We start from the raw sequence: 114,598 nt of genomic DNA, 5'->3' as shown, positions 1-114,598 counted from the left end.
TGGTCTGCTCGACCGCGCTGATCACGCTCGCCCGCAAGATGCAGGAACGCTGGGGCATTCCCTTCTTCGAGGGCTCCTTCTACGGCGTCTCCGACACCTCCGACGCGCTGCGCAGCCTCGCCCGGCTCTTGGTGATGCGCGGCGCCGACCCGTCCCTGATCGAACGCACCGAGGCCCTGATCATGCAGGAGGAGGCGATCGTCTGGCAGCGGCTGGCGGCGTTCCGGCCGCGCCTCCAAGGCAAGCGCGTGCTGCTCAATACCGGCGGGGTGAAATCCTGGTCGGTGGTCGCCGCGCTGCAGGAGGTCGGGTTGGAGATCGTCGGCACCTCGACCAAGAAGTCGACGCCGGAGGACAAGGAGCGGATCAAACAGCTCCTGAAGGACGACAAGCACGCCTTCGACGCCATGGCGCCGCGCGATCTCTACGCGCTGCTCGCCGCCGGCAAGGCCGACATCATGCTGTCCGGCGGGCGTACCCAGTTCATCGCCCTGAAGGCGAAGATGCCCTGGCTCGACATCAACCAGGAGCGCCACCATCCCTATGCGGGCTATGACGGCATGGTCGAACTGGTGCGCCAGATCGACATCGCGCTCGCCAATCCGGTCTGGGAGACGGTGCGGGCACCGGCGCCCTGGGATGCCGGCGGCCTGCCTTCGGGCCTGGCGTCGGCCCCGGCCGAGGCCGGCGCGATCGCCCTGACCCGTCGCAAGTTCGCCGGCACCACCGCCGACGACATGGGCGAATGCTGAGGAGGCGCGTCATGGCATCGATCCTCCAACCTTCCAAGGCCGCGGCGGTCAACCCGCTGAAATCCTCGCAGCCGCTCGGCGCGGCCTTCGCCTATCTGGGCGTCGACGGCGCGGTGCCGCTGTTCCACGGCAGCCAGGGCTGCACCTCCTTCGCGCTGGTGCTGTTCGTCCGGCACTTCAAGGAGACCATCCCGCTGCAGACGACCGCGATGGACGAGATCGCCACCATCCTGGGCGGCGCCGACCATCTCGAAGAGGCGATCCTCAACCTGAAATCCCGCACCAAGCCCAAGCTGATCGGCGTCTGCACGACGGCGCTGGTCGAGACGCGCGGCGAGGATTTCGCCGGCGATCTCGCCGCCATCAAGGCGCGCCGGGCGACGGAGTTGGCCGGCACCGAGGTGGTGCTGGCGCAGACGCCGGATTTCGACGGCGCCATCGAGGAGGGCTGGGCCAAGGCGGTCACGGCGATGATCGAGGGCATCGCCGACCGCGCGCCCGGCCGCCGGCGCGAGCGCGACCGCGTCAACATCCTGCCCGGCTGGCACCTGACCGTCGCCGACATCGAGCATCTTCGCGCCATGGTCGAGGCCTTCGGGCTCGATCCGGTCATCCTGCCGGATGTCTCCGGGTCGCTCGACGGCACGGTGCCGGACCGCTGGATCCCGACCACCTATGGCGGCACGCCGATCGACGACATCCGGACCCTCGGCGACGCCCGCCACACCATCGCCATCGGCGAGCACATGCGCGCCCCGGCGGCGCGGCTCGCCGAATTGACCGGGGTCGACTATTCGCTGTTCCGCGACCTGACCGGCCTGAAGGCGGTCGACCGTTTCGTCATGCTGCTGTCGGAACTCTCAGGCCGACCGGTTCCGGCCGGCATCCGGCGCCGCCGCGCGCAGGCGCAGGATGCCCTGCTCGACGGGCATTTCCACTTCGGCGGCAAGCGCATCGCGATCGCCGCCGAGCCCGACCATCTCTACGCGCTGGCAACCTTCTTCACCGGCCTCGGCGCCGACATCCACGCCGCGGTGACCACGACCGGGCATTCGAAGATCCTGGAGCGCATCCCGTGCGACAGCGTCCAGGTCGGCGATCTCGGCGACCTGGAGCGCCTCGCCGAGGGGGCGGACCTGATCGTCACCCACAGCCATGGCCGCCAGGCCGCCGAGCGGCTCGGCCTGCCGCTGATGCGCGTCGGCTTCCCCGTCTTCGACCGGCTCGGCAGCCAGCACCTCCTGTCGGTCGGCTACCAGGGCCTGCGCGACCTGATCTTCCGCACGTCCAACATCTTCCAGGAGGCGCGGCGCGAGCCGGTGCCGGCCGATCTCGATCCCTTCCGCAACCGGGAGCATGACGACCATGACCGCCGTTCGACGCCTGCAACTCGTGAGCACTGACGAGGCGCCGGCTCCGCCGGAGCGCCCGACCGGGGCGGTGCGCGTGGCGATCGCGACCCGCGACATGAAGGGGCTCAACGCCCATTTCGGCTCGGCGCCGAAATTCGCCGTCTACGACGTGACCCGCGACGGCTGGAGCTTCGTCGAGGCGCTGGCCTTCGACGACAATTCCGACGAGTCCGGCGCCCACAAAAGCGAGGGCGAGGATCGCATCGCCCCCAAGGTCGACGCGCTCACCGGCTGCCATCTGCTGTTCTGCCTGGCGATCGGCGGCCCGTCCGCCGCCAAGGTCGTCTCCGCGCGCATCCATCCGATCAAGGTGCCGCAGGCCGCCTCGATCGAGGAGGTGCTGGAGAAGACCCGCACCATGCTGAACGGCGCCCCGCCGCCCTGGCTGCGCAAGGTGCTGGCCGAGGCCGGCCTCAACACGGCGAAGCCGAGCTTCGAAGACGACTGAGCCGGACGGCTCGCCCTCCACATCCGATCAGGAGACCCCGATGAGCACCGACCTTCTCGACAAGCCCGCCGGGCTCGCCTCGCCCTTCGTGCGCGCTCTGGTGCGCCTGATGCGTGCCGAGGACAGCTACGGCACCTGGGAGGGCCGCACCGATGCGGACCTTCTGACCGATTTCATCGTCACCAAGGAGCAGCGCCGCGAGATCCCGATCATCGGCGATCCCGATCCGGACGTGCTCTGGCGGCTGGAGAAATTCTACGCGGCGGTCGGCATCGACATCGAACGCGTCACCGGCCGCATCGCCTCGCCGATGATGAAGATGAGCCACGAGGGCTTCGGCCGCGTCCTGCTGACCTGCGGCCGGCTGGTCGTCCTGACGCGCACCCTGCGCGACGTGCACCGCTTCGGCTTCGAGACGATCGAGAAGCTCGGCGAGGCCGGCGACAAGCTGGTCGCCGACGCCGCCGGGTGGATCGAGACGCACCCCGACCTCGCCGACGCCTGAGGGGAGGGCGCACCCGAATGCGCGCCGGCCCCCGGGGAAGCCGCGGATCTGCCGGCGCAGTCCCGTCCCCCGGGGAAGTCGCAGACCCCCCGGGCGCATTCCCGGCCTCCGGTGAAGTCGCAGATCCCCCGGCGCATTCCCGGCCGGAGCGTTAGCGGAGAGCCGGGACCCACTCGCTCGCCAACCTGCCGCAAGCCTTTGCGCGGAATGCGGATTTTGACGCCGCCGTGAGGCGATTGGGCCCCGGATCGGCGGCCCTGGCGGGCCTTGTCCGGGGATGCGCCGGAAAATCTTGGGCCCCTTGGGATGCGTCGGGCTTCGGGAGACCGAAGGGATCCGCCGTGAGATCGTGGGGCTCCTCGGGATGCGCCGGGCTTCGGAGGACCGAGGGGATACGCCGGGAGATCGCGGGGCTCCTTGGGATGCGTCGGGCTTTGGGAGACTGAGGGGATACGTCGGAAAATCTTGGGCCCCTTGGGACGCGTCGGGCTTCGGGAGACCGAAGGGATACGCCGTGAGATCGTGGGGCTCCTCGGGATGCGTCGGGTTTCGGAAGGCCGAGGGGATGCGCCGGAAGATCGTGGGGCTCCTTGGGATGCGTCGGGTCTCGGGAGACCGAGGGGATACGCCGGAAGATCGGGAGACCGAGGAGATCCGCGGCTCCCGGGGAAGCCGCGGACCTGCCGACGCATCCGCGACCCCCGGGGAAGTCGCAGACCCCCCGGCGCATTCCCGGCCTCCGGTGAAGTCGCAGATCCCCCAACGCATTCCCGGCCGGAGCGTAAGCGGAGAGCCGGACCCACTCGCTCGCCAACCTGCCGCAAACCTTTGCGCGGAATGCGGATTTTGACGCCGCCGTGAGGCGATTGGGGCCCGGATCGGCGGCCCTGACGGGCCTTGTCCGGGGATGCGCCGGAAAATCTTGGGGCTCTTTTGGATGCGTAGGGCTTCGGGCGACCGGGGGATGCGCCGGAAGATCGTGGGGCTCCTTGGGATGCGTCGGCCTTCGGGAGATCGAGGGGAGACGCCGGAAGATCGCGGGGCTCATTGGGATGCGCCGGGAGATCAGGAGACCGAGGAGATCCGCTGAGGCTTCGCGAAACCCCGTGGGGTGCGCGGAGGCGAACGCGAGATAGGCCAGCCGATCGCCCGAACCGCAGCGGGCGAAGCCGGGGCCAATGTGGAAGTCATGACCCAGCCAATAGAGTCAAGGGAGCAGCCGATGTCCGATGTCGAAACGCTGAAGGCGGAGATCAAGAAACTCTCCGCCAAGGCCATCAATGCCAAGATGAACCTGCACGACCTGTCCGAGGAGCTTCCCGTCAACTGGACGTCGATCATGAGCGTCGCCCAGGCGGCCCACGACGCCTTTGCGGCGCTGGAGGCGGCGCGCGCCTCGCTCAAGGCCCGGGAGACCGCGTGATGGCCTACACGACCCGCGACGGCAGCGCCTGGATGCCCGAATACCTGACCCGGATCGACGCGGCGACCTGCATCGGCTGTGGCCGCTGCTACAAGGTCTGCTCGCGCGACGTGATGCATCTGCACGGCGTCGACGAGGCCGGGCAGGTGCTCGGCCGCGTCGAGGAGGGCGAGGACGAGGATTTCGACGGCGAGCTCAACCGCATGATCATGATCGTCGACCATGCCGGCGCCTGCATCGGTTGCGGCGCCTGCGCCCGCGTCTGTCCGAAGAATTGCCAGACCCACGTGCCGGCGGACCGGATCGCCGCCTGACGGCCCGGTCTGCCGAGCCCGCCCGGCGGCCTTTGACTGCGAAGCGGGAAGCGTCAAGCGGGCGGCCGCTGCGGCGCCGCCCGCCTCGCGTCGTTCGGTCAGGCGAACACCACCGTCTTGTGGCCGTTCAGCATGACGCGGCCCTCCACATGGCGCTTGACCGCACGGGCGAGCACCCGGCTCTCAATGTCGCGTCCGGTGGCGACGAAATCCTCCGCGCTCATCGCATGGGTGACCCGTTCGGTCTCCTGCTCGATGATCGGCCCTTCGTCGAGATCGGCCGTCACATAATGCGCCGTCGCACCGATCAGCTTCACGCCGCGCTCGAAGGCCTGGTGGTAGGGCTTGGCGCCCTTGAAGCTCGGCAGGAAGGAATGGTGGATGTTGATCACCTTGCCGAACAGCCGGCGGGACAGGGTGTCCGACAGCACCTGCATGTAGCGCGCGAGCACGACCAGATCGGCATCGGTCTCCTGGACGAGCTGCAGCAGCCGCTCCTCCTGTTCGGTCTTGTTGGCCTTGTCGACCTTCCAGCAATGGAACGGGATGCCTTCGAGCTCCGCCGTGCGGCGGCTGTCCTCGTGGTTCGAGACGATCGCGGCCACATCGGCATGCAGCCAGCCGACCCGGATCTGGTAGAGCAGATGCAGCATGGCGTGGTCGAATTTCGACACCATCACGATCAGCCGCGGCCGCCGCGCGCGATCCATGATCGACGCCTTGATCGAGAAGCGGTCGATCGCCGGCTTGAGGGCGCGCTCGAGCGAATCCTTGCTGGTCTCGCCGCGCGTGTCGAAGGCGATGCGCATGAAGAAGCGGTTCGACGGGCTGTCGAGGAACTGGCTCGATTCCACGATGTTGGCGCCGAGGCCGGCCAGTTCCGTGGTGACCGCAGCGACGATGCCGGGCCGGTCGTCGCAGGCAAGCGAAAGGACGAAAGCGGAGGACATGGGAGATCCTGGCAGGGCGTCGAGCCGACGGCTTCCGCCGCCATGACGGCGGGTCGCCGGGCGCTCGTCGCCGCGGTTGGTGTCGGGCCTGGTCGCGTCCCCCCGGGATCGTCTTCGGTCTTGGCCTGCCGGCCGCATCGGACCCGCGCGGCGGCAGCGATCCGCCGTGCGACCCCGATCCGCCGACACGCGGATTGCTTCTACAGCATCCGAACCCGGCCGCGATGCCACGGATGCGACATTCTCCCCAGGAATGCTGCATTGCAAAAAACGCAAGCCGGCCCAAGACCTTCGGGCCCATGGGGGCGATCGGGACGCATGGTTCCGGTTCGGCTCGTGAGGCCGAGCGGCAGCCGGCCGCGCGATGGGGCGCCGCCAGCCTGCGGCGCGACGCGGCCATGACCCTTCGGCCCCGACGCGGTCACGCCCCCGGGTGAATGTCTCGGGGCTCTTCGATGGCCAGGCGCGGCGGGCAGGGCGGAGGGGACCACAGGAGCGGGATCCTGGGCGCAAGGCCTCGCCCCTCGAGCGCGGGCGCCGGGACTTCGGTCCGTCTCGGACGTGATCCGACATGGCGGACGGACCCGACCCATGCGGGTGACGTCCCCGTTTGGTGGTGTCGTTGGACGGAGCGGTCACCCCGCGCAAGCCGGCCGTCGGCGGCCGAATACGATCCTTCGCGCATGGCTTGTGCGGGTCTCGCCGGCGGGCGAAATTGGTTTCGCTCGTTGGCCGCCAACCTCCGACCGACACCCGTCGAGTGACCGCATGACCGAGCCTTGGTACCAGCCACCACATCTGGCCGAGAATGCCGCGTCCGCTTCCGGCAACGCCGCTGCCTTCGCTCCGTCGGCCGACGATGTCTTTGCCCGCATCGCCGGCCGTTACGATTTCCTCTGCGACCTCTTCAGCCTGTTCGCCCACCGCGTCTGGAAGGCGCGCATGGCCCAGGTCATCGCGGAGGCGCCGGGCGCTGTGGTCCTGGATGTCGCCTCAGGCACCGGCGGCATTCCCTTCCGCGTCCTCGATCGCCTTGGCAAGCGTGCAGACGCGCCGCGCATCATCGCCACCGACATCTGTCCGCAGATGCTCGACCTCGCCCGGCGCAAGATCGGCGAGCGGCCGGGCGTGGATTTTGCGCTTGCCGATGCGCATAGCCTCGAAGCGTTCCCGACGGCGTCCGTCGATGTCTTCTCGATCTCGTTTGCCATGAAAATCTGCGACCGCCACCGCGTGCTGGACGAGGCGGCGCGCGTGCTGCGTCCCGGTGGGCTCTTTCTGTGCCTCGAGGCGGCGCGAATCCCGAACGAAGCCCTGCATTGGGCCTACCTGAAGTATGTCGATTGGTGCATGCCGATGATCGCGCGTTTGGCCACGGGCAACGATCCGGGCGCCTATCAGTACTTGACGCGCGGCATCCACGGCTTCCCGTCGCAGCACGAATTCGCGCGCGAAATCGGGGCGCGCGGCTTTCGCGATGTCGGCTACGAGAACATGACGGCGGGCATCGTCGCTCTCCACCGCGGCGTCAAAACGTGAACTGAAACCCGCCCGGACTCGGTGCCAGGCCAGCTGAACGCATTCCCAAACGGACTTTAAGACCCTATGGCGTAACCGCAGAGCACTCACGGCGGGCTGCAACTCTCCGCGCATCAATCCATTCCGCCAGATCCTGCAAATGGACACCCTTCTCCGAATTCTGGCTGGTCTCCATTCGTACGAGGGGTAAAACACTCTCGCCCGCTCCGACCTTGCGCAGGAACTTCTCGGGTGTGAGATGCGCGAGATAGTCACGGCAGGCGGTGTCCACTGGGAGACTGCCTGTCGTTTGTATTGCACCATCAGCAGGAACAGGGTGTTCATCTCGCTGCTCTCCGGAGCAGGTCGGTCCACGCGCCCGAAGGCGGTCGGGCCGACAAGGCCGATCAGCACCACACAGGCGGTCGCGCTGGCGCCAATCATCGTACCCGGCCGGAATCCTGGCTGATCGGTAAGGTCTTCGCGTTCGACGCCGCCAGGATGTGTTGAACGGTCTCGGCGCTCAATGCGACCAGCCTTGGCGCTTGATGGCAACTTGCGCCATATAGACGACGGTTCCTTCCTTTCGGTACCCGTCTGCGATCGTCCCGCTTACAGCAGGACCTCTCGAGTTGGGGGGGCGTGCAAAGTTGGCGATGAAGACAGACCGAAATGGCAATGAATGAGATCCAAATAGGCGAGCAGGCTTGAACGACCATCCGCAGAATTCCGCCATTCCGCCGGCCCTCCAAGCCGCCCGCTTCTCCGTCGCGCCCATGATGGATTGGACCGACCGCCATTGCCGGTTCTTCCATCGGCTGCTCTCTGCGCGGGCGTTGCTTTATACCGAGATGGTGACGACGGGAGCGGTCCTGCATGGGGATCGGGAGAAGCTCCTTGGCTTCTCGCCGGCGGAGCACCGGATCGCGCTGCAGTTGGGCGGATCCGATCCGCGCGATCTGGCGGCGGCGGCGCGGATCGGGGCGGACTGGGGCTATGACGAGATCAACCTGAATTGCGGCTGCCCGTCCGACCGGGTCCAGTCCGGGCGCTTCGGCGCCTGCCTGATGGCCGAACCGGCGCTGGTCGCCGAGGCGGTCGCGGCCATGAAGGCGGCGGTCGGCGTGCCGGTGACGGTGAAATGCCGGATCGGCATCGACCATCAGGACCCGGAGGCGGCGCTGCCGGGCTTCGTCGACGCGGTCGCCGCGGCAGGCGCCGACCTCGTCGTGGTGCATGCGCGCAAGGCCTGGCTCGACGGCTTGTCGCCGAAGGAGAACCGGACCGTGCCGCCGCTCGATTATCCGCTGGTCTTCCGGCTGAAGGCGGCGCGGCCGGCTCTGCCGATCGTGCTCAATGGCGGGCTCGCCGATCTCGACCAGGCCGAGGCCGCGCTCGCCCATGTCGACGGCGTCATGCTCGGCCGCGCCGCCTACGAGAACCCGCGGCTGCTCGCCGCCGTCGACCGGCGCCTGTTCGGCGCGGACGCTCCGGATGCCGATCCCTTCGTGGTCGCCGAGCGGATGGTGCCCTATGCGGAGAGCGTTGTGGCGCGCGGGTTCCGCCTGTCGAACGTCACCCGGCACATGCTCGGGCTCTTCAACGGCTGGCCGGGCGCGCGGGCCTGGCGCCGGCTGCTGACCGTGGAATCGGTCAAGCCGGGCGCCGATCCGCGCCTGATCCTGGACGCGCTGGCGCTGGTGCGCCGGCCCGAACTGGAGGTGGCGCCATCGGCCGGCGGCGATGCCGCGGTGGCGTCCGACGCGGCCGCTTAGGGCGTCGTCCGATCGGCAAGGACCGGAGGGCGCGCTCGAAGGTTCGGTTGCGCCGGCCGTCTCAGATGCGGACCGGTCGGTCTGGTCGGACCTGGCGCCCGGTCGATCGAGCGGGAGGGATGGGGCGGCCGCGGGGCTACCGGCGCAAGGTCAGCCGGTCGCCCTCGATCGTGAAGGAGGCCATCCGCGACAGGAAGCTGTTGCCGAGCAGGCTCGTCTCCAACTGGCCCGGCCGCGCCACCAGCGCCGAGACGCGGCTTTCGACGATCTCGCCGATCTCGATGCGGTCGAGCACCACCGGGGCGGCCTGGGTGGTGCCGTTGGCGGTCGAGACGCGGATGTCGTAGCGCAGGCGCGCCATGTCGAGCCCGATCTCGCGCGCGTCGCGGTCGGTCAGCACGACCGAACTCGCGCCGGTATCGACCACCAGCCGGATGGTGCGGCCGTTCACGGTCGCCTTGACGCGGAAATGCCCGTCGTTCGACTTGGCGACCATCACCGCGCCGGGACCGGCATTGACGGCGGTTCCGGGCGAGAGGCCGGCCACGGCGCGCTCGGCGAAGGCCTTCAGATCCTCCTTGTAGCCATAGCCGGCGACCAGGGCGAACAGGACCGCGAGCCAGATGGCCGCGCTCTGCAGCATGGCGCCGAAGCGGCCGCGGAAGCCGCGCAGCATGGTCGCGCCGGCAAAGGTCGCCACGGTTCCGATCAGGACGATGCGCGAGAAGTCGCCCGACGGCAGGCCGAACACCTCGCCGCGGTCGTGGTTGACGATCAGCAGCCCGACGGCGACGAAAATCACCAGCAGGACCATTCCGTACCGCATCCCTCGCCACTCCGCTCGCACGCCTCAGGGTGCCGTGCCGCCGTCGCGCCGGACCGACCGGCGCGCGGGAAGCGTCGCCATGATCGCCGCTCGCTCGGCGTTCGTGAAGAGGCCCCAGCCGGCAATCTCGGCGAGCGTCCGCTCGCAGCCCAGGCAGACGTCCCCGCCGGGTTCGATCCGGCAGACCTTGACGCAGGGAGAGAGGATGGCGGCGGACTGCGGCATGGTCGAGGCAGGCTCCCGGGATGACGGAACGGCACGATCGCAGCGGTCCCGGCCGGCATGATAGCCGGCGGCGCCGTCATCTCGAAATCGGCGCCCACCGATCAAGCGCCTCGAGGCGTCGACCGCACGCGAAGCGCCTTCGGGGCTCCGTTTCCCGAGACAATCGCCAGTCACCAGGATGGCGTCTCCAATCAAGCCACGAACTGCGCCCCTTGAGTGGAACCGCTTGCCTGATAATGGGGAATCGCGATCGAATTTATTCGACCGAGGGAATCAGTCATTAATGCACCGTTCAGGCACGATCGGAGAAGAAGCATAGGCCGAGAATACGGCATGATGACGGAGTTGTTACGTTCTCGGACGGCAACAGCTCATCGGTTCGTTCAAGTCACAGCGTGCATGGGTTGGATCGCCAGATTCACAGTTCAATCAGCCGGCGGGGGATCGGGCTTGGTCAAAAGCGAATGGAAGAAGCGGTTGGTGTTGGCGATCCGGCAGGAGGTCGCACGGGGGCGGACTTTGAAGGAAATTTCCCAGACCGCAGGGTTGGGTCCCAATTTCGTCCAACAATTGATCAATTCCGACAAGGTTCCCAGCGTCGATGCCCTGATTGCACTGTGTGGAAGCCTTAAAATCACGGCCGCCGGGCTGTTCCCCGAGGCGCCGGAGCCGCAGGCGACGGAGATCATGGACTTGGCTTCGAAGCTGAGGCCGGAGGACTTTCGGGTGGTTCTGGAGCTTGCGCGCTATCTCGCTTCAAGAAATTCATAGCCAGTTCTTTGATGATGGCACGCTCCTGGGTCGACAGTTTTTTCAAGACGTTCAGTAATTCTGACATTTGCTCATCATTGTCGACGCGGTCGCCTGCCACCCTGATCTCCAGCATATTTCCATTTTCGGCACGAAGATCCCGGCTTTTTTAGGGGATTTTCTTGTCGATTTAAAGTTTATCTTGGTCCCGAAAATTTATTGTATTGCACCGCGCATCCTGTCAACAAAAAATGTCGATCTTATGGAATTCATATAAATCGATTAGGCTCATGATTAGTATATATAGGCTTATCCTATCGCGAATATATTCATATTCACGAAATAGAAACCGTTCTATGGCGATGACCTATTGAATGCGAGCATCGATCTGCCGTGAGGCGTAGCATTTCGCCTTTGGTGAACGCTTTAGAGTTTCATTATGCTGTGGTACACGATATAGCGTTTGTATCTGGTTGTAAATCACGTGAGCTCAAGCCATGCCCGGCAAATGCTTGTATATGCATGTTGGAATGCCAAAATCAGGTTCGACATCGATCCAAACATCCCTGTTTCAGAACCCAGATGTATGCCAGGCGGCCGATGTCTTCTATCCAAGATTGAATTGGAATCACTCGAAACCAATTCTCTCGATGTTCGGTGACGATACCAAAACGTTTATAACTGCATACGGAAATCGCTATCACTATCCGATATCTGCAAGCGACCTCGAGTCCATCCGCAGTCGTTTTCTGAAGGAGATTACGGACTCCGATTGCAGCACCCATGTGATCTCGGGGGAATCGCTGCAGCGTATGACGCCGGAGCGGTGTCGCGCGCTGCGGGAGATGCTGGCGCCCCTGTACGACCGTATCCGGATCCTCGCCTATGTCCGTCATCCGTTCGGATGGGCGAGCAGTCGGGCGCAATTCAGCCTGAAGCGATATGCCAGACCGATCGCCAGCATGTTCGATCCGGAGATGCTGCGCTCGATGGAATCCCCTGCGATTCCCAAGTACAGCCGCTTGGAAACCTTCATCAACGAGTTCGGCGCCGATAATGTCGATATCCGGATCTTCGACCGGCAGCATTTCGTCGGCGGCGATCTCCTTCAGGATTTCGGCACCGCGATCGGGAAGCCTGACCTGGGCCGCGGGCTTTGCGGGGCATGGACCAACGTTGCCTATTCGTCAGAAGCCGTCGCGATCCTCGATCGTTACGTGTCGCGCACGCCGCGACTGATCATGGGGCGTTTCGCAAACATCCGGACGTCGCTCGAAGACCTGCCGGGCTCCAAATACTCCCTGCCTCGCCGCGATCTGGCGAAAATCTGGACCCACTCTCAGCCGCAGGTCGAATGGCTGCACCGGGCCATCGGGCGCGAGTGTTTTCATGAGGTCTATCCCGCGGAAGCCGATCGCGGGGCGGTCTGGTCCGACGAGACCGTCGACCATCTCGAACGCCGGCTCGGCATCCGCTGGAAGAATGTGTGCGACCGCAACGGGACCGTCGGCCCCCGGGGTCTCGATCTGCTGTGTGACGGGTTCGAACGACTGGCGCCCGATGCCCGGCAAAAGAGCCTGCTGAATCGCGCCGGTTCGGTCGGCCTGATCGGCGCCCTGCGCTATATGCGGTCCGCCGGCTACCGTCTGGTGCGCTGACCCGTCCCCTCCGGGTGGGGGCAGGCGTCGATCGGCCGACCGGACCTGTCCGAGGCTGGCCGGGTCGCGGGCGGCCACGCTGCCGGAACGGTCACGCCGCCAGGGCGATCACGCTGCCGGGCCGTCACGCCGTCAGGGCAGCCAGGAAGGCGATCTCGGCGACCTGCTGGGCGCCACCGATGACGTCGCCGGTCTGGCCGCCGATCTGGCGGCGGCTGAGGAGGCCGAGGAGGCCGACGGCGAGCGCGGCCAGGACGATGCCGGCGAGCGGGGCGAAGGCCGGGCCGTGCAGCGCGGCGAGCGGCCCGGCGAGGACGATGCCGAGCCCGACGGCGATGGCGGCCGTCTTCCGGGGGATCATGCCGGCAGCATGGGAGGCGCCGGTCGCGCGGGCCGGCGGCAGGAAGGCCATCAGGGTGATGGCGAATGCGCGCGACAGGGCGGCGGCGGCGAGCAGGGTCAGCGCCGCGCCCGGCGCGCCGCGCGCCGCGAGCAGGCCGGCCAGCAGCGCGGCCCGGATCAGGAGCGCCAGCATCAGTGCCGCCGCCCCATAGGCGCCGATCCGGCTGTCCTTCATGATCTCCAGCTTGCGGTCGCGGCTCGCCCCGCCGCCGAAACCGTCGGCCAGATCGGCGAGCCCGTCCTCGTGCAGCGCGCCGGTCGTGGCGAGCCCGACGGCCAGCGCGAGGCCGGCCACGGCCAGGGGCGGCAGGCCGGTCGCGCCGAGAAGACCGAGCACCAGCGCCGCCGGCAATCCGACGACCAGGCCGGCCAGCGGCAGCAGGCGCACGGCGCGTGCGAAATCGGGCAGGGCGGCGGGATCGTCGAGCGCCGACAGCGGGGGCACGGGGATGCGCGAGAAGAAACGGATCATGCCGGCGAGGTCGGCGAGGGCGCGCGCGACCGGACGGCCGGCCGCGCCGTCCCGGTGCGGGGCGGGCGGTCGGGGCCCGATCGGGCCGGTTTGCTGAGCCGCCATTCCTGCCCTCCGGCTTGCTCTCCCGGTCCCGGACCGATAGACCGCACCCCGATCCCTTCGACCGAGAGCACGAGTCCATGGCCGATACCGCGCTTCCCTTCGACGACTTCCGCGATCTCGTCAATCTCGTGCCCGGCCCGGACGAAGCCGCCGTCGCCGCGGTTCGGGCGCGCGACCGGGATCTGACCAAGCCGGCGGGCGCCCTCGGCCGGATGGAAGCGATCGTCGAATGGCTTGCCGCCTGGCAGGGCAAGGCCCCGCCGGCCGTCGACCGGCCGCTGGTCGCCGTCTTCGCCGCCAACCATGGTGTCACCGCACAGGGCGTCTCGGCCTTTCCGGCTTCGGTGACCCGCGCCATGGTGGAGAACTTCGCCGCCGGCGGCGCCGCGATCAACCAGATCTGCGCGGCTTCCGATATCGGCCTGAAGGTGTTCGAGCTGGCGCTCGATCACCCGACGCCCGACATCAGCCTGGAGGACGCCTTCGACGAAGCCGGCTGCGCGGCCACCATGGCCTTCGGCATGGAGGCGCTGGCCGGCCAGCCCGACTTGCTTTGTCTCGGCGAAATGGGCATCGGCAACACGACGGTGGCCGCCGCCCTGTTCCTCGCCCTGTTCGGCGGCGAGGCGGCCGACTGGGTCGGCCCCGGCACCGGCGTCGGCGGCGCGGCGCTCGCCAACAAGGTGGCGGTGGTCGAGCGTGCGGTGGCCCGCCTCGACGGGCGTCTGTCCGACCCGCTGGAAATCCTGCGCCGCCTCGGCGGCCGCGAGATCGCCGCCATGGCCGGGGCGATCCTGGCGGCCCGGCACCAGAAGGTGCCGGTGGTGGTCGACGGCTTCGTGACCACGGCGGCGGCCGCGGTGCTCTGGGCCGCCAATCCGGCCGCACTCGACCATTGCCTGTTCGCGCATGTCTCCGCCGAGCCGGCCCATGCCCGCGCGCTCGCCGCCATGGGCAAGGTGCCGCTGCTCGATCTCGGCATGCGTCTCGGCGAGGGCACCGGCGCGGCGCTGGCCGCCGGTCTCGTGCGCATCGCGGCCAAGACCCATGCCGGCATGGCGACCTTCACGCAGGCCGGCGTGGCCGGCAAGCTGGACTGACGACGACGCTCAAGGCCGACGGCCCCTTCGGGGCGGACGGCCGGCGGCGGCAAGGCGAGCCGGCCGGACGCGCCCGACCGGTCAGCGCCGCGCCGACTGGCGGCGGAGCATGTCGAGCGTGGAGCCGTTGGCAACCGGCGTGCCCATGCCGGCGGCGCGCTTCGGGCGGTCGCGCACGGCCGGCATGATTTCCATGACGCGGGAATTCGGCACCGTGAAGGTCACCTCGGTGCCTTCGCGCAGCTTCGATTTGATGTCGAAGGTTCCGCCATGCATCATGACCAGGGCCTGCACGATGTTGAGGCCGAGGCCGGTACCCTGTTCGGCCGACTTGATCGCGATCGAGCCCTGCCCGAAGGCCGACAGCACGACCGGCAACTCGTTCTCCGGGATGCCGGGGCCGGTATCCTTGATCGAGACATACTGTCCGCCGCCGGCGGTCCAGCCAACCCTGACGGCGATCTCGCCGTTGGTCGGGGTGAATTTGACCGCGTTGGACAGCAAGTTGAGGATGATCTGGCGCAGCGCCCGTTCGTCGGCCCAGACCTTGGGCAGCTTGTCCTCGTATTCCTCGATGATGGTCAGGCCCTTGTTGCGCGCCCGAAGATTCATCATGTGGACGCAGTCCTCGACCACGTAGGGCAGCGTGACGGCTTCTTCGTTTAGCGTGTAGCGGCCCGCCTCGATCCGGCTGATGTCCAGGATCTCGTTGATCAGGTTGAGCAGATGCCGGCCGGAATCGTGGATGTCGGTGATGTAGCCCTTGTAGGTCTGGTTCTCGAGGGGGCCGAGCAGCTCCTGCTGGATCACCTCCGAGAAGCCTAGGATGGCATTGAGCGGCGTGCGCAGTTCGTGGCTCATCGTGGCCAGGAACCGGCTCTTGGCGAGGTTCGCCTCCTCGGCCTTGCGGCGCGACTCGTCGGAGATCGCCTTGGCCTGCTCCAGTTCGGCGATGAGCGAATCCTTCTCCGCCCGCGCCTCGATCTCGGCCAGCGCGGCACGGTGGAAGCGGAACCCGAGACTGGCGAAGAAGACCTCGCAGGCCAGCGTCATGCCGGCCAGCACGGCCAGATAGGAGATCGCCTGCGGGCCGGAGTTGAACGCCCGGTAGGCGAAGATGGCGGCCGTGATCGTCGTGACCGGGATGGTCGCCGCCAGGATCGAGGCCGGCAGATGCGAGGCCAGCGTCGAGGAGATCGCGACCACGATCAGCATGGTCGAGAACTGGAACACGTCGGTCGCCGCGGTCGCCTGCGACGGCAGCACGAACAGCAGCGCCCAGGCGAAGGACATCACGCCGTCGAGGATGAAGAAGCGGCGTTTCCAGCCGGCGATGAAGATCGAGCGGCTCTCGATGGCCAGAAGCCGCCGGCAGAAGACGATCGACGTGAAATGCACCGCAAGCGCGATCGCCACCCAGCAGGCGAGCAGCATCCGGTCCGTCCAGAGCAGGCCGGCCGAGGCGGCCAGTCCGATCAGGAGCGGCGGCGCATAGGCGGTCGAAAGCCGCGCCCGGGCGTGATCGAGCAGGAGTTCGTTGTCGAAGGCCGGCTTCAGCCCGCGCGCCGCGCTGAGCTGGTCGCGCAGATCGCGGACGGTGCGCGAAACCTGCCGCCGCCGTTCCGCACGACGGGCGTTCTGGGTCGTCTTGTCGGCATTCGGCAGCGCCACGCCGTCGCTCATTCGGTATTGGTTCCCGCGTCCCCTTCGGCTTTCGGACTGTGATTCAGAATGTTTAAGATCGGCCTCAGGGAAAAGGTTAACGATCCCTCCGTCCGGACCCTCCCGGGCCTGGCGGTGCCGGCCGCGACCGGCCATCTGACGTTGAGGGCATGCCGGCGTCGGTGGGCGACCGTCCGGTCTTTCCGACGGGCCGCCGATCCGCCGGGTGCGAAGCCGCGGGACGGCGCGGGCGGCCAGGGCGAGACCTTGCCCCGGCTTGGCGTGAACGCGCCGCGTCGATCCGACTGAGACGACCCGGCTCCCGGAGACCGACCCTTATCCATGTCCGCGACCTCTCCCGATCCGATTGCCGAACTCGATCTGGCCATCCGGACCTGTCGCATCTGTCGCGATGCGCCGACCGGAAGCCCCCTGCCGCACGAACCCCGGCCGGTCGCCCATCTGTCGGCGACGGCGCGGATTCTCGTTGCCGGCCAGGCGCCGGGCACGAAAGTGCATGCGTCCGGCTTGCCTTTCGATGACGCCTCCGGCGACCGGCTCAGGGACTGGATGGGGATCGGCCGCGATCTCTTCTACGACACGCGCCGGATCGCCTTCCTGCCGATGGGATTCTGCTTCCCCGGCCAGGATGCCGCCGGGGGCGATCTGCCGCCGCGCCGCGAATGCGCGCGGGCCTGGCGCGCCCGCGCCATGGCCGCCATGCCGGCGGTCGAACTCGTGCTGGCGGTCGGCCAATATGCGCAGGTCTGGCATCTCGGCGGGCTGAAGCCTGTCGGCATGACCGAAACGGTGGCGCGCTGGCGGGAGATCATGGCCGGCACCGCCGGGCCGCGCATCCTGCCGCTGCCGCATCCGTCCTGGCGCAACACCGGCTGGCTGAAACGGAATCCCTGGTTCGGCACCGAATTGCTGCCGGTGCTGCGTGCCGAGATCGCGCGCCTGACCGCTTCGATAGAATGAAATTCCAACGATCGGGACATCGATCGCAACGCGAGCAATCCTTGGGTCTGCTTTCATTGAAATGGGGAATGTGGTACTCATCGCATGCGCGCATCAGGGGGTTCGCATGATTGATCGCATCGACCGCAAGATTCTCCAGATCCTGCAGGAGGACTGCACGGTCCCGGTCGCCGAGATCGGACGTCGGGTCGGTCTTTCGACGACGCCCTGCTGGCGGCGCATCCAGAAGCTCGAGGAGGACGGCGTGGTGCAGCGGCGCGTCGCCGTGCTCGACCCGCGCCAGGTCAACGCCAAGGTGACGGCCTTCGTGGCGATCACGACCAACCAGCATTCCGAGGATTGGCTGAAGCGCTTTGCCGACATCGTCAGCCAGATGCCGGAGGTGGTCGAGTTCTACCGCATGGCCGGGCAGGTGGACTATCTCCTGCGCGTGGTCGTCCCCGACATCGAGGCCTATGACGTCTTCTACAAGAAGCTGATCGCCCGCATCGAGATCGCGGATGTGTCGACCACGTTCGCCATGGAGCAGATCAAATATACGACGGCACTGCCGCTCCAGTTCGTGGCGACCGAGAAGGTCGTGGCCGAGAAGGCCTGAGCCCGATTGCTGGTTGAAAACCGGTTGCCGGTTAGACACCGGTTGCCGGTCGAGCACCGGTTGCCGGTCGAGCACCGATTGCCGGTCGAACAACCGGTCGTCTGCCGATCGCCTGGTCGTCCCGGACGCGTCAGGCGCTCAGCACTTCGATGTCCGGATCCGGCGGCGCGGAGCGGTCCGGATCGTTCGTCCGGTATCCGGCGCTGGCGGCGAGCAGTTCCAGGAAGTCGCGCGCCGGCATCGGCCTCGCGAACAGGTAGCCCTGGCCGAGATCGACGCCGAGTTCGAGCATGCGGTCGCGCTCTTCGACCCGTTCGATCCCTTCGGCGACGATCGGCAGCCCCAGTTCCCGACCCAGCGTGACGGTCGTGCGCATCAGGGCGCGCGTGCGGCGATTCTGTTCGCCGTCCTGGCCGATCGAGCGGGTGAAGGAGCGGTCGACCTTGATCATGCTGACGGGGAAGCGGTCGACATAGTTGAGCGACGAATAGCCGGTTCCGAAATCGTCCAGGGCGAAGCGGATGCCGAGGCGGGAGATCTCGGACAGGATCTCGTTGACCTCGTCGGCATCTTCCAACAGCGCCGTCTCCATGATCTCCAGTACGAGGTTCGAAGGGCCGGGCAGGCCGGTTTCGAGCAGTTCGGAGAGCAGGTTCGGCAGGTCGCGGTTGACCTGTCCGCCCGACAGGTTGACGGAGACGAAGAAGTCTGGATTGCGCGCCGCGGCCACCAGGGCCGGAATGATCCGAGCGGCCTCGCGGAGGACCAGCCGGCCGAGTTCCTCGATCAGCCCGGTTTCCTCGGCCACCGGGATGAACTCGGCCGGCATGACCAGTCCCCGGGTCGGATGGTGCAGCCTGAGCAGCGCCTCGCCGCCGACCATCCGGCCGGTCGCCAGGCGCACGATCGGCTGGATGGTCAATTCGAACCAGCCCTTGGCGAGGCCGGAGCGGACGTCCTGTTCCTGGGTCTGTCGCACCAGCAGGGCCTCGGCCAGCCGGCGTTCGAAGCGCTCGACCCGGTTGCGCCCGGTTTCCTTGGCACGATAGAGGGCGAGGTCGGCGGCGAGCAGCAGGTCCTGGCCGCTCAGTCCGTCGGCCGGGAAGCAGGCGACACCGATGCTGGCGGAGGATTCGATCACCGCCGGCCCGACATCGGTCGGCTTGCGCAACTGCTCCAGCAGGCGCCGGGCGAAGGTGACGCCCTCCGGACCGTCGAGGCCGGGGATGAACATGGCGAATTCGTCGCCGCCGAGCCGCCCGGCCATCGCGCCGCCGAGACCGGCTTCGGCAAGCCGGCGGGCGAAGGCGATCAGCAACTGGTCGCCGGCCGCGTGCCCATAGGCGTCGTTGACGCGCTTGAAGCGGTCGAGATCCATGACCAGCGCGACGCCGCGGCCATTCTGCCGGCAGAGCCGCGTCACCTCCGCCTCCAGCCCTTCGACGAAGCCGCGCCGGTTGGTGAGGCCCGTCACGGGATCGGTCAGCGCGAGGCGGACCATCTCGCGTTCGACCGACTTGGTGCGCGAGACGTCGGACATCACCGAGAGACTGATCGGGAACTTGCCGCCGAGGCGGAGATCGGCCGTTTCGGCCAGCACGACATCGAGCGTCGAGCCGTCATATTTGACGAGCCGCAGCGGCGTTTCGGGCGTGACCCCGCGCGCCAGGAACTGCGGCAGGGTTTCGTTCATGTAGACCGCGGCGCTGTCCGGCGTGAGGAAGGTCGCGAGCTTCCGGCCGATCACGTCCTGGCGCTTGTAGCCGGTCGCGACCAGCCAATGGTCGGAGACATGCAGCAGCGTGCCTTCGCGGTCGACGGAATGCAGCATGGCCGGCGTGCGGTTGTACAGCCGCTCGAGACGCTCGTTGAACTGCCGCCGCCGCCGCTCGCCCTCGTCGAGGCGCGCCTGCATCTCGTTGAAGGTTTCGACCAGTTCGCCGAGTTCGTCGTTGGAGTCCCAGTCGACCCGCTGGCGCAACGTGTCCGCCTGGCTCGACCGGATGGCGGCGGTGACCCGGGACAGGGGCTCGGCGATCAGCCGGCGATTGATCGTCAGCATCAGGAAGATCAGCGCCAGGCTGGACAGCGACGTGTGCAGCATCGCGTGGGCGACGCTCTGCAGCAGCCGCTGCGACAGCGTGACATTCGAATAGCCGACCTCGAGGACGCCGACGCGGGTCGACCGGTTGCCGTCGGTATAGTGGATCGGGGTCGACAGGCGGCTCATGTCCGGTCCCGCCTGGCCGGATTCGATGATCGAACGGCCGGTCTCGTCGAGGACCCGGACGATGATGACCTCGTTGTTGCCGAACATGCCCTCGACGATCAGGCGCGCCTGATCGTAGCGATAGTGCCAGAGCGTATCCGACAGGGCCGACGCGAAGCCGCGGATACTCGCCCAATGCTTCTGGTGCACCTCCTGCTTGACCATGTCGTAGGCCGCATAGCCGAAGATGATGCTGATCAGCAGATTGAGCACCACGATCGTCGGAACGACCGTCAAGAGAAACTTGGTCCGATAGGACCGGAAGGCGGGTCTGCCCGGTTCCGGCGCCTTCGTCGGTCGCGGCGGCGCGACCCCGACGCGCATCGCGGCCCGTCCAAATCGACTGGGATTCCGGTTGGGCAAGGCCTGGTCGGTCATCGTGCGGCCGGTCCGCTCGGGCGACGGTGGCCGGTATTCGGACGGCGGCCGGATATCCAAGGCGCCAGGGACGGCGTCGGCGCCCTTTCGGACGCACCGATGCAGGCCGGCGCGGGCGGCATGATGCCGTCCCGGCCGACAAGTATAAGGACGCGACAATGACGCACTTGAGACATGGCCAACCCCTGATGCCGCCGATCCTGGCGGTCAACTCTAAAGAAAACGGCAAGAGAAACGGCGGGGTGCCGTTATGGTTACCGGTTGGCGTGCCGGCTGCCGGGCGCGTGGCGCGACCCGGCGGATGCACGCAATAATCCCCAGGATTGGGCCGGCCCCCGTTGCGTAAAGCTCGGAAACAGTGTGAACTTTGAATATGCAGGCACCGGCGCCCCGCGTGGCGGCTCGGCGTGCTTGCGGAGCGGGTAAACCAACGAAGAGGAAGTCGTCATGCGTTTCGTCATCGGATTGGCCGCGGCGGCGGTTGCCCTTGCCACGGCCGCCATGCCCGTTGCCGCCAAGGAATGGAAGACCATCCGGATCGGTACCGAGGGCGCCTATCCGCCCTTCAACTTCCAGGATTCCAACAAGGAACTGCAGGGCTTCGACATCGACATCGCCAAGGCCCTCTGCGACAAGATGAAGGCGAAGTGCGAGTTCATGGCCCAGGACTGGGACGGTATCATCCCGGCGCTGAAGGCCAAGAAATACGACGCCATCGTCGCCTCGATGTCGATCACCGAGGAACGCAAGAAGCAGGTCGACTTCACGGACAAGTATTACCAGACCCCGGCGCGTTTCGCGACCAAGAAGGTCGGCGGCTTTACGGCGGTGACCCCCGAAGCCCTCAAGGGCAAGACCGTCGGCGCGCAGTCTTCGACGATCCATGCGAACTATCTCGAAGATCTGTACAAGTCCAAGGGCGTCACCGTGAAACTCTACGGCACCCAGGACGAAGCCAATGCCGACCTCGCGGCCGGCCGGCTCGACGGCGTTCTGGCGGATTCGGTCGTTCTCTACGAATGGCTGGAGAAGGGCGACGCGGGCAAGTGCTGCCAGTTCGTCGGTCCGGACATCAAGGACGTGAAGTATTTCGGCGAGGGCGCCGGCATTGCCGTGCGCAAGGAGGACAAGGACCTCAAGCAGCAGTTCAACAAGGCGCTGGCCGAGATCATCAAGGACGGTACCTACGAGAAGCTCAACAAGAAGTATTTCCCCTTCTCGATCTATTGATCGGACCCGAGGCCCCGCCGGCCGATGTCCGGCGGGGTTGGTGATCCGTCCCGCCGCATCGGCGCGGCCCCTCTCCGGATGATCCGGGGACGCGGGCTGCTTCGGTCCCGTCGGCTTGCCGGCCGGAGCGCGCGTCTCAAGCGCGGCCCGACCGGCCATGCTGCCGACCCAACCGCTTCCCCGTCGGACAGGCTGTTTTGGACCGGATCGAATCCCTTATCCAACTGCTGGCCTGGGGGCCGAACGGCTGGGGCGACGAGATCGCCGCCGGCACCGCCATCACGGTCGCGCTCGGGATCGCCACGCTGCCGTTCGGGCTGCTGCTCGGCTTCCTGATCGCCCTGGCGAAGCATTCCGGAGGCCGGACCGCCCGGATGTTCGGCAACCTCTACACGACCGTGTTTCGCGGGCTGCCCGAACTGCTGACGCTGCTGATCATCTATTACGGCGGCCAGCGGCTGATCCAGGAGGTGCAGGCCCTCCTCGTCGAGGATCCCGAGCCGATCGAGGTCAATGCCTTCGTGGCCGGGATGGTGGCGCTCGGAATGGTCTTTTCGGCCTATTCGAGCGAGGTCTTCCTCGGTGCGTTCAAGGGCATCACGATCGGCCAGATCGAGGCCTCGCGCGCGCTCGGCCTGAGCCGCCTGCTCACCCTGCGCCTCGTCGTCCTGCCGCAGCTCTGGCGCTTCGCGCTGCCCGGCATCGCCAATCTGTGGCTGATCCTGCTCAAAGAAACCTCGCTGGTCTCCGTGATCGCGCTGCCCGATCTTCTGCGTTCGACCTTCATTGCCGTCGGCGTGACCAAGGAGCCCTTCTTCTTCTTCCTGGTGGCGTGCCTGATCTATCTTGTCCTGGCGATGATCTCTTCGATCGGCATCGGCTGGATCGAGCGCTGGGCCAATCGCGGCGAGCGGAGGGCAGGGGCGTGACGACAACTCCGCATCCGGAGGCGCCGCCGACCGCATCGGGCTTCTTCGGCGAAGCCCGGACCGGGGACCTGGTCGCGCTGGCGCTGGCGGCGGTGATCGCAAGCCTGGTCCTGTCCGACTGGCCGGTCGCGATCGGCACGTGGCTCGGCAACGACATCTTCGTGCGCTACTGGCCGCGCCTGGCCGAAGGGCTCGGCGTCACGCTGCAATTGGTCGCCATCTCGATCGTGCTCGGCGGACTGCTGTCGCTGCCCCTGGCGCTGGCGCGCTTCCGCAACCGCGGCTTCGCATCGACCCTCGCCTACGGTTACGTCTACTTCTTCCGGGGCACGCCGCTCCTGGCGCAGACCTTCCTGGTCTATTACGGCGCCGGCGAGTTCTCCGACACCTTGCGTGGCATCGGCCTGTGGGGCTTCTTCAAGGAAGCCTATTGGTGCGTGCTGCTGACCTTCTCGCTGAACACGGCGGCCTATCAGGCCGAGATCCTTGCCGGCGCCATCCGGGCGGTCCCGCGCGGCCAATGGGAGGCCGCCCATGCGCTCGGCCTGTCCAAGCCGGTCGCCTTCGTCAAGATCATCCTGCCGCAAGCCTTCGTCACGGCCCTGCGGCCCTATGGCAACGAGGTGATCCTGATGATCAAGGGATCGGCCGTGGCTTCGGTGGTCACGGTGTTCGACCTGATGGGCGCGACCCGGCTTGCCGCCAACCGGACCTTCGACGAGCAGGTCTATCTCTGGGCCGCGGTCGTCTATCTTCTGCTTGTGGAGACCATCCGCCGGGTCTGGGACTTGATCGAGCGCGGCCTGACGCGGCATCTGCGCCGACGTGCCTGAGGATGCCGGCGGCGAGCCGCGGCCGTCATCCCGTGGCCGTTATCCCGCTGCCGTCCTTCCTTGGCCCTCCTCCCGTGACCGGCGACGGTTGCCGCGTCGATGTCTCGTCCTTCCGGTGCCCATGATAGAATGGCGCCGGTTCGGTCCCCGGATACGCCGGCAGCCCCGAGGGCGGGCCCTCGGCATCGAGCGGGCCGGCCGGCCATCGACAGGAAAAGCCGCATGAGCGAAATCGTGGGGGTCGTTCTCTCCGGCGGGCTCGGCCGCCGCATGGGGGGCGGCGACAAGGCGTTGATCGCGCTCGGCGGACGGCACCTGCTCGATCGGGTGATCGAGCGCTTCGCCCCCCAGGTCGGCGCGCTCGTGCTCAATGCCAATGGCGATCCGGCGCGGTTCGAGGCCTTCGGCCTGCCGGTGGCCGCCGATCCGGTGGCCGGCCATCCCGGTCCGCTCGCCGGGCTGCTGGCCGGCATGCGCTGGGCGGAGACGCACCGTCCCGGCGCCCGTCATGTCGCCACCGCAGCCGCCGATACGCCGTTCCTGCCGCTCGATCTCGTCGCCCGTCTTGCGGCAAGCCTCGACGGGGCGGATCCGGACGGCATTGCGGTGCCGGTGACGGCGACCGGCACCCATCAGGTCTGTGCGCTGTTCCCGATCAGCCTGGCCGATGCCCTGGAAGAGGCGCTGGTCGGCGGTGCGGCCCGCAAGGTGATGGCCTGGATCGAACGCCATCCGGTGAGGCACGTCGCCTTTGGCCCGCTGGAAGGCGGTCTCGACCCGTTCTTCAACGTCAACACGCCCGAGGATCTTGCCGCTGCGGAAGATTGGATCGCGGCGCACGATCCCGTCCAGCCATAGGCACGGAGCCCGGCAAGATACCGGAACGCCCGGCTGGCAAGCGGCGATGACGCCATGCTGTCCTGCGTCAGGCGCAGATGGCTTGGAAATCGCCGAATTCTGTGACAGTCGGCGCCGCGACTTGTGCCAAACGCGAGCAAGCGCTCCAGTAACGGTGGATTCTGTGCGCGCGGCGCGATCTGTCTTTCGGTGTCAATTTCTCTTGCATGGCTGCCCTGCATCTTGTCTAACGTTGCAAGCGGTCCGGCGCCTGGGAGGCATTGGCGGCCGGACGTCAGCGTCAATTCGGGAGGTTGATGTCCATGCAGCGTCGCAAGTTTCTGAAGGCCGCCGGTGTCGGTACCGTTGCGGCCGCCGCCTTTCCCATGCCGGCGATCGCCCAGTCGAATCCGCAGATCAAATGGCGCCTGACCTCGAGCTTCCCGAAGTCGCTCGACACCATCTACGGCGCCGCCGAGGTCTTCTCCAAGGCCGTTGCCGAAGCCACCGACAATGCGTTTCAGGTCCAGGTTTTTGCCGCCGGCGAGCTGCTGCCGGGCCTGCAGGCCATGGACGCGGTCTCGAACGGCACCGTCGAAATGTGCCATACCGCGCCCTACTACTATGTCGGCAAGGACCCGACCTTCGCCTTCGGCACCGCAGTGCCTTTCGGCATCAATTCGCGCATGCAGAACGGCTGGCGCTACTATGGCGGCGGCAACGAATTGATGAACGAGTTCTACAAGAAGTACAACATCGTCGGCATGCCGGGCGGCAATACCGGCGCCCAGATGGGCGGCTGGTTCCGCAAGGAGATCAAGTCGGTCGACGACTTCAAGGGCCTGAAGATGCGCATCGGCGGCTTCGCCGGTCAGGTCATCGCCAAGCTCGGCGCCGTGCCGCAGCAGATCGCCGCCGGCGACATCTATCCGGCGCTGGAGAAGGGCACGATCGACGCGGCCGAGTGGGTCGGCCCCTACGACGACGAGAAGCTCGGCTTCTACAAGGTCGCGCCCTACTACTACTATCCGGGCTGGTGGGAAGGCGGCGCCATGCTCGAGTTCTTCATCAATTCGGCCAAGTGGGCTGAACTGCCGAAGAACTATCAGTCGCTGGTGCAGACGGCGGCGGGCCTCGCCAATGTCCACATGCAGGCCAAGTATGACGCCGTGAACCCGGCCGCGCTGAAGCGTCTGGCCTCCTCGGGCGCCATCCTGAAGCCCTTCCCGAACGAGGTGATGGAGGCCTGCTTCGGCGCCGCCAACCAGCTCTACGACGAAACCAACGCCAAGAACCCGGACTTCAAGAAGGTCTATGAGGCGCTGAAGGCCTACCGGGCCGACCAGTATCTGTGGTTCCAGATCTCCGAATACACCAACGACACCTTCATGATGATCCAGCAGCGCAAGAAGACGCTCTGATCCTCTGGTGGTTTCCCGGCCGGGTTTCGATCCGGCCGGCCTTGCGACGAGGCGGCGCGGGGATGCCCGGCGCCGCCTTTTTCGTATCCTCAGGCGGCCTCGGCGCGGGCCGGTTCTTCGACGGCCAGCGGCACGACCTCGCAGGCGCAGCGCGCGCAGCAGACCAGCGCGGAGCGGTCCGGCACCGCATGCCATTCGTCCCGATGCCGGTCGACCGGTTCGGAGACGATCTCGATCGCGCTCGCCGTCTGGCGCCAGTAGAGCGACGGCGGCCGGCCGTCGGAGGCATAGCGGAAGGCGTAGAGCCGGCTGCCGTCGGACAGCGCCGCCGTGACGCGCAGCGGCTCGTCGATGCCGGCGTCCACCATCAGGGCCCGCAGCGCGCTGAGCGTTCCGGTCATGGCGCCGACCGGATCGGTCTCGCCGCCCTGGCCGAGCGTCATCAGGAACATGGCTTCCGAATCGGTCGTACCGGTCCGGCAGGCGTAGAGCGCGTCGGGTATCCGCGCCTCGACGGCCCGCCGCAGCCGGCTCCAGCCGCCAATCTGGCCGTTATGCATGAACAGCCAGCGGCCATGGGCGAAGGGGTGGCAGTTGGCACGGCTGGTCGCCGTGCCGGTCGACGCGCGGACATGGGCGAAGAACAGGCGGGAGCGGACCTGGCGGGCGATATGGCGCAGATTGTCGTCCGACCAGGCCGGCAGGGTCTCGCGATAGAGGCCGGGTTCGTCGCGCTCGCCGTACCAGCCGAGGCCGAAGCCGTCGCCGTTGATGCCGACCTTGGCCTCCTCGGCGTTGCGGCTCTGGTGGATCAGAGAGTGCTCGGGATCGGCGACCAGCTGGCCGAGAAAGATGGGCTGACCCGAATAGGCGACCCAGCGACACATGCGGCGGAACCTCGGTGGGGGGTGGGCAGGCATTGGCAGATACGCCGATTCTGCGCGGCTGTCGTTGAACGAAGCTTGAACGCGCCGCGAAAACGACGAAAGCCGCCCGGGGGCGGCTTTCGAGAGGGGCGGGCGGTCGGATGCGACCGCGGCGATCACTGGATCTTGGGCGGCTGCGACAGATCCGGGGGCTGCGACAGATCGGGCGGGGAGGCCGGTGCCGTGCCGCCGCCGAGGCCCGGAGGCGTGCCGCCAAGACCCGGAGGCGGGCCGCCGAGACCGAGCGGCGGTGCGCTCAGATCGGTGCCGCCGAGGCTGGGGACGCCGCCGATGGTGCCTTCCAGCTTGATCTCGAACTTGGTCGGATCGATCTTCTTGGAGGTGTCATTGTACCACATGACCGTGATCGGGAAGAGCATGACCACGGCGATCATGACGACCTGGATCAGAACATACGGAATGGCACCGTAGTAGATCTGGCCCGTGGTGACCGGGTCCATCATCCGGCCGGTGACCGTGTCCTTGTAGGGTTTCGACGGCGCGACCGAGCGCAGATAGAACAACGCGAAACCGAACGGCGGATGCATGAAGCTGGTCTGCATGTTGACGCCCAGGAGGACGCCGAACCAGATCATGAAGGGTCCGACATCGGCGACCTTCCCGTTGATGACGTTGAAGCCCATCTCGTTGGCGATGGCGATCGCGGATGGATCCGTCGCGAAGATGGTCTCGGCCGCCTTGACCAGCAGCGGCACGGCGATGAAGGCCAGTTCGAAGAAGTCGAGGAAGAAGGCCAGGAAGAAGACCATCGCGTTGACGATGATCAGGAAGCCGTACATGCCGCCGGCCGTCTCCTTCAGGATCTCCTCGACCCAGACATGGCCGCTGACGCCGTAGAAGGTCAGCGAGAAGACGCGCGCGCCGATCAGGATGAAGACCACGAAGGCGGACAGCTTGGCGGTCGATTCGCCCGCCTGGCGGACAAGGTCGAAATTGAGCTTGCGGTTGATCACCGCCAGGATGATGGCGCCGGCGGCTCCCATCGCGCCGCCTTCGGTGGGCGTGGCGATGCCGCGGAAGATGGTGCCGAGCACCAGGAAGATCAGGATCAGCGGCGGCAGCAGGTCGGCGACGACGCCGTGCACGGCCGAAGCGACCGGCCGGGACGGGCTTGCCAGCATCGCGAAGCCGGCGGCGATCAGCGCCCCGCCGGCGAGCAGATCGAACCAGCTGCGCACGACGGCGAGCACGATCGAGGCGCCGACTGCGGTCACCGGGCTGGCGAAGTCGATCGCCTTGAGGGCGGTGACGATCTGGCCGCCGGCGAAGACCAGTAGCACCGCCGCGCCGGCCAGCATCAGGACGAGACCGAGCACCTTGCCGAGGACGGCCGGGAGGAAGCGCAGGAGACCGACATAGATCGCGTAGACGACGACCAGGCTGCCGATCTTCAGCGTCGACAGCCAGGGATCCTGCAGCGCCCACTGCTTGGCGAGCGCGCTGACCATCGGCAGGTAGCGTTCGAACAGTGCGATGCCGGTTTCCGGATCGAACAGCAGGATCATGCCCCAGATGACCAGCGCGAGCGGCAGGACGGAGGCCTTCATGACCTTGTCGTAGGGTGCGCCGTCGCCGAAGGAGCGGGCTTCCGGCGGCAGGGCCGGCGCGCTCTTCGGGTAGACGATGGTCATGACCATCACGTAGGCCATGTAGAAGAACGTCAAAACGATGCCGGGCACGAAGGCGCCGAGATACATGTCGCCGACCGAGCGGCCGAGCTGGTCGGCCAGCACGATCAGCACCAGGCTCGGCGGAATGATCTGGGCCAGCGTGCCGGAGGCCGCGATGGTGCCGGCGGCGAGGCGCCGGTCGTAGCCGTAACGCAGCATGATCGGCAGCGAGATCAGCCCCATGGCGATGACCGAGGCGGCGACCACGCCGGTCGTGGCGGCGAGCAGGGCGCCGACGAAGATCACCGCATAGGCGACGCCGCCGCGGATCGGTCCGAACAGCTTGCCGACCGTGTCGAGCAGCTTCTCGGCCATGCCGGATCGCTCGAGGATCAGGCCCATGAAGGTGAAGAAGGGAATGGCCAGCAGCGTGTCGTTGGCCATCACGCCGAAGACGCGCTCCGGCAGGGCCTGGAACAGGTTCGACGAGAGCAGGCCCAGCTCGATGCCGACCCAGCCATAGGCGAGGCCGAGCGCCGCGAGGCTGAAGGCGACCGGGTAACCCAGCAACAGGAACACGATCAGGCTGAGGAACATGATCGGTGCGATGTTGTGGATAAGGAATTCTGTCATCGGGGTCGTCCTCCCGCGCGCCGGCCGTTCGCCGACCCTTCCGTCTTTGGGTGGAGCTGATCGATCGTCGGGCCGCGGCTCACGATTCGTGCGAGGCGGTACCGTGCGAGCCGCCCGTCTCGGGCTCGGGCCGGAGGCCCTGCATCATGGCGACATGCTTGATGATCTCGGAGATGCCCTGGAGCGCCAGGAGGGCGAAGCTCAAAAGCACCATCAGTTTCGCCGGCCAGACGATCAGGCCGCCGGCATTGAAGGAGACTTCCTGCAGCCGGAAGGAGGTGAGGAAGAAGGGCAGGGATTCGTAGATCATCAGCAGGCAGAAGGGCATCAGGAATACGAAATGCCCGAGCAGCTCGATCCAGTGGCGCAAGGTCTTCGGCAACTGGCTTGAGAGAATGTCGATGCGGATGTGTTCGCGTCGCAGCAGCGTCCAGGCCGCGCCGAGCAGGAACACGGTGCCGAACAGGTACCATTGCAGTTCGAGCCAGGCGTTGGAACTGGTATTCAAGGTCTTGCGAATGATCGCATTGCCGGCACTGACCACCACCGCCAGAAGAATCAGCCAGGACACGAACCGGCCGATGAAGGTGTTGAAGCCATCGATGAGCGCGCTGATGCGCAGCAATCCGGTCATGGGCCCTCTTTGTCCTGGAAAGGTCTTGGCGCCGAGCGTTTCCGCATTTGCATAAAGGCTATGCGCCCTGCACGCGTCAAGAGGGTCCGGGCCTTCGTTCCGCCGCGGTCAGGATCGGGTCATCCTCGCCGCTTTCCCGATGCGGTATTCGGCTGAGTGAGGCCCGGATGATAGCCCGGCCTGCGGCCTCAGCGCACCGCCGCCCGGGCGGCGAGACCGGCCACCAGCCCGCCGGCGGCGAGCGTCGCCATGGTCAGAAAGAGCGGCAGGGCGCTGTCGCCGAGCAGTGCGCCCATGAACACGGTGACCAGGGCTCCGAAGCCGATCTGAAGGGTCCCGGTCAGTCCCGAGGCCGCGCCGGCGAGGTCGGGACGGATGCTGACGGCGCCCGCGATGGTCGACGGCAGGGCGATGCCGTTGCCGATGCCGAGCCAGGTCATCGGCGCGAAGATCGCGACCGGGTGGTGGTAGCCGGCCAGATGCAGCAGGAGGGCCCCCGTCACGGCGCCGAGCCCGATCACGTTGCCGACCGCCATCATCCGGATCACGCCGAACCGGGTGGCGTAGCGGCCGGACAGGAAGTTGCCGAGGATGTAGCCGGCGGCGAGCCACATCAGATAGAGCCCGGTCTCGCGCGCGCCCGCACCGAGCAGCTTTTGCATCACATAGGGAATGCCGCCCAGAAAGGCGAAGAACACGCCCGAGACGAGCATCGAGGAGACCGCGAAGGCGACGAAGTCGCGCGAGCGGGCCAGCACCGCGAAGGCGCCGAGATGGCCGGCGAGCCCGCCTTCGGACTGACCCGGCCGCCGCGTCTCGTTGAGGGTCGCCCAGGTGCCGGCGAGCACGGCGACGCCGACGGCGAAGAGCAGCAGGAAGGGGGCGCGCCAGCCGAACTGCTCGTCGAGCGCACCGCCGAGCGCCGGTCCGAGGGTCGGAGCGACGGCCATCCCCATGGTGACGAAGCCGATCATGCTGGCGGCGCGGTCGCGCTCATAGACATCGCGCACGATCGCGCGCGAGAGCACCAGCCCGGCGCAACTGCCGACGCCCTGCACGACGCGGCCGAGGATGAAGGCCTCGATGGTCGGCGCCAGCAGGCAGGCCGCCGTGCCGACCAGGAACAGCGCCATCCCGGCCAGCATGACCGGCCGCCGTCCATGCCGGTCGGAGAGCGGCCCGAGGATGAGCTGGGCGAGGGCGACGGCGATCAGATAGAGCGAGAGCGACAGCTGCACCGTCGCATAGCTGGTGGCGAAAGCCCGCTCCAGGCCGGGCATGGACGGCACCAGCATGTTGAGCGCGAGCGGATTGAGCGCCGAGACCGCGATCAGCACGACGATCGGCGGCGGCACGGGCCTGGCGTCCGCGGGGCCGGGAGCGTGGGGCGGGGGCGCGCTCACGGGACGGGCCCGGAGGCGGCGGCGCGCTGGGCACGCGCGCGCAGGCGCTCGCGCTGGAAGCTGTAGATGCCGGTCATGACCACGATCGCGGCGCCGAGCAGGGTCCAGCGGTCGGGCACGTCGCCGAAGAAAATGAGGCCGGCGAGGAAGGACCAGATCAGCAGCGCATAGCGGAACGGCGCGACCACCGACATGTCGCCGACCCGCATGGCGAAGGTCAGCAGCATGTAGCCGAGCACCAGCACGCAGCCGGCCAGGGCGAGCAGCCCGGCATGGCGATCGGACACCGGCTGCCATTCCGTGTAGCGCGAGAAGATGCCCTCGAAGGGGATCAGCACGAAGCCGGTGATCATTACGGCCGAGGCGGTGTTGAGCACCGCCAGCGGGGTCGGCACGCCGGCCGGCATCTGCGAGGTGGCCAGATCGCGCAGCACGACGAAGAAGACGGCGCCGAGCACCAGGAAGGCGGAGCGGTCGAAACCCGCAAAGCCCGGCCGGATGATGATCAGCACGCCGCCGAAGCCGACCAGGATCGCCGTCCAGCGCCGCCAGCCGACCGTCTCGCCCAGGAACAGCGCGGCCGCCGCCGTGATCGCGAGCGGGGTCACCTGGAAGATGGCGGTCGCATTGCCGAGCGGCATGTACATCAGCGCGGTCACATAGAGCAGCGTGGCGCCGATCTCGCCGACCAGCCGGTAGCCGAGGGTCGGGTGGAACAGCGTCCGCCAGGCCGCGAAGGCGCCGGTCCATAGGCACAGGGCGACCAGCAGGGCGCTCGCCACGGCGCCGCGCAGGACCATGATCTGGCCGAGCGGCATCGCCGTCGAGACGGCCTTCACGATCGAATCACCGACGATGAAGGCCACCGAGGCGGCATTCATGGCCAGGATGCCGCGAGCATTGTCGCGCGGGGCGGCGGGCATGGCGGGTCCGGTCGAGGGGGCGGGGGAGGGCGGCCCCGCCGGTGCGGCAGGGCATGGGATCGCGGCTCGGCACAATGACCGATGATCTCTGATCTAGACGCCCGGACCCGGCTCGGCAACGCCCCGGCGCGGGATGTGGCTATGCATTGGGCAATCGTGCTGCCGTTCCGACGGTCATCCGAGCGCCCGCGCTCATCCGAGCGCCACCAAGCTGTCGGCGGGCGCTTCCGCCCGTTCGTCCATGCCGTAGTCGCGCAGCACCGCCGCCACCCGCAGGCGGTATCCGGAGAATATGCCGCTGCGCCCGGCCGCCTGCGCCGAGCGATGCCGGTCGCGGCAGCGCCAGGCGGCCACCGCGGCCTCGTCGCGCCAGAAGGAGACCGACAGCAGCTTGCCCGGGGTGGTCAGGCTTTCGAACCGCTCGACCGACACGAAGCCGTCGGCGGCTTCCAGATCGGCGCGCAGCGCGGCGGCGATCTCCAGGTAGCGCTGGCGCTGGCCTTCGGCGGGGAAGACCTCGAATATGACGGCGATCATCGGACCTCCCGGGGCGGTTGCCGCGCGGCGGCCACGACTTTGCCGCCTTTCGGCTCGACCCTCTCGTTCAGGGTGGGTTCAGCTTCAGGTCAGTAAGCACTATCATGAATGTATCCGCAGCGATTGCGGCGACCGCGCGAGCGGAGCCCGAACCGCAGCGCGGCGGAAAGGAGGCATCGTCATGACCACCGACCGGGGCGCGACCTCGTTGGATATCCGCACGGCCGCGGCCTTCGCCCGGCACGGCGCCCTCGCCGCCGCGCTTCTGGCCGGCACCGCTCTCGTCGCCGGACCTGCAGCCGCGCAATCGGCCGGCGCGGGCGCCGGGCGCATCGTGATCGCCGAATTGCCGCCGCTGCCGGGCGGGCCGGTCTGCATGAAGGACCGCGACTGGCTCGTGGTCGAAGCCGAGCAGTTCATTTCCCGCACCACCGCCCGCGCCGAGGACCTGCAGAAGAAGGTCATCGAGCAGGAACTGGCGGCGGAGCGCGACCCGGGCGCCGGCAAGACCGCCGAGATGATGCGCGCCGACCTGCGCGAGACGCTGCGGCGCGTGCGCGACGCCCAGGGCTATCGCGAGGATGCCCGCCGCCTGACGACGCGCGAATGCCTGATCCGCGAGGGCCAGGGGCTCGAGGTGCGCAATGCCGCCGCCAGCGTTTCGGGCGCGGCGACCGCGTCCCTGCCGCATGCCTCCGAGCCGATGATCGACGTGCGCCTGACCCAGGCGCAGGCCTGCCGCAAGGATGCGGAATGCGAGATCAGCCTCGTCTCCGAGACCCATCGCCCGGCCACCGATGACCGCCGCGTGGCGGTGATGATCGACCTGCCGGCCAATGCCGGCACCTTCCTGCGCGCCTCCGACGCCTGGAACTGCTACGCCATGCAGGGCGGGGCGGTGTGCCTGGCCAAGCTGGCCCAGCTGAAGCCGGGGGCTCCGGTCGAGGCCAAGCTGACCTGGCGTCTGCAGGCCGGCCTCGGCGACACCGAGGCGCGCTTCTGCACCCGTACCCCGAAGACCACCGCCGACGGCCGCCCGACCAGCGATCCGGACCGGATGCGCGTCCTCCAGGCCGTTCTGGCCGACTACGGCTATCGGTCCGGTGCGATCGACGGACGCTTCGCCGACGGCACGCGCATCGTGCTCGCATCGGCCGCGCCGGACTTCGGGATCGAACGCAGCGGCGACGACGACCGCATTGCCGCGGCGCTGCTCGGCAGCACCGTCAGCCGCGTCGGCGTGACCACCGGCCCGTGCCTGCAACTCGCCTTGGCGCCGAGTGCGACCCGCAACGATGCCGGCCCGGTCCTGTCCGTCGCGCCGGTGACCTCGGCCACCACGCCAGCCACGATCGTGACCCCGAACCCGGTTGCCCTGACCACCCCGGCCACCGTCACCACTCCGGTCCCCGTCGCGCTCGCCCCGGTTCCGACCGTGACGCAGCCCGTGACGACGAACACCGCCGCGCCGCCCCCGGTCGCCAATGTCCAGCCGACCGATTCGGGCGCCGACGGCAAGGCGCCGGCCAAGGGCAAGAAGGGCGTGGTCGCCAAGCTGACCGACGACGACGGTCAGTCCCAGCCGGCCAAGGCGAAGGTCCAGCCGGTCAAGGAAAAGACCACCACGGTGGTGAAGCCGAAGACGCCGCGCGCCGAAGAGACGACGCCGGCACGCAAGGTCGTGGTCCGCCGCGTCAACGAGGAGGCTGCGCCGCCGCCGGTCGCCCGTCGCGTCGCCCCGGCCCCGGCGGCCGCCCCGCCGCCGCCCCCGCAGCCGCAATATAGCGGCCCGCCGATCTCGATCGGCATCGGCCTCGGCCGTCGCGGTGGCTTCGGCATCGGCTTCTGATCCGACGATCGAGTTCCAGACAAAGACAAAGGCCCGGTCGCGAGACCGGGCCTTTGCGCATGCGATAGCCGGAGAGCGCATCGACCGGCAGGCGCCGGGCGGCTTGCGATCGCGGGCGGCTTTCAGCCGCCGAGCGGGCTTCAGCCGCCGGTGACGCTCATGTGCCGGGAGACGGCCGGCTTGGCCTGCCGACGGTCGATGATGAAATCGTGGCCCTTCGGCTTGCGGCCGATCGCCTCGTCGATGGCGGCGTGCAGCGGCGCGTCGCTTTCCGACTGGCGCAGCGGCAGGCGCAGGTCGGCGGCATCCTCCTGGCCGAGGCACATGTAGAGCGTGCCGGTGCAGGTGACGCGCACGCGATTGCAGCTCTCGCAGAAATTATGCGTCAGCGGCGTGATGAAGCCGATCCGGCCGCCGGTCTCCGCGACGCGCACATAGCGCGCCGGACCGCCGGTCTGGTAGTCGATGTCCTGCAGCGTCCAGCGGTCCATCAGATCGGCGCGGACCTGCGACAGCGGCAGATACTGGTCGGTGCGGTCGCCGTCGATGTCGCCGAGCGGCATGGTCTCGATCAGGGTCAGATCCATGCCGTCGGCATGCGCCCAGCGGATCATGTCGTCGATCTCGTGCTCGTTGACGCCCTTCAGCGCCACGGCGTTGATCTTGATCTTCAGCCCCGCCGCCAGCGCGGCCTCGATGCCGGCCTTGACCTTGGCCAGGTCGCCCCAGCGCGTGATCGCCTTGAACTTGACCGGATCGAGGGTGTCGACCGACACGTTGATCCGTTCCACCCCGCAGGCCTTCAGGTCGCCAGCATAGCGGGCGAGCTGCGAGCCGTTGGTGGTCACGGTCAGCTCCTCCATCGCGCCCGACTCCAGGTGCCGCGACAGGGAGCGGAACAGCGTCATGATGTCCTTGCGCACCAGCGGCTCGCCGCCGGTCAGCCGGATCTTGCGCGTGCCGCGCGCCACGAAGGCGGAGCAGAGCCGGTCCAGTTCCTCGAGGCTGAGCACATCCCGCTTGGGCAGGAAGGTCATGTCCTCGGCCATGCAATAGACACAACGGAAGTCGCAGCGGTCGGTGACCGAGACGCGCAGATAGGAAATCGCCCGCCCGAACGGGTCGATCAATGGCGTGCGGTTCGCGACACCCGCGCTGGCGGAATTCATGCTGCCCTCCGGCTCACTCCCGAGGCTGTTATATGGCATGGCAGGGCTGGAATACCATGCCCCTTGCGGTCGCGGAGCCGGCCGGACAGTGCCCCATGCCCGGCGGGGCTTGCCGGCGGCTGAGCGGCGCCGTATGTCCGGCCGAACCGGGCTGATCGACGCCCCGCCGAAAGGACCCAGGCCCCATGACCGCGACAACGCCCTGGCCGACCGAACTGCGCCTCGCCAAGGACCGCCGCACGCTGACGGTCAGTTTCGAAGGCGGCGAGAGCCACGTGCTCTCGGCCGAGTATCTGCGCGTCACCAGCCCGTCGGCCGAGGTTCAGGGGCATTCCCCGGCCGAGCGCAAGACGGTTCCGGGCAAGTCGGCGGTTCAGATCCTGGCCGTCGAGCCGGTCGGCAACTACGCGGTCCGGCTGAGCTTCGACGACATGCATTCGAGCGGCATCTATGGCTGGGACTATCTGGCCAAGCTCGGCCGCGAGCGCGATCGCATCTGGGGCGAATATCTCGCCGAACTGGAAGCGAAGGGCCTGAGCCGGGAACCGCGCCGGTAGCACGCCGCGCGAGACCGTTTGGCGGGCCATCATCCCGCAGGCGGGCGAGCAGGCCGCCGACGGGCGAGCCCCGCAGTCAGGCCGGCATCCCGCCGGCGGGCCCACGCCCGCCCGACGACAGGCGCCGCGGCTCCCGCATACGAAAAGGCCGGCGGAACGGCGTCCGCCGGCCTTCTCAGAAGCGGTCGTCGTGCCGTCAGTGAATGACGGAGACGTGGGCACCGACGCGGACGCGCTCGTAGAGATCGGTCACGTCGTCGTTGGTCATGCGGAAGCAGCCCGAGGAGACCGCCTGGCCGATCGTCCAAGGCTCGTTCGAGCCGTGAATGCGGTAGAAGGTCGAGCCGAGATAGAGCGCGCGGGCGCCGAGCGGATTGTCCGGACCGCCGGGCATGAAGGCCGGCAGGTTGGGAACGCGCTGGCGCATCTGCGGCGGCGGGGTCCAGCCGGGCCATTCGGCCTTGCGGGTGACCGTCTGATTGCCGCCCCAGGTGAAGCCGGGCCGGCCTACGCCGATGCCGTAGCGCAGGGCCTTGCCGCTGCCGAGGATCAGATAGAGACGACGCTCGGCGGTGTTGATCACGATGTCGCCGGCACGGCCGCCGGGCTTGTAATCCACGACCTCGCGCGGGATCGGCGTATAGTTGCGGCCGTAGGCGCCGCTCGAACCCGGTCCCGGAACCGTGATGCCCGGCCCTTCGACCGCGCGGCCGGTGGCGTCATAGCGGATCTCGATTCCCGGATTGTATTCTGCCATGGCACCGTAGGTCAGGGTGCCAGCCACAAGGCCAACAAAACCCGCCCCCGCCAACAGCTTTGCTGCGCGCATACCGACCTCTCTCGGTTCAAAATCCGACACACGCCCGGACGTCCGATGAGACGAGTCCAGCGGCATAGGATTGCCATATTGTTGACATGCCCCCGGCAAGGCAAGCCGAACCCGTGGCGGGATTGCGCCGATCCGTCAATTTACTGTGTTCTGTATCTGTCGGGCCACGCTGCGCCGCAGCATGGGCTTGGCGGTAGCGACCGGAGGCCGCAACGCCGGGCCGGGTCCGGGCGCCGTTGTTAAGCCTTATCTTAGATTTTGGAATAACAGTAAGGCGCGCAACCGTCGGGCACCGGATAACCGCCAAGGGGGGCAAGGGTGACGGTACTTAAACGATTGCAGGACATTGCCCTCGAGGCCGATGGGACCAGCCGCGGCGAACTGCTTCGCCTGCTGACGCAGTGCGTTTTCACGGATCGCCAGCCGAGCGCGGTCGAGGTCGCGCTGTTCGCCGACATCACCCTGCAGCTCCTGGCCAAGGTCGATCCCCACACCCGCGCCGAACTGGCCGCCGTCGTCGCCCCCTGCGAACATCTGCCGGCGCCGCTGCTGCACGCTTTGTGCGAGGACATCCCGGAGGTCGCGGTACCCGTGCTCGCGGCCAATCCGGCGCTCGACGAGGACACGCTGAAGGATTGGGCCGGCCGTCTGTCCAACGCGCATCTCGCGGCGATCGCGGTGCGCTCGCCGTTGACGACGGCGGTGACCGATCTCCTGTTCGAACGCGGCGACATGGCCGTATGGCGCGCCGTGGCCGCCAATCCCGCTGCGCAGATATCGCCCCGGGTCCTGCGCGAATTGCTGGCGAAAGCCGACACCGACGACGAATTGTGCGTGGCGCTGACGCGGCGCTCGGATCTGCCGGAGGCCGATGCCGAGCATCTGGTCATGCTGGTCGCCAAGCGGCTGCGCGGCCGGATTGCCAATCGGCCGGCGCCTCAGCCGAGCCCCGCCGCGGCGCCGCCGGCTCCGGTCACGCCGCCGCACCTGATGGACATGGCCGCGATCCTGGCCCAGATCAAGGCGGGTCGCCTGTCCGTGGATGCGGTCGTCGCCGATCTCGCCGGCCATGACCGGTGCAACGATCTGGCCGCGGTTCTGGCCCATGTCGCCGACATCGACGAATTGTCGGTCCTCAAGGTGCTGGTCCGCTCCGACGCCGGCGGCGCCATCAAGCTGTTGCGCGGTCTCGACGTGTCGCCGCAGACCTTCGAGATCGTCACCAAGATGCGGCGCCGGCGCCTCGGCTTTTCCGATGCCCATGCCCGCTTCGAGCGCGAGGACTACGCGCGCGTCGATCCCGCCGAGGCCCGGCGGACCGTGGCGCAATTCGCTCGCAAGCGCCACCAGCACCAGGGCTAGCTCCCCGTGGGGCGCGCCTCGGAGACGCGGCGCATTCCAACCGGGCCGGCGCCTGGAGGACGGCTGAGGCCTGACACGGGCAGTCGGAACCGCGGGCGAGGGGGCCGCGCTCTTGCGGCTTGCGACCTTGCATCGAGGCGTGCCCGGCGTCATCACGACGGCTCGAAGTCCTCAATGACCTTGCGCCATGCTCGCGATTCCCGTCCCCTATGTCGCTGCCCTGATGCTGTCCGTGCTGCTCGCCCGCATGGCACTGGCGCCGGACCGGCGGGATCCTTTTCGCCCGGCTATGCTCTTCACCGGCGCGGCGATCGTGCTCCTGATCTTGGTGGGGCTGCGCTGGCAGACGGATTGGCTCGCCGTTCGGATCCTGCGCCCGATCATGGCCATGGCATTGCCGCCGCTCGCCTGGTTCGCCTTCGCCGGCGGTCCCGTTCGCGGCCTGCGCCTGCTGGCCCACGGCGCGCCCGTCGCCCTGATGGTGGCGGCCGTCGCGGTCCGCAGGCCGATCCCCGTGCCGGTCGACGCCTTGCTGGCCTTGAGTTTCCTTGGCTACGGCGCCGCTCTCGCCTGGCGTCTCCGGCGCAACGCCGATGGCATCGAGGGGGTGCGGCTGGAGGACAGCGCTTCCGTGCGGAGCGCCGGCCTGGTCGCTGCGGCCGCCCTGGGACTGTCCGGGCTGGTGGATCTCGCCATCGCGCTCGACCTGGGCTTCGGCGAAGGCCTGGCCGCGCCGATGATCGTGGCCGCAGCCGACAGTCTGCTGACGGTGGGGGCCGCGGTCGCCAGCGCGACCCTCGATCGGGCAAGCCCCGCGGCGGAGGCCGCCGGGGCGCCTGATGCGGCCACGGCAGAGCCGAGGTCCGCCGCTGACGCAGCCGGTGGCGAACCGGACATTCCGGACGGCGGCGTCGATGACGATGCCATTGTCCGTGCCCTCGACGAGGTGATCCGGAACCGGCGCCTTTTCGCCGACACCGACTTGACCCTCGACCGCCTCGCCCGGCGGAGCGGCGTCCCGGCGCGCCGAATCTCGGCGGCCGTCAACCGCAGTCGTGGCTTGAACATTTCCCAGTTCCTCAACGACTATCGGATCGCCGAGGCCTGTCGCCTGCTCGACCAGACGGACTTGCCGGTCACCGCGGTGATGTTCGACAGCGGCTTCCTGACCAAGTCGAACTTCAACCGCGAGTTTCGCCGAGTGACCGGCATGAGCCCGACCGACTGGCGCAGGAGGGAACAGTCTCATGCCGACGGCCCAGGATGCTGACGCATCGGGCTGTTGAAGCAACGCGAATTTCTCATTTGCGTCAGAGGCATGAGAAATTCGCGTATCGAATACCGACGATCATTCCATGACCGTCGGAATCAGTCGCCGAAATGACGGTCCAGCCAGTCGACAACCAGGCTGCGGGCGCGCGCATGGACGGAGGCCCGATCGGCGCCGCCATCCTGGCAAAGCGGCCCCTGCGCGGGGATGCCCGCATCGAGCCGTTCGGCGGCGCCTGGTTTGCATCGGCCGAGGAAGCTGAAATGGGCGGCGCCTTCGAGGCTCACGGACTTGGTGCGGCCTCGCGGCAGATTGTCCGCGAGGTAGCCGCTTTCCAGCGTCGCATCCATGTCCGGTCCGTAGGTTCCGGCTGCGATCACCAAGGTCGGGGGAGCGAAGGCGGCGAGGCTCGCCGGGTCGAAACTCCGGGCGAGCCCAAGATCGAGCGTGACGACCGCCGCAACCGCGGGCAGGGCCGGTGTCGATGTGGCCTCGGCATCGAACACGATGGGCAAGTCCCGGTCGATCCGGCAGGCGATCAGATCGGGATGATCGCGGCAATCGGCCCGGAACCGGGTCAGGTCGACGCGGGCCCCCGCCGCCGCCATGACGGTCCAACCGCCGAGCGAGTGGCCGATCAGGGCGACGCGACGCGCGTCGACGGCCCGCGACCATTCCGGTTCGGCGGCGAGCCAGGCGACCAGGCGGGCGAGATCCCGCCGCCGTTCGCCGAGATCGGCGCCGAGAGCCGGGCGCATGTCGGTCGAGGTCGTGCCGGGATGATTGGCGGCGGCGACCACATAGCCGGCACGGGCCAGCGTGGAGGCGAGCCAGGCCTGGTTGAAGAGATTGCCGCCATGCCCATGCGAGACCAGGACGAGCCGATGCGATCCCGGGGAAATCGGCGCGTCGATGGCGGCAGGCTCGCCCACGAAGATGGGATTGTCACCGGCGAGGCGCGTCGGGCCTCCGGTGCTCGGATACCAGACCACGGCCTCGAGGGGGCGACCTGCCGGCGGAGAGGTCACCGTGAATCGACGGAGACCGACCGGACTTGCGTTCGGGATCGTGCCGGACGTGTCCGTCGCGCCGGCCGTCGCGGCGGATACCGCCAGACAGGAGACCACGGCGACGGTCGCCGCCGCGGCGCGAAGACTGGATGCTGAACCCATGGCAGATGCTCCGTTTTGCCGTCATGCGGCGCCAGGGAGCATGCGTCGGACCGGCCGGGCGACCTCGAACGTGATCGAGGTCGTCCTGTTTCCGGTCCGGGCCCGGGCCGCGGTTCTGGTCCCCGCGGCCCTGCCTCAGTCCCGGCAGGTCAGCCGAGATTGAGTTCCTGGAAGAAGTCGTTGCCCTTGTCGTCGGTGACGATGAAGGCCGGGAAATCGACCACGTCGATCTTCCAGATCGCCTCCATGCCGAGTTCCGGATATTCGAGCACCTCGACATGCTTGATGCAGTCCTGCGCCAGGCGCGCCGCCGGACCGCCGATCGAGCCGAGATAGAAGCCGCCGTGGCGCTTGCAGGCCTCGCGCACCGCGGCCGACCGGTTGCCCTTGGCGAGCATCACCATCGAGCCGCCGAAGGACTGGAACTGGTCGACATAGCTGTCCATGCGCCCGGCCGTGGTCGGGCCGAACGAGCCGGAGGCATAGCCCTCGGGCGTCTTGGCCGGGCCGGCATAGTAGACCGGGTGGTTCTTGAAATAGTCCGGCATACCGTCGCCGCGATCGAGCCGCTCGCGGATCTTGGCGTGGGCGAGGTCGCGGGCGACGATCAGCGGGCCGGTCAGCGACAGGCGGGTCTTGATCGGGTGGCGGCTGAGTTCGGCCAGGATGTCGGCCATCGGCCGGTTGAGGTCGACGCGCACCACGTCGCCGCCGAGCCGGCTCTCGTCGATGTCGGGCATGAAGCGCGCCGGATTGTGCTCCAGTTCCTCCAGATAGATGCCGTCGCGGGTGATCTTGCCCATCGCCTGACGGTCGGCCGAGCAGGAGACGCCGAGCCCGATCGGCAGCGAGGCGCCGTGGCGCGGCAGACGGATGACGCGCACGTCGTGGCAGAAATACTTGCCGCCGAACTGGGCGCCGACGCCGAGCGACTGGGTCAGCTTGTGGATCTTGGCTTCCATCTCCAGGTCGCGGAAGGCGTGGCCGGCTTCCGAGCCTTGCGTCGGCAGGCCGTCCAGATAGCGCACCGAGGCGAGCTTGACGGTCTTCAGGTTCAGCTCCGCCGAGGTGCCGCCGATCACCACCGCCAGATGGTAGGGCGGGCAGGCGGCGGTGCCGAGCGTCAGGATCTTCTCCTTCAGGAAGGCGATCAGCCGGTCCTCGGTCAGGACCGACGGCGTCGCCTGGTAGAGGAAGGTCTTGTTGGCCGAGCCGCCGCCCTTGGCGACGAACAGGAACTTGTAGGCGTCCTCGCCCTCGGCATAGATGTCGATCTGCGCCGGGAGATTGTTGCGGGTGTTCTTCTCCTCGAACATCGAGATCGGGGAGAGCTGCGAATAGCGCAGGTTCTTGCGCAGATAGGCGTCGCGGATGCCCTCGGCGAGCGCGCTCTCGTCGTCGCCCTCGGTCCAGACCCGCCGGCCCTTCTTGCCCATCACGATCGCCGTGCCGGTATCCTGGCACATGGGCAGCACGCCGCCGGCGGCGATGTTGGCGTTCTTCAGGAGATCGTAGGCGACGAAGCGGTCGTTGTCGGTCGCCTCCGGATCGTCGAGGATCTTCGCCAATTGCGCCAGATGGCCGGGGCGCAGCAGATGGTTGATGTCGGACATCGCCGCCTCGGCGAGCAGACGCAGGCCCTCGCGCGCGACCGTCAGCACCTCGCGACCGCCGATCCGCTCGACCGAGACATGCTCGCCGGTCAGCTTGCGATAGGGCGTCTCGTCCTTGGCGAGCGGGAAGAGCGGCATGTGCACATAGGGCGGCGGCGATTGGACGGTCATGGGAGGCTCCCCTCTCGGACGGAACACCGGTCCTTGCCGACGGTTCCGGCCTGACGTTTACGGCTGGCGCGGGCTGCCGCGGCCGACAGGAGCCGTCCGGCGGGAACCCGTTCTGGCGACGGCGCGGGGCCGGCAATGCCTGCGCGACTTGTACCCCTGCTGGCCGGCCGGGCCAAGCCGTCGCTTGGTCGAAGTCGAGTGCGGCGGCGGTCCGGAGCGCATGTCAGTTCCGCGCGAAACAGCGCGCGACCGTTTCACATCGACGTGATGTTTCCGTCCGGTTTCTGACAGCGAGTTCAGCCGACATTCAGCGAAACATTGTTACTTCTCAAAACAACGAATGGTTCTTCAAAGCGAACGAACCCTCGCCGACGATAAAGACGAAGACGATATCGCTCGTCCGTCTCGTCTTGGATCAAACCCCATTGAGAAGGAACTGAAGACATGTCGCGCAATGTTATCGCTCTTGCGATCGCCTCCCTCGCCGTCGTCTCGTTCTCCGGTGCGGCCTCGGCGGCGCCGGGCAAATATCGGTTCAGCATCTACAACCAGAACGGCAAGGAGATCTATGACGACGGCAAGCTCGACGGCAAGGCCTGCGTCGTCGGCAAGAAGGCGGTCTACAACCCGATCACCGGCAAGTTCATGGTCAAGCCGGCGGTGAAGTGCAACTTCTGAGCCCGGTGATCCCGATTCATCCCTGTCGAACGGCCGCCGGCGCGATCCCGGCGGCCGTTTCGCTGCGTCTTGCGACGTACGACCTCTATCGCATTGCGCCGATGCCATTTGTTGGCCAGACTTGGCGACCGAAATGCGGGAGGACGTTCACGTGAGCAAGACCAACAATCCGTTCGAAGGCTGGCCGACGCCGGACTGGAGCAAGGACGTCAATGCCTGGTGGAGCCGCCTGATGGCGACCTCGGGCCCGACGGCGAATACCGAGATGCTCGACCGGGTCCGCACCATCTCGAAGGAGAGCGTCGCCTTCCTGGAAGAGCGCGTGAAGAAGGACATGGAGATCGCGCGCGCGATCACCCAGGCCAAGAGCCCGGCCGATCTCGCCCAGTTGCAGATGGAATATATCCAGGGCCTGATGACCGACTACAACCGCCAGGCCATGAAGATGGCCGAGGAGGCCGGCAAGAACATGACCAGCCTGTTCGGCAAGTGGCCGGGCACCGGTCGCTGACCTGAGGGCCGCTGACCTCAAGGCCACTGACCTCAGGGCCACTGAGCTCAGGGTCGCGATCTGACCGTTGCCGGCCGCCGGTGTCGGATCGGACGGTCCAGGACACTTCCGGTCCGGCGGCTCGAGCGAGCCACCGGGCCGGCCGACGCGGAGCCTATTCGGCGACCGGGCGATAGGGCGCCAGCGACAGCATGAAGGCGGCATTGTCGAAGACCAGACGGTCGATGCCGCGATGGCGCAGATAGACGGCCGGCAGGTCGGGGGCGGGGCGCCGGACTTTGTCGCGCGGCGCCATCACCAGGGCCTCGCCGGTGACCACTTCGACGCCGTCCTGGTTGACGCCCCGGCAGGCGAGCCGGAGGTGCCGGTGCGCGTCGGTCTTCTCCACCACGGTGACGCTGACCGTCACGGAATCGCCGAGCGAGACCGGCGCCGTGAAGGATAGCGACTGTCCCAGATAGATCGTGCCGGGCCCGGGCAGGCGCGTGCCGAGCAGGGCGGAGATCAGCGCGCCGCTCCACATGCCATGGGCGATGACGTGGTGGAAACGGCTCTCCGCAGCGTAGTCCGCGTCGAGATGGGCAGGGTTCATGTCGCCCGAGACGAGCGCGAACAGTTGGATGTCCTCGACGGTGAGCAGGCGGGTCAGGCTCGCCTGGTCGCCGACGGCGATCTCCTCATAGGTCCGGTTCTCGATCACTCTGTCACCCCACCACGTTGTAGCCGGCATCGACATGGATCACCTCGCCGGTGATCGCCCGGGCCGGTCGGCTGGCCAGGAAGGCGGCGAGCGCGCCGACCTCGTCGATGGTCACCAGACGACCTTCCGGAGCCACTTCGGCGGCGCGCTGCATCAGGTCGCCGAAATGGTCGATGCCGCTCGCCGCCCGGGTCGCCAGGGGGCCGGGCGATAGGGCGTTGACGGAGATGCCCTGCGGTCCCAGTTCGACCGCCGCATAGCGGACGGCGGCTTCGAGGGCCGCCTTGACGGGGCCCATGATGCCGTAATGGGCGACCGCCTTTTCGGCTCCGTAGTAGCTCACCGTCATCGCAGCCCCGCCGTTCGGCATCAGCGGCACGGCGGCGCCGAGCAGGCGCAGGAACGAATGGCAGGACACGTCCATGGCCCGGGCGAAGCCTTCGCGGGTCGATCGCGTGACCGGCCCGTGCAGGTCGTCGCGCGGCGCGAAGGCGACCGAATGCACGATCACGTCGAGCCCGCCCCAGATCCGGGCGATCTCGGCGAGCAGCGCCTCGGGCTGATCGGCGGCCTCCACGTCGAGCGGCAGCAGCAGTTCGGCGCCGAGTTCGCGGGCGACCGGTTCGACGAAGGGTTTGGCCTTGTCGTTGAGATAGGTGACCGCCAGCCGGGCTCCGGCCTGGGCGAGCGCGCGGGCGCAGCCGGTGGCGATCGATTTGTCGTTGGCGATACCGATCACCAGGGCACGAAGATTGGCGAGGTCGGGCATGGGGCTCCGTCTGGTCTGGACCGTGCCGGGGATGGACCGACCGTCATCGGGCATGACGGTCGGGACAGGGCCGTGGAATGCCTCGAGCCCATGAAAGGACGAAGACATCCGTGACGGCTTCAGCGGGCCGGGCCGGCGTCGCGGCCGGTCGCCTGCGCAATACCAACGTCCCAGGATGCTGACGCGTCGGGCCGTTGAAGCAACGCGAAATTCTCATAGGCGTCAGAGGCATGAGAAATTCGCGTATCGAATGCCGACGATCATTCCATGACCGTCGGTATTGTATCACTCGCCGTGCACGTAGCTGCCGGGCGCCGCGGCCAGTGCCGGACCCATCGGCGGCGGCGGCACCGGCTCGCCCGAGCGGGCTGCCAGCCAGGCGAACCAGGCCGGCCACCAGGAGCCTTCGGCCGTCGGTGTCTCCTCCAGCCAGCGGTCGGGCTCGGCATAGATGTCGTCGCGGCTCTTGGTGGCCATCCGATAGTGCCGCCGGCCGCCGCGCCCGACATGGCCGGGCTCGGACACGATGCCGGCATTGTGGCCGCCGCTGGTCAGCAGGAAGGTGACCTCGGTATCGGTCAGGAGACCGATCTTGTAGACCGAGCGCCAGGGCGCGACGTGGTCGGTCTCGGTGCCGACCGCGAAGATCGGAACCTTGATGTCCTCGAGCGCCACGGCCCGGCCGTCGACCCGATGTCGGCCCTCGGCCAGATCGTTGTGCAGGAACAGGCCCTTCAGATATTCCGTATGCATGCGGAACGGCATGCGGGTGGCGTCGGCGTTCCAGGCCATCAGGTCGTTGAAGGCCGGCCGATCGCCGAGCATGTATTCCCGCACCATGCGCGACCAGACCAGATCGTTCGAGCGCAGCATCTGGAACGCGCCGGCCATCTGCTTGGTGTCGAGGAAGCCGCGCTCCCACATCATGTCTTCCAGGAAGGCGAGCTGGCTCTCGTCGATGAACAGCGTCAGCTCGCCGGCTTCGTGGAAGTCGGTCTGCGCGGCCAGGAAGGTATGGCTGGCGAAGCGCCCGCGGCCATTGGCCGGTTCGGCCGCGGCGGCGGTCGCCAGCAGCGTGCCGCCGATGCAGTATCCGGTCGCATGCACGCGCCGGCCCGGCATCACCGCCTCGATCGCGTCGAGCGCGGCCTCGATGCCGAGCGTGCGGTAGTCCTCGAAGCCGAGGTCGCGATCCTCCTCGGTCGGGTTCTTCCAGGAGATCATGAACACGGTGAAGCCGGCGTCGACCAGATGCCGGACCATCGAGTTCTCCGGCGACAGGTCGAGGATGTAGTATTTCATGATCCAGGCCGGCACGATCAGGATCGGCTCCGGCCGGACCGTCGCGGTGCTGGGTTCGTACTGGATCAACTCGATCAGCCGGTTGCGGAAGATGACCTTGCCGGGCGTGACCGCCACGGTGCGGCCCGGCGTGAAGGCCTCGGTGCCCGACGGCGGCTGGCCGCCGATCGCGCGGGCGACGTCGTCGGCGAAATTCTCCATCCCGCGCTTGAGATTGGCGCCGCCTTCCTCGATCGTGTGACGGATCACGTCCGGATTGGACGCCGGGAAGTTCGACGGCGCCATCATGTCGAGCAGTTGGCGCGCGGCGAATTCCGCGACCCGCTCGTGATGGGCGGACACGCCGCGCACGCCGGTGGTCGCCTCCTTCCACCATTGTTCGGTCAGCAGGAAGGCCTGGGCGGCGAGGCTGTAGGGCGGCGCGCGCCAATCCGCCGAGGCGAAGCGGCGGTCCTGCGGTGCGGGTTCGATGCAGGCCTGCTGGTCGCTGCGGCCGAGGGCGCAGCCGAGCGCGAAGCGGCCGAATTCGGCCTGCTTGCGCCAGGCGGACTCGACCAGGCTCATGGTCTTGCCCGGCGAGGAGGCCAGATGCAGGCTCCAGTCGAGGGCGGCCAGCGTCAGGGCGGCGGGCGACAGGCCGGCGGTCAGCCGCGCGGCGGCCGCGTGCGAAGCCCGGTCGACCACATCGGCGACCGTGCGCGCCGCGAAGCTGCCGACCCGCGGGATCGGCAGATGCAGGGCGAGGCCGGCGGCCGGGCCGATCGTCGGGCCGGCTTCGACGGCCTTGGCCGGCGGCACCACCGCTTCGGCTGGCATCGTCACGGCTGCGGCCGGAACCGGCAGGGTCGGGGGTGCGGCCGGCGGCATGTCCGGCTGCGCGACGGCCGTCGGATCGGGCTGCACCTCGATCGCCGTTTCGGAATCCTTCGCCCGGGGGGCCCGTGTCACCCGCTCAGCCATGACGCACTCCTCTATTGCATCGCAGCATAATAGGGAAACGCCATGGCAGAACCATGATACCGATCAAATTTCGGTTGACGCAACCTCGTACTTGTCGAGAAACGCCTCGATCGGCAGCGCGCGGAAGTCGGGCAGGGCGCGCCGCAGCGCAGCATGGGGCCAATGCCACCATTGCAGGGCCAGGAGCCGTTCCGACACGGCCTCGTCGAAACGGCGGCGGATCACGCGGGCCGGATTGCCGCCGACGATCGTATAGGGCGCGACATCCTTGGTCACGACGGCACCCGCCGCCACGACCGCCCCCGAGCCGACGGTGCGGCCGGCCAGGATGATGGCGCCGCGCCCGATCCAGACATCGTGATCGATGGTGACGCGATCGGCGCGGCGGCGGTCGAACAGGTCCGGCTCGTCCTCGGCATCCTCGAAATATTGCCAGCTGCGATAGGTGAAATGCGACTGGCTGGCCCGTTCCATCGGATGGTTGCCGGGATTGATGCCGACCAGCGCGCCGATCGAGACGAACTTGCCGATGTCGGCATAGACGATCTCGCAGTCGTTGGTGGCATAGGAATAGTCGCCGAAGCGGCTCTCGATCACGGTCGTGCGGGCACCGAGCTTGCAGAACTTGCCGAAGGTCGATTGCCGGGTGATCGCGGTCTCGTGGACCAGGGGCTTCGGTCCGAGCCGCTTCTTGCGGACATGGGCAGGCAGGTTCTTGTCTTCGAGCGCGGCCATCGGCGTTCCGATCCGGGGGAGGGCATCTCCCTTCCATAGACCTGTGCATGGGCTCCATAAAGACGGACGCCCCGCGGCCTGAACCGCGGGGCGTCGGCATTTGCGAGGGCGCGCCAGAGCAAGGTCCGACCAGAGCGACCCGCTCTGATCGGAAAAAGCTTGCGCAAACAAGAAAATGCGGAGCATCATCCGATCGCTTCAGATCGGATGATGCTCTAAGCGGGGTCAGGCGGCGCGCACGGTGTCCAGGAAGTGCCGGACCTGCTGCTGCAGGCGCTCGGCCTGTTTCGACAGTTCGGTCGAGGCGCCGAGCACCTGGTTGGCGCCGGCCCCGGTCTCCTCCGCGGCGCGCGCCACGCCGACGATGTTGGCCGTGACCTCGCCGGTCCCGGTCGAGGCCTGGCTGACGGCCTTGACGATCTCGCGGGTCGCCTGGCCCTGCTGATCGATCGCCTGGGCGATCGCTTCGGCCGCCTCGCTGATGGTGCGGATGGTGCCGGAGATGTTGCCGATCGCCGCCACGGCGCGTTCCGTGGTCGCCTGGACCTGGGTGATCTGGCTGCCGATTTCGGCCGTCGCCTTGGCGGTCTGCTCGGCGAGATTCTTGACCTCGGCGGCGACCACCGCGAAGCCGCGCCCGGCTTCGCCGGCCCGTGCCGCCTCGATGGTGGCATTGAGCGCCAGCAGGTTGGTCTGCCCGGCAATATCGGAAATCATGCCGACGATGCCGTTGATGCGGGTGGCGGCCTGGCTCAGTTCGGTGACGATCGCGGCCGTCGATTCCGCCTCGGTCACGGCATTGCGCGACAGGTGGTTGGAGCGGTCGACCTGCCGGCCGATCTCGTTGACCGAACTGCCCAATTCCTCCGAAGCGCCGGCGACGCTGGCGACGTTGGCGCTGGCCTCCTCGGCCGCCGAGGTGACGGCGACCGACTGTGCCGTGGTCTCCTGGGCGGAGGCGGTCAGCTGCTGGGCCGTGGACTGCATCTCGGTTGCCGCGGAGGCGACGATCTGCACGATCCCGCCGACCGCCCTGTCGAAATCGTCGGCGAGCTTGAGCATGGCCGCCCGGCGCTGCTCCTCCGCGGTGCGGCGTTGCGTTTCCGCGGCGGCTTCGAGTTCGCGGGTGCGGACCATGCTGTCCTTGAAGATCTGAACCGCGGCCGCCATCTCGCCGATTTCGTCGGTGCGTCCGCGATCCGGCACGGTCTGCCCGAGGTCGCCGGCGGCGAGACGCGTCATGGCATTCGTCATCCGGACCAGCGGCCCGATGATTCGCGCCAGCGAGAAGGCGATCGCCATGATCGCGATCGCGAGGGCCAGGCCGAGCGCGATCAGGGTGGCGCGCTCGCCGGTTTGCGCGGAGGCATGGGCTTCGGTGCCGGCCTTGACGGCGCCGTGCTGGTTGATTTCGACGATCTGGTCGACTGTCTTCATCGCCTTGTCGTAGAGGACGCGGCCCTCGTCCCGCAGCACCGGGACGGCTTCCTCGTTCCGGCCGGCATCGACCAGCGGCCGGATTCGCGTGTCGAATTGTTCGGCCACCTGTCCGAGAATGGCTTGGAGCTGACCATAGACGGCGCGCTCGTCCGCGGAAGAGATCAGCGGTTCGTAGTTCTTCTGAGCCTTGGCGGCGGCTTTGAAGACATCGTCCATGCGCTTGGCGGCGCTCTCGCGATCAGCAGCGGATTTCGAGGTTACGTACCGATATTGCGCGATGCGGATGTCGGACAGGGCGCCGTCGATCGCTGCCGCGGCTTCGATGGAGGGTAGCCAGTTGGTATTGATCTCGTCGATCGCCGCCGTTTCGCTGCTGATCGTCTTCAGCGCGATGACACCCAGACCGATCGTGCAGGCCGTCAGCAGCCCGAACATCGCGATCAGCATTCTCTTTATGGTGATCTTCATTGCGGTTCTCTTGAAATGCCCCGCCAGGCGTCTTGTTGCTGAGGATGCGGAGCATTATTCTGATCGCCACCGCATAAAAATTCGTAAAAATATAAGTATAAGGATCCATATGTATAAATGCACATACCGGATTGCTTCGGAAACGTTACGGAAATTAAAGTTTTAACTGGCGTTTGCTGCACTTGAGGTTGAATTGTCTGAACTCGAATGGCGCGCTCCAGGCCGCGGCCGTTGCCGATGGTTCCGATGCCCTGTCGAAGCCTTGACTTGGTACCGTCATCGCCTCTATATCCGCGTCCACCGGGCGGTTAGCTCAGCGGGAGAGCATTCGCTTCACACGCGAAGGGTCACAGGTTCAATCCCTGTACCGCCCACCATTCCCAGATTCCTGTCGACCTTTGTGACGATGGATCGGACAAGCCGTCCGACCGATCGGATGTCGGCTGCGACTGCCGCCGGATTCGCGCGTCGTCCCGATCGGCGCAGGGCCGTGCCCGCGGACCGACGGGCGGCGCCCCGGGACCGAAACGGTTCGCCGGGAGGCCGCAGATCGGGCAGGGGTCAGGCGGCCCGGACCCCTTGCAGGAAGCGGTCGACCTCCTGCTTCAGGGTATCGGCCTGAATGGCCAGTTCGCGCGAGGCGCCCAGGACCTGGGAGGCGGCCGCGCTGGTCTCCTCGGCCGCGCGACCGACGCCCGTGATATTGCCGCTGACCTCGCCCGTGCCGGCGGAAGCCTGATGGACGTTGCGGGCGATCTCGCGGGTCGCCAGGGTCTGCTCCTCGACGGCGGTGGCGATGGCGCCGGAAATCGCGCTGATCCGATCGATGGTCGAGGAGATCGAACCGATCGCGCCGACGGCCCTCTCGGTCGTCGACTGGATGTCGCTGATTTGCGCAGCGATCTGGGCGGAAGCCTTGGCGGTCTGTTCGGCCAGCCCCTTGACCTCCGCGGCCACGACCGCGAAGCCGCGGCCGGCCTCGCCCGCCCGCGCGGCCTCGATGGTCGCGTTGAGGGCGAGCAGGTTGGTCTGCCCGGCGACATCGCCGATCAGATTGACGATTTCGCCGATGCGCTGGGCGCCGGCGGCCAGCGTCATCACGATCCCCTGCGTGGTGCGGGCCTCGCTCACGGCCGAGGCCGACACCGTCGAGGCTTCGGTGACCTGGCGGGCGATCTCGCGGATCGAGGCCGCCATTTCCTCGGTCGATGCCGCCACCGTCTGGACGTTGGACGAGGCCTGTTCGGCGGCCGCCGAAACGGTCGTCGCCTGGTTCGAGGCCTCCTCCGCGGAGGCGGTCAGGGTTTCGGCGGAGGCCTGCAACTCCGTCGAAGCTGACGCCACGCTGCGGATGATGTCGGCCGAGATGCGGTCGAAATGGCCGACCAGCCGCTCGACGGCGTCGGCGCGGCGCTGCCGGGCGGTACGCTCGGCCTCCTGCTCGGTCTCCAGGCGCCGCCGGGCGACCGCGTTGGACTTGAACACCTCGACGGTCGCCGCCATGCGGCCGATCTCGTTGCGCTCACCGGCATGCGGAACGACGGTCTCGAGACGGTCGGCGGCCAGATCGGTCATGGCGGCGGTGATCCGATTGATCGGGCCTAGCACCTGGCGCAGCACGATCCAGAAGCCGAAGCCGATCATCACGACCGCGAGAATTCCCAAGGCGACCAGCGCGGCCAGGCCCCGCGTCGCCAGGGTCACCGCGTCGTCGTAACTCTTCCGGGCCTCGGTCATCTGGAGATTGATCAGACGGTCGAGCGCCGCCGTGATCGGGTCGATCGCCGGATAGAGATCGTCCACGACGAAGCGGTCGAGCGCCGGCCGGTCGTCCACCTGGACGATTCGCTGCAGCCTCCGGATCTGCACCAGGCCGTTGGCCATTGCCTGTTCGGCAGCCGCCGCGAGGCTGCGCTCGTGGTCGTCCATCCGGGTCAGCATATATTCGCCGAACAGGCGCTTCGCCGTGGCCAGCGCCTGTTCGATATGGGGCGCCCCCTCCGTCACGCTCATCTTGCCGGCACGCATCTTGTGCGCACTGTCGACGATCAGGACCGCATAGGCGTCGCTGATTTCCTTGATATCACGTAACGGAACCACACGATCTGCGTAAATCGTTTCAAGACCGGCTTCAGAGTTTCTTTCAATCCAGAAGCCAAGGCCGATGCTTGCAATGATGCCAACCGCGAGCAGTGCGAGTATCGCGTTCATCTTGAATCGTATGGATTGCACTCTGTGTCCCCCGCATTTTGCAAAATTTATGATCTTGAATGATTGCACGGAGATTAAATTGAAGATGCAAACAGATGACGTAATTGTTATTCAAAACGATTGCAGATTTTCTGTCGATGAGCGCGTCGGCCGCTCTCCGCCATGCCGGCGTCGCAGCCTCCGGCGAGGGCGGCAGTTGCGCCAGGGCATCAGCCGCCCCATGATCCGGACATCGGATCGTTGCGGGAGCCTGCCATGCGTTTTGCACCGTTGCTCGCCTTCTCTCTGGCCCTCGCGGCCACCAGCCTCGGCCCGCTCGGCGTGGCCCCGGCAGCAGCGGAAAGCGTCTATCACCGGGGCAATTCCGGCGAGCCGGAGACGCTCGATCCGCACAAGACCTCGACGGTTCCCGAATCGAACGTGCTGCGCGACCTGTTCGAGGGGTTGGTCGCCCATGACGCGCGCGGCGAACCGGCGCCGGGCGCGGCGCAGTCCTGGACGATCAGCCCGGACGGCAAGGTCTACACCTTCAAGCTGCGCGCCGACGCCAAATGGAGCAACGGCGACCCGGTCACGGCGGAGGATTTCGCCTTCTCGTTCCGGCGCCTGCAGGATCCCGCCACGGCCGGCAAATATGCGGCCGTGCTCTATCCGGTGAAGAATGCCGAGAAGGTCAACAAGGGCCAGCTGCCGCCGGCCGAACTCGGCGTCCGGGCGGTCGACCCGCTCACCTTCGAGGTGACGCTGGAGGCGCCGACGCCCTATTTCATCCAGCTGCTGACCCATTCGACCGGCCTGCCGGTGCATCCCGCCTCGGTGCAGAAATTCGGCAAGGACTGGGTCAAGGCCGAGAACATCGTCTCCAACGGACCCTACCGGCTGAAGGAATTCGTGCCCTCCTCGCATATCCGCCTGGAGCGCAACCCGACCTTCCACGCCGCCGCGAGCGTCAAGATCGACGCCGTCGTGTTCTACCCGACCGAGGACCGCTCGGCGGCCCTGCGCCGCTTCCAGGCCGGCGAACTGCAGTCGAACGACGACGTGCCGGCCGACCAGATCGGCTTCATCCGCAAGACCCTCGGCAAGCAGCTGCACCTCGCGCCCTATCTCGGCACCTACTATTTCTCCTTCAACACCAAGAAGGCCGCCCTCGCCGACGTGCGCGTCCGTCAGGCCCTGTCGATGGTCGTCGACCGCGAATTCCTGGCCGAGGACATCTGGGGCGGCACGATGGTGCCGGGCTATTCCTTCGTGCCGCCGGGCATCGCCAACTATGCCGGCGGGCCGGCCTATGCGACCTGGAAGGATCAGACGCCGATCGAGCGCGAGGAGGCGGCGATCAAGCTGATGAAGGCGGCCGGCTACGGCCCCGGCGGCAAGCCGCTGAAGCTCGAGATCCGCTACAACACCTCCGAGAACCACAAGAAGACCTCGATCGCGCTGGCCGACATGTGGAAGCCGCTCGGCGTGGAAGTGTCGCTGGTCAATACCGACCTGAAGACCCATTACGCATTGCTGCGCGACCGCGGCGACTACGACGTGGCGCGCGCCGGCTGGATCGCCGACTATCCGGACCCGCAGAACTTCCTGTTCCTGGTCCAGAGCGACAATGTCGGCCTGAACTATGCCCGCTACGAGAATCCCGAATACGACGCGCTGATGAAGGCCGCCGCCGCGGAGGTCGATCTCGACAAGCGGGCCGGCATCCTGAAGCAGGCCGAGACCATCTTCATGCGCGACCTGCCCTTCGTGCCCTTGCTCTACTACGCGTCGAAGAATCTCGTCTCCGACCGGCTGGTCGGCTGGGAGGACAACCTGCGCGACGCGCATCCGACCCGCTATCTGTCGCTGAAGTGACCGCCGTGGCGGGCATCATCGCACCGGCCGCCGGACGGGCAGCCGGCTGCGCATTGCCGGCGGCGGCACGCCGGATCCCGGCGCCCTCAGCGGTAGGGCTTTCGGGCGAAGCCGGCCATGAGCGTTCTGCAGGTGCGGCGCGATGCTGAGCTACGCCCTGCGCCGCCTGCTCGGTGCCATCCCGACCGTGTTCCTGGTCGTCACCCTCTCGTTCTTCCTGATCCGGATCGCGCCCGGCGGGCCGTTCGACCTGGAGCGGCCGCTCGACCCCAAGACGCTCGAGAATCTGAACCGGGTGTTCGGCCTCGACCGCCCGCTCCCCGAACAATACTGGCGCTATCTGAACGGGCTGATGCGCGGCGATTTCGGGCCGAGCTTCACCTGGCGCGACTTCAGCGTCGCGGAGCTTTTCGCCGGCGCGCTGCCGGTCTCGATGGGGCTCGGCGGCGCGGCCCTGCTCATCGCCATTCTGGTCGGCACCGGCCTCGGCATCGCCGCCGCGATGCGCCAGAACCGGGCTGCCGACCACGCCGCCATGGCGGTGGCGACGGTCGGCCTGACCATCCCGAATTTCGTCGTCGCGCCGCTCCTGCAGATCGCCTTCGGCCTCGTTCTCGGCCTTCTGCCGGTCGGTGGCTGGAACGGCGGCGCCTGGCGCAACGGCGTGCTGCCGGTGATCGTGCTGGCGCTGCCGCAGATCGCCGTCGTCGCGCGGCTGACGCGGGCGAGCCTGATCGAGCAGTTGCGCTCGCCCTCGATCCGCACACTGCGCGCCGCCGGCCTGCCGGAGCGCCGCGTGCTCGCCCATGCGCTGCGCGCCGCGGCGCTGCCGGTCGTCTCCTATCTCGGGCCGGCGGCCGCGGCCCTGCTGACCGGTTCGGTCGTGGTCGAAACCATCTTCGGCATCCCGGGCGTCGGCCGCTTCTTCGTCGAGGGCGCGCTCAATCGCGACTACACGCTGGTCATGGGCACGGTCGTGCTGATCGCGATCTTCGTCATCGCCGTCAACCTGCTGGTCGACCTCCTCTATGCGCTGATCGATCCGCGGGTGCGTTACTGATGGCCGCCGCGACGCCCGCACCGACGCCGTCCCCGGTCTCCGCGCCCGGCTCGCCGGCCGCCGACGCCCTGGCGCGCTTCGTCCGCCATCGCAGCGCGATGGCCGGCTTCATCGTGCTGATCGTGATCGCACTGGCGGCCTTGCTCGGCCCGGCCCTGCTGCCGAACGGCTACGACCGCGTCTTCCCGGATTTCGTGCGCGCCGCGCCGAGCCTCTCCGCGCAGCCCGGCCCGGACCGGGTCGACGAGATCGCCCGCCGCGTCGCGTCGCGTGCCCGCGCCACCGTGGCCGCCACCGGACTGACCGGCGACAGCCTGCGCCTGATCCTGACCGCGACCCGGCCGATCGACCCGCGCATCGCCGCGGCCTTCGACCGATCGGACGCCTTCGAGGGCACCCGCATCGTCGAGACCACCGACGAGGGCCGGCGCATGGTCGTCGAGACGACTGTCGAGCGGCACCTGTTCCTGTTCGGCACCGACGGCAACGGCCGCGATCTCCTCGCCCGCACCCTGGTGGCGGCGCGCATCTCGCTGGTGGTCGGCCTGCTGGCGAGCCTAGTGGCACTGATGATCGGGGTCGCCTGGGGGGCGACGGCCGGCTATCTCGGCGGCCGGGTCGACGCGCTGATGATGCGCATCGTCGACATCCTCTATGCGCTGCCATTCATCTTCTTCGTGATCATGCTGGTGGTCTTCTTCGGCCGCCATTTCGTGCTGGTCTTCGTCGCCATCGGGGCGATCGAATGGCTCGACATGGCGCGCATCGTGCGCGGGCAGACGCTGTCGCTGAAGCGGCAGGAATTCGTCCAGGCCGCGGAGGCGCTCGGCGTCTCGACCGCCGGCATCGTGCTGCGCCACATCGTGCCGAACACGCTCGGCACCGTCGTCGTCTATCTGACGCTCCTGGTGCCGAAGGTGATCCTGATCGAGAGCTTCCTGTCCTTCCTCGGCCTCGGCGTGCAGGAGCCGCTGACCAGCCTCGGCATGCTGGTCTCCGAGGGCGCCAAAGCGATCCAGGACACCACCTGGCTGCTGATCGCCCCCTCCGCCGTGCTGGTCGCGCTGCTCGCCGCGCTCAATTTCGTCGGCGACGGCCTGCGCGACGCCCTCGATCCGCGGGACCGCTAGATGGCCGCGCCGCTCGTCTCGATCCGCAACCTCGCCGTCGCCTTCGCGACGCCGCGCGGCGACGTGGCCGCCGTCGACGGATTCTCGCTCGATCTCGATCGCGGCGAGACCGTCGCGGTGGTCGGCGAGAGCGGCTCGGGCAAGAGCCAGGCGATGCTGGCCGTGCTCGGCCTCCTCGCCGCCAACGGCCGGGCGAGCGGCAGCGTGCGGCTCGACGGCACCGAGATCCTGAACCTTCCGGCCGGCGAGCTGACCCGCATCCGCGGCCGGCGGATCGGCATGGTGTTCCAGGAACCGATGACCGCGCTCGATCCGCTGACCCGAGTCGGCGACCTCCTGGCCGAGGTGCTGCGCCACCATCACGGGCTCGACCGCGCGGCCGCCAAGGCCAGGGCGCTCGACCTGCTGCGCCTCGTCCGTCTGCGCGAGCCGGAACGCCGGCTCCGGTCCTATCCGCACGAGCTCTCGGGCGGTCAGCGCCAGCGGGTGGTGATCGCGCTCGCACTCGCCGGCGAACCGGACCTTTTGGTCGCCGACGAGCCGACCACCGCCCTCGACGTGACCATCCAGGCCGAGATCCTCGATCTCCTCGCCGACCTGCAGGCTCGGCTCGGCATGGCGATGGTGTTCATCACCCACGACCTCGCCCTGGTGAAGCGACGCGCGGCGCGGGTGATGGTGATGGAGAAGGGCCGGGTGGTCGAGGCCGGGCCGACCGCCACGGTCTTCGCCGCGCCCGAGCACCCCTATACCCGCGCGCTGCTCGCCGCCGAGCCGCGCGGCCGCAAGGCGCCGGTGCCAGACGGCGCGCCGGTGGTCCTCGACGCCCACGAGGTTTCGGTCGATTTCCGCATCGGCGGCGGCCTGTTCCAACCGGCCCTGGTGTTCCGGGCGGTCGACCGGGTCTCGCTTTCGATCCGGCGCGGCGAGACGATCGGCCTGGTCGGCGAGAGCGGTTCGGGCAAGTCGACGCTCGGCCGCGCCGTGCTCAATCTGCTGCCGGGCTCCGGCATGGTCCGTTTCGAGGACCGGCGCCTCGACGGGCTCGACCGGGCGGCGATGCGGCCGCTGCGCCGCTCGCTGCAGATGGTCTTCCAGGACCCGTTCGGTTCGCTCAGCCCGCGCATGACGATTGGTGAGATCGTCGCCGAAGGGCTGCGCGTCCATGCGCCGGAACTCACCGCGCGCGACCGCGACGCCCGGGCGGCGGCGGCGCTGGAGGCGGTGCGCATCGACCCGGCGACCCGCCACCGCTTCCCGCACGAATTCTCCGGCGGCCAGCGCCAGCGCATCGCCATAGCCCGCGCGCTGATCCTGAAGCCGCGCCTCGTCGTGCTCGACGAGCCGACCTCCGCGCTCGACCGCTCGGTCCAGGCCGCGATCGTCGACATCCTGCGCGACCTGCAGGCCGCCCACGCGCTCGCCTATCTGTTCATCAGCCACGACCTGCGCGTGGTCCGCGCGCTCGCCGACGAGATCGTGGTGATGAAGGACGGCACCGTGGTCGAGCGCGGCCCGACCGACCGCATCTTCGCCGCCCCGAGCCACCCCTATACCGAGCGCTTGATCGCGGCGGCGATGCTGGACGGCTGAGGCGGCCGAAGCCGCCGTCCGGTCCCTTCGCCGCATGGCGCTTTTGCCGCGCGCCGGCCAGACTGATCGGCGGAGGACAGCACCGATGACCGGACCATCCGACCCGGCGACGGCCGAGGAGGCGGGCTTGCCCGCGGCTTTGCCGCCAGAGGCGAAGCCGCCTACGACGCTCGACCTGAAGGCGCTCTATGCCGAAACCGAAATCGGGGCGCTGCTGGCCGAACTCGACCGCGACCTGATCGGGCTCGAACCGGTCAAGCGGCGCATCCGCGAGATCGCCGCCTTCCTGCTGGTCGTCCGCGCCCGCCAGACGCTCGGCGTGCCGTCGCAGCCGCCGACCCTGCATATGAGCTTCACCGGCAATCCGGGCACCGGCAAGACCACCGTCGCGCGGCGGATGGCCGGCATCCTGCACAGGCTCGGCTATGTCCGCCGCGGCCATCTCGTCGCCGTCACGCGCGACGATCTGGTCGGCCAGTATATCGGCCACACCGCGCCGAAGACGCGCGAGGTCCTGAAGCGGGCGCTCGGCGGCGTGCTGTTCATCGACGAGGCCTACTATCTCTACCGGCCGGAGAACGAGAAGGACTACGGCCAGGAGGCGATCGAGATCCTGCTCCAGGTGATGGAGAACCAGCGCGACGACCTGGTCGTCATCCTGGCCGGCTACAAGGATCGCATGGAGACCTTCTTCGCCGCCAATCCGGGCTTCCGCTCGCGCGTCGCCCACCATATCGACTTCCCCGACTATTCCGATCCGGAACTGTTCGAGATCGCGGTCCGGATCGCCGACGCCGAGGGCTACCGGTTCAGCGCCGCCGCCCAGGCCGCGCTGGTCGACTATGTCGCCCGCCGCAAGACCCAGCCGAACTTCGCCAATGCCCGCTCGATCCGCAACGCCATCGACCGCGCGCGCCTGCGCCAGGCCATGCGCCTCTTCGACGGATCCGGTCTCGTCGACCGTGACCAGTTGATAACCATCGAGGCTTCGGACATACGAGCGAGCCGGGTCTTCTCGATGTAGGCGGGCGGGGTGCCCGCCTGAGGGAAGACATCCGGGGAAGACGCGCGGGACCGACCGGCCGGATGGTGACATCCGGCGGGGAACGGGCATCCCGGGATCGACAGGGGCGGGGATATCGCGATGACGCATCAGAGCCTGGCGGCGGTGCTCGAAGCCTGGGCGGCCGGAGACGGGACGCGCCGCGCCGTGGCCGCCACGGTGGCGGCGCTGGCCGATGCGGCGCGCGACATCGCCGCCCTGGTTGCCGACGGCCCGCTCGCCGGGCGGCTCGGGGCGGCCGTGACCGAGAATGTCCAGGGCGAGGTGCAGAAGGAACTCGATCGCCTCGCCGACGAGCGCATCCTGGCCGCGGCCCGCTCCGCTCCGGTGGCGGCCTTCGCGTCGGAGGAACTCGATCATCCGGTCGTGCTCGATCCGCTGGCCCCGCTGCTGCTGGCGGTCGATCCGCTCGACGGCTCGTCCAATATCGACACCAACGTCTCGATCGGCACGATCTTCTCGATCCTGCCGGCGCCGGCCGATTTTCCGACCTTCGCGCCGGAGCCGGGCGCCGACATCGAGCATGCGCCGTTCCTGCAGAAGGGGCGCGCGCAGCTCGCCGCCGGCTATGTGATCTACGGTCCGCAGACCGCACTGGTCTTGACGGTCGGCAGCGGCACCTGGCTCTTCACGCTCGACCGCCGCGCCGGCCTCTTCAAGCTGACCGGCGAGCGGCTGGCCATCCCGGCCGAGACGCGCGAGTTCGCCATCAACGCCTCCAATTCGCGCCACTGGGACGATCCGATCCGCAGCTATGTCGAGGATCTGCTCGCCGGCGACGCGGGCGTGCGCGGGCAGGACTTCAACATGCGCTGGATCGCGTCGCTGGTCGCCGAATGCCACCGCATCCTGGTGCGCGGCGGCGTGTTCCTCTATCCGGCCGATCGCCGCAAGGGCTACCACGAGGGCCGGCTGCGGCTGATGTACGAGGCCAATCCGATCGCGTTCGTCGTCGAGCAGGCCGGCGGCGGCGCCTCCACGGGCACCGATGCGATCCTGGATCTGGAGCCGGCGCGGCTGCACCAGAGGGTGCCGTTCATCTTCGGGTCGCACAACGAGATCGAGCGGATCGAGCATCATCACGCCTTCCCGGATGCGACCAGCGACCGCGCGCCGCTGTTCGGCAAGCGCGGCCTGTTCCGCGAATGACCGGAACTGGTCTATAACCCGCAGGCGCGGCCCGAGCGGCCGTTCCCGCCGGTTCCGAGTCTCGAGCGCCCATGTCGGTCAAGCATCCGATCATCTCCGTCACCGGTTCGTCGGGTGCCGGCACGACCTCGGTCAAGATGACCTTCGAGCAGATCTTCCGGCGCGAGAACGTCAACGCGGTCTATGTCGAGGGCGACGCCTTCCACCGCTACGACCGCGCCGAGATGAAGCGCGTGATGGCCGAGGAGGCCGCGCGCGGGAACAATAATTTCAGTCACTTCGGGCCGGACGCCAATCTTCTCGAAGAGCTTGAGGGCGTGTTCCGGTCCTATGCCGAGAGCGGGCGGGGCCGGACCCGGCTCTACATGCACGATCGTGAGATGGCCGAACGCCACGGCTATCCGGAGGGCACCTTCAGCCCTTGGGAGGACTTCCCGGCGGATTCGGACCTGCTCTTCTACGAGGGTCTGCACGGCGCCTCGATCATCGGCGACATCGACATCCCGCGCTGGGCCGATCTCCGGGTCGGGGTGGTGCCGGTGCTCAATCTCGAATGGATCCAGAAGATCCACCGCGACCGGCAGACCCGCGGCTATTCGACCGAGGCGGTGATGGACACGATCCTCCGGCGCATGCCGGACTATGTCCACTACATCTGCCCGCAATTCACCGAGACCGACATCAACTTCCAGCGCGTGCCGACGGTCGACACCTCCAACCCCTTCGTGGCGCGCTGGATTCCGACGCCGGACGAATCCATGGTGGTGATCCGCTTCAAGAACCCGCGCGGCATCGACTTCGCCTATCTGACCTCCATGCTGAAGGACAGCTTCATGTCCCGGGCGAACTCGATCGTCATCCCGGGATCGAAGCTCGACCTCGCCATGCAGCTCATTCTCACGCCGATGATCATGCAACTGATGGACCGGAAGCGCCGGGCGCTGTAGAAGCACGCCGCCCGGTCCGCAACGGCCGGCCGCCCGCGCGCGCCTGCGCGGTCGATCTTTGCTGCCGGCCGGCGGGTCTCCCGTCGGCCGCGTGCCTTCGAGGAGCCTGCCGATGACCGTCCCCGCCCGCGACCTGACCTGGCCCGTGACCGCCGCGATCCGCGCGCTCGCCATGGACGCCGTCGAGGCGGCCAAGTCCGGCCATCCGGGCGCCCCGATGGGCATGGCGGAGATTTCGGCGGCGCTCTGGCGCACGCATCTGAAGCACAATCCCGGCAATCCGACCTGGGCCGATCGCGACCGCTTCGTGATGTCGAACGGTCACGGCTCGATGCTGGTCTATGCGCTCCTGCACCTGACCGGCTACGACCTGCCGATCGCCGAGCTGAAGCGCTTCCGCCAGCTGCATTCGCGCACGCCGGGCCATCCCGAATACGGCTACACGCCCGGCGTCGAGACCACGACCGGTCCGCTCGGCCAGGGCCTCGCCAATGCGGTCGGCATGGCCATCGCGGAGAAGACGCTCGCCGCCCAGTTCAACCGGCCGGGCCACACCATCGTCGACCACCGCACCTGGGTCTTCGTCGGCGACGGCTGCCTGATGGAGGGCATCAGCCACGAGGTCTGCTCGCTGGCCGGCCGGCTCGGTCTCGGCAAGCTGACCGCGCTCTATGACGACAACGGCATCTCGATCGACGGCAAGATCGAGGACTGGTTCGCCGACGACACCCCGGCGCGCTTCGAGGCTTATGGCTGGCACGTCATCCGCAATGTCGACGGCCACGATGTCGACGCGGTCGAGGCCGCCATCGCGGCCGCCAAGGCGGTCGCCGACAAGCCGACTCTGATCTGCTGCAAGACCGTGATCGGCCGCGGCGCGCCCTCGAAGCAGGGCCACCAGGACGCCCATGGCGCCCCGCTCGGCGCCGACGAGATCGCCAAGGTGCGCGAGGCGATGGCCTGGCCGCATGCGCCCTTCGAGGTGCCGGCGGAGGTCTATGCCGCCTGGGACGGCCGCCAGAAGGGCGCCGCCGCCGAGGACGGCTGGAACGCGCAGTTCGCGGCCTATCGGGCTGCCCATCCGGAGCTGGCGGCCGAGTTCCTGCGCCGCATGGCCGGCGACCTGCCGGCCGAATTCGCCGGCTTCGCCGAAGCCGCGCTGGCCGAGATCCAGGCCAAGGCCGAGACGGTGGCGACCCGCAAGGCGAGCCAGAACGCGCTCAACCTCCTGGCGCCGACGCTGCCCGAGTTCCTCGGCGGCTCGGCCGACCTGACCCATTCCAACCTGACCAACTTCAAGGGCACGCTGCCGATCACCAAGGATCCGGCCGGCAATACGGTGCTCTACGGCGTGCGCGAATTCGGCATGACCGCGATCGCCAACGGCATCGCGCTGCATGGCGGCTTCCTGCCCTTCGTGGCGACCTTCCTGGTCTTCTCCGACTATGCCCGCAACGCGGTGCGCATGTCGGCGCTGATGAAGCAGCGCGTGGTGCATGTCTACACGCACGATTCCATCGGCCTCGGCGAGGATGGCCCGACGCACCAGCCGATCGAGCATGCCGAATCCCTGCGCATCATCCCGAATCTCGCGGTCTGGCGGCCCGCCGACACGGCCGAGACCTTCGTCGCCTGGGTCGCCGCCGTGTCGCGCTCGGACGGGCCGTCGGCCCTGCTCCTGTCCCGCCAGGGCCTGCCGGCCCAGCCGCGCGACGCCGCCCAGCTCGCCGCCATCGCGCGCGGCGGCTACGTGCTGAAGGAGACCGCCGGCGCCAAGGTGACGCTGGTCGGCACCGGCTCGGAACTGAAGATCGCAGTCGCCGCCGCCGACCTGCTCGCCGCGGAGGGCGTCCCAGCCCGGGTCGTCTCGATGCCGTCGACCACCGTCTTCGACGCCCAGGACAAGGCCTGGCAGGACGAAGTGCTGCCGGCCGCAATCCCGGTCGTGGCGGTTGAAGCGGGCACCACGCGCGGCTGGTGGAAATATGCCGGCCGCACCGGCGCCGTCATCGGCATCGACCGCTTCGGCGAATCGGCCCCCGAGAAGGCCCTCTACGAGCATTTCGGCCTGACCGCCGAGAAGGTCGCCGCCGCCGCCAAGGCCGTCGCCGGCTGACCCCCGGCCTTGATGCCGCCCCTCGGCGCGACGATACTCGTGCCGAGGAGACGATGATCATGGCCACCGACGTGAAGACCCGGATCGTATCGGACCCCGGCATCCTCAGCGGCATGCCGGTCGTCGAGGGCACGCGCGTGCCGGCCGAGAATGTCCTGATCGAGGTCCGGCGTCGTCTGCCGCGGGCGGAGATCTTCAACACCTACCCGTCGCTGCCGCTCGACGGCATCGAGGCCTGCCTCGCGTGGGAGCGCGCAGGCAAGCCGCTGTGATCGACCCATTTCTGATCGACGAATGCCTCTATCCCGGTCTGGTCGGGGTCGCGAATGCGCGTGGCCACCATGCGACGCATGTCGTTCATCGCGGCCTGCAGGGACGGCGCGATGAACACCTGATGCCATTCATCCTGCAGGGAAATTTTATCTTCGTGACCAGCAATACCCGGGATTTCCTGCGCCTCTATGCGCGCGAGGCGATCCATCCCGGGCTCATCTTGTTCCTGCCAGGAAATCTCGATCGCGATTTGCAGGCCGAATTCTTCGCCATCGCTCTCGATACAGTCGAAGCGATGGACGACCTCATCAACAAAGTCGTTGAGGTCCGCTCGGATCGCTCGGTCACGATCCGCACCCTGTCTAAGGGATAGCGCCGGACGAAACAGTCTCTGCGCTCGTAACTACAGGCTTGATGTCCCCTGTCAGAACCGGGCGCCCATCGCCCGCCGTTCCGGCTGGGGCTGGGCGCGGTGGCGCAGGGCGCGGAACTGGGATTCGCTGCGGTCGAAGCGGACGACCGGTTCGGCGCGCGGGCGGTTGATGATGAAGGACAGGCGGACCGTCTCCCAGCCGCGGCTCGGGTCGAAGGCGCTGATCCGGATATAGTGCTTCGGATGGGCCTCGCGGCAGGCGCGGATTTCGGCCAGCACGGCCTTCGCGTCGCGCACGTCGAACATCGGCACGCCCCAGGTATCCCATTGCGTGTCGCGATTCTGGACCTCCGCGGCGAATTCGATCGCCACGGTCCAGTCGTTCGAGATGCAATAGTCGATCTGCCGGCAGATCTGCTCTTCCGTCAGATCGGGCAGAAACGCAAAAGCGCCGAGGGTCATGTGCATGTCCGGTCTCCCTGATCCGGATGGGACCCGACTCCTCCGCTCGGGTCCGATCCGGACCGGATCACCCTGCGCGCATCGGTCGCTTCAGTAAATTTGCATTATTTTACGCGTGCATTAAATTTCCTTGTGCGAGGGCCGAACCGGTGGCCCGGCGACCGGGGAGGGCGATCATGCGCTATGTCACGCTGAAGCAATTGCGGTCGCTGGAGGCGGTGGTCCGCTCGGGGTCCTTTGCCGGCGCCGCCGAGCTGCTCCATGTCACGCCGCCGGCCGTGACCGTGCAGATGCGCCAGTTGGAGGAGGCCGCCGGCCTGCCGCTGGTCGAGCGCCTGGCCGACGGCATCCGGCTGACCTCGGCCGGCCGCGAGGTGCTGGCGACGGTGGAGCGGATCGAACTGGCGCTGACCGACTGCATCCAGGCGCTCGACGAGATGCGCAATGCCGGGCGCGGCGAGGTCGCGGTCGGGGTCATCTCGACGGCCAAGTATTTCGCGCCGCGCGCGCTCGCCGAGTTCCGCCGCCGCTTTCCCGGGCTGACGCTGAAGCTCTTCATCGGAAATCGCAGCGAGATCATCGAACAGCTGCGCGCCGGCCGCATCGATGTGGCGATCATGGGGCGGCCGCCGGAGGATCTGGCGGTCAGTCAGTGGCCGATCGGCGCGCATCCGCATGTCATCATAGCCGCGCCGGATCACCCGTTGGCGGCGGCGCGCGGCCTGTCTCCGGCCGATCTCACCGGCGAATCCTTCCTCCTGCGCGAGCCGGGGTCGGGGACGCGCGGGTTGATGGAGCGCCTGTTCGCCGCCAACGGCGTGCAGCCGAATATCGGTTTCGAGATCGGCTCCAACGAGACGATCAAGCAGGCTGTCATGGCCGGCCTCGGCATTGCCTTCATTTCCGCCCATACGATCGCGGCCGAACTGAAGGACGGCCGGCTGGTGACGCTCGACGTGGCCGGCCTGCCGATTCTGAGGGAATGGTATGTGGTCCACCTGCGCGACCGCAGGCTGCTCCCGGCACCACGCGCATTGGCCGATTTCCTGGCGGAAGAAGGCGCCCATTACCTGCCGCACCCGCCCGGGCTCGCGGCATAGCAAGGTCCGGAACGACGATGCCCTAACGACAACATCCCGAAACCGGGCGCCCCTAGTGGTTTGGATTCACGAGACGGATGGTCCCCATCCGTCTCGTGACCACGAACCACGGGCCCTTCGGCCGCCAGGACGGAACTGAGGGCAGGTCGGCGGGGACGTCGGAATGCCGGCGGCCCGATCGGTCGCACCGTCCGAAGGGGCTCGGGCAGGCGGGGCGTGCGGCGCACCGTGAGGCGGATCGCCTGCCGGTTTCAGCCCTGCTCTGGCAACGGCGGAACGCGGTTGCCATAATGAATGTGAAAGGCGGGCCGAATCCCCCATGAAAGATCCGCGGTATCCCTACGCCCTCGATATCGGCACGGAAGTGTGCGGCTACCGGATTCTGGAGGTGCTGGGCGCCGGCGGATTCGGGATCACCTACAAGGCCTTCAACGACGTCACCCACAAGACGGTGGCGATCAAGGAGTTCTATGTCCGCGATCTCGCCTCGCGCAGCGGCTCGACCGTGCTGGTCGATACCGCGATCAGCGAGGGAACCTACGAGTATGCGCTGCAGAAGTTCCAGGACGAGGCCAAGGCGGTCGTCAATCGCCTGAGCCACCCCTATGTGGTCAAGGGCGAGAACTTTCTGCGCTGGAACAACACCTGCTATCTGGTCATGGAATATGTCGAGGGCGTCACCCTCGAACAATGGCTGATCGGCCATGCCGAGCCACCGGACGAGGCCGGACTGCGGCCGCTGTTCGAGAAGATCTTCGACGCCGTCGATCACGTCCATGATGCCGATACCATGCATCGGGATCTGACCCCCCGAAACATCATGGTGCGGCCGAACGGCGACCCGCTGCTGATCGATTTCGGGGCGGCGGGCCAGGGGCTCGACCGCGAGCGCTCGGCCAAGACCGTCGCCCAGATGCGCTATGCGCCGCCCGAACAGGCCGACATCGACCTGCCGGCCCGGCACGGCCGCTATACCGACATCTATTCGCTCGGCGCGGTGCTGTATCGGGCCGTCACCGGCGCGCCTCCGGTCGCCTCCGTCAACCGCATCATGCGCATGGGCCGCGCTGGCGGCAGCGGCGACCCGTATCTGCCGGTCGCGGAGGCCGTGGCCGATCCGGGGCGCTATTCGGTCGCCTTTCTGAACGGCATCGACCAGGCGCTGCGCATCGACGAGCGCGAGCGGCCGCAGAGCATCGCGGCGCTGCGCGAGGCTCTCGGCTGGACACGGGAGCCCGTCGTGGCAGTGCCGGCCGAAGCCGAGCGTCCCGCCATTCTCGGCGTCTCGCCCGCGACGGCGGGGCCGGAACCGGCGCCGGACGGCGACGCCGCGGCCCCTGCGGTCGCGCCATCCGACACTGCACGCGCGGCGCCGGCTGCCATCCGGCCGCCGACGGTGACCCGGCCCGGACAGGCACCCGCCGCCGGGGAGGGGCCGAAGCGGCGAGCGCCGATCGGCATGATCGCGGCGGCGCTCGCCGGCCTTCTGGTCGTCGGCGGCGTGCTGTTCGCCCTGTTCGGGTCGAAGGACGATCCGGGCCCCGCGCCCGGGACCTACGGTTTCGTGGCCCTTCGCGACGGCAGTGCCGTGCGGCTGATCGGCTTTGCGCCCGGCGAGGCCGAGCGTCAGGCCTTCCAGGATGCGGTGGTCCGCGGCATTGCCGGCATCCAGGTGACGAGCGAAGTCAAGGTCGCGCCCGGGGCTCCGGCCGGATATGCCGAGACCGTCCGGCAATTGCTCGGCGGCCTCGCGGATCTCTCCTCGGGCTCGGTCAAGGTGCAGGGCCGGGATGCGGTCATCGACGGCGCGGCGATCTCGCCCGAGGGCTATGCCCGGCTGATGCGCGACTTCGCGCGACCGCTGCCGGGCGGCTGGCAGGCCCGCCTCTCGGTGCGCGCGCCGGCCGTGGCCAGCTACCGCTTCCAGATCGACCTCGATCCCGGCCGCGTCGCGATCAGCGGCTTCGTGCCCGACGAGGCGGTCCAGGCGCGCATTCTCGACGCCGTGCGTCGCGCGGTTCCGGGCCAAGCCGTGCATGACGAGACGCGCATCGCGTCGGGCAACGGCCCGGCCTTCGTCGACCTCGCCCTGTTCGGCGCCGGCAAGCTGGCGGAGCTGTCGCTCGGCCGCGTGACCGTCGCGGGTGACGAATTGCAGGTCGACGGCCGCGCGCGCAGCACGGAATCCTATGCCGTGCTGAAATCCGCCACCGTCCCGGCCGGCAGCCTCGTTTCGACCATCCGGCCGCCGCTGGTGCAGCCCTTCGACCTCGCCTTCGTGATCGAGGGCGACCGGCTCGCGGTGACCGGATACGTTCCGAACGAGGAGGCGAAGAGCGCCGTCTCGGCGGCCGCCAAGCGGGCTGCGGGCGGACGCACCGTGCGCGACGATACCCAGATCGCCGACGGCGCACCGCCGGATTTCCTGGCCGCCGTGCGCTTTGCGGCCGATTTGACGCCGCGCCTCGTCCGCGGGCGGATCGCGCTGTCGGGCAAGTCGCTGACGGTCGACGGGCAGGTCGCCTCGCCCGGCGACTTCATGGTGCTGTCGCGCGCCCTTCAGGTGCCGGTCTCCGATCGTCTGCCGCCCGGCTTCGTGATCGACCGGAATTCGGTCTCCCCGCCTCTGATCTCGCCCTATGTCTGGACCGCGACGCTCGGCGCGGGCGGGCTGAAGCTCGCCGGCTACGTCCCCTCCGAGGCGGTTCGCCAGGACCTTGCCGCCGCCGCCACGGCCGCCCTCGGCACCACGCCGATCCAGGACGATTTGCAGATCGCCGAGGGCGCCCCCCCGGCCTTTCCGGCGCTGGCGCGGCTGGCGCTGGCGCAATTGCCGCGCCTCGGCGCGACCGTGCGTCTGGCGATCGAGGACGGCAAGCTGACCGTCGAGGGTACCGCAACGAGCCCGGACGCCTATGCGGCCGCCATGCGCGACCTCGGCAAGACATTGCCGGGCAATGCGATCGGACAGATCGTCGGTCTGATCCCGGCCGGCGTCTCGCCCTTCACCTGGAATGCGGATGCCAATGGGGCGCGGCTGAGGTTGGGCGGCTACGTCGCCAGCGAGGCGCAACGGACCGCCCTGGTCGAGGCGGCGCGCAAGTTCGCCCCGCAGGGCAACGTCGTCGATCAGATGCTGATCGCCGCCGGGGCGCCCGCCGGCTTCGGAGACGCCGCGCTCTATGCGCTGTCGCGCATGGCCGACACGGCCGATCCGAAGGCGTCGGTGACCGGACGCGACGTTCGCCTCGAAGGCCGCGCGCGCAGTTTCGATGCCTTCATGGCGGCCTTGCAGAAGAATCGCGAGCCGGTGCCGGGCGGCGGCACCCTGATCTTCGAGGTGCGGCCGCCGGCTGCGGCGCCGTATGAATGGAGCGCGACCGCCGACGGTCAGGCCCTGGTCCTGTCCGGGTTCGTGCCATCGGCCGATGCCAGGACCGAACTGGCCGACCTGGCCGCCCGGGTCGGGCGCGGCCGGACGGTGCGTGACGAGACCCGGGTGGCCGACGGCGCCCCGGCCGAGTTCATGGCCGCGGCCCGTTTCCTGACCGGTGAGGCCGGCCGCCTGATGAAGGGCCGGGCGAGCCTGCGCGATCAGGCGGCCGCTCTGGACGGCCAGGCCTATGCACCCTCCGACTACGAGGACCTGCGCCGATCCGGCACCGCCTTGCCGGCCGGGTTCCGGCAGCGTGCCTGGGCGATCGAGCCGGCCCATGTCGCGCCCTTCGCCTGGACGGTTGCGGTCGCTCGCGGCGCGGTGCGGCTGACCGGCTTCGTGCCCTCCGAGGCGACGCGCCGGGACATTGCGGGGGCCGGCACCAATGTGTTCGGCGACGGCGCGGTCAAGGACGAGACGCTGATCGCCGCCGGTGCGCCGGACGCCTTCGCCGGCATGGCGCGCTGGGCGCTGAACCAGGCGGGCCGGCTGGCCGAGGGGCGGATCACCGTCGAGGACGGCAACATCGCCGTGGAGGGCACCGTCGCCACGCCGGAAGCCCATGCCGCCTTGCTGCGCGACCTCGCCCGCCCGCCATCCGGCTCCGGCATCGCGCGCACCGCGCTGACCCCGGCGCCGGTGGCCGCCTATCAGTTCGGCGCCGAGTTGACCGGCACCCGCGTCCGCTTCACCGGCTACGTCCCGGACAACGAGACCCGCCTCCAACTGATCGAGACGCTCCGTCGCAACGCGCCTAATCTGACGGTCGCCGACGATACCCGGCCCGCCGGCGGCGCGCCGGCCGGCTTTGCCGAGACGCTCGCGGCGGCGCTGGCGGATTTTGCAGAACTCGGCGAGGCGCGGCTGACCCTCGCCGACGGCGTCGTCCGCCTGAACGGACGGGCGCGCAGCGGCGAGGCCTTTCAGGCGCTGGCGGCGGTCTCACGGTCCGGTGTCGCGGGGCTGCGGTTCGAACGCACCATCCGCCCGCCGCTGGCGGCGCCGTTCGACTGGGCGCTGTCGATCGACCCGGGTGCGATCACGGTGACCGGGTCCGTGCCGGAGGCGGCCGTGCGGACCGACCTTGCCGCCGCCTTGGCGCCGGCCGCCGGCGGGCGCAGCCTGAAGGACGAGACCCGCATCGCCGACGGCGCGCCGCCGGCCTTTGCGGAGGCGGTGCGCTTCGCCGCCGAGCTGGCGCCGCGGCTCGCGCGCGGCCGGATCACCCTGTCCGAACGCAATCTCAGCATCGACGGCCAAAGCCTCGATCCGGACGCCTTCGAGGCCTTGCGCGGCGCGGTCAGCGGCCCCCTGCCGGCGGACTTCCGGCTGCTCCGATTCTCGGTCAATGCGCCGGTCATGTCGCCCTACACATGGCAGATGACCCGGTCGGGCGGCGAGATCCGGCTGACCGGCTATGTTCCGACCGAGACCCTGCGCCGGGACCTGCTGGCTGCCGCCGGGCAGGTCGCCGGCGCGCGCGTCGTCGACGACCTGCAGGTCGGCGACGGGGCGCCGGATCGTTTCACCGAACTCGCCCGCACCATGACGGCTCAGGCGGCGCGGCTCGAGGCCGGCACCGTCGCGCTTCGCGACAGCGCGATAACGGTCGACGGCACCGCGGCGACACCGGAGGGCTATGCGGCGGTCCTGCAGGATCTCGGCGGCTGGCTGCCGGGCGGCGCGAAGGCCAGGCTCGACCTGAAGCCGGCGCGCGTCGCGCCTTACGTGTGGAACGCCAAGGTCGAGCGCTGGGTGGTTCGCCTGACCGGCTTCGTGCCCTCCGACGAGGAGCGCAAGCGGGTGATCGAGGGCCTGAAGGCGAGCCTGCCGCGCGGCATCGAGATTCGCGACGACACGCGGATCGCCGCCGGCGCCGGCCCGGATTTCGAGGCCGCGCTGCGCTTCGCGATCCGGCGGGCCGGCGAACTGGCCGACGGCACGCTCTCGATCTCGGATGCGAGCGTGAAGGTCGCCGGGACGGCGCGCAATGCCGACAGCTTCCGCGCCTATAACGAGGCGATCCGCGTCGCCGCCTTGCCCGACGGCGTGCTGCTCGACAGCAGCGTCGAGGCGCCGCGCGGTTCCGACAAGGCTCCGGCCCCGGCGCCGGTGCGGACCGAACGGCCGGCCGTGGACCCGCGTCCGACCGGCGAGACGCGCCCGACGCCCGACCGCCAGCCCGTCGACCGCCAGCCCGCGGACCGCCAGGTCAGCGACCGGCCGCCGGGCGTCGATCCGCGCCTTGTGCGGCCGAACGCACCGGTTCCGCCGGCCGGGATCGGTGCCCGTCCGCCGCAGCCTCCGCCCGGCGGCGCACGTCCGGGCGGCCCGCCACCGGGCGAGGGACCCTTCTACTGCTTCTTCAACCGATGCTGACGGCGGCCTTGCCGCCGCCGGCGGCAAGGCATCGCGCGGAACACCTTGCCGTGCTGCAAATTCTTTCTAATATACTGTAGCCATTCACCTTTTCTCTGCCGATACGGCCTTTTTCGTCTTGCTGCCGCCCCATATTGCTGGCTACAGCAAGGGCCGACCGAAGGCCGGTCCGTCATCCGACGGGGACCGGATCCGCCGATTGCCCGTTGCAGGAGATCCCTGAATGCCGCTCGTTTCCTTGCGCCAACTGCTCGACCATGCCGCCGAGAACGGCTACGGCCTGCCGGCCTTCAACGTCAACAACCTGGAGCAGGTCCGCGCGATCATGGCGGCGGCGGACGAGACCAAGTCCCCGGTCATCCTGCAGGCCTCGGCCGGCGCCCGCAAATATGCCGGCGACGCCTTCCTGCGCCACATGATCCAGGGCGCCATCGAGACCTATCCGACCATTCCGATCGTGATGCATCTCGACCACGGCGCCGCGCCGCCGGTCTGCTTCTCGGCGATCGAGAACGGCTTCACCTCGGTGATGATGGACGGCTCGCTGCAGGCCGACGGCAAGTCGGTCGCCGACTACGAATACAATGTCGACGTGACCCGGACCGTGGTCGACAGCGCCCATGCGCAGGGCGTGTCGGTCGAAGGCGAGCTCGGCGTGCTCGGCTCGCTGGAGACCATGAAGGGCGACAAGGAGGACGGTCACGGCGCCGAGGGCACCATGACCCGCGAGCAGCTTCTGACCGATGTCGACCAAGCGGCCGATTTCGTCGCCAAGACCCAGGTCGATGCGCTCGCCATCGCGATCGGCACCTCGCACGGCGCCTACAAGTTCACCAAGCGCCCGACCGGCGAGGTGCTGGCCATCTCGCGCATCAAGGAGATCCACGCCCGCATCCCCAACACCCACCTGGTGATGCACGGCTCCTCCTCGGTGCCGCAGGAGCTTCTGGCCGAGATCCGTCAGTATGGCGGCGAGCTCAAGGAGACCTACGGCGTGCCGGTCGAGGAGATCCAGGAGGGCATCAAGCACGGCGTGCGCAAGGTCAATATCGACACCGACCTGCGCCTCGCCATGACGGCCGCCATCCGCCGGGTGATGTTCGTCAACAAGGGCGAGTTCGACCCGCGCAAGTATCTCTCCGAGGGCATCAAGGCGATGACCAAGGTCTGCGTCGCGCGTTTCGAGGCCTTCGGCACCGCCGGGCAAGCCGAGAAGATCAAGGCGATCCCGCTGTCCGACATGGCCGCCCGCTATGCCGACGGCTCGCTGAAGCAGGTCGTGAACTGAGACGCCTGCGCCGCCCCGTGCGCGGCGCGACGACGAGACCCGAAGCGCCCCGGCCGAACGTGGCCGGGGCCTTCCCGTTTTCTAAAGGACGTGAAGCCCATGAAGCCCGCCATCATCGCCCCCTCGATCCTCTCGGCCGATTTCGCCCGGCTCGGCGATGAGGTGACGGCCGTCATCGAGGCGGGGGCGGACTGGATCCATTTCGACGTGATGGACAACCACTACGTCCCGAACCTGACCATCGGGCCGATGATCTGCAAGGCGATCCGCCCGGTCACCAAGGCGCCGATCGACGTGCACCTGATGGTCAAGCCGGTCGATGCCATGATCGAGGCCTTCGCGGAGGCCGGCGCCGACTGGATCAGCTTCCATCCGGAGGCCTCCGATCATGTCGACCGCTCGCTCGACCTGATCCGGCGCAAGGGCTGCAAGGCCGGGCTGGTGCTCAATCCGGCCACCTCGGTCGACTGCCTGGAATGGGTGATGGACCGGCTCGACCTGATCCTTCTGATGTCGGTCAATCCCGGCTTCGGCGGGCAGGCCTTCATCCCCTCCGCGCTCGCCAAGGCGCGCCGGGTGCGCGAGCTGATCGACGCCTCGGGCCGCGACATCCGGCTGGAGATCGACGGCGGTGTGAAGACGGACAACATCCGGGCCGTGGCCGAGGCCGGCGTCGACACCTTCGTGGCCGGCAGCGCGATCTACGGCGCGCCGGACTATCGCGCCGTGATCGCGGCCATGCGCGGCGAGATCGCCGCCGCGCGCGGCTGACGGGACCCGACCGGCGCGACCGGCGGGACGGCTGGCTACAAAGTAGGGGCGGCTTCCTGGGTCCCGCCTCCGCCGCTGGCCGCCCGAGGATCGCCGCCTAGGCCCGCCGGCTGCCCGGATGCAGCGACTTGCCGAGGATGTGGTCGGCGGTCCGCACCACATGGGCGGTCGAGCCGACGATCAGCGGATCGGCGCCGACCACCACCGTCTCGTCGCGGTTGTCGTAGTCGAGCGTCGACAGGAAATGCTGCAGGCAGTTGAGCCGGGCGCGCTTCTTGTCGTCGGACTTGATGATCGTCCACGGTGCGTCGGCGGTGTCGGTATAGAAGAACATTGCCTCCTTGGCTTCCGTGTAGTCGTCCCACTTGTCGAGCGAGGCGAGATCGATCGGCGACAGCTTCCACTGCTTGAGTGGATCGTTGCGACGCGCCTCGAAGCGGCGGCGCTGTTCCTCGCGGGTGACCGAGAACCAGAACTTGTAGAGGCGGATGCCGGAGCGGACGAGCATCTGCTCGATCAGCGGCGCCTGGCGCATGAATTCGAGATATTCGGCCGGGGAGCAGAAGCCCATCACACGCTCGACGCCGGCGCGGTTGTACCAGGAGCGGTCGAACAGCACGATCTCGCCGGCCGAGGGCAGGTGCTCGACATAGCGCTGGAAATACCACTGCGAGCGCTCCCGCTCGCTCGGCTTCTCCAGCGCCACGACCTGCGCGCCGCGCGGATTGAGATGCTCCATGAAGCGCTTGATCGTGCCGCCCTTGCCGGCGGCGTCGCGGCCCTCGAACAGGATCACGATGCGCTGGCCGGTCGCCTTGATCCAGTTCTGCGCCTTGAGCAGCTCGACCTGGAGCGGCTCCATCTGCTTCTCGTAGGCGCGCTCGGTCAGCCGGTCCTCGTAAGGATAGATGCTGGTCTCGAACACCCGGCGGATCGCGTCCGGATCCTCCTTGGCCCGGCGCAGCGCATCACGGCGCTCGGCGCGGGTGGTGCGCACCGTCGGCACCTCCGGTTGGGCCAGCGCCGCCGCGGCCTTGCCGATCGGATCGGTCGGATCGGGCACGCGCTCGACCGGCGCCCCCGTGGAGGCCGCGACCGGCTCGCCCGGCGTATTGATCGTCTCGGTAGTATCCATGCGCTCTCTCCCCGCTGGTAGCCTTTCGGTCGCATGCCGAACCCTCCGGGACCCGAAGGACCCCGCCGGTTCGGCTGCAGGACGAAAAGGCTAGCCGGCTACCGCAGGGAAAGCCTTGATCCGACCCCGCCTGCGTATTCGGTCGTAGGAGGAGTAGGCCGTTTAGCCGCTCTTCTCGAGCATGCGGCGGAAGCGGGATACCGCGAAGGCGAGCAGCACGGCGCCGATGCCGGCCATCATGGCGAGGGGGAACCAGACCACCTCGAAGCCGGCGCCGCGATAGAGGATCGCCTGGGAGAATTGCACGAAATAGACCGAGGGCGAGACGTGCATCGCGTCCTGCAGGGCCTTCGGCATGCTTTCCAGCGGCGTCATGGCGCCGGACAGGAGCTGCATGGTGACGAAGACCGGGATCGCCATCAGGCCGAGCTGCGGCATGGAGTTGGCGAGCGTCGCCAGCACGATGCCGAGCGCCGTGGTGGCGAAGAGATAGACGGCCGTGCCGGCCAGGAACAGCGGGACCGATCCGGCGATCGGCACGGCGAGCACGCCGCGCAGGACCACCTCGATGGCGAAGAAGACCGCGAGCAGGACGACGAGCCCGTTGGCGATGATCTTGCCGAGCGCGATCTCGGTCGGCCGGACGGGCATGACCAGGAGATGCTCGATGGTGCCGTGCTCGCGCTCCCGGATCACCGCCGCGCCGACCAGGATGATCGACAGGATGGTGATCGAATTGACCATCTGCATGACGGCGTTGTAGCGGACGCCGTCGAGGTTCGGATTGAAGGCCTGGCGGATCACGACGGCGACCGGCAGGCCCGCCTCGATGCCTTGGGCGGAGAGATAGCGGGCGGTCTCGGTCGCCACGATCTCGCGCAGATAGGCGACGCCGTTGCCGGCCTGGGTCATCGCGGTGGCATCGACCGTCAACCCGATCTCCGGCTTGCGGCCGGCCAGAAGGTCGGCCTCGAAGGCCGGCGGGAAGGAGATCAGGAAGGTATAGCGGCCGCGATCCATGCCCTCTGCGGCGACGGCCGGATCGACCCGGACGGGGGCGCGGAAATAGGGCGGGCGCACGGCATCGACGATCCGGTCGACGGCCCGGCTGCGGTCGAGGTCGACCACCGCCACGCTGGCATTCGAGACTTCCAGCTTGACGCCGTTGGCGACGGTCACGATGGCCATCGAGAAGGCGTAGAAGATCAGCACCAGCATGACCCGGTCGCCCGCGAGGCTGGCGAATTCCTTCAGCACCAGATGCCAGATGTTGTCGATCGCGCGCAGCATGGCGGTCAGGGCTCCTGCTTGTCGAGCAGCAGGACGGCGGCGGTCACGAAGACGAGACCGAAGCCGGCCAGCGCGGCGAATTGGGGCAGGAGTTCGGTCGGGCCGAGCCCCTTGGCGAAAACGCCGAGCGCGATGGTCTGGAACCAGGACGAGGGGAACAGCGTGCCGACCCACCAGGCGGCCCCGTCGGTGGCCGAAAGCGGGTAGAGGAAGCCGGAGAAGTTGATCGCCGGGACGAAGCTCAGGATCGCGGTCGCGAAGATGGCGGCGACCTGGGTGCCGACCGCGGTCGAGACCAATAGGCCGAAGCCGGTCGTCGCCAGCACGTAGAGCGCCGTTCCGGCGGCGAGGGCCAGGCCCGAGCCGCGGAACGGCACGCCGAAGGCGAAGACAGCGATCGCCACCATGGCGAGCCCGGCGGCGAGCCCGAGGGCGGCATAGGGCAGTTGCTTGCCGATCAGGAATTCGGCCACCCGCGCCGGCGAGGCGCGCAGGTTGGCGATCGAGCCGATCTCCTTCTCGCGCACCACCCCGAGCGCCGTCATCATGGCGGGGATCAGCACCAGAAGCAGCATGATCACGCCCGGCGTGATCGCATTGACGCTCAGGAAAGCCTGATTGTAGGCAAAGCGCGGCACGAAGGCGACCGCCTCGGCCGTCGCGGCGCTGCCGAGCGGGGAGGCCTGGAGCTTTTCGGTCGCGTAGCCGAGCACGACGCCCTGCACGTAGCTCCTGACCGTCTCGGCCCGGAAGGTGTTGGCACCGTCGACGATGAAGCCGATCTCCGGACGTCGGCCTTGCAGCAGGTCGCGCCCGAAGCCGGGCGGGATGGAAATGACGAGCCGCAGTTCCCCGTTGATCAGCCGGCGGTCCGCCTCCGCCTCCGAGGCGACCGGTGCGCGCTCCTCGAAATAGCGCGAGCCGGACAGGGCGCGGAGCAGGTCGCGGCTCTCGATCGACTGGTCGCGATCGAAGGCGGCGTAGGTCAGGTTCTCCACGTCGAAGGAGATGCCGAAGGCGAAGACGACCAGCAGCGCCATCGGGCCGAGGAGCCCGAAGGCGAGGCGGACGCGGTCGCGCAGCAGTTCACGCGCCTCGCGCATGGCGAAGGCGAGCGTCCGGGCGATGGCCGGATCGCGCCGGCCGAGCGGGCGGTCGGACGGCGGGTCCGCGTCGATCGCCGGCCGCGCCGCCCGCGCCCCCGGTGCGGCGGTCGCGGCGGCCGGACCGGGAACGTCCGGACCTTGTCCGCTCTCCCGCTCCAGCACCTGGATGAAGGCGTCCTCGAGCGTGCGCGTGCCGGCCGCCGCGACGATCTCGGCCGGGGCGCCGACGGCGAGCACCCGCCCGGCATGCATCAGCGAGATGCGGTCGCAGCGCTCGGCCTCGTTCATGAAGTGGGTCGACACGAAGATGGTCACGCCGTCGCGCCGGGACAGGTCGCCGAGATGGCGCCAGAAGGAATCGCGCGCCTCCGGGTCGACCCCCGAGGTCGGTTCGTCGAGGATCAGCACCTCCGGTTTGTGCAGGCAGGCCGCGGCGAGCTGGAGGCGCTGGCGGATGCCGAGCGGCAGGGCGGCCGGCATGGCGTCGGCGACCTCGCCGAGCCCGAAGCGTTCGATGGTTTCGGCGACGCGGGCGCGCGCCGCCGCTCCGTGCAGATGGTAGACGGCGGCATGGAACTCGAGATTGCCGCGTACCGACAGTTCCTCGTAGAGCGAGAAGCCCTGCGACATGTAGCCGACCCGCATTCGGACGGCGAGATCGCCGGCATCGACGGGCGAGCCGAGCAGTTCGGCGGTGCCCTCGGTCGCCGGCAGCAGGCCGGTCAGCATCTTCATCGTGGTCGTCTTGCCGCAGCCGTTGGAGCCGAGGAAGCCGAAGATCTCGCCGCGCTCGATCCGGAAGCTGACATGGTCGACCGCGGTGAAATCGCCGAAGCGCCGGGTCAAACCTTCGGCTGCGATGGCCGGCGGACCGTCATGCTGGACGCGGGGCGCGATCGCGAAGGGTTCGGGGAGGGCGCCCCCGCTGCCGGCCTGAAGCCGGCGATAGGCATCCTCCAGCCCGGTGGCGCCGGAGGCGGCCAGGATGTCGCGGGTCGGACCGTCGGCGATGATCCGGCCGTCGGCGACCGCGACGATGCGGTCGAAGCGTTCCGCCTCGTCCATGTAGGCGGTGGCGACCAGCACCGTCATGCCCGGCCGGCCGGCGCGGATGTCGGTGATCAGCTCCCAGAACTGGCGGCGCGACAGCGGATCGACGCCGGTGGTCGGCTCGTCCAGGATCAGGAGATCGGGATCGTGCACGAGCGCGCAGCAGAGCGACAGCTTCTGCTTCATGCCGCCGGAGAGCTTGCCGGCCGGACGATCGGCGAAGGGTGCAAGGCCGGTCGCCGCCAGCAGCCGGTCGACGCGCGCGTCGCGCTCGGCCGGCGTCAGGCCGAACAGGGCGGCGTGGAAGGCGATGTTCTCGGTCACCGACAGGGTCGGGTAGAGGTTGCGGCCGAGCCCCTGCGGCATGTAGGCGATGCGGCCGGCGACCGCGTCGCGATGGCGCCGGTCGGCCATGTCGCCGCCGAGCACCGCGACCGTGCCGGCCTGCAGCCGCTTCACGCCGGCAATCAGCCCGAGCAGGGTCGACTTGCCGACCCCGTCCGGTCCGATGACCGCCGTGGCCGAGCCCGCGGCGAGCTTCAGGCCGACCCCTTCGAGCGCCAGGGTCTTGCCGTAGCGATGGACGATGCCGTCGAGTGCGACCGTCCCGGCAAGCGCGCCGGCCGGGGTGCCGTCAGGGGCGGGCATCGGGCAGCCTCGGCGCCAGCTCGGGCGGGAAGGCGTCGCGGCCGGTGAGCAGATAGGCGTTGCCGGTCAGCCCCGCCTTGACGTAGTCGCGCCGCGTCACGAGCAGGTCCGGGGCGATGCTGACCTTGACCCGGTACATGAGCTTGTCGCGCTCGGTCTCGGTCTCGACCGTCTTGGGCGTGAACTGTGCTTCCGCAGCGACGAAGGAGACCTTGGCGGGGATGACGAATTCGGAGGCGGCGTCGAGCCGGATGCGCGCGTCCGCGCCGAGCCGGACCCTGCCGACCAGCCGCGTCGGCAGGAAGACGGTCATGTTCACGTCGGAGAGATCGAGCAGGGTCGCGACCCGTGCGCCGGCCGCGACCACCTCGCCGGTCTGCACCAGGCGGTATTCGACGCGGCCGGCGACCGGGGCGGTCAGCGTCATGTCGTCGAGCATGGCCTGGATCTGGCGGACCTGGGCGTCGGCGACCGCGCGGGCGCCTTCGGCCTCGCCGATCGCGGATTTTGCCGCCTTGACGGCCGCTGCGGCGACGTTGCGCTGGGCGGCGCGACGGTCGACCTCGGCCTGCGACGTGACCGAGCGGTCGTGCAGCTCGGTGGCGCGCCTCAGCTCCACCTCGGCCAGCGCCAGCTCGGCCTCGCGCATCGCGGTCTCGGCCTCGGCGCGGCCGATCGTCTGGATGGCGCGCTGCGCCGTGGCGGCCGCGGCGGCAAGCTGCGCGCGGATCTCGCTGGTGTCGAGCCGGGCGATGACCGCGCCCTTCTCGACGAAGTCGCCCTCGCGCACCAGCATCTCCAGGAGACGGCCGGCATATTTCGAGGCGATGTCGACGCGCTCGACCTCGATGCGGCCGTTCGAGCCGGTCACGCCCTCGGGCAGGTGCGCGGCCTGGCCGGCGAGATACTGCCGATAGCCGACGAAGCCGCCGAGCCCGACCAGCGCGGCGGCGAGAAGAATGATCGATGGCCGCATAACGTCCGTTCCGTCCGACGGCCCGCCCCTCGGACCGCTGGCGCCACCTTGGTCTGCCCGATGCTGCAGTGCAACCTAGGTGGAAACCGCATGTGGTATCGGGTGCCCGGATGGGGGCGATTCACGGGATCGGTTCGATCCGATCGGCGACATCCGAGCCGCGCCGCCGCTCGCGATAGAAGAGAAAGAGCCCGCTCGCCACGATGATGGCATTGCCGATCACGATCTCGCGCGTCGGCACGTCGCCCCAGACCAGCCAGCCCATCACGGCCGCCCAGAGGATCGAACTGTACTGGAACGGGGCGAGCACCGAGGCGGGCGTGTTCGACAGGGCGCGGACGATCAGGATGAAGCAGACGACCGCGACGACGCCGAGCAGGAACAGGAGCATCAGGTCCACCGGGCCGGGTGTGACCCAGCCGATCGGTGCCGTGACGAGGCCGGTCAGACCGGCGCCGGCGAACTGCCACGTCACCAGCTGCAGCCAATGGGTATCCTTGAGCGCGCGCGTGATGGTGACGCCGGCCGCATACATGGTCGAGCCGAACAGGGCGATCAGCGAGACCATCGAGACGGCCGCACCGGTCGGCTTCAGGGCGATGACCACGCCGACGAAGCCGACCAGGATCGCCGACCAGCGCCAGATGCCGACCTTCTCGCCCAGGAACGGCACCGCGATCGCGGTGATCAGCAGCGGCGCCGCCATGTAGAAGGTCATCACGTCGGCGAGCGGCAGATAGAGCGTCGAATAGTAGAAGGCGAAGGTATCGGCCGCCATGCAGGCGACGCGGGCGAGCTTCAGCCCGGTCTGGCCGCCGCCGATCAGCGCCGGCCGGTGCATCCAGATGAGCGGCGCCAGCACGAAGACCGCCCCGATCGTGCGCAGGAGCAGCAACTGGCCGACCGAATAGTCGGCGACCAGCCATTTGCCGAGCGCGTCGTTGAGGGCGAAGAAGAAGATTCCGGCCGAATAGAGAAGAATGCCGGTGGCATGGCCCGGCGCAAAACGATCCATGGCGACCTCGGTCGGCCGTCGCGACAGGGCGCGGCACCCGGGCGTTTTGTTTCAGAAGCCGAAGGCCCGCGCAAGGCGGGGCGAGCCGGGACGCTTCTGCAATCCTGCCATGCTCAAAGTCCCTTTCCCATATAATAAGCATGCTTATATTGAGCGCATGTCGAAGGCTCAGCTACAGTCCCTCTATGCCGATCCGCGCCGGGAGGTGTTTCTCCTCCTGGTCGATACGGCGCGCCAGATCCGGTCCTTTGTCGATCACCGGGCCCGGGAATGCGGAACCACGCGCGCGCAATGGGCGCTGCTCGGCAAGCTCTATGTGCAGGAGGGGCGGACCCAGGCGGAACTGGCCGAACTGCTGGAAATCCAGCCGATCACGCTGACGCGCCTGATCGACCGGCTCGATGCGCAGGGGCTGGTCGAGCGCCGGCCGCATCCGAGCGACCGCCGCGCCAACCTCCTGTTCACGACCGAGGCCGGCCGCCGGGCCGTCGAGGATCTGGCGCCGCTGGCTCTCGCGATCACCGACGAGATGCTCGCCGGCTTCACGCCGGAGGCCGTCGCGACGCTGAAGGCCTCGCTCAACGCCATCAAGCAGAACATCAAATCCGGCGCCGATTGTCATGCGGTCGCAGCGGATTCGGAGCTTACCCATGCCGACTGACACCGCCCCCGCCGCCCCGAAGGCCGAAGTCGCGGCTTCGGCCGCATCCGCCCCCCTGGCGCTGCCGGCGCCGCAGGCCGCCGTCGAGGCCGCCACCCAGCGCCGCAATCGAAAGGCCGGGATGCGCTTCGTGCTGATGGTCGTGCTGCCGCTCGCCGCCGCGGTCGGCGGCGGTGCGCTGTGGCTTGCCGGCGGGCGCTGGATCTCGACCGACAACAGCTATGTCGGCGCCGAGAAGGTGCTGATCACGCCCGAGGTTTCCGGGCGCGTCGTGCGCATCGACGTGACCGAAGGCCAGAAGGTCCGCCCGGGCGACCCGCTCTTCGCGATCGACCCGGAATCCTATCGGTTGGCGCTCGCCGAGGCGGAAGCCAAGCTGCAGTCGGTGCGCGCCGACCACGCCAACCTGAAGACCTCGGTGGAGAGCCTCGCCCGCCAGATCGTCATCGCGGAGGAGAGCATCGAGTTGCGCGAGAAGGATCTCGAACGCAAGTCGTCCCTGCTCGGCAATCGCGTCGCGACCCAGACCGACGTGGAGACCGTGCGGCTGGCCCTGGCCACGGCGCGGTCGCAGGCCGAAAGCCTGAAGCAGAGCCGCGTCGCCGCGCTCAATCAGCTGCTCGGCGATCCCGCCCTGCCGATCGATCGCTTCCCGCCCTATCGGGAGGCCCTGTCCAAGCGCGACATGGCGCAGCGCGATCTCGACAACACCGTCCTGCGCTCGCCGATCGCCGGCATGGCCACCCAGGTCCCGTCGATCCAGATGGGCCGCTACCTGACCGCGGGCACCACCGTCTTCGCGGTGGTCGGCACCGAACGGCTGTGGGTCGACGCCAATCCCAAGGAAACCGATCTCGAATTCGTCCGGCCGGGCCTGCCGGTCGAGATCACCGTCGACGCCTATCCGGGCCGGGTCTGGCACGGCACCGTCGATGCGATCAGCCCCGGCACGGGCGCGCAATTCTCGATCCTGCCGGCGCAGAACGCCTCGGGCAATTGGGTCAAGGTCGTCCAGCGCGTGCCCGTTCGGGTCGCCTTCGCGCCGGGCGAGGACACGACCGGCCTGCGCGCCGGCATGAGCGCCGACGTCTCGATCGATACCGGCCGCAAGCGCAGCCTCGCGGGCCTGGTCGGTCTTCCGGCTTTCGCAGGCGGGGAGGGCGCACCGAAGTCGGTCGCGCCGACCGTCCGGTGAGCGGCCCCGGCGCAGGCAAGGCGCCCGCGGCGGTCCCGGCCGGGGGCGCCCAGGGCGGCGCGGCCCAGGGCAGGTCCGTTCCAGGCGGGTCCGTTCCGGGCGGCGAGGTCAAGAACCGCGGCATGATCACCGTCTGCCTGATGGCGGCCACGATCATGCAGGCGCTCGACACGACCATCGCCAATGTGGCGCTGCCCTATATGCAGGGCAGCCTGTCGGCGACGATCGATCAGGTCAACTGGGTGCTGACCTCCTATATCGTCGCCGCCGCGATCATGACCGCGCCGGTCGGCTGGCTGGCCATGCGCTTCGGCACCAAGAAGGTGCTGATCGTCTGCGCGGCCGGCTTCACGGTCGCCTCGATGCTGTGCGGCATCGCCCAGTCGATCACCGACATGGTGCTCTACCGCCTGCTGCAGGGCGTCTTCGGCGCCGCGCTGGTGCCGCTGAGCCAGGCGGTGATGATGGCCATCTACCCGCCCGAGCGGCGCGGCCAGGCCATGGCGGTCTGGGGCATGGGCGTCATGATCGGCCCGATCATGGGCCCGACGCTCGGCGGCTGGCTGACCGACACGCTGTCCTGGCACTGGGTCTTCTTCGTCAACCTGCCTTTCGGCATCGCCACCGTGCTTGGCCTGGCGGCCTTCATGCAGGAGACCCCGACCCAGCCGAGCATGCGTTTCGACTGGTTCGGCTTCGCGGCGCTGTCGATCGGCATCGGCGCCGCGCAGCTGATGCTCGACCGGGGCGAGTCGCTCGGCTGGTTCGATTCGGCCGAGATCCGCGCCGAGGCGATCGTCGCCGCGGCGGGGCTCTGGTATTTCGTCGTCCATTCGCTGACCGCGGAGCGGCCCTTCATCCCGATCCAGATCTTCCGGGACACCAATTTCTCCGTCGGCGTCGTGTTCATGTTCGTGGTCGGCATCATCCTGCTCGCCACCATGGCGCTGGTCACGCCCTTCGTGCAGAACGTCATCGGCTACCCGGTCATGCAGGCCGGCCTGCTGCTCGGCACGCGCGGCATCGGCACCATGGCGGCGATGATGGTCACCGGGCGCCTGCTCGGCCGGATCGACGCGCGGCTGATGATCCTGACCGGCTTGATCCTGTCGACCCTGCCGTTGGTCTTCATGACCGGCATGACCGCCGATACCCCCGCCAGCACGATCGTCTGGACCTCGATCATGCAGGGCGTCGGCCTCGGCTTCGTCTTCGTGCCGCTGAACACCGTCGCCTTCGCGACCCTGCCGGCGCGCTACCGCACCGAGGGCACTGCAGTCTGGACGCTGATCCGCAATCTCGGCAGCGCCGTCGGCGTCTCGATCGTGATCGCGCAGCTGACCTCGACCACCACGCTGATGCATGCCCGCCTGACCGAGAGCCTGACGCCCTGGAATCTCGGCCTGCAGTTCCCCACCGCCGCGCTGGTCGATCCCGCCACGACGACCGGCCGCGCCCTGCTCGAGCAGCTGGTCACCGCCCAGGCGGTGATCATCGCCTATGCCAACGACTTCCGCCTGATGACCTTCATCAGCCTCGCCGCCCTGCCGCTCCTCCTCCTGATCCGCGTCGGCAAGACGCCGGCCAAGGTCGACCCGGCCCATGCGGTGGCCGATTGAGGGCCTTGCTCCTGCTCCCTGCGGCGCGCGGTCCCGCAGGTCCGGATCCCGTTGATCCCCATGCCCGGGCATGCGACCCTTCAATCGGTTGAATTCGGGCTGGGCAGCCGTCGACAGAAGCGGCGCCGGGGAGCATGCCATGGTGTCGGCCAGAAAGCCGGCCGAAGCGTCGGCCAACACGCCGGCCGGGACTTCGGCCAGAATGCCGGCCGAGGTGTCGGCCAAGTCCCATGTGCTGGAGCTCGAGCGGGTTGCGCGCGGGGATGCGAGCCTGCGGGACGCGCCGGTGCTGCAGTCCTGGCTGCGCTGCCTGAACGACTACCGGCTCGACCCGGCCCAGGCGCAGCAGGCCTATATCGTCCCCGAAACGCAGCTGAAGGAGCATCGCCAGCAGGCGCAGGACCTGATCCGGATCGGCCGGTCGGCGCTCGAAGGCCTGTTCCGGCATGTCATGGACCAGCACTACGTCCTGCTCCTGTCGGATGCGCGCGGCGTCACGGTCGACTTCCTCGGCGATCCGACCTTCGACAACCACCTGCGCCGCGCCGGGCTCTATCTCGGCTCGGAATGGTCGGAGAGCCGCGCCGGCACCTGCGCGGTCGGGGCCTGCATCGTATCCGGCGATCCGGTCGTGATCCACCAGGACGACCATTTCGACACCAGCCATATCGGCCTGACCTGCTCGGCCGCGCCGGTCTTCGACACGCTCGGCGACCTGACCGCGGTGGTCGACATCTCGCAGCTGCGCTCGCCGACCGCGAAGGCGAGCCAGCAGCTGGCCCAGCATCTGGTCACCGAGACGGCGCGGCGGATCGAGCTCGCCAACCTGATGGCGCGCACCCGGCAGGACTGGATCCTGCGCCTGTCGCGCTCGCCCGAATTCCTCGATGTCGATCCGGAGGCGGCCCTGTCGATCGACGGGGCGGGCCGCATCTCCGGCATGACCCATGGCGGCCTGCGCGCGTTGTCGCGCCTGCTCGGGCTGCGCGCCGGCGAGACGCGCGCCCTGATCGGGCAGCCGGTCTCCCGGCTCCTGGAGCTGGAGGTCGACGACCTGCCGCGCCTGATGCGCGGCCAGCCGAGCGGCGAGCGGATCGTGCGCACCCGCGCCAGCGCGGCGCTGTTTGCGAGCGCGGTCGCCCCGGTGGCGAGCTTCCGCGGCACCGCCCTGCCGGTCAGCCGCGTGCCGCGGCCGCTGCGCGAACTCGGCTTCGGCGATCCGGCCATGGAGGCGGTGCAGCTGCGCGCCATGAAGCTCGCCCAGCGCGACATTCCGATCCTGATCCAGGGCGAGACCGGTACCGGCAAGGAATATCTCGCCCGCGCCATCCACGACAGCCGGCCGCAGCCCGGCCGCTTCGTCGCGGTCAATTGCGCGGCGATCCCCGAAAGCTTGATCGAATCGGAACTGTTCGGCTACGCGCCGGGGGCCTTCACGGGCGCGGCGCCGCGCGGCAAGACCGGCCTGATCGAGGCGGCCGACGGCGGCACGCTGTTCCTGGACGAGATCGGCGACATGCCGCTCGGCCTGCAGGCGCGGCTCCTGCGCGTGCTGGCCGAAGGGGAGGTGACGCCGGTCGGCGCGCATCGGGCCAAGCCCGTGCATTTCCGGCTGATCTCAGCCTCCCATCACCGGCTCGACCGCCGGGTCGCGGCCGGGCGCTTCCGGCAGGATCTCTACTACCGGCTCAACGCCGCGACGCTCGCCCTGCCGCCCTTGCGCGAGCGGCAGGATTTCGACGCGGTCACCGACCACCTGCTGCGCCGGGCCGCCGAGGAGCAGGGCGGCCCCCTGCGCCTGTCGACGGCCGCCCGGCTCGCCCTGCGCGGCCATGACTGGCCGGGAAACCTGCGCGAACTGGCCAATGTGCTGCGCGTCGCCGCCGCGCTCGCCGAGGACGGCGAGGTCCGCCCCGAGGACCTGCCGGACACGCTCGCCGGCGCAGCGGATTTCGGCGCCGCGCAGGCGGATCGCAATGACAGGATCATGCCCGGGAAGGGGCGCCACCGGCCGGCCGGCACCGCGATCGACCGGAACACGATCGACCGGGACGAGATCGACCGGGACGGGATCGAGCGCAGAGGGACCGACCGGGCCGATTTCGACCGTGCCGGAACCGCCGCCATGCCGCCGCTGCGCAAGGCCGGACCGGATCTGCGCGCCGACCTCGCCGCCTGCGGCGGCAACGTCTCCGAACTGGCCCGCCGCCTCGGCGTCGACCGCACCACCATCCACCGCCGCCTGCGCCGCCTCGCGGCGGAGTGAGCCGCGCCGGCACGCCGCACCGCGATCCGCGGGCTGCGCTCCGCGTCAGCCGCCGTAGATGGTCCGGTACTGGTCGCGCAGCACGTTCTTCTGCACCTTGCCCATGGTGTTGCGCGGCAGGTCGTCGACGAAGAAGACGCGCTTCGGCTGCTTGAACTTGGCCAGCCGATCGGCCAGCGCCGCCGAGACGGCGGCCTCGTCGACGCTGGCGCCGGCCTCGCGCACCACCACGGCGGTGACGCCCTCGCCGAGATCGGGATGCGGCACGCCGATCACGGCGCTTTCGACCACGCCCGCGATGGCGTCGATCTCGGTCTCGACCTCCTTCGGATAGACGTTGAAGCCGCCCGAGATGACCAGGTCCTTGCCGCGGCCGACGATGTGGACATAGCCGCGCTCGTCGATCTTGCCGAGATCGCCGGTGATGAAGAAGCCGTCGGGGCGGAATTCGGCCGCGGTCTTCTCGGGCATGCGCCAGTAGCCCTGGAACACGTTCGGACCCTTGACCTCGATGACGCCGATCTCGCCCTGCGCGAGCAGGCGGCCGGTCTCGGGGTCGGAAACCCGCAGGTCGACGCCGGGGAGCGGCAGGCCGACGGTGCCGGCGATGCGGTCGCCGTCATAGGGGTTGGAGGTGTTCATGTTGGTCTCGGTCATCCCGTAGCGCTCCAGGATGGCCTTGCCGGTCGCCGCCTCGAAGGCGCGGTGGGTCTCGGCCAGCAAAGGCGCCGAGCCGGAGACGAACAGGCGCATGCCGGCGGTCGAGGCGCGGGTGACGCCGGGATGCTGGCTGAGCCGGACATAGAAGGTCGGCACGCCCATCAGCGTGGTGGCGCGGTCGAAAAGGCCGACGATCTGGTCGGCATCGAAACGCGGCAGGAAGATCATCGAGGCGCCGGCCATCAGGATGATGTTCGAGGCCACGAACAGGCCATGCGTGTGGTAGATCGGCAGGGCGTGGATCAGCACGTCGTCGGCGGTGAAGCGCCAGGTGTCGACCAGCGTCTCGGCATTGGAGGCGAGGTTGCGGTGGCTGAGCATGGCGCCCTTGGAGCGCCCGGTCGTGCCGGAGGTGTAGAGGATCGCGGCGAGATCGTCGTCGGCCCGCTCGACATCCTCGAAAAGGTCGGAGGCCGTCGCCGCACCGGCCATGATGCTGCCGTCGCCCTTGGTGCCGAGCGTCTCGACGCGCGCCGCGCCGAGCCGGGACGCCAGTGCGGTCATCGCGTCGGCGTCGGCCGGCCGGCAGACCACGATGGCGGGTTCCGCATCGCCGATGAAATACTCGAGCTCGGCCAGCGTATAGGCCGTGTTGAGCGGCAGGAACACGCCGCCGGCCCGGATCGTGGCGAGATAGAGCATCAGCGCCTCGGGCGACTTCTCGACCTGCACGGCGACCCGGTCGCCGGGCTTCAGGCCCAGCGCGACGAGGTGGTTGGCGATCCGCGCCGTCGTCGCCCAGAGATCGGCATAGGTGATGCGGCGGCCGTCGCCGGTCTCGATGAAGGTCTTGGCGGCGGGGGCGCCGAGGCGGCGGATCTGGGTGGCGAGATTGGTCATCGGCAGGGATCCCGGAGGGCGGACGGCCCGGCTGGGGCCGCCGCGATGCGCATGATGGGACGGGCGGAAGGCCTCGGTGCGGCTCAGACGAGTTCGCGCGAGGTCGCATCCCGCTTGAGGAGGGCGCGGACGGCGCTCGAGGCTGCGGTGGCGCCCTTGTCCGCGTAGGCCTCGTGGTTTTCTTCGATGCGGTCGAGGTCGTAAAGGTAGTTGACCATCAGCCCATAGGCCTGGGCGAGACCGCGCGGGCTGGTATCGCCGAACACGTCGATCTGTTCGAGCCGCGCGCCGTTGCCGAGATGGAAGCGGGCGACGGGGTCGACCGGACGGCCCTTGGGCGTCCGCGCCTCCAGAAAGTAGCGCGCAGCGGCGTTGCGCATGACCGGCTCGATCCGGTCGGTGACGGCCTTGTCGAGATGCCAGCCGGGCCGGTCGAGGAGGTCGAGCGTCTGGCGGTCGGACGGGGTCAGCGGGCTCGTCTCGGCATTGCGCTCGCGATCGAGCCAGGCGGCGAAGCCCGGCGCCGGCGACAGGGTCACGAAGGTCGTCAGCTGCGGCAGGTCGCGCTTCAGTTCGTCGACCACCTGCTTGATCAGGAACGAGCCGAAGGAGATGCCGGCAAGGCCCTGCTGGCAGTTGGAGATCGAATAGAACACCGCCGTGGTCGCCTCCTTGGGGGCGAGCGGCCGGCGGTCGGCGGCGAGCAGCGGGCCGATGGCGGACGGAATGCCGGTGGTCAGCGCGATCTCGACGAAGATCAGCGGCTCGTCGGCGAGCTGGGGGTGGAAGAAGGCGTAGCAGCGCCGGTCGGCCGGCTCGATCCGGCGGCGCAGGTCGTCCCAGCCGTCGATCTCGTGCACGGCCTCGTATTCGATCAGCTTCTCCAGGATGTTGGCCGGGGTCGACCAGTCGATCCGGCGGACCACCAGGAAGCCGCGGTTGAACCAGGACGAGAACAGATGGACGAGGTCGATGTCGAGCACCTTCAGAGTCGGCTCGTCGCCCATCAGGTCGAGCACGTCCTCGCGCAGATGCACCAGCGCCAGCGTGCCGCCGGGGGCGAGGTTCAGCCGGCGCAGCAATTCCTGCCGGCGCGGCTCGGCGGCGATGTGCAGTTCGCTGACCGCCACCGGCGAGGGATCCGCCCGCCAGGACTCGACCGCGCGGGCGACGCGCTCCTCGTCCGGGCCGAAGCGCTCGACCAGCCCGGACAGGAAGCGGACCTTCTCGTCGGTGCCGAGCGCGTCGTAGCGGGCGAGGATCTCGCGGGCGATGGCGACGCCGGAGGCTTCGCCGCGATGGGAGACGAGATCGGCGGCGAGCGCGGCAATGTCGCCCCGCTCCGCCGTCGACCGCGGTTTCGGGCCGAGCCCGACGAGACGCGAGGCACGTTCGCTCACGGTCGCCAGAAGCTCGGCCATATAGGTGATATTCATCACGATCTTGTCCCCATGATGAGGTCCGGCAGCCATGTCGCGATGCCCGGCAGGAAGCACAGGATGACCACCGCGAGCGCCATCAGGAGGACATAGGGCAATGTCCCGTAGATGACGTCCTTGAGCGGAATGTCCGGCGCGATGTTCTTGATCACGAAGATGTTCAGGCCGACCGGGGGATGGATCAGGCCCATCTCCATGACGATGGTCATCACCACGCCGAACCAGACCAGATCGAAGCCGGCGGCCTTGAGCGGCGGCAGGATGATCGGCGCGGTCATCAGGATGATCGAGACCGGCGGCAGGAAGAAGCCGAGCACCACGACCATCAGCAGGATGGCGGCGAGCAGCAGCCATTTGCCGAGCCCGAGCGCGACGATCGCCTGGGCGGCCGCCTGGCTCAGATGCAGGTAGCTCATCACGTAGGAGTAGAGCAGCGACATGCCGATGATCATCATCAGCATGGTCGCCTCCCTGAGCGTCGCCGTCAGGATCGGCCCGAGATCGGTCGGGGTCCAGACCCGGTAGATGAGCGCGATCAGGATCAGCGCCAGGATGCCGCCGAGACCGGCGGTCTCGGACGGCGTCGCATAGCCGCCGTAGAGCGCGACCATGACGCCGGTCAGGAGGATCACGAAGGGCAGCACTCGCGGCAGGGTCGAGAAGCGTTCGACCATGGTCAGCTGCTCGCGCTTCAGGATCGCGTGCGGCGTCCCGGCCCGGTCGTAGGCGGCCTTGGCGGCGGCATATTCGCGCCGGTAGCGATAGACCGCGTAGACCGTGAACAGGCCGACCAGCAGCAATCCCGGACCGATGCCGGCCAGGAACAGGCGGCCGAGCGACTGTTCGGCCGCGACCGCGAACAGGATCATGGTCACCGAGGGCGGCAGCAGGATGCCGAGCGTGCCGCCGGCCGCGATGATCCCGGCCGCGAAGCTGCCCGAATAGCCGCGCTTGCGCATCTCCGGGATGCCGGCCGAGCCGATCGCCGAGCAGGTCGCGGGCGACGAGCCGGCCATGGCGGCGAAGACCGCGCAGGCGAAGACGTTGGCGATGCCGAGGCCGCCGGGGATCTGGTACATCCAGGCATGGATCGCCGAATAGAGATCCTGGCCGGCCCGCGACCGGCCGATCGCCGCACCCTTCAGGATGAAGAGCGGGATCGACAGGAGCGTGATCGAGGCCATTTCCTCGTAGACATTCTGGGTGACCGTATCGAGCGCCGCGGCCGGCATGAAGACGGCCATGAACACGACCGCCACGGCGCCCAGCGCGAAGGCGATCGGCATGCCGGAGAACATCACCGCCAGCGTGGCGCCGCCGTAGAGAAGACCGATCGACAGCGTGCTCATGCGCGCCCCCGATCGAACCAGAGGGCGACCTGTAGGGCGATCTGCAGGCAGAGCAGGGCCATGCCGCCGGTCATCGCCGCATAGGGGATCCAGAGCGGCGGCGCCCAGGTCGAGGACGTGACCTGGCCGTCGACCCAGGCCTCATGCAGCAGCGTCCAGGACTTCCACGCGAAGAAGGCGCAGAAGGCGAGGCTGGCCACGTCGATGAGGAGCCGGCGCAGCCGGTCGATGCCGGCCGGCAGGATCGACGCGAAGGCCTCGATGCCGATATGGCCGCGCCGGGACTGGACATAGGCGGCGGACAGGAAGGTCGCGCCGACGAGCAGGAACACGGCCGCCTCGTCCTGCCAGTAGGTCGGCTGGTGCAGGAAGTAGCGCACCACCACCGAATGGCTGAGAATCACGCAGGCGAGCACCAGCGCGATCGAGGCGGCGACCACGATCGCGCCGTTGAGCAGGCCGAGCGCCCGCGCCAGAAGCGCGAGCACCGTGTTGGAGGGGGCCGGCATGGGGGCCGGCCCGGCGACGGGGGCGTGGCTCATCAGGCGGAGACCTGCAGGGCCAGATCCAGGAGCTTGGCGCAATTGGCGTTCTTGGCCGCGTAGTCCTTCCAGGCGGTGTCGCGCGCGATCGCCCGCCACTTGTCGACGACGGCATCGTCGAGATCGTAGATCTTGGCGCCGGCCTTGGCGTAGACCTTGGCCACCGCCTCGTCGTCCTTCTGGGCTTCGGCCGTGCCGAAGGCTTCCATCTCGGCGCCGACCTCCATGATCAGCTTCTGCTGTTCCTTGGTCAGTCCGTCGAAGATCGTCTTGGACATCAGCAACGGCTCGAACATGTACCAGTAGGCCTTGCCGCGTCCGGTGGTCAGGTGCTTGGCGATCTCCTCCAGCCGGAACGAGATCAGGCTGGTCGAGGAGGTGATGCCGGCATCGCAGGCGCCGGTCTGCATGGCGGCATAGAGTTCGTTCGACGGCAGCGACAGGACGGCCGCGCCGGCCGCCTGCAGCACGAGGTCCATCTCGCGCGATCCGCCGCGGACCTTGAGGCCCTTGGCGTCCTCCGGATTGACCAGCGGCTTCTCGCGGCTGGCGACGCCGCCGGCCTGCCACATCCAGGTGACCACGATGACGCCCTTCTCGGCGAGAAGGTCGGTCAGCATCTTGCCGACCGGCGCCGTCTTCCAGGCCATGCCCTGTTTGTAGGACGTGACCAGGCCCGGCATCAGGCCGATATTGGTCTCGGGCACCTCGCCGCCGGCATAGGAGAGCGGATAGAGCGACAGGTCGAGCGCGCTCTTGCGGAGCGCGCTGAACTGGGCATTGGTCTTCATCAGCGACGAGCCGGCATAGACGTCGGCGCCGAGCTCGCCGTTCGAGCGCTTGGCGATCTCGGCGGCGAACTTGCGGCAGAGACGGTCGCGGAAGTCGCCCTCGTCGGTCGTGCCGCCGGGGAATTGGTGCGAGATCTTGAGCCGGGCGGCGGCGCGGGCCGGGCTCCAGGGCAGGAGCGCGGCGGCCGGGGCGGCGGCGGCGAATTTCAGGAGGGAACGGCGGCTCGTGGTCATGGGGCGATCCTCTCTTCGTTGGATGGCTCGTCCCTGCGGGTGCGCGGTTGCGATGCCGCGTTCTTCGTCCGCGCTCCGGTTGGAGAACGGCGCAGTCAGCCATACGATAGCCGGAACCTTGTCATCGGTTGGACACAGGGTCAAGTCTCGTGTATACACAAAATGACAACGAGAATGCATGGGGCCCGGTATGGTGAGCACAGCCCATCGCCTGCGCGACGAGATCGAGGGACTGATCGTGACCGGCGTGCTGGCGCCGGGCGAAAAGCTCGACGAGGTCCAACTGGCCAATCGCTTCGCCGTCTCGCGCACGCCGATCCGCGAGGCGCTGCAGCAGCTTGCCGCCGCCGGTTTCGTCGAGATCCGGCTTCGGCGCGGCGCCACGGTGGTGCGGATCGGGCCGGAGCGGCTGGTCGAGATGTTCGAGGTGATGGCGGAACTGGAGGCGATGTGCGCCCGTCTCGCCGCCCGCCGCCTGTCCGACGCCGACCGCGCCGCCCTCCTGGAAGCCCATGCCTCCTGCCGCGCCGCCGCCGAACGCGAGGATCCGGACGCCTACTATTATGAGAACGAACGGTTCCACTATGCGCTTTATCGGGCGGCGCGCAACGGCGTGCTCGAGGAGGAGGCCCGGCGCATGCACGCCCGGCTGAAGCCCTATCGCCGCCTGCAGCTGCGCGTCCGCAACCGCGTCGGCGCCTCCTGGCGCGAGCATGACGGCATCGTCCAGGCGATCCTCGATGGCGATCCCGCCCAGGCCGCCGACCGCGCCCGCGCCCATGTCACCGTCCAGGGCGAACGCTTCGCCGACCTGATGGCCTCGCTGGCCCAGTACAATCTGGCGGCGGAGTAGGGGCGGCGACGGCCGCAGCGACCGTCGTTTTGGAATCGATCCATCGGGGAATGACGTTCTCGCCTATCCTGGGCGGGACACCGCCAGGAGACAACGCTCATGGCCGCCACCCCCGCCTTTGCGCCCCGCCGTCCCGCACCCATGCTGTCGCCGGATGCACGGTCGCGGATCGCAAGGCTCGGGGCGGACTTGGCCGGGGACGATGCCTCGCCCCCGGCGCTCCGGGACGCCCTGGCGGCCTTGGACGCGCTTTCACCCGAAGCGGTCTTTGCGGTCGAGTACGAGGTCGCTGCGGCGATCCTGTCCGGCTGCATGGGCCATGATGCGGCGGATCCCGGCGACGATCGCCACTGGCGACGCATCGTGATGTTCGATGGGCGGATCGAGGCGGCGCCGGATCTCGCCTGGGTCCTGCTGTTCGATTCGAACGGCTATGTACGTGAGGCGGCCCTTCGCCGGCTCAAGGGGCCGATGGTCTCGCCGTTCCGCGTCGCCGCGCTGGCGGTCCGGCTGAACGACTGGGCGGCCCCCGTGCGGGCTGCCGCCGTCGCGGCCATGCGGCGCTGCGGCGTGGCGACCGATCCGGGCGTGATCGCCGCCGCCGCCATGGCGTTGATCGAGCGCAGCCGCGTTTGGGGGCGCTGGGGCACGAACGAGCGGGCCGAACTCGAAGCACTCGTCGCGCGGCCCGATGTCGCCGCCGCACTGGCCGGCATTCTCGGCACGACCGCCACCGGCGCTCCGCACCGTGTGCTGCGGCTCGCCCTGCGCCAGGACGGTTTGGATGGTGTCCTGCCGCGTCTCGCCGGCACCGCGGCGACCCCGGCCGTGCGTGCGCTGGCGCTCAAGGCCCTGCTCGAGGGCCGCGCCGCCTGGCATGCCGGGACGCAGGTGGAATGGATCGACAAGCGCTACGGCATCGCTCGCGCGGTTCCGGTCTGGGCCGAGCGGCCGATCCGGCACGACCTGCCGCTGCCGGACCTGATCGCGGCCGGCATCGCCGACCCGGCCGCCTCGGTGCGCAAGATCGCCGCCGACGGGCTGATCCTCCATGCCGCCGCGCTGGGACCGATCGAGCCCTTCGTCGCCCGCCTGCGCGCCGACCGCAATGCCGCCGTGCGCGACCGCGCCGCCTATCTCGACCGGCACTTTCCCGCCGCCCCGGCCCCGCAGGCACAGACTTGACCCCATCCTGCGCGTTGACCCCCGCCGGCGGAGCCGATAGGTCTCCGTGATCCGTCCGGCCGGTTCGACCCGCGAGTCACCCCGCCGTCCGTCGTCCTGGTCCCGCACGCCCACCGGTCCCCCGCATGTCCGATCTCGACCGCGCCCGTGCCGCGCTCCGCTCGATCTTCGGCTTCGCGGACTTCCGCCCGGGCCAGGACGAGATCCTGTCGGCGGTGCTCGACGGCGAGGATGTCTTCGCGGTCATGCCGACCGGCTCCGGCAAGTCGCTCTGCTACCAGCTGCCGGCCGTGCTCGGCGACGGGCTGACCATCGTGGTCTCGCCGCTGATCGCGCTGATGGCCAACCAGGTCGCGCAGCTGCGCGCCAACGGCATCAGCGCCGCCGCGCTCAATTCGAGCCTCACCTGGGACGAGACCCGGGCCTTGCGCGACGACGTGTCGGCCGGCCGGCTGAAGCTCCTCTATATCGCGCCCGAACGGCTGATGATGGCCGAGACGCAGCGTCTGTTGGCGGCCGCCGGGGTGGCGCGGCTCGCCGTCGACGAGGCGCATTGCATCTCCCAGTGGGGCCACGATTTCCGCAAGGAGTATCTGGCGCTCGGAGACATCCAGGAGGCGCTCGGCGCCCCCCAGGTGATCGCGCTGACCGCGACCGCCGATGTGGCGACGCGGTCCGACATCGTCGCGCGCCTGTTTCGGCGCGAGCCGCGCATCTTCGTGCACGGCTTCGACCGGCCCAATATCCGCCTCGCCATCCGCCGCAAGGACGGCGCCGGCACGCAGATCGCCGCCTTTCTGGAGGAGCATCGCGGCGAGAGCGGCATCGTCTATTGCTCGACCCGCGCGCGCACCGAGGAGATGGCCGCGACGCTCGCCGGCCGCGGCTTCCGCGCCATCGCCTACCATGCCGGCATGGACATGGAGACGCGCGCCCGCAACCTCGACACCTTCCTGCAGGAGGACGGCGTCGTGGTGGTCGCCACCATCGCCTTCGGCATGGGCATCGACAAGCCGGACGTGCGCTTCGTCGCCCATGCCGACATGCCGAAGAGCGTCGAGGCCTACTATCAGGAGATCGGCCGCGCCGGCCGCGACGGCCTGCCGGCCGACACGCTGACCCTCTACGGACTGGAGGACGTCAAGCGCTACCGGCAGTGGATCGACCAGAGCGAGGCCTCCGACGAGCAGAAGCGCGTCGAGCACCAGCGCATCGGCGCGCTGGTCTCGCTGTGCGAGGCGCCGCGCTGCCGCCGGCAGGCCTTGCTCGCCTATTTCGGCGACCGGTCCGAGCCCTGCGGCAATTGCGATGTCTGCCAGGACGGCATCGTCGGCGTCGACGGCACGGTCGCGGCCCAGAAGGCGCTGTCGGCCATGTACCGTACCGGCCAACGCTTTGGCCGCGAGCATCTGATCGCCATCCTGACCGGCGACGCGACCGATCAGGTCACCGCGCGCGGCCACGACCAGTTGCCGACCTTCGGGGTCGGCCAGGAATTCAGCAAGGTGCAGTGGCGCGCGATCTTCGCCCAGCTTTATGCCGCCGGCATCGCCGATATCGACATGACCGAGCACGGCCGCTGGTTCATCACCGAGGACGGGCGCGAGGTCCTGAAGGGCCGGCGCACGGTCGAGCTGCGCCGCGACGCGGTCGAGGCGCCGGCCAAGGGCAGCCGCAAGACCGCGCGCCGGCAGGCGACGGCGAGCGCGGGCGCGGAACTCGACGCCGAGGGCCAGAAGCTCCTGGACCTGCTCAAGGCCGAGCGCACGCGCCTGGCGCGCGAGCGCAACGTGCCGGCCTATGTCATCTTCCCCGACCGGACGCTGATCGACATGGCCGGCAAGCGGCCGTCGAGCCGCGCCGAGATGGGCGCCGTCCACGGCATCGGCGCGGCCAAGCTGGCCGAATTCGGCGATACCTTCCTGGCCATCCTGCGCGGCTTCGCCGACCGGGCGGCGTGAGCGGGACGACCTGAAGTCGGTTTTGTGGGGGCGGGGGGGCACGATGGAGACGGTCGACAGCATCGTGGTCGGCGCCGGCGTGGTCGGCCTCGCCATCGCCCGCGCGCTCGCCACGGCGGGCCGCGAGACCATCGTGGTCGAGGCAGCCGATGCCATCGGGACGGAGACCTCCTCGCGCAACAGCGAGGTGATCCATGCCGGCATCTACTATCCGGCCGGCAGCCTGATGGCCCGGCTCTGCGTCGAGGGCCGCAAGGCGCTCTACGCCTATTGCGCCGCGCGCGGCGTGCCGCATCGCCGGTCGGGCAAGCTGATCGTCGCGGTGACGGCCGAGGAGGCCGAGCTCCTGGCCGCGATCCGCGCGCGAGCGGCCGCCAACGGCGCGGACGATCTGGAATTCGTCGACGGGCCGGCCGCCCGGGCGCTTGAGCCGGCGCTGGAGACCACCGTCGCGGCGCTGGTCTCGCCCTCGACCGGCATCGTCGACAGCCACGCCTATATGGCGGCGCTCCGCGACGATGCGGAGGCGGCCGGCGCGGCCTTCGCGTTTCTGTCGCCCTTCGAGGCTGCGCGGGTGGTCGCGGACGGCTTCGAGGTCGCGGTCGGCGGGGCGGAGCCGATGCGGCTCAAGGCGCGCCGCCTGATCGTCGCCGCCGGCCTGCAGGCCTCCGATCTCGCCCGCCGCATCGAGGGCCTGCCGGCCTGCCATGTGCCCGAGACGCGCTACGCCAAGGGCAACTACTTCACACTGTCGGGCCGCGCACCCTTCTCGCGGCTGATCTATCCGGTGCCGGTGCCGGGCGGGCTCGGCACGCATCTGACCCTCGACATGGCCGGCCAGGCCCGCTTCGGCCCGGATGTCGAATGGGTCGAGACGCTCGACTACCGGGTCGATCCGTCGCGCGCGCCGGCCTTCGCGGCCGCGATCCGGCGCTACTGGCCGGCTCTGCCCGAGGATGCGCTCGCGCCCGGCTATGCCGGCATCCGGCCCAAACTGTCCCGTCCGGGCGAACCGGCCCGCGATTTCCTGATCGCCGGCCCCGCCGACCACGGCATCGCCGGCCTGTCCCTCCTGTTCGGCATCGAAAGCCCCGGCCTGACCGCGTCCCTGGCCATCGCCGCGATGGTGGCGGGGCAGTTGGACTGAGGGCCGTGCGGGGTGTTGAAGAACGCTTCGTGACCCCGATCCGAAGCGGGCAACTCCAGTCCTGTCATCCCCGGGCTTGTCCCGGGGATCCAGATTTCTCAAGAGCTTGGCTTTCGCACTGGATCCCCGGGACAAGCCCGGGGATGACAGAATGGCGGGCTCGGAGTGTCTGTCGGACGTTGCCTAAAGCGTCATCGGCGAGAACATGGCCGGGACGCCGTCGAGGGGCCAGGGGCCGCGGACCATCCAGCCGCTGTCTTCGGGCATGATCTCGGCCGGCTGCCAGGCGAGGCGGTCGGGCGGGAAGTAGACTTCGATCCGGCTCGAGGGACCGTCCAGCCCCTGACCGCCCAACCTCTGACCGCCCAACCCGGTGCCGAGTTCGGCCAGGATGGCGGCGAGCGGGGGGATCGCCGGCCCGACCACGTCCAGGAGCCGCAGGCATGTGCCGTCCGGCTCGATCGCGGCGACCACGTGCAGGGCTTCGAGCCAGGCGAGCGAAATATGCGGCTCCTCCAGGGCCTTCAGCATGAAGAAGGGCCGGTCGGCGCGGAGCCCGCAGATCGTCGAGACCGGCGCGCGGTCGCCGAACAGGGCGACCAGCCGTGCCGCATCGGCGTCGTCGGCGAGATCGAGCCGGCGCGCGCCGAGGCCCGAGGCGGGGACCGGCGCCGGCGGGGGCCCTGCGAAGGCATGCTCGCCGATCGGCCGGAACCCGAAGGGGCGGTAGAGATCCGGCGTCGCGGTCCCCAGGATGACGAGGTCGGTCTCCCGGTCGCAATGGGCGAGCGCACGCGCCATCAGGTCGCCGAACAGGCCGCGGCCGCGCCGGTCGGGGCGGGTCGCGACCGAGACGATCGACCAGGGCGTGACGGCTTTTCCCTGCAGCATCATCGGCTTCGGATGCGCCGTGACATTGGCGATGCAAGCGTCGCCCTCGAACCACGCGAAGGGCACCGAGCCGTCTTCCCAGCCGCCGAGCCGTTCCAGCGGGGCGATGTCGATCTCGAACACGGGCTTCAGCAGCGCGGCGACGGCGGCACGGGCGGCGGGATCGGCGGCAAAGCCGGTTCGGAACGTGAGGGGCGCGGTGGGCGATGTCATGACGGCCGGCAGCAAGCCATGTTGACGGGACGCTGTGAAGACCCGATCTGATCGGTTCCGACCCGTCTTTCGCGCGAGGCCCGATGCCGACCAATCGCTATTATTCCGGACCGACCTCCGATCACTTCGACGGCACGCGCTTCTTCAGTCCCGGCCATCCGTTCAACAAGTCGCGCACCGACCTCCTGAAATGGCAGTTCGGCGGCGGCAAGGTGGCCTGGCCGAAGGCCTATCCGGGCGAGCCCTTCGACGTGCCGCCGGTGCGGGTCGCCGGATCGGGCCTGCGCGTCACCTCGATCGGCCATGCCTCGGTGCTGATCCAGACCTTCGGGCTGAACATCCTGATCGATCCGGTCTGGTCGGAGCGGGCAAGCCCGGTCGCCTGGGCCGGGCCGAAGCGCGTCAACCCGCCCGGCATCCGCTTCGAGGATCTGCCGCCGATCGACATCGTGCTGGTCAGCCACAACCACTACGACCACATGGACATCGCCACGCTGTCGCGCCTGCGCCGCCGGCACGGCTTCCGGCTGATCACCCCGCTCGGCAACGACCGCATTCTGGTCGGTGCCGATTCCGAACTGACGGCCGAGACCCATGACTGGGGCGCGCGCGTGTCGCTCGGCGACGGCCTCGCGGTCCATTTCCTGCCGTCGCATCACTGGTCGGCGCGCGGGCTCGGCGACCGGCTGATGGCGCTCTGGGCTGCCTTCATGATCGAGACGCCGGCCGGCGCCATCTACCACATCGCCGATACCGGCTACCGCGACGGCGCGCTGTTCCGCGAGGCCGGCCGGCTGTTCCCGCATATCCGCCTCGCCATCCTGCCGATCGGCGCCTACGAGCCGCGCTGGTTCATGCGCGACCAGCATGTCAACCCGGAGGAGGCCGTCCGCATCCTGCGCGACTGCGGCGCCGACCGGGCGCTCGCCCATCATTGGGGCACCTTCCGGCTGACCAACGAAGGCATCGAGGAACCGCCGCGCGCGCTCGGCGAAGCCCTGGCGGCGGCCGGAATCGCGCCCGAACGCTTCCGGGTGCAGAGGCCGGGCGGCGTGCTGGACCTGACCTCCGCGCCCTGACGGGGATTTCCCCGATCGGGCTCTCTATCGGGTGCCGACCGGCGGGGCGGGCAGGAGCAGGAGGGCGATCAGGGCGAGGCCGGCGAACAGCGCGCTGGTCGCCAGCACGCCGGTCGCGCCGGCCTGGACCAGCAGTCCGGCGAAAGCCGGCGGCGCCGCGGCGATCAGGATGTTGAGCGGCAGGGCGATCCGGGACATTGCCGTGGTGAAGGCCGCCTTGTCGTAATAGAGCAGCGGCAGCGTCGACCGGGTCACGGCCAGAAGGCCGCTGGCCATGCCGTAGACGAGCGCGAAGGCGGTCAGCATCGCCGCCCCGGCGCCGAACAGGGCCAGCATGGCCATGGCGGCCACCACCGCTGCCGTGGCGAGCCGGCATAGGGCCGCGGCGTCCAGGCGGCCGCCGAAGGCGAGATCGAGCGCCCGCGCCGCGACCTGGATGACCCCCATGGCGGAGGCGAGGGCGATCGCCTGCGCGGATGGCAGGCCAAGCGACGAGAACAACTGGATGCCGACGGCCCCGAACCCGAACGAGACGCAGCTGTTCAGGGCGATTCCCGCCGTCATCAGGACGAACACGCCGCGCGACGGCCGCTCGCCGGCGGGCGCGGCCGTGTCCTGGCGATCGGCCGCCTGTCGCGTCGGTGCGGCCATCCAGGCATAGATGGGCACGCACAGGCTGGCGATCAGTCCCGCCAGGACGAAGCAGGTGCTGCGCCAGCCGAACTGCGCCCCGAGCCAGCCGGTGATCGGCCAGAAGAGGCTGCCCGAAAGGCCGGTCATCACCATCAGCGTCGCGATTCCCGCTTTGGCCTGGCTGCCGCGCAACTGGGACAGAGCGATATGGGCCGCCGTCGTCAGCGAGGCGGCACCGCCGCAGCCGAGGGCGATCCAGCATAGAAAATACGAGACCGGTCCTGCGGCCAGGCCGAGCGCCGCCATGGCAAGCGCCATCACGGTCGCGCCGGCCGTCATCACCCGACCGGCGCCGAAGCGGCGGAAGGCCGGTGCCAGGACCGGCGACGCGAAGGCCATGGCGACGAACATGGCCGACGGGCCGGCGAAGAGGCCGGTCAGGTCCATGCCGAGGGCGGGGGCCATGCCGGGCGCCAAGACGGACGGGAAGCCGAGGCTGCCCCAGCCGACGATCTGCGCGGCCGCGAGGGCGATGAGGAGCGGCAGGCCGTCACGCGGGGCGATCCGATCCATGGCCTGGCCCCGCCGTCTCAACCGGTCTTCAGCGTGCGCAGGAACCCGATCACCGCATCCGCGAAGGCGTCGTTGCGATCACCCGCAACCATGTGGCCGGCGCCGGTCACGTCCGCATAGGCCGCAGACGGGACGAGGTCGCGGAAGGCCCGGGCATGCTCCTCCTGCAAAAGTTCGGAACGCGCGCCGCGGACGAGCAGCATCGGGATCGGCGCCTTCGTGACCGCCGCCTCCAGCCGCGCCGTGAAGGCCGGGTCGTGCGAGGGGCCGGTCAGGAAGCGCGGATCCCAGTGCCAGCGCCAGCGGCCGTCGGCATGCAGGCGCAGGTTCTTCTTCAGCCCCTCGAGCGAACGCGGCGGCTTGCGATGGGGCAGATAGGCGGCGACCGCAGCGGCGGCCTCCTCGATCGAGCCGAAGCCCTCCGCGACCCGCTCGCCCATGAAGCCGAGGATGCGGGCGACGCCGTCGAGATTGACCCGCGGCGCCACGTCGACCAGCACCAGCGCGCTGAGCACGCAGGGGTCGGTCTCGCCGGCCGCCAGCATGCCCGAGATGCCGCCGAGCGAGGCACCGATCGCGATCGGCCGCCGCCCGAAGCGCGCCTCGATCTGGTGGGTGACCTCGATCAGGTCGCGCGCGCAATCGGGAAAGCCGTAAAGGCCCGACGCCGGCCATTCGCTGTCGCCATGGCCGCGATGGTCGTAGGCGATCGCGGTGAAGCCCTCTTCGGCCACGCGCCGCTCGGTGCCGCGCCAGGCGTGCCGGGTCTGGCCGCCGCCGTGGAGAAAGAGCGCCACCGGCGCGTCCTTGGCGGCGGCCTCGTAGAGGTCGCCGACCAGACGGTTGCCCTCGAAGCCGGTGAAGGCGATCGGATGCGGGCGGGTCACGGCCGGTCGCCCAGGAAGGCGAGCACGCCCTCCTTGTAGGTCCGGTCGCCGACCGCCAGCATGTGGTCGCGGTCGGGGATCGGCAGCACCTGCGCGTGCGGGATCAGGGCGGCGAGCTCCTCCACCGAGCCGGCCACGTCGTCCTTGGTGCCGACCGCGATCAGCACCGGCATCGTCAACTGCGCCAGCGCCTCGCGCGGCACCGGCTGGCGCGAGCCGCGCATGCAGGCGGCGAGCGCGCGCCGGTCGGAGCGGGTCTGGATGGCGAAGGCGCGGTAGGCGCGGCCCTTGGCGCTGGTGATCGAGGCCTCGTCCTCGGTCTCCAAGGCCTCCGCGATGGTCTCCTGGCCGCCGATCCCCTCGACCATCGCCGAGGCAAGGCCGCCGAACACCACCGAGCGGACCCGCTCGGGGTGGTCGATCGCCAGATAGGCGGAAATCCAGGCGCCCATCGAGTAGCCCATCACGTCGGCCCGGTCGATCTCCAGATGGTCGAGCAGGCGGACCATGTCCTCGGCCATCATGGTGCGCGAGTGGAAGGCGCGCGGATCGGTCGGCTTGCCGCTCTCGCCGTGGCCGCGGTTGTCGACCGCGATCACCCGGCGGCCGTCGCCGGCGAGCAGCTTGACCCAGCCCGGATAGACCCAGTTGACATGCGCGGTCGACGCGAAGCCGTGGATCAGCAGGATCGGATCGCCGTCGCGCGGACCCTCGTCCAGATAGGCGATCGGGATTCCGTCGGAAAGAAAGGCATCCATGGCGGTGTTGCGGCGGCTCGTCTCGGGGGAAATCGGGGCGGTCTTCATCGCGCCGGACCATAGCGGGCCGGGAGCGGGGGGGAAAGGCGGCCGGCCGGATAGGAGATATCTGCAAGGGAGCAGGGCGATGCGGAGCCGGCGCATGGCGCGGACCCGCCTGGCCGCAGTACCGGATGGGGGTGGCTTGAGCTCGGGTGCTGTTCCGCCGGCGCCACGGTGCCGAGCCGGCTCGTTAAGGATTTGGCAGAAAACGTTAAGGATACCTTACCTGTTAACCAACCTTTAACTATAGCGGCTCGAAATCGGATCTGCGGGGTAGGGAGCGGATTCGGTGAACACACACGTCAAGGAAGCTCAAGCCATCAGGTTCCGGGGGCGGTCCTTCATGGCCTTCGTGCTCGAGCCTGTCTTCCCGGTCGAGCCGTGGTGCCAGCAGCTGTCCGAATGGCTGACGCGCTCGCCCGGCTTCTTCGCCGGCAAGCCCGTCATCCTCGATGTCTCCGCCTGCTGCGAACACATGCGCGATGTCGTGCTGATCGTCGGCAAGCTCGAGAAGCTCGGCATCCGCGTCATGGGCATCGACGGCGCCAAGCCCGAATGGCTCGGGCCGGGGCTGCCGCCGGCGGTGACCGGTGGGCGCAGCGCCAGCGCGGTCGAGGTGCCGGCCGCCGTCAACGGCGAGGCGCCTCCCCAGACGCCTGCCGCCGTCGAGACCCGCCAGCAGAGCGGCAATCTGTTCATCGAGACGCCCGTCCGCTCCGGCCAGACCATCTATGCCGAGGGCGACGTGACCATCATCGGCTCGGTCGCCTCCGGCGCCGAAATCGTCGCCGGCGGTTCGATCCACGTCTACGGCGCGCTGCGCGGCCGGGCGGTGGCCGGGGCGACCGGAAACTCCAAGGCGCGCATCTTCGCGCGCCGATTCGAGGCCGAACTGGTCGCCATCGACGGTCTCTACCGGACCGCCGAAGACATGCCGGCCGGCCTCAGAGGCAAGGCCGTCCAGGCCTGGCTTCAGGACGACAAGATCGAGACAGCCGTTCTGGCGTGACATCGTTTTGGAAAGGGGTGCGACATGGGTACGGTTCTGGTTGTCACGTCGGGCAAGGGAGGCGTCGGCAAGACGACGTCAACGGCGGCACTGGGTGCGGCGCTCGCCCGGACGGGGCAGAACGTCATCGTGGTCGACTTCGACGTCGGTCTGCGCAATCTCGACCTCGTCATGGGGGCCGAGCGCCGGGTCGTCTACGATCTGGTCAACGTGGTCAGGGGTGACGCCAAGCTGCCCCAGGCGATCATCCGCGACAAGCGGATCGAGTCGCTCTACCTGCTGCCGGCCTCGCAGACGCGCGACAAGGATGCGCTGACCGAGGAAGGCGTCGAGGTGGTGATCCGGGCGCTGCGCCAGAGCTTCGACTGGGTCATCTGCGACAGCCCGGCCGGCATCGAGCGCGGCGCGACGCTGGCCATGCGCCACGCCGATATCGCCGTGGTGGTGACCAATCCGGAAGTCTCCTCCGTCCGCGACTCCGACCGCATCATCGGCCTGCTCGATTCCAAGACCGTGAAGGCCGAGGCCGGCGAGCATATCGAGAAGCACCTGCTGCTGACCCGCTACGACCCGGTCCGGGCCGAACGCGGCGAGATGCTGAAGGTCGACGACGTGCTCGACATCCTGGCCATCCCGCTGATCGGCATCGTGCCCGAAAGCGAGGAGGTGCTGCGCGCCTCCAACCTCGGCGCGCCGGTCACCATCGCCAACCCGCTGTCCGCCGCCGCGCGCGCCTATGCGGATGCGGCCCGCCGGCTGTGCGGCGAGGCGGTTCCGATGACCATCCCGTCGGATCGCAAGGGCCTGTTCGGCAAGCTGTTCGGGAGGAAGGCGGCATGAGCCTGTTCAATCTGTTCCGCAAGTCGAACGCGGCGCCGGTCGCCCGGGAAAGGCTGCAAATCCTGCTGGCCCACGAGCGCGCCTCGCTCGGCACCCGGCACAACCTGGTCTACGAACTGCGCGAGGAGATCCTGGCCGTCATCGCCAAGCACGTGGCGATCGACCGCGACAAGGTCCAGGTCCGCATGGAGCGCGGCCAGGGCCTCTCGACGCTGGAGATCGAGGTCGAGATCCCGATGCCGGCGCTGACCGGCACCGCGGCCTGACGGGCGCGGCGCCGGCCCGACCGGCCGCAGGAACCGACTGTCGAAGACTGCGGACGGCCCGGAGCGATCCGGGCCGTTTCGCGTCGGGCTCCCGGCCAGACGCTGCCGCGGCTCCGGCCCGCCGCCGCTGTCGGCGACAGAGGTCCATATCGTGGATCGCTTCGACGCTTCCCGAGGGGCAGACCTGCCCTCCCAGAGTGTTGACGAGATGCGGGCGACTTGGGCAGATGCGCCCGGTTTCCAGCAAGACAGATCCATAATATGGACCATAGGAGCGCCCGATGACGTCTCAAACCCCTGTCGCCGTCATCACCGGCGCCGCATCCGGCATCGGTCTCGCCACCGTCCGCGCCCTGCTGGCGGGCGGTTGGTGCGTCGGCGGCGTCGACCGGGATTCGGATGCGGTCGCACGCGCCAATCGCGAGTTCGAGACGCATGGCGGCGCGGCCGTCTTCCGGGCCGCCGACATCACCGATGAGACGGCGGTCGCCGATGCTGTCGCCGGCTTCGAGGCGGAACTCGGGCCGCTCAAGGGCCTGGTCAATTCGGCCGGCATCGGCCGCGACACGCCCTTCTTCGAGACCACACCGGCCATGTTCCGCCAGATCCACGAGGTCAACGTCGTCGGCACCTTCATCGTCGCCAAGGCGGTCGCCGCGGCGATGCGCCGGACCGGCGGCGGCGCGATCGTCAACATCGCCTCGGTGTCCGGGCTGCCCGGCAATATCGGACGGTCCGCCTACGGCGCCTCGAAGGGGGCGGTGATCACGCTGACCCGGATCATGGCCGTGGAACTCGGCCGCTACGGCATCCGCGTCAACGCCGTCGCGCCGGGACCAATCGAGACGCCGATGGTGCAGGCCCACCACACGCCTGCGGTGCGTCAGGAATGGAACGAGCGCGTCCTCCTGCGCCGCTACGGCACCGCGGAAGAGATCGCCGAGGCCAACGTGTTCCTGCTCGACGAGGCCCGCTCGGCTTATATCACCGGCCAGATCCTGGCCGTCGACGGCGGGTTCACGACGGGCGGCCTGCTCGGCCTGGATCGCGCCTGACGCAGGCGGCGCCCGTCCGGACCCGCCCCTGTCACCGGGACCGGACGGGCCGCCGTCAGTCCGGCTGGCGCAGCCAGCAATCGGGCAGCGCCAGCGGCGGCCGGCCGGGGACGTTGCGGACGGGCGGCGGCGGCGGCCCGAAATCGCCGTGGCCCAGGCGGTCGCGGCGCAGGAAGGTGAATTCCAGGTAGTCGGGGATCTCGTAGGCACCCAGAGCATGCACCTTCGCGGCGTTGTTGGGGTGCAGATGCACCACCGCATGCGCGCGCGTCAGCCGGTCGAAAAAGCGTCGGTAGGCGGCAAGGGACCGCGCCTGCCGGGCGCGGGTCAGGTGATGCACTTCGATGGCGATGATCCGGAAGCGCGACAGGACCGCGTCCGGCAGGGCTTCGATCGCCGCAAACTCGGCGCCCTCGATATCCATCTTCAGGATCAGGTCGCCGGTCTTCGGAAAGCCGTCGGCCGCCAGGCGCCCGATCGTCGTGATGCGGTCGTTGTCGACCGCGCCGACATTGCGTGCGACGAAGCGGAAGCGCGGATGGATCCGCGGCAGGCGGGCGATGGTGCCGTCCGCCAAGGTCACCGGGACGCCGCGCTCGGCGATGGCAAATTCGAAATCGACGTTGCGGCCGACACCAAGGCCCAGGCAGCCGACGATGTCGGCCAGATCGTCCGGCAGGACATAGCCGCCATCCGACTGCGGGCCGAATCGCACCAGCGGGTGACCGGACGGGACCGGTCGCAGCGGCGCGATCCAGGCCTCGATCTCGGCCGTCGTGACCTCGGGCGGCGGGGGCAGCATCGGCCCCTGCATCGGTTCGGGCCGCGGTGGCGGCGGGGCCAGGGCCGCTTGCAGGAAAGGCAGGACGACCTCCGCGGCCGGCGTAGCGCCCGAAGCCTGTGCCGGCCCGGGGGGTGGCGACGGGATGGCGACCGGAACCGGGGCCGGGGCTGGGGCCGGACCCGAACCCTGGGCCGAGGCTGGGGCCGAGGCCGGACCCCGGGCCGGGGCCTTCTTGCGCGGACCGGTGCCGGCCTTGCCCTGGGCCGCCGGCCGCGCCCGCTGGGCTCCGGTCGGCGCGCGTCCGGCAGGCGGGCGGCGGCGGGTCCATCGTCTGAACATGCGCCTGAGAAATTTCAGCATGGCGGTCGCCGGATGTCCCTTCGGTCGGTCTCGGTCCCGCCGACTGCGGACGCAAGCCGGCGCGGGGGAAGAAGATTGGCACGGAGGCGGCCTCCGTCTATTGGTGCTGCCCCGAACCCATCCTCGACAACCCAACCGGACGCACCATGACCGACGAGACCCCGGCCGAGAAGCCGCCGCTGCCCGACCATCTCTCCACCGATCCGCGCAGCCCGCATTTCAACGGCGATGTCCTGCGCCATCCGGTCGGCATCCGCTTCAACGGCGTCGAGAAGACCAATGTCGAGGAATATTGCGTCAGCGAGGGCTGGATCCGCGTGCCGGCCGGGCCGGCCAAGGATCGCTACGGCAATCCGATGACCCTGAAGCTGAAGGGCACCGTCGAGCCCTACTACCGGGACGCCTGATCGGCGCGGCCGGCCGTCAGCGGCCGTGGAAGAGCGGCTTGCGCTTCTCCAGAAAGGCCGTGCGGCCTTCGGCGAAGTCGGCCGAGTTGAAGCAGGCGTCGGCCAGCGCCAGCACGGCGGCCGGATCGGCGGTCGCCGGGTCGCCCGACACGAGCCCGATCGCCGACTTGGCGGCGCGCAGCGTCAAGGGCGCGTTGTCGGCGATCTCGGCGGCAAGCCGGTCGGCCTCCGCGGCGAGGTCCGCGGCCGGCACCGTCCGGGTCAGAAAGCCGATGGCCAGCGCCTCCGGGGCGGTGAGGCGGCGGGCGGTGAAGAACAGTTCCTTCGCCCGCATCGGCCCGACCGCATTGACCACGTCGCGCATGCATTCCGGCGGATAGCCGACGCCGAGCCGGGCGGCCGGGATGCCGAAGACCGCATCGTCGGCGGCGATCCGCAGGTCGCAGGCCACCGCCAGCCCCATGCCGCCGCCGAGGCAGAAGCCGCGGATCACCGCCACGGTCGGCTTCCGCGCCTCGCGCAGGGCCGCGAAGGCCTCGGCATTGGCGCGCTCGTAGGCCGCCCCGGTGACGGCGTCGCGCCGCACCTCGGCGAATTCGGAAATGTCGGCGCCCGACACGAAGGCGAGATCGCCGGCCCCCGAGACCAGGATCACGCGCACCGCGTCATGCGCCTCCAGGCTGGCGATCGCGCCCGGGATGGCCCGCCACATGGCCAGCGAGACCGCATTGCGCCGGGCCGGATGGTCGACCAGGAGCCGGCCGACGGCGCCGTCCACTTCGACGCGGATGCGGGGATCGGCGGTTGCCAGAGATTCGGCCATGTCGGACCCTCGTGGTTGGATGGCCGGGAGAGAAGCGGCCGGGCCCCGGCCTGTCAATCCGCCGACCGACCCGCGATGGGGCTGGTCCGTCCGGCGCGCAGCGCCCATATCGGCCGGGTGGGGCGGCGGCTCTGCGGTGGCGGCTCTGTGGCGGCGGGTGTCGCGGCGCGACCGCCGCTGTGGTAGGGTGTCGCAGACCCGGGACCTTGCCCCCCGAGGAGAGACGACGATGCAGCGCAACCAATCCCAGCCCGTCCATCTGCCCAATGTCGACCCCCTCTGGCAGAGGGTGCGTGCGGAGGCCGAAGCCATGGTGGCGGCGGAGCCGGCGCTGGCCAGCTTCGTCTGGGAAACCGTCCTCAATCACGATCGGCTCGAGGACGCGGTCATCCACCGCATCGCCGAGCGGCTCGACCACCCGACCGTCAAGGCGGCGCTGATCCGGCAGACCTACGAGGAGGCGCTGGCCGCCGAGCCGGATCTGGGCGACGTGATCCGCGTCGACATGCAGGCCGTCTTCGACCGCGATCCGGCCTGCAACCGCTACATCGAGCCGCTGTTCTATTTCAAAGGCTTCCACGCCATCCAGACGCATCGCCTGGCCAACTGGCTGTGGCGGCGCGGACGGCGCGACTTTGCCTACTACCTGCAGAGCCGGTCCTCGGCCGTGTTCCAGGTCGACATCCATCCGCAGGTGCCGCTCGGCCGCGGCGTCTTCTTCGACCACGGCACCGGCATCGTGATCGGCGCCACCGCGGTGATCGACGACGACGTGTCGATCCTGCAGGGCGTCACCCTCGGCGGCACCGGCAAGGAAACCGGCGACCGCCATCCGAAGATCCGCCGCGGCGTGCTGATCGGCGCCGGCGCCAACATCCTCGGCAATATCGAGGTCGGCCATTGCGCTCGCGTCGCCGCCGGCTCGGTGGTGCTGAAGGCGGTACCGCCGCGCACCACGGTCGCCGGCGTGCCGGCGCGAATCGTCGGCGAGGCGCCCTGCAACGAGCCCTCGCGCGCGATGGACCAGATGCTGCACGAACACGACGTGCAGATCTGAGCGGCGGCGGAACGATCGCTCCGGTGCGCTCCGGGCCGGCCTTCGTCGTCGCGCTGACGCTGCTCCTCGGCATCCAGGTCGCCGGCCTCATGCTCATGGGCCGGCCCTGGATCTGTCCCTGCGGCAGCGTGAAGCTCTGGCATGGCGTCATCGACAGTTCGGAGACGTCGCAGCATCTGCTCGACTGGTACAGTGCCACCCATATCCTGCACGGCGTCCTGTTCTTCGCCGGCCTGCGCCTCGTCCTCCCGCGCGTGGACCTCGCGCGTCTCGCCCTCACGGCGCTGGCCATCGAGGTCGGCTGGGAACTGATCGAAAACACGCCGGTCATCGTCGAGCGCTATCGCACGCAGGCGCTCGCGCGCGGCTACACGGGCGACAGCATCCTGAACTCGCTCTCGGATTCGGCGATGGCGATGATCGGCTTCGGGCTCGCGGCTTGGCTGCCCGTCCGGGTCACGATCGGGCTCGTGCTGGCCGTGGAGATCGGCCTCGCCGCCATGGTGCGCGACAATCTCTCCCTCAATATCCTGCAGCTGATTCATCCGGTCGAAGCGGTCTCGAATTGGCAGTCCGGGCGATGACGGAACCGGGGAGAGAGGCATGGCCGGCTTTGACGGGCCGCCTCGATCCGTGCGATAGCCGGCCCCGAGACGGCTGCATCGGCGGCCCCTGAATGCCGGCCGCACAGGCGGCCCAAGGAGCGGAGAGAGCGCGTGGACAAGCAGGAAATCGCCAAGCTGCAGGGGTATCTGCGCCGGAAGTTCAACAACCAGACGCTTCGCATCGAGGCGCGGCCGCGCAAGAAGGATTCCGCCGAGCTCTTCCTGGGCGACGAGTTCATCGCCGTCATCTTCCGTGACGACGAGGACGGCGAGGTCAGCTGGAACGTCCAGATGGCCATCCTGGAATCCGACCTGGACGACTGATACCGACGGTCATGGAATGATCGTCGGTTTTCGATGCGCGAATTTCTCATGCCTCTGACGCAAATGAGAAATTCGCGTTGCTTCAACGGCCCGATGCGTCAGCATCCTGGGCCGTTGCTATGAACCGTCGTCAGCGCGAAAGAAGCCCTTCGGCGAGCGTGCGGACCCGCTCGTCGAGGCTGCGCCAGTCGGGCATCAGCGCATAGCGGAACCGATACAGCGCGACCAGCGACGGGCCGACGGCGATCTCCCTGAGGCAGGTCGTGGCGAGATTGTCGCCGTCGGTCGCGAAACAGCGGGCCGCGAAGGGGCGCACGCCGCCCGGCTCGTAGAAGATCAGTTCATCCTCATAGCCTGACCCGGACGCCATGCGCTGGCCGACCAGACCGTTCGGCCCCTCGATCGGCGCACCGACGAAGAATCGGGCATAGACCGCGGTCAGGCGGGCGGAGGTATCGAGCGGGCTTTGGCGCGGCTCGATCGAGACGAAGACGACCGCCGGGTCCGGCGTGGCATCGTCGAGATTGCGGACGCTGCGCGCCTGGACGGCGGCGAGATCCGGCCAGGTGAAGGCGAGATCGACCCGACCATGGGTGCCGGCGCTGCGCTGGTCCTCGAAGCGGATCAGGTGGCTCGGCACGGCAAGCTTCTGACCGGCGATCGTCATGCCGACGGCCTGCGGCCCAGCCCCCTCCAGAGCGCCGTCGCGCGGGCCGAAGACCCGGTCGCGGACCGACCAGACGCCGGCCAGCGCCGCCAGCAGCAGCGCCGCGGAGACCGTAACCGAGCCCGAAACGGCACGTCTGAAGGCGCTGGCGGAGAAGCCCATCGCGTTAACCATGTTTGCAGTCCGCGCGGGGCAACGGGGTCGGCGCCGGGGACAGTGCCGAGGCTGCGTGGTAATGGTTAACCGTCGGTAAATGTCGGGTTCCGCCATGTTTCTCAACGCCATGATCCTGATCTATGCGGTTGCGACCGGCTTCGTCGCGGCGGGGCTCCTGGCGAGCCTCTATCAGCTGATGACCGACCGGCCGCCGGCCTTCGCGGTGTCGACCGAAAATCTGGTCACCGGGGTCGGGGCGATCATGATGTGCGCCTTCGCGGGCCCGTTCATCATCATGCGCAATGCCATCCGCGGCCGGCTGATCGAGCATCGTCCGCTCGGCTGGCTGGCGGCCAGCGCCTTCATCGCCGCCGGCTGGAGCCTGTGCTCCGGCATCCTGGTGATCGAGTTCGCTCTCGCCCTGCGCGACACGATCGCCTGACCCGCATCGCGGCCGGGGATTCGGGCTCGCCCGGCCGGCGCGCTTCTGGCATGGTCCCGCCGATTTCGCGACCGCGGGGGATTGAATGCCGATTTATGCTCTCGAAGGACAGCGCCCGGAACTGCCGGCGCCCGGAACCTACTGGATCGCGCCGGATGCGGTGCTGATCGGCAAGGTGCGCGTGAAGCCGGGGGCGAGCATCTGGTTCGGTGCGGTGCTGCGCGGCGACAACGAGTGGATCGAGGTCGGCGAGGAGTCCAACGTCCAGGACATGGCCATGCTGCACACCGATCCGGGCTTTCCGCTCACGATCGGACGCGGCGTGACGGTCGGCCACAAGGCGATCCTGCACGGCTGCACGGTCGGCGACGACAGTCTCGTCGGCATGGGGGCGATCATGCTGAACGGTTCGGCAGTCGGCGCGGGCTCGCTGGTCGGGGCCGGCGCGCTGATCACCGAGCGCAAGCAGTTTCCGGACCGTTCGATGGTCGTCGGTGCGCCCGGCAAAGCGATTCGCAGCCTCGACGACGAGGCCGTCGACGGGTTGCGCCGCGCCGCCCAGATCTATTCCGACCGGTTCAAGCGCTACATCGCGACATTGCAGGACGTGACCGGGGCCTGAGGGCGTCCCGCGAAAAGGTTCGGGCCGGCACCTTGCGGTGCCGGCCCGAGACGCGGACCCGATCTGGTGGGGACGGGGAGGGTGGGGACGCGACCGGGTCCGCGTGACCGAATGAGTTCCCGTCTGGTCGTCAGCGGCCCGTGGAGGCCACCGTGTCGGTGCGGCGATCCTCGATCGTGTCCCAGCGGGCGACATCGATCTGGGATTGGCGCTTCACGTAGCGGTATTCCGTCTGGTTCCAGGGCAGGACCTGGGCCTGCTGGTTGTCGAGAACGTAGTCGCCGCGATCCGTCACCACCGTCAGGACGGCATGGCCCTGGTTCTTGGTGTCGCGCACCACGGTGATCAGCAGGCTGGTGACCGGCCAGCCGCGATCCATCAGCATCTTGCGCTTCAGGAGGACATAGTCCTCGCAGTCGCCCTTGCCCTGGCGCGGATAGGTCCAGTATTCGGCAACGCCGTAGAGTTCCTCGTCGGTGACCGGCTCGATCACCCGATTGACATAGGAATTGACGGCGATCAGTTCGTCCCAGCGCGTCTTGCTCATCGGAACACGAATGGCTGCCGGAGCGGTTCCGACGCAGTCGGCCAGATGTTCCTTGCAGAACTGCACAAATCCGATCGGCGGCGCCGTCGTCCCGCGCATGTCCATCGCGTTGCCGGCTCTGGCTGTCGTGGCATCCAACGTTGCAACACTGAGCAACGCCAGACCGAATGCAATGGCATGTCTTGATGCTTTGCCGAAGAACATCAATGCCTCCCTGTCCCTGGAGGCAATTGATACCTTGATGCTTTTTATGTGCGTATAAGTTCGCAGGTCGAATTCAATTCGACTGTAAGTCAAACTCGCCGAAAACTTGAAGCTTATTTGTATCGAATTTTATCGATCGTCGTTTCGGTCGATGAATCAAACGGATACGCGCATGCGGTCGCGGCCGCCCGGCCCGCGCGGGGCTGCCGACGGCGTCGGGCGGTCGTTCCAATGCGGTGAAGGTTTGATGAAAAACGCCGGGCGGGGCAGGCCGAGAGGCGTCTCCGGTCCGGGCGGTCCGGCCTCAGTTGACCTGGCTTTCCAGGTTCTCGATCGTCTGAAGCACGGCGAATTCGACCGCAACGCCGTCGTCGAAATGGCGCACGATGCGGCCGCGGATCTTGCCCAGCAGCACCTGTTCGCCGAGCGGCGGCCGCTCGACCATGGCGAGCGCGGCGCCGGACAGCGAGATGTCGACGATGCGGCAGCGCAGCTCGCGTTGGCCGCCGACGGTCAGGATCGCGAAGGGGTTCTTCGGGGCGTAGCGATCGTGGCGGCGGTCTTCCGGCAGGTTGAGAACATGCCGGTTGGCAAGCCAGGTCAATTGGGCGGCGATCTTGTCGCGCTTGCGCAGCGTCGCATCGATCTGCATGGCGAAGCCGCCCGTCAGCGGACGGACGATCTTGCCCTCGACGCGGCCGATATGGTCGATATAGGCGATCACGCGTTCGCCGACCGTGCCCGAAACCGGCGCGATCATGGCCGCGCCGCCGGGCGACATGTTGACGACCTGGCAGGGATATTCGCGCTTGTTCTCGAGCATGAACCGGCCGAGCAGGTTCACCTTGACGCGCTGATGGCGGCGGCGATCCTGCTTGTGCCATGTTGCCGCAAGCGCGGTGCTGGATTTCTTCGCCTCTGCCATCCACGCCTCTGAAGCGCGATGCGCGCAGCCTGCGGCCGAACGCGTCCTGGAGCTCAGCCTAGACCGGGATGGTTAAGGGGATCTTGCCGGGGGCTCCATCAAGAACGATTTTGGTTACGACTGGCCGCTACCTGCGACTGGCAGTCGATAACCATGCGCGGACCGCGATCGGACACGGGCTTGACATCCGAAACGTTTATTGCGCCGTCCGCCGGGCCCGCCGCGGGTCTCCGTCACGACTTCCCGCCGTCATAGACGACCAGATGGGCGACGCGCCGGCGCATGGAATGGACCAGGCCGGCATTGCCCGGCCGCGGCGTCTGGGCCTTCTCGTCCTCCGACAGGCCGATCCGGAACGGCCGCTCGTCCGGCCAGATCAGCCGCAGGCTGGAGATGGTCTGGGTCATGATCGGATGGATGCCGATCCAATAGGGATCGTCGGCCGGAACCAGGCAGCCGAGCACGCGGCAGTAGCCCTGGCCCGGCTGGCTGATCGGCAGCAGCAGGCATTCGAAGGCCAGTTCGCGGCCGTGGTCGCTGCGCCCGACCATGCCGAGCACCGCCGCCGCGGCATCCTCATGGATGGCGGCGAGCAGGCTCGCCACCGCCTCCCGGTCCTTGCCTTGCCAGAAGGAGAGGAACTCCTTGCCCTTCATCTCGCGCCCATAGGCGGCGCAGATGCGGGTGCCGGCGAGCCGGAACCGATAGTCGGTCCGCGAGACGACCTCGAGGATGAAGGTGTCGGCGAGCAATGTCCGGATGTCGGCCGGCTCGATCTCGCTGCGCTCGGGCGCCGGGCGATCGCCCCGGATCCGTTGCCAGTAGTCGTAGAGCTCGCGTGTCGTTCGGTTCTTCATGGCGCCCCCGCTCGGGCTCCGCAGGCCGTCGCCCCGTGCCGGCCGGGCGGCAGCCCGGTCGCAAGGGGATCGGCCAAGCTGTCGAGCCATCCGCGCATCGGGCGAAATGCACGCCCGGTGCCAGCCGCATTCGTGCCGTTCCTGGACCCTTCGGGGGGCAACTGCCTCAAAGCGGGATTAGGGTTAACAAAACCTTGCCATTGCGAAACCGCCGCCCGGCGCGGCATGGTCCGGTCCGACGACAGGGGGAGAGCCGCAAGGCCGGACCGGATCGGTCCGTCGTCAGGTGGACGCGACCGGGAGCCGTCCGTCCTTCGGGGCGGGCGG

General features: G+C 68.8%; 101 protein-coding genes and 1 tRNA gene (1 of these 102 running past the window's edge). 58 read left to right on the top strand and 44 right to left on the bottom strand.

Annotated elements, in window-relative coordinates; genetic code table 11:
- The 6 genes from nifE to fdxB all read left to right on the top strand — a co-directional run.
- Positions 1-752 carry the 3' portion of a nitrogenase iron-molybdenum cofactor biosynthesis protein NifE gene (nifE, locus tag ABB55_RS05075; protein WP_054357840.1) on the top strand. Its footprint begins 736 nt before the window's first position, so only the last 752 of its 1,488 coding nucleotides appear in the window; its start codon lies off the left edge, out of view; it ends in the stop codon at positions 750-752.
- Between the two features lie 11 nt (positions 753-763).
- Entirely contained in the window at positions 764-2,155 is a 1,392-nt protein-coding gene (nifN, locus tag ABB55_RS05070) for a nitrogenase iron-molybdenum cofactor biosynthesis protein NifN (protein WP_054357839.1), read from the top strand.
- The gene (gene nifX, locus ABB55_RS05065) at positions 2,118-2,612 is read left to right on the top strand and encodes a nitrogen fixation protein NifX (RefSeq protein ID WP_054357838.1); all 495 of its coding nucleotides are present in this window, start codon (positions 2,118-2,120) and stop codon (positions 2,610-2,612) included. The genes nifN and nifX overlap by 38 nt, the downstream gene beginning before the upstream one ends.
- Positions 2,613-2,652: 40 nt before the next feature.
- Positions 2,653-3,117 (top strand): NifX-associated nitrogen fixation protein, encoded by a 465-nt coding sequence (locus ABB55_RS05060; RefSeq protein ID WP_054357837.1) that lies wholly within the window; start codon positions 2,653-2,655, stop codon positions 3,115-3,117.
- 1,222 nt (positions 3,118-4,339) lie between these two features.
- On the top strand, positions 4,340-4,540 hold the full coding sequence (locus ABB55_RS05055; protein ID WP_054357836.1) for a CCE_0567 family metalloprotein: 201 nt from the start codon (positions 4,340-4,342) through the stop codon (positions 4,538-4,540).
- Positions 4,540-4,854 (top strand): ferredoxin III, nif-specific, encoded by a 315-nt coding sequence (gene fdxB / locus ABB55_RS05050; RefSeq protein ID WP_054357835.1) that lies wholly within the window; start codon positions 4,540-4,542, stop codon positions 4,852-4,854. The genes ABB55_RS05055 and fdxB overlap by 1 nt, the downstream gene beginning before the upstream one ends.
- Before the next feature lie 98 nt (positions 4,855-4,952).
- Here fdxB and purU read toward each other — a convergent pair whose 3' ends face one another.
- Positions 4,953-5,804: a formyltetrahydrofolate deformylase gene (gene purU / locus ABB55_RS05045; RefSeq protein WP_054357834.1), complete on the bottom strand. Its 852-nt coding sequence runs from the start codon at positions 5,802-5,804 to the stop codon at positions 4,953-4,955.
- A 591-nt stretch (positions 5,805-6,395) separates the two neighbouring features.
- On the opposite strand from purU, the gene ABB55_RS05040 reads away from it, so the two are divergent.
- On the top strand, positions 6,396-7,343 hold the full coding sequence (locus ABB55_RS05040; RefSeq protein WP_083463364.1) for a ubiquinone/menaquinone biosynthesis methyltransferase: 948 nt from the start codon (positions 6,396-6,398) through the stop codon (positions 7,341-7,343).
- Positions 7,344-7,407: 64 nt separating this feature from the next.
- Here ABB55_RS05040 and ABB55_RS28700 read toward each other — a convergent pair whose 3' ends face one another.
- A complete protein-coding gene (locus tag ABB55_RS28700) occupies positions 7,408-7,614 on the bottom strand; it encodes a pyocin activator PrtN family protein (RefSeq protein WP_338053644.1) in 207 nt (68 codons plus the stop codon).
- A gap of 415 nt (positions 7,615-8,029) precedes the next feature.
- On the opposite strand from ABB55_RS28700, the gene dusA reads away from it, so the two are divergent.
- Complete coding sequence (gene dusA / locus ABB55_RS05035; RefSeq protein ID WP_276326395.1) at positions 8,030-9,097, top strand: tRNA dihydrouridine(20/20a) synthase DusA; 1,068 nt, start codon at positions 8,030-8,032, stop codon at positions 9,095-9,097.
- Between the two features lie 136 nt (positions 9,098-9,233).
- Here dusA and ABB55_RS05030 read toward each other — a convergent pair whose 3' ends face one another.
- A complete protein-coding gene (locus ABB55_RS05030) occupies positions 9,234-9,911 on the bottom strand; it encodes a retropepsin-like aspartic protease family protein (RefSeq protein ID WP_054357832.1) in 678 nt (225 codons plus the stop codon).
- Between the two features lie 36 nt (positions 9,912-9,947).
- Complete coding sequence (locus tag ABB55_RS05025) at positions 9,948-10,148, bottom strand: DUF1289 domain-containing protein (RefSeq protein WP_054357831.1); 201 nt, start codon at positions 10,146-10,148, stop codon at positions 9,948-9,950.
- A 450-nt stretch (positions 10,149-10,598) separates the two neighbouring features.
- Here ABB55_RS05025 and ABB55_RS05020 point away from each other — a divergent pair, with 450 nt between their 5' ends.
- Both ABB55_RS05020 and ABB55_RS05015 read left to right on the top strand, forming a co-directional pair.
- A complete protein-coding gene (locus ABB55_RS05020) occupies positions 10,599-10,919 on the top strand; it encodes a helix-turn-helix domain-containing protein (RefSeq protein ID WP_152981924.1) in 321 nt (106 codons plus the stop codon).
- Positions 10,920-11,548: 629 nt separating this feature from the next.
- Positions 11,549-12,556 (top strand): hypothetical protein, encoded by a 1,008-nt coding sequence (locus ABB55_RS05015; RefSeq protein WP_152981923.1) that lies wholly within the window; start codon positions 11,549-11,551, stop codon positions 12,554-12,556.
- A 124-nt stretch (positions 12,557-12,680) separates the two neighbouring features.
- Here ABB55_RS05015 and cobS read toward each other — a convergent pair whose 3' ends face one another.
- Positions 12,681-13,535, bottom strand: coding sequence for an adenosylcobinamide-GDP ribazoletransferase (cobS, locus tag ABB55_RS05010; RefSeq protein ID WP_083463362.1), 855 nt, complete (start codon positions 13,533-13,535; stop codon positions 12,681-12,683).
- A gap of 77 nt (positions 13,536-13,612) precedes the next feature.
- Between cobS and cobT the strand changes: the two genes are divergently transcribed.
- Complete coding sequence (cobT, locus tag ABB55_RS05005; protein WP_054357828.1) at positions 13,613-14,635, top strand: nicotinate-nucleotide--dimethylbenzimidazole phosphoribosyltransferase; 1,023 nt, start codon at positions 13,613-13,615, stop codon at positions 14,633-14,635.
- Positions 14,636-14,716: 81 nt separating this feature from the next.
- Here cobT and ABB55_RS05000 read toward each other — a convergent pair whose 3' ends face one another.
- Positions 14,717-16,318 carry a sensor histidine kinase gene (locus ABB55_RS05000; RefSeq protein WP_054357827.1) on the bottom strand — a complete coding sequence of 534 codons (1,602 nt, stop codon included), beginning with the start codon at positions 16,316-16,318 and terminating at the stop codon, positions 14,717-14,719.
- Between the two features lie 321 nt (positions 16,319-16,639).
- On the opposite strand from ABB55_RS05000, the gene ABB55_RS04995 reads away from it, so the two are divergent.
- Together ABB55_RS04995 and ABB55_RS04990 are read left to right on the top strand one after the other, a co-directional pair.
- Positions 16,640-17,278, top strand: a complete 639-nt coding sequence (locus ABB55_RS04995; RefSeq protein ID WP_054357826.1) for a uracil-DNA glycosylase family protein — start codon at positions 16,640-16,642, stop codon at positions 17,276-17,278.
- A gap of 109 nt (positions 17,279-17,387) precedes the next feature.
- Positions 17,388-17,876, top strand: a complete 489-nt coding sequence (locus ABB55_RS04990) for an Lrp/AsnC family transcriptional regulator (RefSeq protein ID WP_200912082.1) — start codon at positions 17,388-17,390, stop codon at positions 17,874-17,876.
- Between the two features lie 130 nt (positions 17,877-18,006).
- Here ABB55_RS04990 and ABB55_RS04985 read toward each other — a convergent pair whose 3' ends face one another.
- A complete protein-coding gene (locus ABB55_RS04985; protein ID WP_160321164.1) occupies positions 18,007-20,382 on the bottom strand; it encodes an EAL domain-containing protein in 2,376 nt (791 codons plus the stop codon).
- A 588-nt stretch (positions 20,383-20,970) separates the two neighbouring features.
- Between ABB55_RS04985 and ABB55_RS04980 the strand changes: the two genes are divergently transcribed.
- The 5 genes from ABB55_RS04980 to ABB55_RS04960 all read left to right on the top strand — a co-directional run bounded on the left by ABB55_RS04980 (position 20,971) and on the right by ABB55_RS04960 (position 25,773).
- Entirely contained in the window at positions 20,971-21,753 is a 783-nt protein-coding gene (locus ABB55_RS04980) for an ABC transporter substrate-binding protein (protein WP_054357823.1), read from the top strand.
- Between the two features lie 206 nt (positions 21,754-21,959).
- Positions 21,960-22,682 carry an ABC transporter permease gene (locus ABB55_RS04975; protein WP_054361848.1) on the top strand — a complete coding sequence of 241 codons (723 nt, stop codon included), beginning with the start codon at positions 21,960-21,962 and terminating at the stop codon, positions 22,680-22,682.
- Complete coding sequence (locus ABB55_RS04970; RefSeq protein ID WP_394367203.1) at positions 22,679-23,515, top strand: ABC transporter permease; 837 nt, start codon at positions 22,679-22,681, stop codon at positions 23,513-23,515. The genes ABB55_RS04975 and ABB55_RS04970 overlap by 4 nt, the downstream gene beginning before the upstream one ends.
- A 222-nt stretch (positions 23,516-23,737) precedes the next feature.
- Positions 23,738-24,373 (top strand): molybdenum cofactor guanylyltransferase MobA, encoded by a 636-nt coding sequence (gene mobA, locus ABB55_RS04965; protein ID WP_054357822.1) that lies wholly within the window; start codon positions 23,738-23,740, stop codon positions 24,371-24,373.
- A gap of 302 nt (positions 24,374-24,675) precedes the next feature.
- On the top strand, positions 24,676-25,773 hold the full coding sequence (locus ABB55_RS04960; protein ID WP_054361846.1) for a TRAP transporter substrate-binding protein: 1,098 nt from the start codon (positions 24,676-24,678) through the stop codon (positions 25,771-25,773).
- Positions 25,774-25,862: 89 nt separating this feature from the next.
- Here ABB55_RS04960 and ABB55_RS04955 read toward each other — a convergent pair whose 3' ends face one another.
- The 6 genes from ABB55_RS04955 to ABB55_RS04930 all read right to left on the bottom strand — a co-directional run bounded on the left by ABB55_RS04955 (position 25,863) and on the right by ABB55_RS04930 (position 32,460).
- Positions 25,863-26,660, bottom strand: coding sequence for a class II glutamine amidotransferase (locus tag ABB55_RS04955; protein WP_054357821.1), 798 nt, complete (start codon positions 26,658-26,660; stop codon positions 25,863-25,865).
- 155 nt (positions 26,661-26,815) lie between these two features.
- On the bottom strand, positions 26,816-28,963 hold the full coding sequence (locus tag ABB55_RS04950; RefSeq protein ID WP_083463360.1) for a TRAP transporter large permease: 2,148 nt from the start codon (positions 28,961-28,963) through the stop codon (positions 26,816-26,818).
- A gap of 79 nt (positions 28,964-29,042) precedes the next feature.
- Complete coding sequence (locus ABB55_RS04945; RefSeq protein ID WP_054357820.1) at positions 29,043-29,597, bottom strand: TRAP transporter small permease subunit; 555 nt, start codon at positions 29,595-29,597, stop codon at positions 29,043-29,045.
- Between the two features lie 188 nt (positions 29,598-29,785).
- Positions 29,786-30,952, bottom strand: coding sequence for a multidrug effflux MFS transporter (locus ABB55_RS04940; protein ID WP_054357819.1), 1,167 nt, complete (start codon positions 30,950-30,952; stop codon positions 29,786-29,788).
- Positions 30,953-30,996: 44 nt separating this feature from the next.
- Positions 30,997-31,923, bottom strand: coding sequence for a DMT family transporter (locus ABB55_RS04935; protein WP_054357818.1), 927 nt, complete (start codon positions 31,921-31,923; stop codon positions 30,997-30,999).
- A gap of 192 nt (positions 31,924-32,115) precedes the next feature.
- Positions 32,116-32,460 (bottom strand): antibiotic biosynthesis monooxygenase family protein, encoded by a 345-nt coding sequence (locus tag ABB55_RS04930; RefSeq protein WP_054357817.1) that lies wholly within the window; start codon positions 32,458-32,460, stop codon positions 32,116-32,118.
- 181 nt (positions 32,461-32,641) lie between these two features.
- Here ABB55_RS04930 and ABB55_RS04925 point away from each other — a divergent pair, with 181 nt between their 5' ends.
- Positions 32,642-34,309, top strand: coding sequence for a hypothetical protein (locus ABB55_RS04925; protein WP_054357816.1), 1,668 nt, complete (start codon positions 32,642-32,644; stop codon positions 34,307-34,309).
- Positions 34,310-34,449: 140 nt separating this feature from the next.
- Here the strand turns inward: ABB55_RS04925 and moaA are convergent, their stop codons facing one another.
- Positions 34,450-35,478: a GTP 3',8-cyclase MoaA gene (gene moaA / locus ABB55_RS04920; RefSeq protein WP_054357815.1), complete on the bottom strand. Its 1,029-nt coding sequence runs from the start codon at positions 35,476-35,478 to the stop codon at positions 34,450-34,452.
- 185 nt (positions 35,479-35,663) lie between these two features.
- On the opposite strand from moaA, the gene ABB55_RS04915 reads away from it, so the two are divergent.
- Positions 35,664-36,035, top strand: a complete 372-nt coding sequence (locus ABB55_RS04915; protein WP_054357814.1) for a gamma-butyrobetaine hydroxylase family protein — start codon at positions 35,664-35,666, stop codon at positions 36,033-36,035.
- A gap of 196 nt (positions 36,036-36,231) precedes the next feature.
- On the opposite strand, the gene ABB55_RS04910 is transcribed toward ABB55_RS04915, so the two are convergent.
- Positions 36,232-36,792 (bottom strand): L,D-transpeptidase, encoded by a 561-nt coding sequence (locus tag ABB55_RS04910; protein WP_083463358.1) that lies wholly within the window; start codon positions 36,790-36,792, stop codon positions 36,232-36,234.
- A 390-nt stretch (positions 36,793-37,182) separates the two neighbouring features.
- On the opposite strand from ABB55_RS04910, the gene ABB55_RS04905 reads away from it, so the two are divergent.
- A complete protein-coding gene (locus tag ABB55_RS04905) occupies positions 37,183-38,226 on the top strand; it encodes a DUF2336 domain-containing protein (protein ID WP_083463357.1) in 1,044 nt (347 codons plus the stop codon).
- 187 nt (positions 38,227-38,413) lie between these two features.
- Positions 38,414-39,496 (top strand): helix-turn-helix domain-containing protein, encoded by a 1,083-nt coding sequence (locus tag ABB55_RS04900; protein ID WP_054357812.1) that lies wholly within the window; start codon positions 38,414-38,416, stop codon positions 39,494-39,496.
- Positions 39,497-39,594: 98 nt separating this feature from the next.
- On the opposite strand, the gene ABB55_RS04895 is transcribed toward ABB55_RS04900, so the two are convergent.
- Together ABB55_RS04895 and ABB55_RS04890 are read right to left on the bottom strand one after the other, a co-directional pair.
- Positions 39,595-40,668, bottom strand: a complete 1,074-nt coding sequence (locus tag ABB55_RS04895) for an alpha/beta hydrolase family protein (RefSeq protein ID WP_054357811.1) — start codon at positions 40,666-40,668, stop codon at positions 39,595-39,597.
- 149 nt (positions 40,669-40,817) lie between these two features.
- Positions 40,818-42,419 carry a fumarate hydratase gene (locus ABB55_RS04890; RefSeq protein WP_054361845.1) on the bottom strand — a complete coding sequence of 534 codons (1,602 nt, stop codon included), beginning with the start codon at positions 42,417-42,419 and terminating at the stop codon, positions 40,818-40,820.
- Between the two features lie 477 nt (positions 42,420-42,896).
- On the opposite strand from ABB55_RS04890, the gene ABB55_RS04885 reads away from it, so the two are divergent.
- On the top strand, positions 42,897-43,130 hold the full coding sequence (locus ABB55_RS04885) for a hypothetical protein (RefSeq protein WP_054357810.1): 234 nt from the start codon (positions 42,897-42,899) through the stop codon (positions 43,128-43,130).
- Between the two features lie 151 nt (positions 43,131-43,281).
- Entirely contained in the window at positions 43,282-43,641 is a 360-nt protein-coding gene (locus ABB55_RS04880) for a phasin family protein (protein WP_160321163.1), read from the top strand.
- A gap of 154 nt (positions 43,642-43,795) precedes the next feature.
- Here the strand turns inward: ABB55_RS04880 and ABB55_RS04875 are convergent, their stop codons facing one another.
- The 5 genes from ABB55_RS04875 to ABB55_RS04855 form a co-directional block, all read right to left on the bottom strand.
- Entirely contained in the window at positions 43,796-44,371 is a 576-nt protein-coding gene (locus ABB55_RS04875) for a MaoC/PaaZ C-terminal domain-containing protein (protein WP_083464055.1), read from the bottom strand.
- The gene (fabI, locus tag ABB55_RS04870; protein WP_054357807.1) at positions 44,346-45,110 is read right to left on the bottom strand and encodes an enoyl-ACP reductase FabI; all 765 of its coding nucleotides are present in this window, start codon (positions 45,108-45,110) and stop codon (positions 44,346-44,348) included. The genes ABB55_RS04875 and fabI overlap by 26 nt, the downstream gene beginning before the upstream one ends.
- Positions 45,111-45,395: 285 nt before the next feature.
- Positions 45,396-47,279: a PHA/PHB synthase family protein gene (locus ABB55_RS04865; RefSeq protein ID WP_420848245.1), complete on the bottom strand. Its 1,884-nt coding sequence runs from the start codon at positions 47,277-47,279 to the stop codon at positions 45,396-45,398.
- Positions 47,280-47,435: 156 nt separating this feature from the next.
- Positions 47,436-48,107: an LbetaH domain-containing protein gene (locus ABB55_RS04860; RefSeq protein WP_054357806.1), complete on the bottom strand. Its 672-nt coding sequence runs from the start codon at positions 48,105-48,107 to the stop codon at positions 47,436-47,438.
- Between the two features lie 225 nt (positions 48,108-48,332).
- Positions 48,333-50,015 (bottom strand): methyl-accepting chemotaxis protein, encoded by a 1,683-nt coding sequence (locus ABB55_RS04855; RefSeq protein WP_054357805.1) that lies wholly within the window; start codon positions 50,013-50,015, stop codon positions 48,333-48,335.
- A 302-nt stretch (positions 50,016-50,317) separates the two neighbouring features.
- Between ABB55_RS04855 and ABB55_RS04850 the strand changes: the two genes are divergently transcribed.
- Positions 50,318-50,392, top strand: a tRNA-Val gene (locus tag ABB55_RS04850).
- Between the two features lie 184 nt (positions 50,393-50,576).
- On the opposite strand, the gene ABB55_RS04845 is transcribed toward ABB55_RS04850, so the two are convergent.
- Entirely contained in the window at positions 50,577-52,247 is a 1,671-nt protein-coding gene (locus ABB55_RS04845) for a methyl-accepting chemotaxis protein (RefSeq protein WP_276326394.1), read from the bottom strand.
- A gap of 234 nt (positions 52,248-52,481) precedes the next feature.
- On the opposite strand from ABB55_RS04845, the gene ABB55_RS04840 reads away from it, so the two are divergent.
- From ABB55_RS04840 to ABB55_RS04795, 10 genes are all read left to right on the top strand, one after another.
- A complete protein-coding gene (locus tag ABB55_RS04840; protein WP_054357803.1) occupies positions 52,482-54,083 on the top strand; it encodes a peptide ABC transporter substrate-binding protein in 1,602 nt (533 codons plus the stop codon).
- Positions 54,084-54,225: 142 nt separating this feature from the next.
- Positions 54,226-55,143, top strand: coding sequence for an ABC transporter permease (locus tag ABB55_RS04835; protein ID WP_054357802.1), 918 nt, complete (start codon positions 54,226-54,228; stop codon positions 55,141-55,143).
- Positions 55,143-56,273: an ABC transporter permease subunit gene (locus ABB55_RS04830; protein ID WP_054357801.1), complete on the top strand. Its 1,131-nt coding sequence runs from the start codon at positions 55,143-55,145 to the stop codon at positions 56,271-56,273. Before ABB55_RS04835 ends, ABB55_RS04830 begins: the two co-directional genes overlap by 1 nt.
- Positions 56,274-57,866, top strand: coding sequence for an ABC transporter ATP-binding protein (locus ABB55_RS04825; protein ID WP_054357800.1), 1,593 nt, complete (start codon positions 56,274-56,276; stop codon positions 57,864-57,866).
- 85 nt (positions 57,867-57,951) lie between these two features.
- Complete coding sequence (cbbX, locus tag ABB55_RS04820; RefSeq protein WP_083463355.1) at positions 57,952-58,890, top strand: CbbX protein; 939 nt, start codon at positions 57,952-57,954, stop codon at positions 58,888-58,890.
- A 120-nt stretch (positions 58,891-59,010) separates the two neighbouring features.
- The gene (locus ABB55_RS04815) at positions 59,011-60,078 is read left to right on the top strand and encodes a class 1 fructose-bisphosphatase (RefSeq protein ID WP_054357799.1); all 1,068 of its coding nucleotides are present in this window, start codon (positions 59,011-59,013) and stop codon (positions 60,076-60,078) included.
- 71 nt (positions 60,079-60,149) lie between these two features.
- On the top strand, positions 60,150-61,025 hold the full coding sequence (locus ABB55_RS04810) for a phosphoribulokinase (RefSeq protein ID WP_054357798.1): 876 nt from the start codon (positions 60,150-60,152) through the stop codon (positions 61,023-61,025).
- Positions 61,026-61,137: 112 nt separating this feature from the next.
- Positions 61,138-63,141 carry a transketolase gene (tkt, locus tag ABB55_RS04805; RefSeq protein WP_054357797.1) on the top strand — a complete coding sequence of 668 codons (2,004 nt, stop codon included), beginning with the start codon at positions 61,138-61,140 and terminating at the stop codon, positions 63,139-63,141.
- A gap of 59 nt (positions 63,142-63,200) precedes the next feature.
- Positions 63,201-63,413 carry a DUF433 domain-containing protein gene (locus tag ABB55_RS04800; protein WP_160321162.1) on the top strand — a complete coding sequence of 71 codons (213 nt, stop codon included), beginning with the start codon at positions 63,201-63,203 and terminating at the stop codon, positions 63,411-63,413.
- Complete coding sequence (locus tag ABB55_RS04795; RefSeq protein WP_054357795.1) at positions 63,410-63,787, top strand: DUF5615 family PIN-like protein; 378 nt, start codon at positions 63,410-63,412, stop codon at positions 63,785-63,787. Before ABB55_RS04800 ends, ABB55_RS04795 begins: the two co-directional genes overlap by 4 nt.
- Before the next feature lie 51 nt (positions 63,788-63,838).
- Here the strand turns inward: ABB55_RS04795 and ABB55_RS04790 are convergent, their stop codons facing one another.
- The gene (locus ABB55_RS04790) at positions 63,839-64,255 is read right to left on the bottom strand and encodes a RuBisCO small subunit-like domain-containing protein (protein WP_054357794.1); all 417 of its coding nucleotides are present in this window, start codon (positions 64,253-64,255) and stop codon (positions 63,839-63,841) included.
- Between the two features lie 170 nt (positions 64,256-64,425).
- Between ABB55_RS04790 and ABB55_RS04785 the strand changes: the two genes are divergently transcribed.
- The 4 genes from ABB55_RS04785 to rpe all read left to right on the top strand — a co-directional run bounded on the left by ABB55_RS04785 (position 64,426) and on the right by rpe (position 73,223).
- Positions 64,426-65,349, top strand: coding sequence for a LysR family transcriptional regulator (locus tag ABB55_RS04785; protein ID WP_054357793.1), 924 nt, complete (start codon positions 64,426-64,428; stop codon positions 65,347-65,349).
- A 319-nt stretch (positions 65,350-65,668) separates the two neighbouring features.
- On the top strand, positions 65,669-71,164 hold the full coding sequence (locus tag ABB55_RS04780; protein WP_054357792.1) for a serine/threonine-protein kinase: 5,496 nt from the start codon (positions 65,669-65,671) through the stop codon (positions 71,162-71,164).
- Positions 71,165-71,387: 223 nt separating this feature from the next.
- The gene (gene fba / locus ABB55_RS04775; RefSeq protein ID WP_054357791.1) at positions 71,388-72,452 is read left to right on the top strand and encodes a class II fructose-bisphosphate aldolase; all 1,065 of its coding nucleotides are present in this window, start codon (positions 71,388-71,390) and stop codon (positions 72,450-72,452) included.
- A gap of 99 nt (positions 72,453-72,551) precedes the next feature.
- A complete protein-coding gene (rpe, locus tag ABB55_RS04770) occupies positions 72,552-73,223 on the top strand; it encodes a ribulose-phosphate 3-epimerase (protein WP_054357790.1) in 672 nt (223 codons plus the stop codon).
- Between the two features lie 97 nt (positions 73,224-73,320).
- On the opposite strand, the gene ppk2 is transcribed toward rpe, so the two are convergent.
- From ppk2 to ABB55_RS04745, 5 genes are all read right to left on the bottom strand, one after another.
- The gene (ppk2, locus tag ABB55_RS04765) at positions 73,321-74,358 is read right to left on the bottom strand and encodes a polyphosphate kinase 2 (protein ID WP_083463354.1); all 1,038 of its coding nucleotides are present in this window, start codon (positions 74,356-74,358) and stop codon (positions 73,321-73,323) included.
- Positions 74,359-74,520: 162 nt separating this feature from the next.
- Positions 74,521-75,648, bottom strand: coding sequence for an ABC transporter permease (locus tag ABB55_RS04760; protein ID WP_054357789.1), 1,128 nt, complete (start codon positions 75,646-75,648; stop codon positions 74,521-74,523).
- A gap of 5 nt (positions 75,649-75,653) precedes the next feature.
- Positions 75,654-78,452 carry a ribosome-associated ATPase/putative transporter RbbA gene (rbbA, locus tag ABB55_RS04755; RefSeq protein WP_054357788.1) on the bottom strand — a complete coding sequence of 933 codons (2,799 nt, stop codon included), beginning with the start codon at positions 78,450-78,452 and terminating at the stop codon, positions 75,654-75,656.
- The gene (locus tag ABB55_RS04750; protein ID WP_054357787.1) at positions 78,439-79,428 is read right to left on the bottom strand and encodes an HlyD family secretion protein; all 990 of its coding nucleotides are present in this window, start codon (positions 79,426-79,428) and stop codon (positions 78,439-78,441) included. Before ABB55_RS04750 ends, rbbA begins: the two co-directional genes overlap by 14 nt.
- 121 nt (positions 79,429-79,549) lie before the next feature.
- Positions 79,550-80,443, bottom strand: coding sequence for a DMT family transporter (locus tag ABB55_RS04745; RefSeq protein WP_054357786.1), 894 nt, complete (start codon positions 80,441-80,443; stop codon positions 79,550-79,552).
- A 157-nt stretch (positions 80,444-80,600) separates the two neighbouring features.
- On the opposite strand from ABB55_RS04745, the gene ABB55_RS04740 reads away from it, so the two are divergent.
- The 4 genes from ABB55_RS04740 (at position 80,601) to ABB55_RS04725 (ending at position 86,184) form a co-directional block, all read left to right on the top strand.
- Entirely contained in the window at positions 80,601-81,104 is a 504-nt protein-coding gene (locus ABB55_RS04740; RefSeq protein WP_054357785.1) for a MarR family winged helix-turn-helix transcriptional regulator, read from the top strand.
- Positions 81,094-82,299, top strand: a complete 1,206-nt coding sequence (locus tag ABB55_RS04735) for an HlyD family secretion protein (RefSeq protein WP_054357784.1) — start codon at positions 81,094-81,096, stop codon at positions 82,297-82,299. The genes ABB55_RS04740 and ABB55_RS04735 overlap by 11 nt, the downstream gene beginning before the upstream one ends.
- A gap of 122 nt (positions 82,300-82,421) precedes the next feature.
- The gene (locus tag ABB55_RS04730; protein ID WP_083464053.1) at positions 82,422-83,918 is read left to right on the top strand and encodes a DHA2 family efflux MFS transporter permease subunit; all 1,497 of its coding nucleotides are present in this window, start codon (positions 82,422-82,424) and stop codon (positions 83,916-83,918) included.
- A gap of 202 nt (positions 83,919-84,120) precedes the next feature.
- Positions 84,121-86,184, top strand: coding sequence for a sigma-54-dependent Fis family transcriptional regulator (locus ABB55_RS04725; protein WP_054361841.1), 2,064 nt, complete (start codon positions 84,121-84,123; stop codon positions 86,182-86,184).
- Positions 86,185-86,229: 45 nt separating this feature from the next.
- Here the strand turns inward: ABB55_RS04725 and ABB55_RS04720 are convergent, their stop codons facing one another.
- The 5 genes from ABB55_RS04720 to dctP form a co-directional block, all read right to left on the bottom strand.
- Complete coding sequence (locus ABB55_RS04720; RefSeq protein WP_054357782.1) at positions 86,230-87,744, bottom strand: malonate--CoA ligase; 1,515 nt, start codon at positions 87,742-87,744, stop codon at positions 86,230-86,232.
- Positions 87,745-87,827: 83 nt separating this feature from the next.
- Complete coding sequence (locus tag ABB55_RS04715; RefSeq protein WP_200912002.1) at positions 87,828-89,180, bottom strand: malonyl-CoA decarboxylase; 1,353 nt, start codon at positions 89,178-89,180, stop codon at positions 87,828-87,830.
- Positions 89,180-90,532, bottom strand: coding sequence for a TRAP transporter large permease (locus ABB55_RS04710; RefSeq protein ID WP_054357780.1), 1,353 nt, complete (start codon positions 90,530-90,532; stop codon positions 89,180-89,182). Before ABB55_RS04710 ends, ABB55_RS04715 begins: the two co-directional genes overlap by 1 nt.
- Complete coding sequence (locus ABB55_RS04705; protein WP_054357779.1) at positions 90,529-91,074, bottom strand: TRAP transporter small permease; 546 nt, start codon at positions 91,072-91,074, stop codon at positions 90,529-90,531. The genes ABB55_RS04710 and ABB55_RS04705 overlap by 4 nt, the downstream gene beginning before the upstream one ends.
- On the bottom strand, positions 91,074-92,099 hold the full coding sequence (gene dctP / locus ABB55_RS04700) for a TRAP transporter substrate-binding protein DctP (protein WP_054357778.1): 1,026 nt from the start codon (positions 92,097-92,099) through the stop codon (positions 91,074-91,076). Before dctP ends, ABB55_RS04705 begins: the two co-directional genes overlap by 1 nt.
- A gap of 190 nt (positions 92,100-92,289) precedes the next feature.
- Here dctP and ABB55_RS04695 point away from each other — a divergent pair, with 190 nt between their 5' ends.
- From ABB55_RS04695 to ABB55_RS04680, 4 genes are all read left to right on the top strand, one after another.
- Positions 92,290-92,952, top strand: a complete 663-nt coding sequence (locus ABB55_RS04695; RefSeq protein ID WP_083463352.1) for a GntR family transcriptional regulator — start codon at positions 92,290-92,292, stop codon at positions 92,950-92,952.
- Between the two features lie 99 nt (positions 92,953-93,051).
- Positions 93,052-94,137 carry a hypothetical protein gene (locus ABB55_RS04690; protein WP_210168248.1) on the top strand — a complete coding sequence of 362 codons (1,086 nt, stop codon included), beginning with the start codon at positions 93,052-93,054 and terminating at the stop codon, positions 94,135-94,137.
- Between the two features lie 125 nt (positions 94,138-94,262).
- Complete coding sequence (gene recQ / locus ABB55_RS04685) at positions 94,263-96,098, top strand: DNA helicase RecQ (protein ID WP_054357775.1); 1,836 nt, start codon at positions 94,263-94,265, stop codon at positions 96,096-96,098.
- Between the two features lie 43 nt (positions 96,099-96,141).
- A complete protein-coding gene (locus tag ABB55_RS04680) occupies positions 96,142-97,245 on the top strand; it encodes an NAD(P)/FAD-dependent oxidoreductase (protein WP_054357774.1) in 1,104 nt (367 codons plus the stop codon).
- Positions 97,246-97,428: 183 nt separating this feature from the next.
- Here ABB55_RS04680 and ABB55_RS04675 read toward each other — a convergent pair whose 3' ends face one another.
- Positions 97,429-98,349 (bottom strand): GNAT family N-acetyltransferase, encoded by a 921-nt coding sequence (locus ABB55_RS04675; RefSeq protein ID WP_152981919.1) that lies wholly within the window; start codon positions 98,347-98,349, stop codon positions 97,429-97,431.
- 83 nt (positions 98,350-98,432) lie between these two features.
- Here ABB55_RS04675 and ABB55_RS04670 point away from each other — a divergent pair, with 83 nt between their 5' ends.
- The gene (locus tag ABB55_RS04670) at positions 98,433-99,428 is read left to right on the top strand and encodes an MBL fold metallo-hydrolase (RefSeq protein ID WP_054357772.1); all 996 of its coding nucleotides are present in this window, start codon (positions 98,433-98,435) and stop codon (positions 99,426-99,428) included.
- A 24-nt stretch (positions 99,429-99,452) separates the two neighbouring features.
- Here the strand turns inward: ABB55_RS04670 and ABB55_RS04665 are convergent, their stop codons facing one another.
- Genes ABB55_RS04665 through ABB55_RS04655 form a run of 3 tightly spaced genes read right to left on the bottom strand, consistent with a single transcriptional unit; the run spans position 99,453 to position 102,279 of the window.
- On the bottom strand, positions 99,453-100,634 hold the full coding sequence (locus tag ABB55_RS04665) for an MFS transporter (RefSeq protein WP_054357771.1): 1,182 nt from the start codon (positions 100,632-100,634) through the stop codon (positions 99,453-99,455).
- A 17-nt stretch (positions 100,635-100,651) separates the two neighbouring features.
- A complete protein-coding gene (locus ABB55_RS04660; protein ID WP_054357770.1) occupies positions 100,652-101,521 on the bottom strand; it encodes an alpha/beta fold hydrolase in 870 nt (289 codons plus the stop codon).
- Positions 101,518-102,279 (bottom strand): alpha/beta fold hydrolase, encoded by a 762-nt coding sequence (locus tag ABB55_RS04655; protein ID WP_054357769.1) that lies wholly within the window; start codon positions 102,277-102,279, stop codon positions 101,518-101,520. Before ABB55_RS04655 ends, ABB55_RS04660 begins: the two co-directional genes overlap by 4 nt.
- A gap of 385 nt (positions 102,280-102,664) precedes the next feature.
- Between ABB55_RS04655 and minC the strand changes: the two genes are divergently transcribed.
- The 4 genes from minC to ABB55_RS04635 all read left to right on the top strand — a co-directional run bounded on the left by minC (position 102,665) and on the right by ABB55_RS04635 (position 105,491).
- Entirely contained in the window at positions 102,665-103,330 is a 666-nt protein-coding gene (gene minC / locus ABB55_RS04650) for a septum site-determining protein MinC (protein WP_054357768.1), read from the top strand.
- A 24-nt stretch (positions 103,331-103,354) separates the two neighbouring features.
- A complete protein-coding gene (gene minD / locus ABB55_RS04645) occupies positions 103,355-104,170 on the top strand; it encodes a septum site-determining protein MinD (RefSeq protein ID WP_054357767.1) in 816 nt (271 codons plus the stop codon).
- Positions 104,167-104,436, top strand: a complete 270-nt coding sequence (minE, locus tag ABB55_RS04640) for a cell division topological specificity factor MinE (RefSeq protein WP_054357766.1) — start codon at positions 104,167-104,169, stop codon at positions 104,434-104,436. The genes minD and minE overlap by 4 nt, the downstream gene beginning before the upstream one ends.
- Positions 104,437-104,717: 281 nt before the next feature.
- Positions 104,718-105,491, top strand: a complete 774-nt coding sequence (locus tag ABB55_RS04635; RefSeq protein WP_054357765.1) for an SDR family NAD(P)-dependent oxidoreductase — start codon at positions 104,718-104,720, stop codon at positions 105,489-105,491.
- Between the two features lie 55 nt (positions 105,492-105,546).
- Here ABB55_RS04635 and ABB55_RS04630 read toward each other — a convergent pair whose 3' ends face one another.
- Positions 105,547-106,293 carry an FkbM family methyltransferase gene (locus tag ABB55_RS04630; RefSeq protein ID WP_160321161.1) on the bottom strand — a complete coding sequence of 249 codons (747 nt, stop codon included), beginning with the start codon at positions 106,291-106,293 and terminating at the stop codon, positions 105,547-105,549.
- A gap of 488 nt (positions 106,294-106,781) precedes the next feature.
- Here ABB55_RS04630 and ABB55_RS04625 point away from each other — a divergent pair, with 488 nt between their 5' ends.
- Positions 106,782-107,042: a DUF3297 family protein gene (locus tag ABB55_RS04625; RefSeq protein ID WP_054357763.1), complete on the top strand. Its 261-nt coding sequence runs from the start codon at positions 106,782-106,784 to the stop codon at positions 107,040-107,042.
- A 16-nt stretch (positions 107,043-107,058) separates the two neighbouring features.
- Here ABB55_RS04625 and ABB55_RS04620 read toward each other — a convergent pair whose 3' ends face one another.
- Entirely contained in the window at positions 107,059-107,865 is an 807-nt protein-coding gene (locus ABB55_RS04620) for an enoyl-CoA hydratase (protein ID WP_054357762.1), read from the bottom strand.
- A gap of 229 nt (positions 107,866-108,094) precedes the next feature.
- Between ABB55_RS04620 and cysE the strand changes: the two genes are divergently transcribed.
- The 3 genes from cysE to ABB55_RS04605 all read left to right on the top strand — a co-directional run bounded on the left by cysE (position 108,095) and on the right by ABB55_RS04605 (position 109,851).
- On the top strand, positions 108,095-108,922 hold the full coding sequence (gene cysE / locus ABB55_RS04615) for a serine O-acetyltransferase (RefSeq protein WP_054357761.1): 828 nt from the start codon (positions 108,095-108,097) through the stop codon (positions 108,920-108,922).
- Between the two features lie 14 nt (positions 108,923-108,936).
- Positions 108,937-109,506 (top strand): DUF2585 family protein, encoded by a 570-nt coding sequence (locus ABB55_RS04610; RefSeq protein ID WP_420848244.1) that lies wholly within the window; start codon positions 108,937-108,939, stop codon positions 109,504-109,506.
- A gap of 132 nt (positions 109,507-109,638) precedes the next feature.
- Entirely contained in the window at positions 109,639-109,851 is a 213-nt protein-coding gene (locus ABB55_RS04605) for a DUF3126 family protein (protein WP_054357760.1), read from the top strand.
- 130 nt (positions 109,852-109,981) lie between these two features.
- On the opposite strand, the gene ABB55_RS04600 is transcribed toward ABB55_RS04605, so the two are convergent.
- Complete coding sequence (locus tag ABB55_RS04600; protein WP_152981917.1) at positions 109,982-110,692, bottom strand: hypothetical protein; 711 nt, start codon at positions 110,690-110,692, stop codon at positions 109,982-109,984.
- 94 nt (positions 110,693-110,786) lie between these two features.
- Here ABB55_RS04600 and ABB55_RS04595 point away from each other — a divergent pair, with 94 nt between their 5' ends.
- Together ABB55_RS04595 and ABB55_RS04590 are read left to right on the top strand one after the other, a co-directional pair.
- Positions 110,787-111,116, top strand: coding sequence for a DUF6949 family protein (locus tag ABB55_RS04595; RefSeq protein WP_054361839.1), 330 nt, complete (start codon positions 110,787-110,789; stop codon positions 111,114-111,116).
- A gap of 85 nt (positions 111,117-111,201) precedes the next feature.
- Positions 111,202-111,738: a gamma carbonic anhydrase family protein gene (locus tag ABB55_RS04590; protein WP_054357758.1), complete on the top strand. Its 537-nt coding sequence runs from the start codon at positions 111,202-111,204 to the stop codon at positions 111,736-111,738.
- A 130-nt stretch (positions 111,739-111,868) separates the two neighbouring features.
- On the opposite strand, the gene ABB55_RS04585 is transcribed toward ABB55_RS04590, so the two are convergent.
- From ABB55_RS04585 to ABB55_RS04575, 3 genes are all read right to left on the bottom strand, one after another.
- Complete coding sequence (locus tag ABB55_RS04585) at positions 111,869-112,384, bottom strand: transglutaminase-like cysteine peptidase (RefSeq protein WP_244471968.1); 516 nt, start codon at positions 112,382-112,384, stop codon at positions 111,869-111,871.
- Positions 112,385-112,793: 409 nt separating this feature from the next.
- Complete coding sequence (locus ABB55_RS04580) at positions 112,794-113,414, bottom strand: PilZ domain-containing protein (protein WP_054357756.1); 621 nt, start codon at positions 113,412-113,414, stop codon at positions 112,794-112,796.
- Between the two features lie 233 nt (positions 113,415-113,647).
- A complete protein-coding gene (locus ABB55_RS04575) occupies positions 113,648-114,271 on the bottom strand; it encodes a PAS domain-containing protein (protein WP_054357755.1) in 624 nt (207 codons plus the stop codon).
- Between the last annotated feature and the right edge of the window lie 327 nt (positions 114,272-114,598).

The organism is Prosthecodimorpha hirschii, from assembly GCF_001305515.1.
GTDB lineage: Bacteria > Pseudomonadota > Alphaproteobacteria > Rhizobiales > Ancalomicrobiaceae > Prosthecodimorpha > Prosthecodimorpha hirschii.
This window is presented reverse-complemented; position numbering and strand designations above follow the sequence as displayed.

Coding starts and splice junctions, on each gene's coding strand:
- fabI (WP_054357807.1), bottom strand. CDS start 45,110: ATGCCCGACCTCGCCAATCTTCGTGCCCTGGTGATCGGTATCGCCAAC.
- ABB55_RS04995 (WP_054357826.1), top strand. CDS start 16,640: ATGTCCGCGACCTCTCCCGATCCGATTGCCGAACTCGATCTGGCCATC.
- ABB55_RS04620 (WP_054357762.1), bottom strand. CDS start 107,865: ATGGCCGAATCTCTGGCAACCGCCGATCCCCGCATCCGCGTCGAAGTG.
- ABB55_RS04815 (WP_054357799.1), top strand. CDS start 59,011: ATGACGCATCAGAGCCTGGCGGCGGTGCTCGAAGCCTGGGCGGCCGGA.
- ABB55_RS04695 (WP_083463352.1), top strand. CDS start 92,290: ATGGTGAGCACAGCCCATCGCCTGCGCGACGAGATCGAGGGACTGATC.
- ABB55_RS04625 (WP_054357763.1), top strand. CDS start 106,782: ATGACCGACGAGACCCCGGCCGAGAAGCCGCCGCTGCCCGACCATCTC.
- ABB55_RS04900 (WP_054357812.1), top strand. CDS start 38,414: ATGCTCGCGATTCCCGTCCCCTATGTCGCTGCCCTGATGCTGTCCGTG.
- ABB55_RS05040 (WP_083463364.1), top strand. CDS start 6,396: ATGCGGGTGACGTCCCCGTTTGGTGGTGTCGTTGGACGGAGCGGTCAC.
- recQ (WP_054357775.1), top strand. CDS start 94,263: ATGTCCGATCTCGACCGCGCCCGTGCCGCGCTCCGCTCGATCTTCGGC.
- rpe (WP_054357790.1), top strand. CDS start 72,552: ATGAAGCCCGCCATCATCGCCCCCTCGATCCTCTCGGCCGATTTCGCC.
- ABB55_RS04910 (WP_083463358.1), bottom strand. CDS start 36,792: ATGGCAGAATACAATCCGGGAATCGAGATCCGCTATGACGCCACCGGC.
- ABB55_RS04745 (WP_054357786.1), bottom strand. CDS start 80,443: ATGGATCGTTTTGCGCCGGGCCATGCCACCGGCATTCTTCTCTATTCG.
- nifX (WP_054357838.1), top strand. CDS start 2,118: ATGACCGCCGTTCGACGCCTGCAACTCGTGAGCACTGACGAGGCGCCG.
- nifN (WP_054357839.1), top strand. CDS start 764: ATGGCATCGATCCTCCAACCTTCCAAGGCCGCGGCGGTCAACCCGCTG.
- cysE (WP_054357761.1), top strand. CDS start 108,095: ATGCAGCGCAACCAATCCCAGCCCGTCCATCTGCCCAATGTCGACCCC.
- ABB55_RS04725 (WP_054361841.1), top strand. CDS start 84,121: ATGCCGGCCGAGGTGTCGGCCAAGTCCCATGTGCTGGAGCTCGAGCGG.
- ABB55_RS04750 (WP_054357787.1), bottom strand. CDS start 79,428: ATGCGGCCATCGATCATTCTTCTCGCCGCCGCGCTGGTCGGGCTCGGC.
- dctP (WP_054357778.1), bottom strand. CDS start 92,099: ATGACCACGAGCCGCCGTTCCCTCCTGAAATTCGCCGCCGCCGCCCCG.
- ABB55_RS04690 (WP_210168248.1), top strand. CDS start 93,052: ATGGCCGCCACCCCCGCCTTTGCGCCCCGCCGTCCCGCACCCATGCTG.
- ABB55_RS04960 (WP_054361846.1), top strand. CDS start 24,676: ATGCAGCGTCGCAAGTTTCTGAAGGCCGCCGGTGTCGGTACCGTTGCG.
- cobT (WP_054357828.1), top strand. CDS start 13,613: ATGGCCGATACCGCGCTTCCCTTCGACGACTTCCGCGATCTCGTCAAT.
- ABB55_RS05030 (WP_054357832.1), bottom strand. CDS start 9,911: ATGGTCCTGCTGGTGATTTTCGTCGCCGTCGGGCTGCTGATCGTCAAC.
- ABB55_RS05000 (WP_054357827.1), bottom strand. CDS start 16,318: ATGAGCGACGGCGTGGCGCTGCCGAATGCCGACAAGACGACCCAGAAC.
- ABB55_RS04890 (WP_054361845.1), bottom strand. CDS start 42,419: ATGCCGCTCTTCCCGCTCGCCAAGGACGAGACGCCCTATCGCAAGCTG.
- ABB55_RS04865 (WP_420848245.1), bottom strand. CDS start 47,279: ATGCCGCCGGCCGCACCCCCGACCCTGCCGGTTCCGGCCGCAGCCGTG.
- ABB55_RS04915 (WP_054357814.1), top strand. CDS start 35,664: ATGACCGCGACAACGCCCTGGCCGACCGAACTGCGCCTCGCCAAGGAC.
- ABB55_RS04580 (WP_054357756.1), bottom strand. CDS start 113,414: ATGGCAGAGGCGAAGAAATCCAGCACCGCGCTTGCGGCAACATGGCAC.
- ABB55_RS04730 (WP_083464053.1), top strand. CDS start 82,422: ATGATCACCGTCTGCCTGATGGCGGCCACGATCATGCAGGCGCTCGAC.
- ABB55_RS04575 (WP_054357755.1), bottom strand. CDS start 114,271: ATGAAGAACCGAACGACACGCGAGCTCTACGACTACTGGCAACGGATC.
- ABB55_RS04735 (WP_054357784.1), top strand. CDS start 81,094: ATGCCGACTGACACCGCCCCCGCCGCCCCGAAGGCCGAAGTCGCGGCT.
- ABB55_RS04860 (WP_054357806.1), bottom strand. CDS start 48,107: ATGGCCGCGCTCGAAGACAAGAACCTGCCTGCCCATGTCCGCAAGAAG.
- ABB55_RS04600 (WP_152981917.1), bottom strand. CDS start 110,692: ATGGTTAACGCGATGGGCTTCTCCGCCAGCGCCTTCAGACGTGCCGTT.
- ABB55_RS04715 (WP_200912002.1), bottom strand. CDS start 89,180: ATGAATATCACCTATATGGCCGAGCTTCTGGCGACCGTGAGCGAACGT.
- ABB55_RS04855 (WP_054357805.1), bottom strand. CDS start 50,015: ATGAAGATCACCATAAAGAGAATGCTGATCGCGATGTTCGGGCTGCTG.
- ABB55_RS04835 (WP_054357802.1), top strand. CDS start 54,226: ATGCTGAGCTACGCCCTGCGCCGCCTGCTCGGTGCCATCCCGACCGTG.
- ABB55_RS04825 (WP_054357800.1), top strand. CDS start 56,274: ATGGCCGCGCCGCTCGTCTCGATCCGCAACCTCGCCGTCGCCTTCGCG.
- fba (WP_054357791.1), top strand. CDS start 71,388: ATGCCGCTCGTTTCCTTGCGCCAACTGCTCGACCATGCCGCCGAGAAC.
- ABB55_RS05060 (WP_054357837.1), top strand. CDS start 2,653: ATGAGCACCGACCTTCTCGACAAGCCCGCCGGGCTCGCCTCGCCCTTC.
- ABB55_RS04885 (WP_054357810.1), top strand. CDS start 42,897: ATGTCGCGCAATGTTATCGCTCTTGCGATCGCCTCCCTCGCCGTCGTC.
- ABB55_RS04945 (WP_054357820.1), bottom strand. CDS start 29,597: ATGACCGGATTGCTGCGCATCAGCGCGCTCATCGATGGCTTCAACACC.
- ABB55_RS04790 (WP_054357794.1), bottom strand. CDS start 64,255: ATGCACATGACCCTCGGCGCTTTTGCGTTTCTGCCCGATCTGACGGAA.
- ABB55_RS04935 (WP_054357818.1), bottom strand. CDS start 31,923: ATGCCCGCCGCCCCGCGCGACAATGCTCGCGGCATCCTGGCCATGAAT.
- ABB55_RS05055 (WP_054357836.1), top strand. CDS start 4,340: ATGTCCGATGTCGAAACGCTGAAGGCGGAGATCAAGAAACTCTCCGCC.
- ABB55_RS04635 (WP_054357765.1), top strand. CDS start 104,718: ATGACGTCTCAAACCCCTGTCGCCGTCATCACCGGCGCCGCATCCGGC.
- mobA (WP_054357822.1), top strand. CDS start 23,738: ATGAGCGAAATCGTGGGGGTCGTTCTCTCCGGCGGGCTCGGCCGCCGC.
- minD (WP_054357767.1), top strand. CDS start 103,355: ATGGGTACGGTTCTGGTTGTCACGTCGGGCAAGGGAGGCGTCGGCAAG.
- ABB55_RS04875 (WP_083464055.1), bottom strand. CDS start 44,371: ATGCCGGCTACAACGTGGTGGGGTGACAGAGTGATCGAGAACCGGACC.
- fdxB (WP_054357835.1), top strand. CDS start 4,540: ATGGCCTACACGACCCGCGACGGCAGCGCCTGGATGCCCGAATACCTG.
- moaA (WP_054357815.1), bottom strand. CDS start 35,478: ATGAATTCCGCCAGCGCGGGTGTCGCGAACCGCACGCCATTGATCGAC.
- ABB55_RS04760 (WP_054357789.1), bottom strand. CDS start 75,648: ATGCTGCGCGCGATCGACAACATCTGGCATCTGGTGCTGAAGGAATTC.
- purU (WP_054357834.1), bottom strand. CDS start 5,804: ATGTCCTCCGCTTTCGTCCTTTCGCTTGCCTGCGACGACCGGCCCGGC.
- ABB55_RS04810 (WP_054357798.1), top strand. CDS start 60,150: ATGTCGGTCAAGCATCCGATCATCTCCGTCACCGGTTCGTCGGGTGCC.
- ABB55_RS04585 (WP_244471968.1), bottom strand. CDS start 112,384: ATGCGCGGGACGACGGCGCCGCCGATCGGATTTGTGCAGTTCTGCAAG.
- cobS (WP_083463362.1), bottom strand. CDS start 13,535: ATGGCGGCTCAGCAAACCGGCCCGATCGGGCCCCGACCGCCCGCCCCG.
- minE (WP_054357766.1), top strand. CDS start 104,167: ATGAGCCTGTTCAATCTGTTCCGCAAGTCGAACGCGGCGCCGGTCGCC.
- ABB55_RS04980 (WP_054357823.1), top strand. CDS start 20,971: ATGCGTTTCGTCATCGGATTGGCCGCGGCGGCGGTTGCCCTTGCCACG.
- ABB55_RS04800 (WP_160321162.1), top strand. CDS start 63,201: ATGGCCACCGACGTGAAGACCCGGATCGTATCGGACCCCGGCATCCTC.
- ABB55_RS04710 (WP_054357780.1), bottom strand. CDS start 90,532: ATGAGCACGCTGTCGATCGGTCTTCTCTACGGCGGCGCCACGCTGGCG.
- ABB55_RS04630 (WP_160321161.1), bottom strand. CDS start 106,293: ATGCTGCCCCCGCCGCCCGAGGTCACGACGGCCGAGATCGAGGCCTGG.
- ABB55_RS04675 (WP_152981919.1), bottom strand. CDS start 98,349: ATGACATCGCCCACCGCGCCCCTCACGTTCCGAACCGGCTTTGCCGCC.
- cbbX (WP_083463355.1), top strand. CDS start 57,952: ATGACCGGACCATCCGACCCGGCGACGGCCGAGGAGGCGGGCTTGCCC.
- ABB55_RS04595 (WP_054361839.1), top strand. CDS start 110,787: ATGTTTCTCAACGCCATGATCCTGATCTATGCGGTTGCGACCGGCTTC.
- minC (WP_054357768.1), top strand. CDS start 102,665: ATGGCCTTCGTGCTCGAGCCTGTCTTCCCGGTCGAGCCGTGGTGCCAG.
- ABB55_RS04590 (WP_054357758.1), top strand. CDS start 111,202: ATGCCGATTTATGCTCTCGAAGGACAGCGCCCGGAACTGCCGGCGCCC.
- ABB55_RS04670 (WP_054357772.1), top strand. CDS start 98,433: ATGCCGACCAATCGCTATTATTCCGGACCGACCTCCGATCACTTCGAC.
- ABB55_RS04955 (WP_054357821.1), bottom strand. CDS start 26,660: ATGTGTCGCTGGGTCGCCTATTCGGGTCAGCCCATCTTTCTCGGCCAG.
- ABB55_RS04680 (WP_054357774.1), top strand. CDS start 96,142: ATGGAGACGGTCGACAGCATCGTGGTCGGCGCCGGCGTGGTCGGCCTC.
- ABB55_RS04830 (WP_054357801.1), top strand. CDS start 55,143: ATGGCCGCCGCGACGCCCGCACCGACGCCGTCCCCGGTCTCCGCGCCC.
- ABB55_RS04665 (WP_054357771.1), bottom strand. CDS start 100,634: ATGGATCGGATCGCCCCGCGTGACGGCCTGCCGCTCCTCATCGCCCTC.
- tkt (WP_054357797.1), top strand. CDS start 61,138: ATGACCGTCCCCGCCCGCGACCTGACCTGGCCCGTGACCGCCGCGATC.
- ABB55_RS04655 (WP_054357769.1), bottom strand. CDS start 102,279: ATGGATGCCTTTCTTTCCGACGGAATCCCGATCGCCTATCTGGACGAG.
- ABB55_RS05025 (WP_054357831.1), bottom strand. CDS start 10,148: ATGCCGCAGTCCGCCGCCATCCTCTCTCCCTGCGTCAAGGTCTGCCGG.
- ABB55_RS05015 (WP_152981923.1), top strand. CDS start 11,549: ATGTTCGGTGACGATACCAAAACGTTTATAACTGCATACGGAAATCGC.
- ABB55_RS04785 (WP_054357793.1), top strand. CDS start 64,426: ATGCGCTATGTCACGCTGAAGCAATTGCGGTCGCTGGAGGCGGTGGTC.
- ABB55_RS04705 (WP_054357779.1), bottom strand. CDS start 91,074: ATGAGCCACGCCCCCGTCGCCGGGCCGGCCCCCATGCCGGCCCCCTCC.
- ABB55_RS04895 (WP_054357811.1), bottom strand. CDS start 40,668: ATGGGTTCAGCATCCAGTCTTCGCGCCGCGGCGGCGACCGTCGCCGTG.
- ABB55_RS04925 (WP_054357816.1), top strand. CDS start 32,642: ATGACCACCGACCGGGGCGCGACCTCGTTGGATATCCGCACGGCCGCG.
- ABB55_RS04930 (WP_054357817.1), bottom strand. CDS start 32,460: ATGATCGCCGTCATATTCGAGGTCTTCCCCGCCGAAGGCCAGCGCCAG.
- ABB55_RS04840 (WP_054357803.1), top strand. CDS start 52,482: ATGCGTTTTGCACCGTTGCTCGCCTTCTCTCTGGCCCTCGCGGCCACC.
- ABB55_RS04950 (WP_083463360.1), bottom strand. CDS start 28,963: ATGACAGAATTCCTTATCCACAACATCGCACCGATCATGTTCCTCAGC.
- rbbA (WP_054357788.1), bottom strand. CDS start 78,452: ATGCCCGCCCCTGACGGCACCCCGGCCGGCGCGCTTGCCGGGACGGTC.
- ABB55_RS04780 (WP_054357792.1), top strand. CDS start 65,669: ATGAAAGATCCGCGGTATCCCTACGCCCTCGATATCGGCACGGAAGTG.
- ABB55_RS04720 (WP_054357782.1), bottom strand. CDS start 87,744: ATGACCAATCTCGCCACCCAGATCCGCCGCCTCGGCGCCCCCGCCGCC.
- ppk2 (WP_083463354.1), bottom strand. CDS start 74,358: ATGGATACTACCGAGACGATCAATACGCCGGGCGAGCCGGTCGCGGCC.
- ABB55_RS04740 (WP_054357785.1), top strand. CDS start 80,601: ATGTCGAAGGCTCAGCTACAGTCCCTCTATGCCGATCCGCGCCGGGAG.